The following is a 114,785-nucleotide window of genomic DNA, read 5'->3' as shown; positions in this document are numbered from 1 at the left end:
ACGTCGTCGGCGAAGAGCCGGTCTCCGCGGTGCAGCCGGTTGGGCACGGTGACCCGGGTGAGCGGGGTGGCGACGCCCTCCTCCAGGACCGCGGCCATGGACATCAGCTTGCTGGTGGACCCCGGCTCGAACGCGTCGGACAGCGCGGGGTTGCCGAGCGACTCCGGGTCGGCCCGGGAGATGTCGTTGGGGTCGAACGCCGGGGAGTTGGCCAGCGCCAGGATCTCCCCGGTGCGGGTGTCCTGGACGACGACATAGCCGCGGTCAGCCCCGGAGGCGGCGACCTGCTGGGTGATGGCCTTCTGGGCCGCCCACTGGATGTCGCGGTCGAGGGTCAGCTCGACGTCCGTACCGGGGACCGCGGGGTGTACCTGGGTGTCGGCGGTGGGGACCCGCCGGCCGCCGGACTGGGCGTAGACGAGCTTGCCGTCCTCTCCCGCCAGCCGCGTGTCGAGCTTCCCCTCCAGGCCGCCGAGCCCCTTGCCCTCTCCGTCGACGAAGCCGAGGACGCCGGAGGCGAGGTTCTTGCCGGGATAGAGGCGTTTGCGGTGTTTGTCGGCGAAGATCCCGACCAGGACGTTGGGGCGGGGCGCGCTCTTGGGGGCGGCGGCCGCCTTGGCGTCGAGGGTCTTGCGGAGGTCTTTGATCCGCTTCCACACCTGCGGGCTCTGCTGCCGGGCGAGCAGGACGTAGCGCGATGAGGGCTGGTCGAGCTTCTTGGCGAGGGTGGCCCGGTCCACGTCGAGGACCGGCGCCAGCAGCTCGGCGGCCCGCCGCGGGGCGTCACCGGTCTTGATCTTGTCGGGCGCCAGCAGGCTCGGGTCGGCGGTGATGTCGTACGCGTCCACGGTAGTGGCCAGGTTCACGCCGTTGCGGTCGGTGATCGCACCGCGCTCGGCGGCCAGCTTGACCGGGACATAGCGGTTCTCATTGGCCTTGGCGGCGTACGCCCCGGCGTCCACGGCCTGGACCTGGAAGAGCCGGACGACGAAGGCGAGCATCACCACCGTCAGCCCGAGGGCGACCAGCCGCAGCCGGGGGCGCGGGCTGGCGAGCCGGAGCGGCCGGGTACCGGAGCGGGGGCGGCCCTGGCCCTGGGCGGGGCGCCGGGCGGCGGGCCGGGCGGGGCCCCGCTTCGGCGCGGGCCGCTTGGCGGCGGCGGGCCGGCCGGTGCGCTGCGGGGCCCGGGCGCCGCGCTGGGCGGGACGCGGTACCCGGCGGGGTTCCCTGGGCTCGGTCATGCCGCGGTCACCTGCTGGAGGTCGTCGGGGAGGGGGCGGGCGCTGAGCGGGGAGCGGGGGCGGACGGGCGGGCGGCGCGGCTCTTCTTCTTCGCGCCCCCGGCGGGTGCGTTCCCCGGGCCCAGCGCGGCCGACCAGGCCGGGACCGGCGGGTGAACGGACGGTGCGGCGACCGGCGGGGCGGCGGACGGGGCGGGCACGGCGGACACGACGGGGACGGCAGGCACGGCGGGCGGGCCGACGGGAGAGGTCAGCACCGTCAGCGCCGACACGTCGGGGAGGGCGTGCGCGGCCGACTCGGCCGAGGTGCTCAGCCGCGCCCCCTGGGAGGTGGCCACGCCCGGCTTGCCGAGCACCCGCCCGTCGGGGAGCAGGAACACCGGGGCGCCACCGGGGACCATCCCCAGCTCGCGGGCGCGCCGCTCCAGCGCACCCGGTGCGGAGGAGGCGTCCACCTCCTGTTGCAGCGCCTGCTGTTCGTCCCGCAGCTCGGTGGTCTTCCGCTCCAGCTCGCTGAGCTCGAACGACCCTTGGTTGAGGGCGGAGTTGAGCAGCAGCAGCGAGATCAGCCCGGAGCCGAGCAGCACGACGACGAGCAGTACGAAGGGGGTGCGCGCCGCGGTGCCGGGGGCGGCCGAGGAGGGAAACAGCCCGGAGAGCCGTCTCTGCCTGCCGCGTGGCCGCCCCTGGCCTCTCATACGGTGTCCTGGACGTTCTCGCGGATGCGCTCCGCGCCGCGCAGCCGGGCGGGGGCGGCCCGGCGGTTCTCGGCGATCTCCTCCTCCGTGGGAAGCTCGGCGCCACGGGTCAGCAGCCGGAGGCGGGGCTGGTAGCGCTCGGGCACGACCGGCAGCCCGGGCGGTGCCGTACTGCTCGCACCGGCCGTGAAGACCTGCTTGACCAGGCGGTCCTCCAGCGAGTGGTACGCGAGCACGGCGATCCGGCCGCCCACCGCCAGCGCGTCGACGGCGGCCGGAATGGCGCGCTCCACGCACGCCAGCTCCCCGTTGACCTCGATGCGCAGCGCCTGGAACGTGCGCTTGGCGGGGTTGCCGCCGGTGCGCTTGGCGGCCTGCGGAAGCGCGTCCCGGATCAGCTCGACGAGGCGCGCGCTGTTCGTGAACGGCTCCTTGGCACGCTCCCGGACGATGGCCCCGACGATCCGCTTGGCCTGCTTCTCCTCTCCGTAGGAGCGCAGGATCCGCACCAGCTCACCGGGCGGGTAGGTGTTGAGGACCTCGGCGGCGCTGACGCCGGTCGTCTGGTCCATCCGCATGTCCAGGGGGGCGTCCTGGGCGTACGCGAAACCGCGGTCGGCCTCGTCCAGCTGCATGGAGGAGACACCTAGGTCGAACAGCACGCCCTGGACGTGCGGGATCCCCAGCCGGGCGAGGACCTCGGGGAGCTCGTCGTAGACGGCGTGCACCAGGGTGGCGCGGTCACCGTAGGGGGCGAGCCGCTCGCCCGCGAGCTTCAGGGCGGCCGGGTCGCGGTCGAGCGCGATCAGCCGGACCGACGGAAACGCGGCGAGCAGCGCCTCGCTGTGCCCCCCGAGGCCGAGCGTGCAGTCGACGACGACCGCACCGGGCTCGGTGAGCGCGGGGGCGAGCATGTCCAGGCACTGCTGGAGCATGACGGGTACGTGGCGAGTGTTGCTGCTCATGCGCCTTCCGATGGTGGGCGGCAGGTGGGTCCCCGGCCGCCGGCTGGGAGGCGCCGCACGTACCGCTTGGTCCCCGCCCGCTCTGAAGGGGAAGTGGCCCTCCGGCGACGGGGAAGTGACGTCGGAGACCCGAGGGAGCGGGAGGAGGCCGAGCCGTACGTGCGCTTCGCGCACGCGAGGAATTCGGTATCCAAGGAGAGCGTCACGCCTCCCACTTCGCGCCACTTTAGTCGACCGGCTGCCCCGGTCAATCAACCGGTCGCGCGCGTCCCCGGACGGCTTTCCGACCGGCGTTCCGACGGGCTTCTCACCCGGACGGTGGGGCCCGCACCGCCCTGTGGATTACCTCACAAGGAGTGATCTCGTCCCCCTCCTTGCCCCCCCTATGCCCGGCCTCACAGCCCCCTATGCCCGGCGTCACACCCGGCTGAATCAGGACAGGGCGATTACCGTGAACACATGCCCATACCTGCGTCGCAGCCGCTCCCGCCGTCCGCCGACAGCGCCGCCGTCCGTGCCGGTGACGGTACCGGCACCACCGTCACCGACGGCCTCGTCGAGGCGAACCGGCGGTACGCCGCCGCCTTCGAAGACCCCGGAATGGACGCCCGGCCCATCCTCAAGGTCGCCGTCGTGGCCTGTATGGACGCCCGCCTCGACCTGCACGCCGCCCTCGGTCTCGAGCTCGGCGACTGCCACACCATCCGCAATGCCGGGGGTGTGGTCACCGACGACATCATCCGTTCCCTGACGATCAGCCAGCGCGCACTCGGCACCCGCTCGGTCGTCCTCATCCACCACACCGGCTGCGGTCTGCTCAACCTCACCGAGGACTTCCGCCACGAGATCGCGGCAGAGGTGGGCCAGCGCCCCACCTGGGCCGTCGAGGCGTTCAAGGACCTCGACGAAGACGTCCGGCAGTCCATGCAGCGGGTGCGCACCTCGCCCTTCCTGCTGCACACCGACGACGTCCGCGGCTTTGTCTTCGACGTCCGGACAGGCCTGCTGCGGGAGATCGCCCCGCGGCCCTGACCTGTGGCCTGACCCGCAGTCCGACCTGCGTAGCCGTCGCGGCCGGTGTTCCGGAGCGGTCCGGGACACCGGCCGCGCCGATGAGACCGACGACAAGACCGCCGATGAGACCGACGACAAGATCGCCGACAAGGTCACCGACAAGATCGGCGCATAACGTGGCGAGTTATCCACAGGCCATGACGCGAAGCGGCGCGGGCAGCAAGAATGCGTAGGTGACGTCGTCCCGACCGAGGCCGGGCGCGGCGCGCTGTCGGGGAGCCGGGGCCAGGGGGGCGTCGGTCCGTGGTACGGAGCCGAGGAGGGCCGAGTGACGACGTGTGACGAACGAACCGGCCTTGGAGGTCCCCCGGCGCGGGACAAGCCGGGCGTGGGGGAGAAACCGAGCGTGAGGGAAAGGCTGAGCGTGGGGGAGAGGCCGAGCGTGGCGGGAGATCTGATCACCACCGCGGAGCGGGTGCACCGGTCGGTGGAGAGCGTGATCGAGGGCAAGCCGGAGGTCGTCCGGCTCGCGCTGACCGTCCTGCTGGCCGAGGGCCATCTGCTCATAGAGGACGTGCCCGGCGTCGGCAAGACCATGCTCGCCAAGGCACTGGCCCGCTCCATCGACTGCTCGGTGCGGCGCATCCAGTTCACGCCCGACCTGCTGCCCTCCGACATCACCGGTGTCAGCGTCTTCGACCAGCAGCGGCGGGACTTCGAGTTCAAGCCCGGCGCGATCTTCTCCCAGATCGTCATCGGCGACGAGATCAACCGCGCCTCGCCCAAGACCCAGTCCGCGCTCCTGGAGTCCATGGAGGAGCGTCAGGTCACGATGGACGGGCAGACCTACGAACTGCCCAGCCCCTTCATGGTCGTCGCCACCCAGAACCCGGTGGAGATGGAGGGCACCTATCCGCTCCCCGAGGCACAGCGGGACCGCTTCATGGCGCGGGTGTCGATCGGCTACCCCAGCCCGGCGGCCGAGCTGCGGATGCTGGACGTGCACGGCGGCGCCTCACCCCTCGACGACCTCCAGCCGGTGGCGCACGCACACGAGATCGTGAAACTGATCGACGTGGTGCGCGAGATCCATGTCGCCGAAGCGGTGCGCCGCTACGCCGTCGACCTGGTGGCGGCCACCCGCGGCCACCCCGAACTGCGACTGGGCGCCTCACCGCGGGCGAGCCTGCATCTGCTGCGCGCCGCCAAGGCGTCCGCCGCGCTCCAAGGGCGGGAGTACGCGCTGCCGGACGATGTGCAGGCGCTGGCGGTGGCCGTGCTCGCGCACCGTCTGCTGCCCACCGCCCAAGCCCAGTTGAACCGCCGTCCGGCCGAGCAGATCGTGCTGGAGATCCTGCGGCGCGTCCCGGTCCCCGACCCGTCCGCGCAGCCGTGGCGGACACCCGGCGTCCGGGAGCGGTGATGACCGGCGGGGGGATGACCGGGGAGGACGAGGGCACGCCGCAGCGGGGCGGGCTGCGGGCGGCCTTCGAGGGGCTCACGACGCGGGGCCGATCGTTCCTGGCGGCCGGGACGGCGGCCGCGGCGTGCTCGTACCTCCTCGGGCAGCCGGATCTGCTGCGGGTCGGATTGCTGCTCGCCGCGCTGCCGCTGGTGTGCGTCCTGGTCCTGCACCGCACCCGCTACCGCATCGCGGGCAGCCGTACGCTCTCCCCCGCCCGGGTGCCCGTGGGCGCCGAGTCCCGGGTCCGGCTGCGGGTGGAGAACGTCTCCCGGCTGCCCACCGGCGTGCTGATGCTCCAGGACCGGGTGCCGTACGTCCTCGGGCCCCGGCCGCGCTTCGTCCTGGACCGGGTCGAGGCCGGCGGCCACCGCGAAGTCTCCTACCGCGTCCGCTCCGACCTGCGCGGCCGCTATCCGCTGGGACCGCTCCAGCTGCGGCTGTCCGACCCGTTCGGCATGTGCCGGCTGACCCGCTCCTTCAGCGCCTTCGACACCCTGACGGTGGTGCCCCGGCTCGAGCCGCTCCCGGCGGTCCGCCCGGGAGGCGAGGCCACCGGGTACGGCGAGGGACGGCGGCACTCTTCGGCTCTGGCCGGAGACGACGACGTCATCCCGCGCGGCTACCGGCACGGCGACGATCTGCGCCGGATCCACTGGCGGTCCACGGCGCGCCACGGCGAACTGATGGTCCGCCGCGAGGAGCAGCCGCAGCAGGCCCGCTGCACGGTCCTGCTCGACACCCGCGAGACCGCCCATCCCGGAAGCGGCCCCGACTCGGCCTTCGAATGGGCGGTGTCGGCCGCCGCCTCCGCCATGGTGCACCTGCTGGAGCGGGGCCTGTCGGTGCGGCTGCTGACCGACACCGGCGACACCGTGCCCGGCCCGGACGTCACCGGCGGCTTCGCGGGCGGCACGAAGTCCGCCGACGCCGTGGGTCTGGTGCTGGACACGCTCGCCGTCGTGGAGCACTCGGCGGAGGGCGGACTCTCGGCCGCGCACGATGTGCTGCGCGGCAGCGGCAGCGGCGGGGGGCTGCTGGTGGCCTTCTTCGGCGATCTGGACGAGGAGCAGGCCGCGGTCGCCGGCCGGATGCGCCGGCGTTCTGGCGCGGCGATCGCCTTCGTCCTGGACGGCGACGCCTGGAGCCGGGGCCCCGGCGGCATCGGACTCTCCACCGGGCAGGTCCCGATGGCAGAGCGGCTGCGGCTGCTGCGCGGAGCGGGCTGGACGGCCCTGCCGGTGCGGCCCGGCGATGCCCTCGCCGACCTGTGGCGGGCGGCGGCGGACCGCCCGGGTGCCACGGCCGAGCGGGCGGCGGAGGCAGCAGAAGTGGCAGAGGCGACTGACACGAGCGGGAGTCCGGGCGCCGCCCCGGAGCGGATGGCCTGGGGGCGGTCATGAAGGTGAGCGGGAGCGTGGGCGTGGTGGGCATCCGCGAGACGTACAGGGACGCGGCGTACCGGAACGACTCCAGGCGGAGCGAGGTTTCGCCGTGAGCGAGCACAGCGAGCGAGCCGCCGGAAGGTGCGTGCGCCGCGAATGCGGGGCCGAGCGGAGCGAGGATTCGCCGTGAACGAGCACAGCGAGCGAACCGTCAGAAGGTGCGTGCGCCGCGAATGCGGGGCCGAGCGGAGCGAGGTTTGGGCATGAGTGGCCGGGCGCGGCTGGCACTGTGCGCGATGGCGGCCACCCTGTGTGCCGCCAGTGCGCTGCTGCCGCTGGTGAACCCGATCACCTGGATCTTCGAGGCGGCGGCCCTGCTCGCGCTCCTCACCGGAGTGGGGGCACTGGCCCGCCGGGCCCCGCTCGCCGGGCCGCTCACCATCGCCGCCCAGGTCCTGGCCGCCATCCTGCTGCTGACCGTGCTCTTCACCCCGGCCGAGGCGATCCTCGGCCTGGTGCCGGGCCCGGACGCGGTGGCGGAGTTCGGCCGGCTGCTCCAGGACGGTGTCCGGGACGTCGGCCGCTACGCCACCCCCGCCCCGGTCACCCCGGGTATCCGGCTGCTGCTGGTCGCGGGCGTCCTGGTCATCGGCCTGATCGTGGACGCACTGGCGGTCACGTATCGCAGCGCCGCGCCCGCCGGGCTGCCGCTGCTCGCGCTCTACTCGGTGGCGGCGGGGCTCTCCCGGGGCGGCGCGGGCTGGGTGTGGTTCCTGGTCGCGGCGGCCGGCTACCTGCTGCTCCTGCTGGCCGAGGGCCGGGACCGGCTCTCCCAGTGGGGCCGGGTGTTCGGTGGCACCGGCCGGCCGGGCGGCGGCCCGGGCTTCGCCACCGGAACCGCCGGAACCACCGGGTCCGCTGGGCCGGCGCTCGCCCCGGTCCGTACGGGCCGCCGGATCGGTGCCCTGGTGCTCGGCATCGCGGTGGCGGTGCCCGCCGTGCTGCCCTCCCTGGGCGCCGGACTGATCGGCGGCTCCGTCGGCGGCCGCGGCCCGGGAAGCGGGGGCGGCACGATCTCCGCGGTGAACCCGCTGGTGTCGCTACAGGACAGCCTCAACCAGCCCGAGGACAGACAGGTCCTCAACTACCGCACCACAGCCACCGACACCCGCGACATGTACCTGCGGATCGTCGCCCTCGACCAGTTCGACGGCGCGTCGTGGAAACCGTCCGAGCGCACGGTCGTCGACGTCCCCGAGCAGCTCCCGGAACCGACCGGCCTGAGCTCCGCGGTCAACCGCGACCGGATCACCACCTCCCTCTCGACCGCACCGTGGTACGCGCAGAACTGGCTGCCGCTCCCCTACCCGGCGTCCCGGGTGGAGATCACCGGCCGCTGGCGCTACGAGCCCCAGGGACGCACACTCGTCGGCGACCGGGGGCAGAACACCCGTGGGCTCCAGTACCAGGTCGAGAGCCTGCAGGTGCGGCCCACCGCCCGGCAGCTGGCCGGTGCCCCGGCGCCGCCCGCGGACCTGCTGCGCGAGTACACCAAGGTCCCGGACTCGCTGCCCGTGGTCGTACGGACCACCGCCCGCGAGGTGACCCACGGCGCGCCGACCGCGTACGCCAAGGCCGTCAAGCTCCAGGACTGGTTCGCGCTCGACGGCGGGTTCCGCTACGACACCGAGGTCGAGGCCGGCAGCGGTGCCGAGGCCATCGGCCGGTTCCTCCGGGACAAGGAAGGCTTCTGCGTCCACTTCTCGTTCTCGATGGCGGCGATGGCCCGGACCCTGGGGATACCCGCCCGGGTCGCGGTCGGCTTCACCCCGGGCACCACGCAGCCCGACGGCTCGACGTCGGTCGGCCTCAGGGACGCGCATGCGTGGCCCGAGCTGTACTTCCAGGGCGTCGGCTGGACGCGTTTCGAGCCCACTCCGAGCCGGGGCAGTGTCCCGGACTACGCCTACCCCGACACCTCCGGCACGACCGGTCCCCACCGCCCGGCGCCCGCTCCCTCCCGCGCCGAGGCCCCTGAGGACAGCCCGTCGGCGACCCCCTCCTGCGGCCCTGGTGAGCAGCGCTCCGGCACGTCGACTGCCTGTATACCGCTCCCGGTGGAGTCCGCCGGTCATCCCACGGACGGCGGCCCGTCCCCCTGGGCGGTGGCCGCCCTCGCCGCGGCCGCGCTGCTGATCCTGCTGCTGCCCGTGTTCCCGTCGCTGTGGCGGCTGCGCGTACGCTCCCGGCGGCTGGCGGACGGCGCCACGGGCGGCGACGCCACGGCGGGCACTCTCGCCGCCTGGCAGGAGCTGATCGACACTGCCTGGGACTTCGGCATCGTGCCGGACGAGTCGCTGACCCCGCGCAAGGCCGTCGAGCGGATCATTCGCATCGGCCAACTGCAACCCGGCCCCGCCGCCGCGGCACATCGCCTCGCGGCGGCGGTCGAGCAGGTCTTGTACGCCCCGCGGCCCCGGCCGGTACCGGGCCTCACCCGGGACGTCCGCCAGGTGCGTGCAGGCTTGCGCTCCGGCGCGCCCCGTGCCCTGCGCCTGCGCGCCGCGCTCGCCCCACGCTCCGCCGCCCGCCTCCGCCGGTCCTGGTCCGCCCGCTGGTCGTGCCTGCTGCTCCGCTTCCGCGCAAGCCGCCCCGTCGCCGCGATACGCCGCGCCGCCTCAGCCCTCCGACCGGGACGGCAACGGGCATGAGGCCCCCGGCCCTGCCCCTGTGACGTGCTGCGGCGTCACGTGCTGCCGTCACGTGCTGCGGCCGCCCGATCCTGTCGGGCGGCCGCAGCACGCAAGCTATTGAAGCGATCCTGACGACGCCGGAAGAGCGACGACAGAGAGATAGAGATAACGACGAGGACGAGGGTGGGCGATGACGACGGATAGGGGCGGGGAGTGGGGAGTAGAGAGAGTAGAGACGTCTACGCCGTAATACGCCCGGCTCAGTGGCCCTGTTGTTCATCCCGGCGGCGCTGCCAGCGGTCCTCGATACGGTTCATCATCGAGCGGCGCTGCCTGGGCTGATGTGCCTGCGCACCCGCACCACCGCCGAGCCCCGCGCCACCGCGCTGGTCACCAGCCTTGGGAGCCTTGCGCCAGCCGGTGACGGCCAGCACGGTGCAGCCGAGCATGACGAGGAAGCCCACCACGCTGATCCAGATCTGCTGCGCGACCATTCCGGCCATGAGCAGGGCGATACCCACCAGGAAGCCCGCGACCGCTTGGTAGACCCGTCGCCGGGTGTACGTACGCAGCCCGCTTCCCTCAAGCGCTGTCGCGAACTTGGGATCTTCGGCGTACAGCGCTCGCTCCATTTGCTCGAGCATGCGCTGCTCGTGCTCCGAGAGCGGCACGGAGTCCTCCTACTCGTCGGTCGCGGGGGACGACCGGGATGCGACCCTTTCAGGATAAGCAGCGAATCGCCCCCGTGAAACCCGCCCCTCGACGCCAATTCACTGTCCAGGCCGCCGCGCCGGCCGGTGGTGATGCTGCCTGCATTCCCCACCCGCCTGTCCGTCATGCCGGGACGTCGTACCCCGATCATACGGGGAGAATCGGCTGATCGGGTGGCCTGGGGCCGACCGCACGCGGGGGCCGGGGGTGCCGCGTGGTCAGTCGCGCTCGGCGAGAACGTGCAGCTGAGTGGCGACGGAGTGGAACGCGGGCTGCTCGGCGGCGGCGGCCTCCAGCTTCAGCAACGCGTCCATGGCGCCCGGCTCGGTGTCGACCAGCACGCCGGGAACCAGGTCGGCGAAGACTCGTACGCCGTGCACCGAGCCGACCTGCATGCCGGTGGCGGAGACCAGGTCGGTAAGCTGGTCGGCGGTGAACCGGCGAGGCATCGGGTCGCCCTCGCCCCAGCGTCCGTCGGGGTCGGTCAGGGCCCGGCGGGCCTCGGTGAAGTGGCCGGCGAGGGCACGGGCCAGCACGGCGCCGCCCAGACCCGCGGCGAGCAGGCTGAGGGTGCCGGCCGGTCGCAGGGCGTCGACAGCGTTACGGACGCCCTCGGCCGGGTCGTCGACGTACTCCAGCACACCGTGGCAGAGCACGGTGTCATAGCCGCCGCGCTCGACGACGTCGAAGAGGCCGTGGGCGTCGCCCTGGACGCCGCGTACCCGGTCGGCGACGCCGGCCTCGGCGGCGCGGCGCTCCAGGGCGAAGAGAGCATTGGGGCTGGGGTCGACAACGGTGACACGATGGCCGAGGCGGGCGACCGGCACGGCGAAGTTGCCGGTGCCGCCGCCGGTGTCGAGAACGTCCAGGGCGTCGCGCCCGGCCGCCTTACCCCGGCGCTCCAGGGCGTCCTTGAGGACCTCCCAGACCACGGCGGTACGAAGGGATGCGCGCGGGCGCAGCAGGTCAGACACGGCGGGTGGCTCCTCGGCGGGGGCATGAACATCCAGTTGCCCACCACCCTATTCCGTCCCACGCCATCCGCCGATCGCGGAGTGGCCCAGGGAACGGTCCAGGGAAAGAAGTCCGGGGGAACGTTCCGGAGGCACGTGGCGGAGCACTCCTCTCCTTTCCTTTCCCCCTCCCCCGGGGCCCCGCCCCAACCCACCCACCCCACACCTCCTCCTCCACTACCTCCTCCACTGCCTCCACCACCACCCGCTCCCCCGCCAGGCCGCCCGCGCCGGTCGGCTCCGGCGCCCCGGTGCCTCAGCCCCCAAGCCCCAGGCCCACCGAGCCGCCCCAGGGCCGGGATCTCCGCATTCGCGACTCCCGATCACCCCGCCCGCTGAGGCGGCAGGGACGGCTGGAGGAGCAGCATGCGCTCCGCCAGGCGCAGGAACATCGCGGCGTCACGCAGGAGATCGTCGGCGTCGCGGCGGGTGGCCGCGCCGGCTATCCCGGCCTCGGCCCTGGCGCGGCGTTCGGCGCCGGCGGCGAACAGGGCGCTCCACTCGGCGAGTTCGGGAGCGACCTCAGGGAGGACCTCCCAGGCGCTGCGGATACGCTGTCGGCCGCGTGCGGTGACCTCCGGCCGGCCGCGAACGGCCAGGACCGCGGCGGCGGTGCGCAGCGCGGCCAGGTGCGCCGTGGCGAACTGCTCGTTGGGGGTTTCGAGGGACTGCGCTTCGTCGAGCCCCTGCTGGGCCTGGGCCAGCAGATCGAGGGCGGCGCGTGGTGCGGTCGCTCTGCGCAGGACGGGGTGGACATCGCTCGGGGGACCGTACGCAGCGGAGCTGCCCCGGTGGGGACGAGCTGCCATGACGAACCTCCTGTCGTCGCATGCCGGTTCGGGACCGAATGCTGATTCGGGCCGTTGACCCCATCGTGGGGCACGCCACTGACAATCGGCCCTGACCTGCACTTTCACCGGAAGCGGAGAAGCAGAGAAGCGGAGAAGCGGACGGCAGCTGACCTCGGCGGACGGTACGTGCGTACGCACTGGGTGGCGTACCGGGGGCGATCAGCCCCCTTCTTCGCCGCCATCCCCCCTTGTCCGCCGACGAGTTACGCCGCGGAGGGGTCGCGCCGCCTCATCACGCGGTGGGCATGAAGGACATGGAGGAAAGGACACGAAGGACATGAAGGATCCGCGTCCTGAGCTGAGCCTGTGAACACGAGCTCCGCGGGGACCGGCACAATCACTCACATGGACAGCTCCACTACACGCCGCGACGCCACCCGGCGCAAGCTCTTCGAGGCCGCGGTCACGCTCATCGCCGAACAGGGCTTCTCCTCCACCACGGTGGACGAGATCGCCGAGCGGGCGGGCGTCGCGAAGGGCACCGTCTACTACAACTTCGCGAGCAAGAACGTTCTCTTCGAGGAGTTGCTGCGGCACGGCATCGAGCTGCTGGCGACCTCCTTGGAGGCGGCCTCGGAGGACGTGACCGCGCGCGGCGGCGGCCGGATCGACGCGCTGGACGCGATGATCCGGGCCGGCCTGGACTTCATCTCCCGCTACCCGGCGCTCACCCAGCTGTACGTCGCCGAGCTGTGGCGCACCAACCGGGCCTGGCAGTCGACGCTGATGGTGGTGCGCGAACGGGCCATCGCGGTGGTGGAAGGCGTGCTGCGGGAGGCGGTGGCCGACGGGGAGCTGAGCGAGGAGATCGACATCCCGCTGACCGCCTCGGCGCTCTTCGGGATGGTGCTGGTGGCCGCCCTGGACTGGCAGTCGTACCAGCCGGACCGGTCGATCGACGAGGTGCACGCAGCGCTGTCGAGGCTCTTGCAGGGGCGGGTCAGCGGCCATCCCGCATAGGGCCGGGACCGGGTGCTGGGACCGGGTACCGGATACGGCCCTCGTGGCCCCGCGCCGAAAAGAAGCCGGAAAGAAGCCGGAAGAAAGAAGGGCCGCAAAAGGGAAAGCGCGCTGCCCTGGCGCGGATCGTTCCCCCATCGATCCGACCAGGACAGCGCTTCCCCCGTGCTCCCCCGTACTCCCCCGTGGAGCCCCCGTACCTACCTCCCCCGTGCTTCCCCCGTCACGGTCGGGAACCGCGCCGTTCCGCCGCCCCGTGCCGGCGGTGCGGTGCCGCTTCCCTTCCGTGGCCCCCACTCTTCCGTCCGGGCCGGTGCCCGCCCATCCGCGTACCTACTCATCTGGGCGTCTGAGTACGGATACTCAATCCTGAGCACTGGTCCCCAGCGGGGCCGGGGGCGGCCTACGATCTCCGTCGTGTCCGTACTTCCCTTGGTCTTCACCAGTGGCTGGGCGAGCGGGATCAACGCCTATGCCGTGGTCCTGCTCTTCGGTGTGCTCGGCGCGACCGGTGTCAGCGATGAGGTACCGGCGGCGCTGCAGCGCCCCGATGTGCTGATCGTGGCCGGGGTGCTCTTCCTGTGCGAGGCGGTCGCCGACAAGATCCCGTACGTGGATTCGGTCTGGGACGCCGTGCACACGGTGATCCGGCCGGTCGCCGGCGGGGTGGTGGCGGCGCTGCTGGCCGGGCACCAGGGCTCGCTGCCCGAGCTGGCGGCGGGCGCGGTGGGCGGCTCCACGGCGCTGCTGAGCCACCTGGTCAAGGCGGGTACGCGGATCGCGGTGAACACCTCGCCGGAGCCGGCCAGCAACTTCGTGGTGAGCGTGCTGGAGGACCTGGGCGTCGCCGGGCTCATCGCCTTCGCGGTCTTCCACCCGGTGGCCGCCGCGGTCATCGCGGGCACGCTGCTGGCCGCCGGCATCACGCTGGTGATCGTGCTGTGGTCGCGGATCCGCCGGTACCTGCGGCGCCGGCGGGCGCGGCGGGCGGAGAAGCGGTCGGCCGCGGCCGGCGCCGTGGTCCCACCGACGGGCTGACGCGGTCCCACCGACGGGCCGACGCCGTACGCGCGGAGGGCTGACGCCGTACGCACGGCGGGCTGACGCCGTACGCGCGACGGGCCGGCGCGGTACGCACAGCGGTACCGGAGCAGGCCGGGCGGGCGTTGTCAGTGGCGCCGGATAAAGTCGCAGGCATGGCACGGATTGCGGTGATCGGCGCTGGGACGGGCGCCATGGCGGCCGCCGCCCGGCTGGCCGTCGCGGGCCACCGGGTGGCGGTGTTCGAGCGCGACGCGACGCACGGGGGCGGGGTACGGCGGCTGGCGCGGGACGGCTTCACCTTCGACACCGGCCCGGGTCTGCTGCATCTTCCGGCGGTGTACCGCGATCTGTTCGTCAAGACCGGCCGGGAGCCGCTGGAGAGCTGCGTCGAGATGTCGCAGGTCGATCCGGCGAGCCGTCATGTCTTCGCCGACGGGACGGCGGTCTCGCTGCCGAACGCCTCACGCGCCGGTGTCCTCGCGGCGCTGGACGAGGCGCTGGGCGCCGGTGCCGGTGAGCGCTGGAGCGCGCTGGTGGGCCGGGCCCGCGAGGCCTGGGACGCCACCCGCCGCCCGCTCCTGGAGGAGCCGCTGTGGCGGGACTGGCGGGTGCTGGGACGCGATCCGTATCCCGCGGTGCACCGGCGGCGCCCGCTGTTCGGCCGGAACAACCGGAACAAGCGGCCCACGACCGCCACCCTCGCCGAGGTCGCCCGCCGTGAGCTGGCCGACCCCCGGCTGGTGGCGCTGCTGGAGAGCCACGCGCTGGCGTACGGCTTCGACCCGCGCAGCGCCCCGGCGAGCGCCACGGTCCTGCCGTACATGGAGCAGACCTTCGGGAGCTGGTACGTCCGCGGCGGTATGCGGGCGCTGGCCGACGCGCTGTACGAGCGCTGCCTGGCCCGGAAGGTCGAGTTCGGCTTCGGTGCCGAGGTGACCGGGATCGTCGAGAAGGACGGCCGGGCGGCGGGCGTCGAACTGGCCGACGGCCGGGTCCATGAGGCGGAGTTCGTGGTCGCGGGGGTGGATCCGGCCCGGCTGCCGGCGCTCCTCGCGGGGCGGCAGCCGTACGGGGATGACGATGTGCGGCCGCAGGACGGGCCGGGCCAGGGGGCGGCGGGACGGCTCACGGTCTGTCTGGCGCTGCGCGGGGCCCGGGAGCCGGGTGCGGCGCATCGGACCATCGTCCATGCGGCGGACCGCGCGGCGGAGCTGGCGGGCGTGTTCGGGGACGGCCCCGGCCCACGGACGCCGTGCGCACGGCCGACGGTGACGGTGCTGCGCCCTGATGACCCCACCACCCGGCCCGACGAGGGCCATGAGGCCGTGACGCTGACCGCGACGGTGGCGCCGCACGGCCCGGTGGACTGGCGGAACACCGCCGCTGCCGAGGCGGCGGCGGGGCGGCTGGCCGAGGTCGCCGAGGCGGCCGTTCCGGGGCTGCGGGAACGGGTGCTGTGGCGGGCGGTCCTGCCGCCCGTGGACGGCGGTCCGGTGCCGGGTCCGGCGCTGGCGGGCCAGGACGGCCGCTTCCTGCGGCCCGGCAACCGCACGCGCATACCGGGGCTCTACGCGGTCGGCGGCCGGTCGCATCCGGGTGGCGGGCCGGCGCACGCGGGGATGTCCGGCACCCTGGTCGCGGGCCTGATCGTGAACGGTGACGACTGGCACGGCTCCACGTAGGTCAGCCCGCCCCGCACAGGGCGGCGGCCCGGCTCAGTAGCGGTACTGCTGCCCGTCGTAGCCCTGCTGCTGGTACGGCGGGTAGGGCGGCTGCTCGGGCGGGAGTTCACCATCGCGCTGCTGGGGGACATAGGGCCCGCCGGGCGGCGTCTCCCCGTATCCCGGGCCCGGGCCCGGGCTCTGGCCGAGCGGCCCGCCCTGGATGTCGTAGGGCTGCGCTCCGTAGGGCGCCTGGGCGTACGGGTCCGCGTACGGGTCCGGCTGGGCGTACGGATCCGGCTGGGCGTAGGGGCCCTGCTGCGCGTAGGCGTCGTACGGCGCGGCGTGCTGCTGGGTGCCGGTGTACGGGTCGGCGCAGGCCGACTGCTGGTCCCGGCCGTCGCCGTACGCCGCGTAGGGGTCGGCGTAAGCGTCCTGGCCGGCCGCGGCCCGGCCGTAACTCCCCCCGTAGGCATAGCCGTTACCGTCGCTGCCGACGCCGACGCCTGTGCTGTCCGCGGTACTGCCGGCGGTGCTGCCGTAGCCGTCATGGCCCGGATAGCCGGTCTGCGGGCTGCGGGCGTCGGCGCTGTATATGCCGTACTGGCCGGTCTCGTCGGGCAGTGGCTCCGGGGCGTAGACGGCGGTGGCGTCGGCCCGCGCGGGGGCGGTCCCGCTCGCGGTGGACAGTGCGTCGTAGGGCGGCATGGGAAAGGCCTGGGTGGCGAAGACGCTCTGGTCCTGCGGGTCCTGGTACGGGTCCTGGCCGCCGTAGGCACCGCCCGGCTGCTGGTCGCCGGGCTGGTGGCCGTAGGCGCCCTGACCGGCGTAGATGCCCTGGTCGCGGAAGCCACCGCCCTCGTCGTTCCCGAAGCCGCCGTCGTTCCGGAAGCCGCCGTCGTTCCGGAAGCCTCCGGTGCTCTCGAAGGTGTCCTGGCCGGCGGTGTCCTGCCCGAAAGCGTCCCGGCTGAAAGCTTCCTGCCCGAAAGCATCCCGGCTGAAAGCGTCTTGGCTGAAAGCGTCCTGGCCGCCCCCGTCGAGGCCCTGACCGGAGGCGCCAGCGGGCGCTTCGCCGGCCGCTACCGGCTCGACCTCGGACACCCGGAGGGTCGGTTCGGCGGCGGGCGGGCCGGACGGCCGGGCCCGGCGGCGCCGGCTCTCACCGGGTTTGCCGCCCAGGGCCCAGCCGGTGGTGAAGCCTCGCTTGAAGGAGAGCGTCACCAGGGTCTGGCCGGTGGCGAAGGCGATCAGGCCCACCCCGATCACGATCACCGAGGCGATGACGACACCGACGACCACACCGAGGAACCCGGTGAAGGCGAGCAGCCGCCAGCGCAGCCGGGCCTTGTACTGGAGCAGTACCTCCCCCAGCAGCCACAGGGCGACCAGGCCGAACGCGATATAGAGGATCGTCCAGCCCATATCCGCCCCTACTTCCGCGCTTCCGCCGCTCGCCGGCCAACCGTGATCAGGACCGCTGATGCAGGCCCAGATTCTTGTAGATCTCCAGGGTCGCCGTGGAGTGGTTCAGGGTAATGAAGTGCAACCCGGGAACGTCCTCGGCCATCAAACGCGCACACAGTTCTGTGGCGTACTCGATACCAATGGAGCGTACCGCCGCCGGATCGTCCTTGACGGCGAGGATCCGCTCGGCCAGCTCGGGCGGGAATGCGGCGTTGCTGAGCTGCGCGAACCGCTCGATCTGGCGCACGTTGGTGACCGGCATGATCTCCGGAATGATCGGTGTCGGGCAACCCGCGGCCCGGACCCGGTCCCGCAGCCGGAAGTAGTCCTCCGGGTAGAAGAACATCTGGGTGATCGCGAAGTCCGCACCGGCCCGGCACTTGTTGACGAAGTGGGCCACATCGGTGTCCCAGTCCGTCGAGCGCGGGTGCATCTCGGGGAAGGCGGCGACCCCGACGCAGAAGTCACCGGACTCCTTGATCAGCTCGACCAGGTCGGCGGCGTAGCCGAGGCCTTCGGGGTGTTTGACCCATTCGCCCATGGGGTCGCCGGGCGGGTCGCCGCGCAGCGCGAGCATATTGCGGATCCCGGCGTCGGCGTACTGGCCGATGATGTTGCGCAGTTCCGCTGTGGAGTGGTTGACCGCGGTCAGATGGGCGACCGGGGTGAGGGTGGTGTCGGTGGCGATGCGCTCGGTGGCGCGTACCGTGCCGTCACGGGAGGTGCCGCCGGCGCCGTACGTCACGGAGACGAAGGTCGGCGCGACGGCCTCGATCCGGCGAATGGCGTTCCACAGGGTCCGCTCACCCTTCTCGGTCTTCGGGGCGGCGAACTCGAATGAGTAGGACTGCTTGCCTGAGGCGAGCAGTTCGCGCACCGTGTGCGCGCGATCAGTCCTGGTGGAAGCTGTACCTAGGGCCATACCGGCAGGTTAACCAGCGGCCGGACACACACCAACCGTGTTCGACGTAATGCCTGGTTGGTCCGTTTCCCGTCCACGGATTGGACACCCCCCGGCACACGGGCCCGTCACCAGGCCAAACCCCTCTTCAGGGGCAGACGGCCATGCGGTGCGGCTGGCGCAGACGGCCATGCAGTGCGGCACGGTTCGGTGCAATACCGGGCGCAGTGCGGTACTAGGCATTACTAGGCGTTACTAGGCGTTCCAGGTGCGGATGCGCCGGGACAGGGCGGCGGCCGCGGCGCCCGGGTCGTCGGCTTCGGTGAGGGCGCGGACCACCACGACGCGGCGGGCACCGGCCTCCAGCACCTCGTCCAGATTGCCGGCGTCGATACCGCCGATGGCGAACCACGGGCGTTCGGAAGCGCGCTTCGCGGCGTAGCGGACCAGGTCGAGGCCGGGAGCGTGACGGCCCGGTTTGGTGGGCGTGGGCCAGCACGGGCCGGTGCAGAAGTAGTCCACTCCGGTGGCGGCGATCGCGGCGTCCACCTCGGCCTCGGCGTGGGTGGAGCGGCCTATGAGGACGTCCGGGCCGAGGAGGGCGCGGGCGGCCGGGACCGGCAGATCGCCCTGCCCGAGGTGCAGCACATCGCTGCCGATGGCGTGGGCGACGTCCGCGCGGTCGTTCACCGCGAGCAGGGTGCCGTGCCGGCGGCAGGCGTCCGCGAACACTTCCAGGTGCCTGAGCTCCTCGCCGGCCTCCATGCCCTTGTCGCGCAGCTGGACGATGTCCACGCCCGAGGAGAGCACCGCGTCCAGGAACTCCGGGAGGTCGCCCTGGGCCGTTCGCGCGTCCGTGCAGAGGTAGAGGCGGGCGTCGGACAGGGCCTGGCGTGCGGTGGTCATCGGGTGGAGTCCCCCCAGGTCGGGGGTGTACGGACCGGGCCTTCCGGTCCGTACACCCCTCGGATGTGGTCAAGCGTGGGTGGCGGTGCGGTCGCGGTCCTGAGTGCGCCGCACCGGGCGGGTCACACGGCGAGCGCCTGGGCCCGGCGCTTCACCTCCGTGCCGCGATTCTCGCGCAGCGCCTGCGCCGGGGTCCCGGGCAGGGTCTCATCCGCGGTGAACAGCCACTCCAGCATCTCCTCGTCGGTGAAGCCGTCGTCCTTGAGGAGCGTGAGGGTACCGACGAGGCCCTTGACCACCTTGTCGTCCTTGATGAAATCGGCGGGCACATGGAGCGCCCGGTTCTCGCCGCGGCGCACCGCGATGAGCTGGCCCTCCTTGACCAGCTGCCGCACGCGGGTCACCTCGACGCCGAGCCTCTCGGCGATGTCGGGGAGGGTGAGCCAGGCGGGGACGAGTCCATCGATCTTTGCGTCAATCTCGGTCACGGGACAAGCCTGCCACCTCGCACTGACAGTCGGTAGCCGGGCATCGCCATCAGGGGCGGTGGGCACCCCGGAGAGTGACGGCACCCCGCGGCGCGCCCGCCGCTACCAGGCGGCTACCGGACGCGCCGGACGGCTGCTGAACGGCCTCCTGCGGACGGCCTCCTGACGTCTACTGAACGGCGGCCTTCAGTGGTACGGCCGCGTTCGCCGCCCGCTCCCGGTCGAGGAGCGCGCCCCGCTCGATGAGCTTGCGGCCCTGGGCGAGGTCCCGCGGCCGCCCCACCGCCAGCAGCGCGACCAACCGTCCGCCCGCCCGTCGCCCGCCACCACCCCGATCCGACTGCGCTTCGCGCAGGCCCCCTTCGCTTCGGAGCCAGAGCACCGACCAGGCGGCGGTGTCCGGGTCGCCGCGCCGGACGAGTTCGTCGGCGTCACCGTGGTGGCCCGCGTACTGCACGAACCGGCCGAACTGCTCGGACCAGAAGTACGGCACCGGGTCGTAGACCACTCCCCCGGCCTCGCCCCGGGTGAGGCTCTCGGCAACTGCCCGGGGGCCCTGCAGGGCGTTGTCCCAGTGGTGGACCAGCAGGCGGGTGCCGTAACGGGCGGACGGGAAGGAAGCGCAGTCGCCGACCGCGTAGACATCGGCCACGGAGGTGCGCAGCCGCTCGTCGGCGAGCACGGAGCCGTCCTCGGGCGAGAGCTCCACGCCGGAGCCGGCCAGCCAGGCGGTGGCGGGCCGGGCGCCGATCCCGACGACCACGGCGTCGGCGGGCAGCGTGGTGCCGTCCGCGAGGGTGACCGCCCCGGTGGTGACGGAGGCGACCCGGGCCCCGGTGCGCAGCTCGGCTCCGGCGTCCGCGTACCAGGAGGTCATCCGGTCGGCGACCTCGGCGGGCAGCGCGCCGGCCAGCGGGCGGTCGGCGGCCTCGACGACGGTGACCGCGCAGCCGGTCTCGCGTGCCGCGGTGGCGAACTCGGCGCCGATCCAGCCGGCCCCGACGACCACGATGCGGCGCCGGGCGGCGAGCACCGGCCGCAGCCGCTCGGCGTCGTCGAGGGTGCGGAGCAGGTGGACGCCGGGCAGGCCCGCGCTGCCGGGCAGGGCGATCGGTTCGGCGCCGGTCGCGATCACCGCGTGGTCGTAGCGGACCGGGCCCTCGGTCGTCTCGACCCGGTGGTCGTCCGGCACCAGGGCGGTCACCCGGCAGCCGAGGCGGAGGTCGATGCCGAGCCCTGCGAAGTCCACGTCGAACGCGGAGCCGTCGGCCTTGCCCAGCAGCACCGACTTGGACAGCGGGGGCCGGTCGTAGGGCTGGTGGGGCTCGTCGCCGAACAGGGTGATCGCACCGCGCCAGCCCTGTTCGCGCAGGGCGACCGCGGTCTGCACACCCGCGATTCCGGCGCCGACGATCACCACCCGCGGCGGCTGGTCCGGGGACGGAGAGGACACGCTCCGCCCACTGCTCCGCTCGCCGCCCTGCCCGCTGCTCTGGTCGCTGTGTTGCTCGCTGCTCTGCTCGCTCACCCGATCACTCTAGGCCGGTGCGCCGAGCCGCTCACGTGGCACACAAGGAGATCTCTGACACACCGTCACTCTCCGTGTGCGGGGCGCGGAACCGTACCCCGCACGCCGGGGCGCCAGCACGCGCACCCGTACGTCGCCTTACGGCGCCTCGCACCCCCGTACTAGGGTGACGGGCACACGCACTCGCGGGAGCCCGGACGTACCGGGCTGAGAGGGAGGCTGGCCGGCCTCCGACCGTACGAACCTGATCCGGGTCATGCCGGCGAAGGGAGGGGCTGAACGCCCATGCATCCACCTGTACCTGAACCTGTACCCGTACCTGCTGTACCTGCCGTCACACCGTCTGCCGCACCCCCGCCCTCCGCTACCGGGCACCCCGATGTGCTCGTCATCGGGGGCGGCCTCATCGGCCTGGTCACCGCCTGGCGGGCGGCCGGCCGCGGACTGACCGTCGCACTGGCCGACCCCGCGCCCGGGGGCGGCGCGACCCATGTCGCGGCCGGGATGCTGGCCGCGGTCACCGAGCTCCACTACGGCGAGCAGACCCTGCTGGGCCTCAACCTCGCCTCGGCACGCCGCTACCCCCGGTTCGCCGAGGAGCTGGAGGAGGCGAGCGGGCAGCGGATCGGCTACCGGCGATGCGGCACCCTGGCCGTCGCGCTGGACGCCGACGACCGCGCCCACCTGCGCGAACTGCACGCCCTCCAGGTCCGCTCGGTCCTGGACTCGCAGTGGCTCACCGGCCGCGAGTGCCGCCGTCTGGAGCCGATGCTGGCCCCCGGCGTACGCGGCGGCCTGCGGGTCGACGGCGACCACCAGGCCGATCCGCGGCGGCTGGCGAGCGCCCTGCTGGCGGCCTGTGAGCGGGCCGGGGTGGTCTTCCACCGGAGCCCGGCCGAACGGCTGACGATCGACGGCGGCCGCGCCTCGGGCGCCCGGCTCGCCGACGGCACGCGGGTACCGGCCGGGCAGACCGTACTGGCCGCGGGGAGCCACAGCGGCCGGCTGGCCGGGGTACCCGAGGAGCTGCTGCCACCGGTGCGGCCGGTCAAGGGCCAGGTGCTGCGGCTGCGGCTGCCGGACGTGCCTCCCGGTTCCCCCGCCTTCCTGTCGCGCACCGTACGGGCCGTCGTCCGCGGCAACCCCGTCTACCTGGTGCCGAGGGAGAACGGCGAACTGGTCGTCGGGGCCACCAGCGAGGAGCTGGGCTGGGACACCACCGTCACCGCCGGCGGGGTCTACGAGCTGCTGCGGGACGCCCATGAGCTGGTCCCCGGCATCACCGAGCTGCCGCTCGTGGAGAGCTGCGCCGGGCTGCGCCCCGCCTCCCCCGACAACGCCCCGCTCCTCGGGCCGACCGAACTGCCCGGCCTCCACCTGGCCACCGGCCACTTCCGCAACGGTGTGCTGCTGACGCCGGTCACCGGTGAGGTGATGGCCGAGGTGCTGACCACCGGGAGCCTGCCCGAGGAGGCCCGTCCCTTCACCCCCGCGCGCTTCTCGCCCGCGTCCACGTCCCCCACACCCGAACCGCACGGGGGAACCCCCGTCACCGCTCCGGGGACCGAGCGCCCCCGCTTCCTGGAGGAGCAGTCCGTATGAGTCAGGGAAGTTCCCCCGCCCCCGCCCTGTCGGTGTCCGTCAACGGAGAGGCCCGGGAGATCCCCGGCGGGCTCACCCTCGACCGGCTCGTCGCGACCCTGTCCACGGCGCCCTCCGGGGTGGCCGCGGCGGTCAACGACGTCGTCGTACCGCGCACCCGGTGGTCCGCCACCCCACTCGGCGACGGCGACCGCGTCGAGGTGCTGACCGCGGTCCAGGGAGGCTGATCCACCGATATGTCCGATACGGCACTCTCCCGGGGAACGGCCTCCACGCCCTCCGGGCCCTCCGCAGCCTCCGCGCCTTCCACAGCCTCGGCGGCCTCGGCGGCCTCCGACACTCTCACCCTCGCCGACACGGTCTTCGGCTCCCGTCTGATCATGGGAACCGGTGGCGCGCCCAGCCTCGACGTCCTGGAGCGTGCGCTGATCGCCTCCGGCACGGAGCTGACGACGGTCGCCATGCGGCGGCTGGATCCGACCGTACGGGGCTCGGTGCTGTCCGTACTGGAACGGCACAAGATCCAGGTACTGCCCAACACCGCGGGCTGCTTCACGGCGGGCGAGGCGGTGCTCACCGCCCGGCTCGCCCGGGAGGCGCTCGGCACGGACTGGGTCAAGCTGGAGGTCGTCGCCGACGAGCACACCCTGCTGCCCGATCCGGTCGAGCTGCTGGACGCCGCCGAGACCCTGGTGGACGACGGTTTCACCGTCCTGCCCTATACGAACGACGATCCGGTGCTGGCCCGCAAGCTGGAGGACGTGGGCTGCGCCGCGATCATGCCGCTGGGCTCACCGATCGGCTCCGGCCTGGGCATCCGTAATCCGCACAACTTCCAGCTGATCACCGAACGGGCCGGCGTCCCGGTCATCCTGGACGCCGGCGCGGGCACCGCCTCGGACGCCGCCCTCGCCATGGAGCTCGGCTGCGCGGCGGTGATGCTGGCGTCCGCGGTGACCCGCGCGCAGGAACCGGAACTGATGGCCGCCGCGATGCGCCACGCGGTGACGGCCGGCCGCCTGGCACACCGGGCGGGGCGGATCCCCCGCCGCCATTTCGCGCTGGCGTCGTCGCCGACGGAGGGGGTGGCGGACCTCGACCCCGAGAGGCCTGCCTTTTAGCGCCTGCCTTCACGCCCGGCCGCCCTCCGCAGGCGGTGCCACCTCGGGCGCTACGGCACACCGACGACCTACGAAGAGACTCCCCTAGACTCCCCTTCCGTGGATACGACGCTCCGAGACCCCCTCGTAGGCCAGCTGCTCGACGGCCGGTACCGCGTCCAGGCGCGCATCGCCGCGGGCGGTATGGCCACGGTCTACCGGGCCGTGGACACCCGTCTCGACCGTGTGCTCGCGCTGAAGGTGATGCACCCGGACCTCGCCAAGGACGGGGCGTTCGTGGAGCGCTTCATCCGGGAGGCGAAGTCGGTCGCGCGGCTGTCGCACCCGAATGTGGTGGGCGTCTTCGACCAGGGCACGGACGGGACGTACGTCTACCTGGCGATGGAGTACGTCGCCGGCTGCACGCTCCGCGACGTACTGCGCGAGCGGGGCGCCCTGCGGCCGCGGGTCGCGCTGGACATCCTGGAGCCGATACTGGCCGCTTTGGGCGCCGCGCACCGCGCGGGGCTGGTGCACCGAGACATGAAGCCGGAGAACGTCCTGATCGGCGACGACGGCCGGGTCAAGGTCGCCGACTTCGGCCTGGTGCGCGCGGTGGACACGAACACCACCGCGACGACCGGCTCCGTCCTGGGGACGGTCTCGTATCTGGCGCCCGAGCAGCTGGAGCACGGCACCGCGGACGCCCGGGTCGACGTCTACGCCTGTGGCGTGGTGCTCTACGAGATGCTGACCGGCAGCAAGCCACATACGGGCGGCTCGGTGGCGCAGGTGCTCTACCAGCATCTGCACGAGGACGTGCTGCCGCCCTCCGGGCTGGTGCCCGGGCTCGCGCCCCAGTTGGACGCCCTGGTCGCGCTGGCCACCGCCCGTGATCCGCAGCAGCGCGCGCAGGACGCGGTGGCGCTGCTGTCCTCGGCGCGGGAGGCCCGTGCGGAGCTCACGGACGAGCAGCTGGACGTGGTACCGCCGCAGGCCAGGGAGGTGTCCGCGGGCGGCTCCGGTGCCACGGGAGCGGCGGGCCGGGGGCAGCTCCCGGGGGCGGCCGGGGACGGGTCGGAGCCCACTGACGTGATACCGCGGCAGCTGCCGCTGCCCGGGACGGACGAGGCGGAGCTGAACCGCACCAGCGTGCTGGAGGTACCGCCGGCGGAGCGGACGACCCGGCTGCGCCCGCAGCCGGGATCCCCGCCGTCCCCGGCCTCCCGGGCGGCCCTCGGCGGGCTGCTGCAGCGGCACCGGCTGGCCACGGTCATCGCCGCTGTGCTGCTGGTCCTCGGGGTGGGTACGGGTGTCTGGTACGTCAGCGCCGGGCAGTTCACGACCGTCCCGGCGGTGCTGGACATGCCGCAGGCCAAGGCCGCGAAGACACTGCGGGACGCGGGTCTGGAGGTGAGGCTCGGGCGGGACTTCAGCGCCAACGTGGAGCGCGGACATGTGATGCGTACCGAGCCGGGGACCGGTCAGCGGATCCGCGGTACGGGCACGGTGACGATCGTGATCTCCCGCGGTCCGGAGATCGTCGACGTCCCGGACCTGTCCGGCACCCCGCTCGCGGACGCCAAGCGCAGGCTGCGCGACCGCGGTCTGGTGCCGGGCACGGTGAGCCGGGAGTTCAGCGATGAGGTCGCCAAGGGGTCGGTGATCCGTACGGACCCGGTGGCGGGCAGCAAGCGGCAGCCCGATACGGCGGTGGCACTGACGGTGAGCCGGGGTTCCGCGGTCCAGGTGCCGAGTGTCATCGGCAGCGCCCGCGCGGACGCCGAGGCCACGCTCCGCGCGGCCGGCTTCGAGGTGCGGTTCGCGGACCAGCCGGTCTTCGCACCGCAGGACAAGGACACCGTGGCCCGGCAGAGCCCGGGTGCGGACGGCAGACTCGGCAAGGGCGAGACGGTCACACTGACGCTGTCGAAGGGCCCGGAGATGGTCACCGTCCCGGACGTCACCGGCAAGCACACCGAGGACGCGAAGCGGGAGCTGACCGCGCTCGGCTTCCGGGTCGAGGTGCGGAAGCCGTGGCTCTTCCCGCAGGACGAGGTCGACTGGCAGTCGGTCGAGCCCGGCCGGCAGGCACCGAAGGGCGGCACGATCACCATCAAGCTCAAGGGAGCTCTCTAGCCTCCGCCGTCACGCCGTCACGCCGTCACGCCGTCACGCCGTCACGGCATCGCGGGACTGCGGACTCCGGGACTGCGGGACTGCGGGGCTCCGGGGCTCCGGGGCTCCGGGGCTGCGAGGCTCCGGGAATACCTCCCACCCCTGCCCGGTTGTGGCCCCGCAGGGGGGCCTCGCATCCCTTAGGGGATCTGTTCGACCGCCCCCTACGGGAACCACCGGATGCCCCGGCCGCCGCCGTCCGGGCACCTGGCACCCTGGGAGGGTGAGCAGATCTCCCCTCCCCAAGGGCGCCGAGCAGCGTGCCCGTGCCCGTAATCCGGTCGGTGGCCATGTGCCGGTGGCCGGCGGTCTGGCGAAGACCGGTATTCCGTACGCCCGCGAGATGGGTGACGAGGCCGTGCAGGTCTTCGTGGCGAATCCGCGCGGCTGGGCGACGCTGCCGGGCAGCCCCGGGCAGGACGAGGCGTTCCGGGCAGCCTGCGCGGAGCAGGGGATGCCGGTGTACGTCCATGCGCCCTACCTGATCAACTTCGGCTCGCACACCGCGGAGACGGTCGACAGGTCGGTGGCCTCACTGCGCCATTCGCTGCGGCGCGGCCGGGAGATCGGCGCGCTCGGGGTGGTGGTGCACACCGGGTCGGCGACCGGCGGACGGCCCCGGGAGGTGGCGATGGCGCAGGTCAGGGAGCGGATGCGGCCGTTGCTCGACGAGCTGGAGCACCCCGATGACCCCTGGCTGCTGCTGGAGCCGACGGCGGGGCAGGGCGCCTCACTGTGCGCGCGGGCCGAGGATCTCGGGCCGTACTTCGACGCGCTGGACCGGCACCCGAAGCTCGGGGTGTGCCTCGACACCTGTCACGCGTTCGCGGCCGGGCACGACATGGCGGCGCCGGGCGGGACGAAGGCGCTGCTGGACGAACTGGTGGAGGTCACCGGCGAGGGCCGGCTGAAGCTGATCCACGCCAATGACTCCAAGGATGTGGCGGGCGCCCACAAGGACCGGCACGAGAACATCGGTGCGGGTCATATCGGTGCCGAAGCGTTCGCGGAGCTCTTCACGCACCCGGCGACGGACGGGGTGCCGCTGGTCGTGGAGACACCGGGTGGCAAGGAAGGACATGCGGCGGACGTGGCCCGCCTCAAGCAGCTGCGCGCCCGCTGAGGGGCACCGCCCCCGAGCTCCAGGCGCGGGGTCCCCGGGGCCGGTCAGGGCCCCCGGGACCGATCGGGGTCCCCGCGCCTCAGAGCTCGGGGCCCTCCCCCGGTTCCTCCTGGTAGGAGTAGCGCTGTTCGCTCCATGGGTCGCCCAGGTTGTGATAGCCGCGCTCCTCCCAGAAGCCGCGGCGGTCGGCCCGCATGTATTCGATACCGCGGACCCATTTGGGGCCCTTCCAGGCGTAGAGATGCGGGACGATCAGGCGGACCGGGAAGCCGTGCTCGGCGGTGAGCAGTTCACCGGAGCGGTGGGTGGCGAAGAGGCACTTCTCCGCGGTGAAATCCGCCAGCCGCAGATTCGAGCTGAAGCCGTATTCGGCCCACACCATGACATGGGTGGCATCGGGCGCGGGCGGTGCGAGATCCAGGATGGTCTTGGTGAGCACCCCGCCCCATTCGGCCCCCAGCATGCTGAATTTCGTCACACAGTGCATATCGGCGACGACCGTGGCATACGGCAGCGCTGTGAATTCCTCGTGCGACCAGCAGTGCTTCTCACCGTCAGCGGTGGCGCCGAAGACCCGGAACTCCCAGCGTTCGGCGCGGAACTTCGGCACCGGACCGTAGTGCGTCACCGGCCAGCCCCGCTGCAGCCGCTGCCCCGGAGGCAGCTGAGGATGCTCCTCTTCGCGGCTTTCCGGCTGACCCATGCCCCCATGTTGTCAGACCGGAAGGGGTGCCGATGACCAGGGATGGAGCGAATCGGACAACTCCCACTAAGCGTGAACTTACTGGACGTCTCGCTCCGCCCGGTGCGAGGATGCGCGGCACCTGCCCAGTTACTCGCGTGGAAGGAGCCCGCAGCCATGCAGGGCGACCCCGAGGTCCTCGAATTCCTCAATGAGCAGCTGACCGCCGAGCTGACCGCGATCAACCAGTACTTCCTGCACGCCAAGATGCAGGAGAACTTCGGCTGGACGAAGCTCGCGAAGTACACCCGCGCCGAATCCTTCGACGAGATGAAGCACGCGGAGGTGCTCACCGACCGGATTCTCTTCCTCGACGGCCTGCCGAATTACCAGCGGCTGTTCCACGTACGGGTCGGCCAGACGGTCACCGAGATGTTCCAGTCCGACCGGCAGATCGAGGTCGAGGCCATCGACCGGCTCAAGCGCGGGATCGAGCTGATGCGCAACAAGGGCGACATCACCTCGGCGAACATCTTCGAGAGCATCCTGGCGGACGAGGAGCACCACATCGACTACCTCGACACGCAGCTGGAGCTGATCGAGAAGCTCGGCGAAGCGCTCTACATCGCCCAGGTGATCGAGCAGCCGAGCTGAGCGACGGCGCGCGATGGCAGGACCCGACAGGGCACCCCTGGGGGCTACGCGGCCTCCGAGAGCGCCGCGGGCGCCCCTGCGCCCACCTCCGCGCCCCGCGGCCCGAGCGGTGCCGTCTCCTCCGGCGCCAGCGGATCGGAAGCGCCCCGGTCGATGAGTTCACGGCGGGGGCAGCTGCCCCGACCGAGCAGCGCCTGGATGCGGCGTACGCAGTTGCCGCAGTCGGTGCCGGCCTTGCTGGCGGAGGCGATCTGACGGGGCGTGCAGGCGCCGGATTCCGCGTGCTCGCGGACCTGCTGCTCGGTGATCCCGAAGCAAGAGCAGACGTACACGCGGTGTCACCTCTTCGGGGCGGCTCGGGGAGGAATCTTCCAGGACTCACCGATCAGAACAGCTGATCTTGAGTGAGGTTACCCTTACCTTACCTGGCCCGGGGCGGGGTCTCAACGCCCGATCGCTCCGGACAGCACAGTGGGGCGCGGATCACAGGATCCACGCCCCACTCCCGCTCGGCCGACGATCACTGCCGGCCCGCGGTCACTGATCGCGGTACATCTCCGCCACCAGGAACGCCAGGTCCAGCGACTGGCTGCGGTTGAGCCGCGGGTCGCAGGCCGTCTCGTAGCGCTGGTGCAGATCGTCGACGAAGATCTCGTCGCCGCCGCCCACGCACTCGGTGACATCGTCGCCGGTCAGCTCGACGTGGATGCCGCCCGGGTGGGTGCCGAGGCTCTTGTGGACCTCGAAGAAGCCCTTGACCTCGTCCAGCACGTCGTCGAAGCGCCGGGTCTTGTGACCGGAGGCGGCCTCGAAGGTGTTGCCGTGCATCGGGTCGCTGATCCAGGCGACCTGCGCACCGGAGGCGGTGACCTTCTCGACCAGCTCGGGGAGCCTGTCGCGGATCTTGTCGGCGCCCATGCGGGTGATGAAGGTCAGCCGGCCCGGCTCACGCTCCGGGTCGAGGCGGTCGATCAGCGTGAGCGCGTCCTCGGGCGTGGTCGTCGGACCGAGCTTGACGCCGATCGGGTTGCGGATCCGCGAGGCGAACTCGATGTGCGCACCGTCCAGCTGACGGGTGCGCTCGCCGATCCAGACCATGTGGCCGGAGACGTCGTAGAGGTTGCCGGTGCGCGAGTCGACGCGGGTCAGCGACGACTCGTAGTCCAGGATCAGCGCCTCGTGCGAGGAGAAGAACTCCACCGTCTTGAACTCCTCCGGGTCCACCCCGCAGGCGTTCATGAAGTTCATCGCACGGTCGATCTCGCGGGCCAGCGCCTCGTAGCGCTGCCCGGACGGCGAGGACTTCACGAAGTCCTGGTTCCAGGCGTGCACCTGGCGCAGGTCGGCGTAGCCGCCGGTGGTGAAGGCGCGCACGAGGTTGAGGGTCGCCGCGGAGGCGTGGTACATGCGCTTCAGCCGCTGCGGGTCCGGGATCCGGGCCTCGGGGGTGAACTCGAAGCCGTTGACGGAGTCGCCGCGGTAGGTCGGCAGGGTCACCCCGTCGCGGGTCTCGGTGGGCTTGGAGCGCGGCTTGCTGTACTGGCCGGCGATCCGGCCGACCTTGACCACCGGGACGGACCCGGCGTAGGTCAGGACGGCGCCCATCTGGAGGAGCGTCTTGAGCTTGTTCCGGATGTGCTCGGCGGACACGGCGTCGAAGGCCTCCGCGCAGTCGCCGCCCTGAAGCAGGAACGCCTCACCACGGGCGACGGCTCCCAGGCGCTCACGCAGCTGGTCGCACTCGCCCGCGAAGACGAGCGGCGGATAGGACTCGAGCTCCGCGATCACATCGCGCAGAGCCTCTTGGTCCGGCCAGTCAGGCTGCTGCGCCGCGGGCAGGTCTCGCCAGGTGTTGCCACCGGCGTGGGTTTCAGCGTTCACGGTCACAAAGCCAAGATTACGGGGTCTTGACAGGCGTCCAGTACCGCGACCGCAGGATGAGACGAGGTACACGCGGGCACCCGGCCGCCGCCTCCGTCGGGTAGGGTGCGCGACATGCACGCGCAGCCGATTCCGAACATGAACTGGTGGTGGACCGCTCATCCGGCGGCCCACTGATCGCGCGTACCCAGAACTCCGCGAAGGCCGCCCGAGGGGCGGCCTTCGGTGTTTCCCGGGCCGTTCCTCCCTACGGAAGGAACTCCCGTGCACCACGACGCCACGCACCCCCGCACCACGGTCCACCGCACCGCGCCGCCCCACGGCACCGCCGCTCTCCTCCAGCGGCTCACCAGCGGCCACGACACCCCCTTCGCCCTGCTCCGCCGCCGCACCCCCGGACGCGATCACGACACCGTGGAGCTGCTCATCGGCCCGGTCCGCGAGGTGGAGCGGCTCGCCGACATCCCTGAGGGCGGGCGGGGGCCGGACGGTGAGCGCGGGGCGCTGGCCATGGTCCCGTTCCGGCAGATCCGCGAGCGCGGTTTCGACGTCCGCGACGACGGCACTCCGCTCGCCGTCCTGCTGCCCCGGGAGGTGTACGAACTTCCGCTGCCCGAGGTGCTGGACGCCCTCCCGGCCCATGACGTGACCGTCCGCGGCGGCGCGTTCGACGTGGGCGACGAGGCGTACGCGGAGATCGTCGAGCGGGTGGTGCGCGAGGAGATCGGCACCGGCGAGGGCGCCAACTTCGTGATCCGCCGCACGTTCGAGGGTGAGATCCCCGGTTTCGGCGCGGCCGACGCGCTGGCCCTGTTCCGGCGGCTGCTGGCCGGCGAGCGCGGCGCGTACTGGACCTTCGTCGTCCACCAGCCCGGGGTGCGCACCCTCGTCGGGGCGAGCCCCGAGGTCCATGTGCGGATGGCCGGGGGGACGGTCGTGATGAACCCGATCAGCGGGACGTACCGCTACCCCGCCGAGGGCCCCGGCGCGGAGGGCCTGCTGGAGTTCCTGGCCGACCGCAAGGAGGCGGAGGAGCTGTCCATGGTCGTCGACGAGGAGCTGAAGATGATGTGCACCGTCGCCGACCAGGGCGGGGTGGTGATCGGGCCCCGCCTGAAGGAGATGGCCCACCTCGCACACACCGAGTACGAGCTGCGTGGCCGCTCCACCCTGGACGTCCGCGAGGTGCTCAGGGAGACGATGTTCGCGGCGACGGTCACCGGCTCGCCCGTCCAGAACGCCTGCCGGGTGATCGAACGCCATGAGCCCGCCGGGCCGGACGGTGCCGGCCGCGGCTACTACGCGGGGGCGCTGGCGCTGATCGGCAGGGACGCCCATGGTGCGCAGACGCTGGACTCGCCGATCCTGATCCGTACCGCCGACATCGATGCCCGCGGCGCCCTGCGGCTGCCGGTCGGCGCGACCCTGGTACGGGCCTCCGACCCGCGCGGCGAGGTCGCCGAGACCCATGCCAAGGCTGCGGGGGTGCTCACCGCCCTCGGCGTGCGCCCCGCCCCCGTACGGCGGGCCGGGGAGGCCGCGCGGCCCCGCCTCGCCGACGACCCGCGGGTCCGGGCCGCGCTCGACGCCCGGCGGGCCGGCCTGGCGCCCTTCTGGCTGCGGATGCGGTCCGGCGCGCCGACGGCCGGGCTGACCGGGCACGCCCTGGTCATCGACGCGGAGGACACCTTCACCTCGATGCTGGCGCATCTGCTGCGCACGTCGGGGCTGGAGGTCACGGTGCGCCGCTTCGACGCGCCGGGGCTGCGGGAGGCCGCCCTGGCGCACTCGGGGCCGGTCGTGCTGGGCCCGGGACCGGGCGATCCGTCCGACGCCGGTGACCCCAAGATGCGCTTCCTGCGCGCGCTGACGGCCGAGCTCGTCGCCACACACCGGGAGGGAGTTCTGGGGGTCTGCCTCGGGCATGAACTGCTCGCCGCGGAGCTGGGGTTGGAGATCGTCCGCAAGGAGGTGCCGTTCCAGGGCGCGCAGGAACGGATCGACTTCTTCGGCCGCCCGGAGACGGTCGGGTTCTACAACACCTTCACGGCCCGCTGCGACGACCGGACGGCGGAGGAACTGGCCATGCACCGGGTGGAGTTGAGCCGGGACGCGGGGACCGGTGAGGTGCACGCGCTGCGCGGCCCGGGCTTCGCGGGGGTGCAGTTCCACCCCGAGTCGGTGCTGACCCTGGACGGTGCCTCGGTCATCGCGCGGCTGCTGGCAGCTGTCCTCGTATGACCAGGGTGTTCTCGTTGGAGCGGCCGGTCAGGTAGTCCTCGACGTTGGTGACCGTGGCGTCGATGATCTGGCCGACCGCCTCCTTCGTGAAGTACGCCTGGTGGGAGGTGACGAGGACGTTCCCGAAGGTCATCAGGCGGGCCAGAGTGTCGTCGTCGACGACGTCCAGGGACTTGTCGAAGAAGAAGAGCCCGGCCTCCTCCTCGTAGACGTCCAGGCCGACGCCGGTCAGCCGGCCGGCCTTGAGGGTGCCGACGAGCGCCGCGGTGTCGATGAGCCCGCCGCGGCTGGAGTTGATCAGGATGGCGTCGTCCTTCATCGCGGCCAGCGCGGCGGCGTCGACGAGGTGGCGGGTGGCCGCCACCAGCGGGAGGTGCAGGGAGATCAGGTCGGCCTCGGCGAACAGCCGCTCCTTGGTGACGTACACCATGCCCAGCTCGGCGCAGCGCGGATTCGCGGCGAGGTCCCAGCCGAGCAGGTTCATACCGAAGCCGTGGGCGATCCGGGTGAACGCCTCGCCGATCTTGCCGGTGCCGAGCACCCCCGCGGTACGGCCGTGCAGGTCGCGGCCCATCAGGCCGTCCAGCCGGAAGTCGAAGTTACGGGTGCGGTTGGCGGCCCGGACCAGGTGCCGGTCGACGGCCAGGGCGAGGGCCCAGGCGAATTCGGCGACCGCGTACGGGGAGTAGCGGGAGACCCGGCCGACGCTCATCCCGAGGTCGGCCGCGGCCTCCAGGTCGATGTTGTTGAAGCCCGTGGAACGCTGGGCGATCATCTTCGTCCCGCCGGCCGCGAGGGTCTGCAGGACGTCGGCGCTCAGATCGGCGTTGACGCTGCTGCTGACGATCTCGTAGCCGTGCGCGATGGGGGCGGTGTCGCGGTTGAGGAAGACGTCCAGCGCACGGACCTGGTGGCGGCCGGCGAAGGCCTGCTCCAGGAGCGGCCGCTCATCCGCCTGTACGCCGAAGGCGACGATCTCCACGTTCCCTCCCGCCGGTACGCCCGCACAGGGGCAAATGGGCCGGATATGTCGCGTAGGGCGAATATACGGCCCCTCGCCCGGAGGCGCCGCCCGGAGGGAGGGCCTCCGTGGTCAGCCGAAGAACACCCCGACCTCGGCGTAGAGCGCCGGATCGACGGTCTTCAGCTTCGCGGTGGCCTCCGCGATCGGCACCCGCACGATGTCCGTACCGCGCAGCGCGACCATCTTCCCGAAGTCGCCGTCGTGCACCGCGTCGATCGCGTGCAGACCGAAGCGGGTGGCCAGCCAGCGGTCGAAGGCGCTGGGCGTACCACCGCGCTGGGTGTGCCCGAGCACCGTCGTCCGCGCCTCCTTGCCGGTGCGCGCCTCGATCTCCTTGGCCAGCCACTCCCCCACACCGGACAGCCGGACGTGCCCGAAGGAGTCCTTGGAGTCGTCCTTGAGGACCATCTGGCCGTCCTTGGGCATCGCGCCCTCGGCGACCACCACGATGGGGGCGTAGCTCGCCTTGAAACGGGAGTCGATCCACCGGCAGACCCGCTCGATGTCGAAGCGCTGCTCGGGGATGAGGATGACGTTCGCCCCGCCGGCGAGACCGGAGTGCAGCGCGATCCAGCCGGCGTGCCGGCCCATCACCTCGACGACCAGGACCCGCATATGGGATTCGGCGGTGGTGTGCAGCCGGTCGATGGCCTCGGTGGCCACCCCGACGGCGGTGTCGAAGCCGAAGGTGTAGTCCGTCGCGGACAGGTCGTTGTCGATGGTCTTGGGGACGCCGACGCAGGGGATGCCGTACTCGTCGGAGAGTCGCGCCGCGACGCCGAGGGTGTCCTCGCCGCCGATCGCGATCAGCGCCTCGACCTCCTGCTTGGCGAGCGTCTCCTTGATCCGGCGGACGCCGTCGGGCTGCTGGAAGGGGTTGGTCCGCGAGGAGCCCAGGATCGTGCCGCCGCGGGGCAGGATGCCGCGCACCGCCGGGATGTCCAGCGTCACCGTGCGGCCCTCCAACGGGCCGCGCCAGCCGTCCCGGAAGCCGACGAAGTCGTCACCGTACTCCTGGGTGCCCTTGCGGACGACGCCCCTGATCACCGCGTTCAGACCCGGGCAGTCGCCGCCACCGGTCAGTACTCCGACCCGCATCGCTGCCATCACCTACATCCCGTCAGTGGCCGCGCTCGGCCGTGGTCGATCGGACGCCGGCCACGCTAATGGTGATCTGGGTCACTCCGGGATGGGGCAAAATGCCGATTTCGGTGATTCCACGGGGAGTTGACGTGAGGCGTTCACCCGGACGAGCGGAGGCCCGTGCCCGCTCACGCCTCGTCGAGGCCCCGCTCTATCGCATAGCGCACCAGTTCCACCCGGTTGTGCAACTGGAGCTTGCCGAGGGTGTTCTGGACGTGGTTCTGCACCGTGCGGTGCGAGATGACCAGGCGCTCGGCGATCTGCTTGTACGAGAGGCCCTTGGCCACCAGGCGCAGCACCTCGGTCTCCCGCTCCGTCAGCCGCGGCGCGCCCGGCTCGTCCGGCGTCGCCGGGGCGGGCTCGCTCGCCAGCCGCCGGTACTCGCCGAGCACCAGCCCCGCCAGGCCCGGGGTGAACACCGCGTCCCCGGCGGCCGTCCGGCGCACCGCGTCCACCAGTTCCTCCGTGCTCGCCGACTTCAGCAGATAGCCGGTCGCCCCGGACTTGACCGCCTCCAGGACATCGGCGTGCTCACCGCTCGCGGACAGCACCAGCACCCGCAGCGCCGGATGGGCGCCGACCAGCTCCTGGCACACCCGTACACCGGGCAGCCCCGGCAGATTGAGGTCCAGGACCAGCACATCGGGCGACGCGGCCTGCGCCCTGCGCACCGCCTGGAGACCGTCGCCGGCCGTCGCCACCACCTCGAACCCGGCCTCCGCCAGATCCCGCGCGACCGCGTCACGCCACATCGGGTGGTCGTCGACCACCATGACCTTCAGCCTCGTCTGCTCCGTCACGTCCCGGCCTTCCCCCGCCTTCCGCCCTCGGGCCGTACGCCCTTGGGGACCGTCAACTCCACTTCCGTGCCCTGGCCGGGGACCGAGATCCACGCCGCGCTGCCGCCCAGATCCCGAAGCCGCCCGCGGATCGACAGGGCCACCCCCAGCCGGCCCTCCCGCTCGGCGTCCGCGAGGCGGCCCTCGGGGATGCCGGGGCCGTCGTCGCGGACCGTCACGATCACCGCGTGCGGTTCGTCCTCCACCAGGATCCATGCGCGGGCACCGGCCCCCGCATGCACCCGGACATTGTCCAACGCGGCACTGACAGCGGCCGCCAGCTCCGCCGCGGCGGCGGCCGGCAGCTCGACCGGGGCGCCCGGCTCGGAGTAGGTGACACCGGCGCACGCGTACGGGGCGAGCAGCGCGCGGACATCGCAGGGCTCCCGGGACTCCTCGTCGGCGTACGGCGCCGGGGACGCCGGGCGCCCGGCGTACGCCGCCGCCCCCTCGGCGCCGGGCGCCGCCTCCTCGTTGCCGTACGACCCCGCCGCCCGCTCCTCGGTGTGCGGCGTACGCCGCGGCGTCGGCCCGCCCGAGACCAGCGTCCGCAGGGCGACCTCCTGTTCGCCCGCCATCCGCCCCAGCTCGGCCGCCTCGCCGCCGATCGTGGCTCCCCGCCGCTGCACCATGGCCAGCACCTGCAGCACGCTGTCGTGGATGTCGCGGGCCAGCCGCTCCCGTTCGCGGGTGGCGGCCTCGATCTGCAGCGCGCGGGCGAGGGTGCGCTCACTGGCGCGCGCCACCTCGACCACATAGCCGATCGCGACGCTGGACACCCACAGCAGCACCACGTTGTGGACGGTGTCGCGGGCGAACTCCTGGCGTTCGACGAGGTTGGCGGTGGCCACCAGGGCGGAGGCCACCGCGGCCCAGCGCCAGCCGCGTTTGATCGCGAAGCCCAGGACCGCACCCGCCGTCCAGATGGAGGGCAGGGTGGGCCCGCCGCCCATGATCCGTTCGTGGGTGTCCACCAGGGGCGTCAGCAGAATGCCGCCGACCGCGAAGGCGAGGTCGACGATCAGGAAGTGCCGGGTGCAGCGCTCCGGGGAGGTCGTACGACGCCAGGTGAACCCCATCCAGACGGTGAGCGCGGCCATATAGGCGCCCGCGCCCCACGGATGCGCGTACCGCTCGTACGAGAGCGCGAACAGGCACAGCGTGTAGACGAGGGTGAGGATCCGGTAGCCGGTGAGCGCCCGCCAGAGCGGGAGCTCGACGGACATCCGCAGCGCCTTCGGGGGGTGCTTGCCGGGGCGTCCGGCAGCCATGGTGGCGCCGCTCACCGTCCGTATGTCCGCGTCCGTCGTCCGTATGTCCGCGTCCGTCATCTCGCCGGCCCCCACCCCTCGCCGGGCGCGTCCACGCCCGGTCTCGGCACTGCCCGTCTCCTCCGGCCCGCCCGGCCTACCCGGCGGCCTTCTTGGCCTGCTCGGCGGCCTTCTTCGCCTGCTCCGCCTCGGCCTTCTTCTTCGCCTCCGCGGCCTTCGCCGCCTCCGCGATCTGCCGCTTGGCGGCGGTCGCGTAGATGTCGACGTACTCCTGACCGGACAGCTTCATGATCTCGTACATGACCTCGTCGGTGACCGACCGCAGGATGAAGCGGTCGCCCTCCATGCCCTGGTAACGGGAGAAGTCCAGCGGCTTGCCGATCCGGATGCCCGGCCGGATCATCTTCGGCACGACCTTGCCGGGCGGCTGCACCTTCTCGGTGTCGATCATCGCCACGGGGATCACCGGCGCGCCCGTGGCCAGCGCCACCCGGGCCAGACCGCCGGGCTTGCCGCGGTAGAGCCGGCCGTCGGGGGAACGGGTGCCCTCCGGGTAGATGCCGAACAGCTCACCGCGCTCCAGCACCTCGATGCCGCTCTTGATCGCCGCCTCGCCCGCGCCCCGCGCGCCCGACCGGTCGACCGGGAGCTGGCCCACACCCTTGAAGAACGCGGCGGTGAGCTTGCCCTTCACACCCGGGGACGTGAAGTACTCGGACTTCGCGATGAAGGTGACCTTGCGGTCCAGCACCGCGGGCAGGAAGAAGGAGTCCGAGAAGGACAGATGGTTGCTCGCGAGGATCGCCGGACCCTCGGCGGGAATGTTCTCGAGGCCTTCCACCCAGGGCCGGAAGGCAAGCTTCAGCGGCCCGCCGATGGAAAACTTCATTGCGCCGTAGATCAACCGACTGCCTCCTGTGTCTGACGCAAAGACCTTAACCTGCCCCGCCGACACACTCGCCCCCACCGGGTCCCGGCGGCCGTCCCCCAAGCTCTCAAGGAGCAGGGGGCACCCCCATCGCCCGCGCAGGCGACCCGGAACCGGCCCGCGGGCGCCGGATCTACCCGCTCGCCATCACTTTGCGTACCCTGAGGTAACTCGCCAGGTCCCCTCATCGAACGGAGTCCCCCGGTGCCGCTCCTTCCCGGAGCCGAGCCGTTCCGCCGCGACGGCGGAGAGGTCGGCGTCCTCGTCTGCCACGGCTTCACCGGCTCCCCCCAGTCCGTACGCCCCTGGGCCGAACACCTGGCCGACCGGGGGCTCACTGTCACCCTCCCACTGCTGCCCGGTCATGGCACCCGCTGGCAGGACATGCAGGTCACGACCTGGCGGGACTGGTACGCCGAGGTCGACCGCGAACTGCGCGCACTGACCGAGCGGTGCGCCAGGGTCTTCGTCTGCGGTCTGTCGATGGGCGGCGCGCTGGCGCTGCGGCTGGCCGCCAAGCACGGCGACGCGATCAGCGGGGTGGCCGTCGTCAACCCCGGCAACAAGATGCACGAGGCGGCCGCGCCCCTGCTGCCGGCGCTGCGCCACGTCGTACGGACGACCAAGGGGATCGCGAGCGATATCGCCAAGCCCGGCGCCGAGGAGGTCGGCTACGACCGGGTGCCGCTGCACGCGGCGCATTCGCTGCGCCGGTTCTTCCGGCAGGTCGACTCCGAACTCCCCCGTGTCACCCAGCCGTTGCTGGTGATGACCAGCCCGCAGGACCATGTCGTACGGCCGGTGGACTCCGAGCGGATCCTGAGCCGGGTCTCGTCGACGGACGTCCGGCAGACCCTGCTGGAGCGCAGCTACCACGTCGCCACGCTGGACCACGACGCGGAGCGGATCTTCGAGGAGACCTTCGCCTTCATCTCCCGGCTCGCCCCGGAGGCCCTGGCCGGTGCCCGGGCTTCCGCCCAGGAGGGGACGGCGGCCAGTGGCGGAGCGTAGCCCCCGCGACCCCCGGGACCCGCGCGACCCGCTGGACGAAGAGGCCGCCTGGGCCGAGATCGTCGCGGGCTACGGCGAGCAGCCGTCGTTCCCGGACGAGGAGGGCGACGGCGGCACGGGCGGTGCGGGGGCGGCGTCCTCGTCCGGGAAGCCCGGCACCTCGTCCGGGACGGACGACGTGGACGAGCGAGGCGGGAAGGACCAGGGAACGGGCAAGGACCAGGGAACGGGCACGGACGCGCGCCCGGATTCCGTCCCGGGTGCGGGCAGCGGCAGCGCCTCGGCTCCCGGCAGCTTCGTCGTCTTCGCCCCGGGCGTCGGGCCGCGTGACTGGTCGCCCTCCGGGCCGTCCGGCGACGGCTCCGACGACGCCGACGAGAGCGACGAGGACCACTTCACACCACCCGAGCCTCCCCCGCTGCCCAAGGCCGACGTCACCGCCAAGTTCGCCTGGATCGCGGTCCTGGGCGGCCCGCTGCTCCTGGTGGCCATGGTGCTCTTCCAGCAGCCCGTGACCTGGTGGATCACGGTCCTGGGCATCGGCGGCTTCCTGGGCGGCTTCGCCACCCTGGTGGCCCGTATGAAGGGCGACGACGAGGACGACGACCACCTGCCGGGCGGCGGAGCGGTGGTCTGACCGTTGGGCTGAGACGGTCCGACCGATGGGCTGAAACGGGGGGGCGCCTGAGGCCGGGCCGGGCGCCAGGCGGTCAGGGCGCTCCCACGGAGATCCGTCAGAAGCGACAGGGCCTAAGCGTCGGCCGGGACCCGCAGAGCCGCCAGCACCGGAAGGTGGTCGGAGGCGGACCGCAGGTCGCCGGCGTGTACGCCGGGCAGGGTGTGCGGTACGCCGCAGCCCAGGACCTCGATGCCGGCGGTGGTGAAGACGGCGTCGATGCGCTGGTGCGGGTCCCCGGCGGGGGAGGTGAACTCGCCGCCCCATGGCTTCGCGGCCCAGGCGTCCGTCAGGGCCCCCGCCACCCGGCGGAAGCTCCGCCCGTCCGGCCGGTCGTTGAGGTCGCCCCCGGCGACCGCGTACGGCGTCCCCAGCGCGGCCACCCGCTCCAGCAGCAGCCCGGCCTGTGGGTAGCGCTCCCGGTCGGCGAGGCTGAGATGGCAGCTGAGGACGCCGAGCCGGGCACGGCCGATGCGGACCACGGCGGTGGCGAAGCCGCGCCGGTGCAGCCCGGGGGTGCGGGGCAGCAGGATGTCCTCCGTCCGCTCCACATGGGCGCGGAGGGTGGAGAGGATCATCGGGCCCGCGGTCGTCGCCCCGCCGGTGACGTGGACCAGTCCCGTGGCCCGGGCCAGTCGCTCGGCGGCCTTGCGCCAGCGGAAGAACCGCGGCGCCTCCTGGACGAGGACGAGATCGGGGGCGCAGGCGCGGATGACCCGCGCCAGCGCCGCCCGGTCGTCGCGCAGCGAGCGGATGTTGTAGCTGAGCACCCGGACGACGGCCGAGCCGTCCGACTCGGTGCGGGAGTCGGGGAGCGTGCTCAAGGGCAGGTCCTCTCGCCGGGGGCCAAGGTCGCCGCGCAGGCCCAGACTAGGACAATGCCCGTCGCATCCGCTGGGACGCGACGGGCATCGCCGAAGGGGCGCGCGCTTCTCAGCCCTGGCGTGCCAGGTCGGCGGCGCCGACCAGTCCGGCCTTGCCGCCGAGCTGGGCGGCGAGCACCTGGGCGTGCGGCCGCCACTGGTTGCCGACCAGCCAGCGGCGGAAGGACTTGCGGATCGGTTCGAGGACCAGCTCGCCCTCGTCCGAGACCCCGCCGCCGATGATGAAGGCCGACGGGTCGAAGAGCGAGGCGAGGTCCGCCAGTCCGGCGCCGGCCCAGCGGGCCAGCTCGCGGAAGGAGTCGATGGCGACCGGGTCGCCCTGGCGGGCGGCCTGGCTGATGTGCATGCCCTCGATGCCTTCTGAGGTGCCGTCGCCGAGCGACAGCAGAATCTGGGCGTTCTCGGGGGTCGCGAAGGCGCGCTGCCTGGCGTACCGGAGCAGGGCGCGGCCGGAGGCGTACTGCTCCCAGCAGCCCTGGCTGCCGCAGCCGCACAGCAGACCGTCGGGCACCACCCGGATGTGGCCGAACTCGGCGGCCACCCCGAAGCGGCCGCGGCGCAGCTTGTTGCCGATGATGATGCCGCCGCCCAGGCCGGTGCCGAGGGTGATGCAGATGACGTCGCTGTGGCCCTGGCCGGCGCCGAACCTGTACTCGCCCCAGGCCGCGGCGTTGGCGTCGTTCTCGACGACGACAGGGAGGCCGACGCGCTGTTCGACCTTGTCCTTGAGCGGTTCGTGGCGCCAGTCGATGTTCGGTGCGAACAGGACCGTGGCCCGCTTCTCGTCGACGTATCCGGCGGCGCCGATGCCGACGGCCTCGATGCGGTGGCCGGCACCGACGGTACGGATCGCTTCCGCGATGGCCTCGGTCAGCGCGTCGGTGGCCTGCGGGGTCGGTACCTTGCATGTCTCAAGAATCGAACCCTCTTCGTCGACCACACCGGCCGCGATCTTCGTGCCGCCGATGTCGACGCCGATGGTGAGTCCCATGTGTCCCTCAGTTTTTCGCTCGTACCCCGCCGGGACCCACCGTACCGGAGGCCGGGCCACGGCCTGGGTCAGTCGAGATCGATTCGCTCGGTGCCGGCGGGGCCGTCGTCGTCGCGCGGGCCGTCGCCGCGGCGGCCGGCGGGCCGGTCGTCGAGGTCGTCGCGGGTCCAGCGGCGCTCACTGCCCTCGACGGCGGAGCGGTAGGCGGCGAGCAGCTCGGTGCCGGCCGTGGCGAGGTGGTCGAAGACATCGGGGTTGCGCTCGATGACCGGCTCGACGACGGCCTTGGCCTGCTTGAACAGCTGGTTGACGGCGCTCTGCGCGGCCATGCCGCCGAGTGCGCCGGGCAGCTGGATGCCGGCGAGCTTGTCGGTCACCGCGTCGGCGAGCTTGCGGAGTTCCTCGGCGGCGCTGCCCGGCTGCGGACCGTACGTGGCACGGCGGCGGGCCTTCTCGGCCGCCAGGTCCTCGGCGCAGGCGGCCGCCCAGGCATCGGCGTCGGGCCCGGCCTGGCGGTCGGCGGGGCGCTCGGTGGCATCACTCATGGTGAACTCCGTGGACTTCTGCGACGAGGCGGTACGCGATACGTGGTACGCGGTACGGCGGAGGGTGCGGGGCGGACGGCCGGTCCCGTCGGCCCACCTTCGACGGTACCTGAACACCGGTATACCGTTCGGCCCTTACGGCTCCGGTTCGCGCGGCCCCGTTCCCGCGGCTCCGTTCTCGCAGCCTGGTTTCCCGTGGCCTGGTTTCCTGTGGCCTGGTTTCTCGCGGCCCAGGCTCCGTGGCCCACGGGGCCCCAGAACCTCAGTTCCCGGTGGCGCTAGTTCCCGGTGGCGCCCTTGGGCCACAGGTCCGGGTCCGGGGTGAAGCGGATCTCCAGCACACCGTCATGCAGTCCGGCTCCGGAGACCGTGCAGCGGCGCAGTGCGGAGGGGAGCGTACGGATGCGCCGGAAGCGGCCGACGGTCACCACGATCTCGTCGCCGCGGCGCACCAGGCCGAGACCGCCGCGCTCGGCACCCGGCAGCGGCACCCGCCAGACCAGGATCCCGTCGGCGGCCAGCCGGTCCTCGACGGTCCACGGGTCGGGGCGGCGCGCCCGCACGGGCCCGGCGCCGTCCGGTTCGCCGTCCAGTTCACCGGCCCATTCGCCGGCCAGTTCACCGGCCCATTCGCCGGCCAGTTCACCGGCCGGTCCGCCGAGCAACTCGTCGAGTTCCTCGACGCCCTGAGGGTCGCGGCCGAGGTGCGGCACCTCGTGGACGGGGACGTCGGGGAACTCCTCGCGCAACGCCTTGAGGGCGGTCTGCTGGCTGCCGGAGAGCGCGGCGAGGAACGGATCGGCGGAGCCGGTGGGCAGCAGCCGGTTGACGACCACGCCGTCGGTGGGCCGGCCGTGCAGGGCGAGACCGGCGCGGATACCGCGCAGGGTGGCGGCGGCGACCGGTCCGGCCTCGGTCACCAGACGCACGGTGGTGCCGGGGTCGTCGATCGCCCGCTGGACGGCGGCGAGTTCGGTCTCCCAGCGCTCGGCCGCGTCGTACAGCTTCTGGGCCGGCATGGGGACGCCGGCGAGCTGGGCGAGCACCGGGCGGAGCGCACGGGCCGCCTGGCGCTCGGGCGGCAGCAGGCGGCGCAGATAGCGGCGGACCTGGTTCGGCAGGGCCAGCAGGCGGATCGTTTCGGCGGCCGCGGGCATATCGACGACGACCAGGTCCCAGTCGCCCGAGGCGTGTTCGGCGCGCAGCGCCTGCAGCAGCGCGAAGTCCTCTGCCCCGGGGAGTTCGGTCAGTTCGTCCTCGTCGAGGGGGGCGGCGCCCAGCAGGTCGAGGGCGGCTCCGGCGCGCTCCTGGAAGGCGAGGAACTCCTGTCGGAAGCGGTCGGCGGGGTCGATGCGCCGAGCGTGCAGCCCGGGCGCTATCGAGGTGGCGGCGCCGGACCCCAGGGGCGTGCCCAGCACCAGGTCCGGTGCGCTGCTCTCGGTCGTGAGCAGCAGGGCCCGCGCGCCCCTGCGGGCGGCGGCCAGGGCGGTCGCGGCGGCGAGCGTGGTGCGGCCGGCCCCGCCGGGGCCGGTGACGAGGACGATGCGCACGCTCAGAGCTTCTCGGCCTCGTCGCCGGGTCCGGCGGCGCGGAGGCTCTCCACGCGCTCCTTCAGCCCGGCCAGCGCACGGTCGATGATGACCTTCTCGGCCTTCCGCTTGATCATGCCGAGCATCGGGATCTTGACGTCGACGGTGAGCTGGTAGGTCACCTCGGTGCGCGCGCCGTTGTCCAGCGACGCGAGACGGTAGGAACCGTCGAGGGCACGCAGCATCTGGGACTTGACCAGGGACCAGCTGACCTCGTTCGCTCCGGTCCAGGTGTAGTCGAGGGTGTGATCGTCCTTGATCGCGCCGGCGTCCAGCACCAGCCGCACCTGCGCCGCGCGGCCCTGGTCGTCCTTGGCGAGCACCTCGGCTTCCTTGACCTCTCCGGTCCACGCCGGGTAGCTGTCAAAGTCGGCGATCACTCTCATCACTTCGGCGGGCGCCGCCTCGATCGTGATGTTCGAGCTGGTGTGTTCGGCCATCGCCGTGACTCCTCCATAACCGATTCGTGCCGGTCCGCCGAAGCTTCCCCGGGCTCTGCACTCCGTGCGAGCCGGGAGACCCATTTCGCGGTGTCCCGCAACGTGGTGTCCCTGCTGCTGAAGGCTACCGCGCGGGGGGTGGCCGGCGGACGCGGCCGGGCTCCCCACTCCAGGGTGCGGGGCGTCCCGGCCGCAGGGGAACGGCCGACATTGGCGCAATCCGCCCCTCCCTGGGCGACCGAAAGTTACTTTTGGGTCACCGACTGGCTGGTCTAGTCTGCGCGGAGGAGTCCCCCCTGCGGCCCTCCGGCATGTGACGCACGGAACATCTGGTCGTTCACCCCTATCCCAAAAGCAATACCCATGGGTAACGTCCGGGCAGTCCAATCCACTGCATGATCATGGACCGCAGCCGGTGCAGCACACAGCGTCGTGGCACTGGCGCTTTTGAGGAGCAGCAGTCTTGCGCGAGTTCAGCCTTCCGGCCCTGTATGAGGTCCCCGCGGACGGCAACCTGACGGATCTCATCCGTCGAAATGCCGCGCAGCACCCGGATGTTGCCGTGATGGGGCGCAAGGTGAACGGCGTGTGGCAGGACGTCACCGCCGCCACCTTCCTCGCCGAGGTCCGTGCCGCCGCCAAGGGTCTGATGGCCTCCGGGGTCCGGCCCGGCGACCGGGTCGGTCTGATGTCGCGCACCCGTTACGAGTGGACGCTGCTGGATTTCGCCATCTGGAGCGCCGGCGCGATCACCGTCCCCGTGTACGAGACCAGCTCCGCCGAGCAGATCCAGTGGATACTCGGCGACTCCGGCGCGGTGGCCTGTCTGGTGGAGACGCCCGCGCACGAGGCGACCGTCGAATCGGTCCGCGACCGGCTGCCCGAGCTGGCGAACATCTGGCAGATCGAACGGGACGCGATCGCCCGGCTGCGGGCCGCGGGCGCCGGGATCAGCGACGACGACGTGGACGCGCGCAGCGCGCTCGCCGACGCGGACTCCCCCGCCACCATCGTCTACACCTCCGGCACCACCGGCCGCCCCAAGGGCTGTGTGCTCAGCCACCGCAGCTTCTTCGCCGAGTGCGGCAATGTGGTCGAGCGGCTGAAGCCTCTGTTCCGTACGGGCCACTCCTCCGTGCTGCTCTTCCTCCCCATCGCCCATGTCTTCGGCCGGCTGGTGCAGGTCGCCTCCGTGATGGCCCCCATCAAGCTGGGCCACGCCCCCGACATCAAGAACCTCACCGATGACCTGGCGTCCTTCCGGCCCACGATGATCCTGGGCGTCCCGCGGGTCTTCGAGAAGGTCTACAACGGGGCGCGGGCCAAGGCGCAGGCCGACGGCAAGGGCAAGATCTTCGACGCGGCCGCGGACACGGCGATCGCGTACAGCCGGGCGCTCGACACCCCCGAGGGCCCGCGCCTGGGCCTCAAGCTGAAGCACAAGGTCTTCGACCGCCTGGTGTACGGCAAGCTGCGCGCCGTCCTCGGCGGCCGGGCCACCCACGCCATCTCCGGCGGCGCGCCGCTCGGCGAGCGGCTCGGCCACTTCTACCGCGGGATCGGCTTCACGGCCCTGGAGGGCTACGGCCTGACGGAGTCCTGTGCGGCCACCGCGTTCAACCCCTGGGACCGCCAGAAGATCGGCACGGTCGGCCAGCCGCTGCCCGGTTCGGTCATCCGGATCGCCGACGACGGCGAGGTGCTGCTGCACGGCGAACACCTCTTCACCGAGTACTGGAACAACCCCGCGGCCACCGCGGAGGCGCTCTCCGACGGGTGGTTCCACACCGGCGACCTCGGCACCCTCGACGAGGACGGCTACCTGGCCATCACCGGCCGGAAGAAGGAGATCCTGGTCACCGCGGGCGGCAAGAACGTGGCACCGGCCGTGATCGAGGACCGTATCCGGGCGCACGCCCTGATCGCCGAGTGCATGGTCGTCGGTGACGGCCGCCCGTTCGTCGGCGCGCTGGTCACCCTCGACGAGGACTTCCTGCCTCGCTGGGCCGAGGAGCACGGCCACCCGGCCGGCATCACGCCCGCCGAACTCGCCACGGACCCCGAGCTGCTGGCCGCCGTCCAGCGCGCCGTGGACGACGGCAACGCGGCCGTCTCGAAGGCCGAGTCGGTGCGCAAGTTCCGTATTCTGCCGACCCAGTTCACCGAGGAGTCGGGCCATGTCACGCCGTCGCTGAAGCTGAAACGGAACGTGGTGGCCAAGGACTTCGCCGAGGAGATCGAGGCGATCTACCGGGCGTAGCCCGCCCGGCGGGCTTTACCGCAGTTCGCCACCGCAGTTCCCTACCGCAGTTCGTTCACACAGCAGTCCGTTCACAGCAGTTCCTTCAGCTGCTCCGCCAGCAGGTCCCAGCGCCACCTCTCCTCCACCCAGGCACGGCCGCGTTCGCCCATGGCGCGCCGCAGGGCCGGGTCCTTGAGGAGGGTGATGATGCGGTCGGCGGTAGGGGTGGGGGCGCCGCCGGGGACGACGTACCCGGTCTCGCCGTGCAGCACGGCGTCGGGAGCGCCGCCGGAGTCACCGGCCACGACGGGGAGTCCGGTGGCGGACGCCTCCAGGTAGACGATGCCGAGGCCCTCGACGTCGAGCCCGCCGCGGCGGGTGCGGCAGGGCATCGCGAAGACATCGCCGGCGCCGAAGTGGGCCGGCAGCTCCTCCCACGGGACGGCGCCGGTGAAGTGGACGGAGTCCGCCACGCCCTTCTCCAGGGCCAGCGCGCGCAGGTCCTTCTCGTACGGGCCGCCGCCGACGATGAGCAGCACCGCGTCCGGCACCGCGGCGAGGATCGCCGGCATGGCCTCGATGAGGGTGTCCTGGCCCTTGCGCGGGACGAGCCGGGAGACGCACACCACGACCGGGCGGCAGTCGAGGCCGAGCCGGGCCCGTACCTCGTCGCCGCCCGAGCCGGGGTGGAAGGTCTTCTCGTCGACGCCGGGCGGCAGTTGGACCATCCGGGCGGCGGCGGCCGGGGTCAGCGCGGCGGCGATCCGGGAGCGGGTGTACTCGCCGAGGTAGGTGAGGGTGTCGGTGCTTTCGCCGATCCGGCGGAGCAGCCGGCGGGCGGCCGGCAGCTGCGCCCAGCCCGCCTCATGGCCGTGTGTGGTCGCCACGATGCGGCGGGCGCCGGCCGAGCGGAGCGCGGGCGCCATCAGCCCGAGCGGCGCGGCGGCGCCGAACCACACGGACGAGCAGCCGTGTTCCCGCAGCAGCGAGACGGCGCGCCGGGTCACCCTCGGGGTGGGCAGCAGCATCGTCGTACGGTCCCTGATCACCGGGAACGGCTGGTCGGCGTCGAAGGCGGCGGTGGCCGCGAGGCCTTCCTTGGTGTGTTTCCAGGTCGACGCGTAGACGACGACCCGGGAGGGGTCCAGGCGCAGCGCCATGCTGTGCAGGAAGGCCTGGATGCCGCCGGGCCGGGGCGGGAAGTCGTTCGTGACGATCAAGGTCTTGTGCACGATGGTCTCTCGACGGTCGGTCCGAGCGGTCGGTTTTCGGCGTTCGGCTCGAAACAGTACCCGGCTGCGGCGCGCGGGAGGAGGACGAGGTGGCGGGGAGCGGCGGCGGGACACGCAGGGGACGGTGGGTCGCGGTCGGGGTGTGGGCGGTGACGCGTACCGCCGTGATGCTGTGCGTACTGAGAGTGGTGGTACTGCCGGGGCCGGATGTGACCAGCGATGTGTCGGTGATCTACCACGGCTGGTCCGAGGTGCTCAGCGGCGGCACCTACCCCCTCCACGATGTGACCTGGCAGTATCCGCCGGCCGCCGCGCTCGCCGTCCTCTCCCCCGGCCTGCTGCCGTTCCTCGGCTACACCCCGGCGTTCTTCACCCTGGTGCTCGTCGCGGACGCGGTGGTGCTGACGCTCCTCCTGCGGGCGGGACGTCCGGCACCGGCTCCACGGTCCGGCGGCCGGCCGGCCGGGGCCTGGGTGTGGATCGCGGGTGTCCCGCTGCTGGGCCCGACCGCGTACGCCCGCTACGACCTGATGGTGGTCGCGGTGGCCGTCGCCGCGCTCTTCGCGGCCGCCCGCCGGCCACGGCTGGCGGGCGCGCTGACCGGGTTGGGCGCGCTGCTGAAGGTCTGGCCGGTGCTGCTGCTGACCGGGGCGCCGCTGCGCGGCCGCCGGGCGCGCGCCCTGTGGGGCGGCGCGGGCGGCGCCGCGGCCGGGCTGACCCTGGCGTGCGTGGCCGCCGCACCGGGCGCCCTGGCCTTCCTCACCTTCCAGCGCGACCGCGGTACCGAGATCGAGTCGCTCGGCGGTCTGGTCTTCCACCTCGCCCGTCCCTTCGGATGGGACGGGACGGTGCTGCTGCGCTACGGCTCGGTGGAGTTCGTCGGCCCCGGGGTGCCGCTGGTCAGCGCCCTGGCGCTGCTTCTGAACGGGGCCGCGCTGGGCTGGCTGGTCCTGTGGCGGGTACGGGCGCGCGAGTTCACCCGTACGACGCTGTATGACGCGGCCTTCACCGCCACCCTGCTGTTCACCACCACGAGCCGGGTGATCAGCCCGCAGTACCTGCTCTGGCTGGTGGGGCTGGCCGCGGTGGGCATGACCGTACGCGGCGGCCGGCAGGGGTTGCCGGCGCTCCTGGTCCTGCTCGCCACCGGACTGACCCTGCTGGAGTTCCCGGTCGGCTTCGCCCATGTCGTGGCCGGCGACCCGCGGGGCGTCGTCCCGCTGGCGCTGCGCAACGGGCTGCTGGTCGCGGCGTCCCTGAGCGCCTGCCGACGGCTGTGGGCCTCGACGCGCGGCCGTCCGGCGGGCCGCGCGGCCGTCGTACGGGCCCGCCGGCACGGGGGCACCCTCATCGGCACCCGCCCCCGGATCACCGGTCCGGCCCCAGCACCTCCCGCAGATAGGAGCGCCAGGCCCGGGTGAACTCCGCCAGTCCGACGCCCAGTTGGGAGCGCATCGCGCGGTCCGTCCGGTCGGCACCGGCCGGCCGCAGGTACGGGAAGCGGCCGGCCGGCGACACCTGGCCACGGCCCGGCGGCACCGCCGTGGCGGCCTCCATCGGGGCGCCCAGGCCGCCCGTCGCCGACGTCCGGGACGTGCTCAGGCCCGCCGCCCGGTAGAACGCGATCAGCTTCGCCTCGCCCCACTTCTCGGCGATCAGGCGGCAGGCCAGCCAGGCTCCCTCGTACGCGGTCGCCAGCCGGTCCGCGCCGGCGCGGAAGCCGAAGTCGGCGTCCGTGGGCAGCCGGGTGGGCAGTTCGCCGGAGTGCGCCGCGCGGGTCAGTTCGGGGGCGGCGGTGGCCGGTTTGCGGCGGGTGCCGCGGTAGGCGACCCAGTCGGCGAAGCCCTCGGAGAGCCAGAGGGGGGTGGCCATGGTGGTGGCCTTGCGGGTGGCGACGTGGGCGGTCTCGTGGGTGAGGACCACCTTGCGGCCGAGGTCGTTGAGCTCCTCGTAGGCGTCCGGGTTGATGATCACGCGGTCCGCGGGCGCGGCGGTGGAGGCACCCGCCTCCCCGGTGGTGACGGCGGCGATGCCCGTGTAGCCGGACGGGTCGTCGCTGCCCATCAGCTGCGCCATCTGCTCGACCGTGTCCGGCGCCTCCACCACGACCTTCCGCGCCCAGGCGTCCTTCCAGACCGCGGAGACCGCCGGTACCGCCTGGTCCGCCCGGCGGGCCAGGTCCTTGAGCCGCGCCGGGTTCCCGGCGCCGCCGAGGACCAGGCTGTACCGGCCGCGGACCAGCCGTACCGGGCCCTGGTCCCACAGCTGGCGGTTGCCGGACCGGCCGGACGCCGCGCCGTCGGTGTCCGAGGAGATCAGCCAGCGGCCGCCGCGCTCGGTCAGGGTGAGGTACTGGACGGCGTTGACCGGCGCGGCGTCGAAGCCGTCGAGGCGGTAGCGGAGCCGGACCTTGGCGGCCAGCCGTTCACCGGTGCCGTCGGGGAGCGGGAAGGCGCCGGTCGAGTCGAGGTCGTAGTGCCAGTCGGTCAGCGGGACGCCGGCGAGCTGGGCGAACACCGCGCGCTGCCGGGCCAGGTAGCCGGACGCCCGGGAGTCGACGGCGGCGAGGAAGCCCGCCTCGTCCCGCTGCCGTACGGCCCGCGCCCTGGCGTCGAGCATCCGCTGGACGTCGGGGAAGCGGGCCGAAGAGGAGGTCCGGGGGGCGCATCCGGCCAGCGGGACGAGCAGCGCCAGGGCGCTCAGGGCGGCGCATCCCGCCGCCCCGGCCCGCCTCGGCCGCGGTCTCGTCCGCTGGTGTGACATGCGGCCGATCGTAAGTCCGCCCCGGCCGGGGCAAAAACGCTGGCGGCCGTCCAGGGTGCTTCTGACGGAGACGCGTCAGAAGGGCCCTAGGGCCGGGTGACGGCCGCGACCGGCATCATCCCGATGGGGTCGTAGCGCACCTGGGCACCGGGATGGGGCGCGTGCACCACCTGTCCGTTCCCCACGTACATCCCGACATGACTGGCGTCGGAGCGGTAGATGACCAGGTCGCCGGGTTGCACCTGGCTGAGCGGCACCTGGCGGCCGGCGCCCGCCTGGGCCTGTGACGTACGGGGCAGGGAGATCCCGGCCCAGGCGTAGGCCCATTGGGTGAGGCCGGAGCAGTCGAAGGCGGTGGGGCCGCTGCTTCCCCAGGCGTACGGGGCGCCGACGGCGGAGCGCACCGCGGAGACGGCCGTGGCGGCCCGGCCGGAGACCGGTACGGCGCCGGCGAGGCCGGGGAGCACCCCGTCGCGCCCGTCGTCGCGGGAGGCCCGGCTGTAGGCCTCCCTGGCGTCCCTGGGGAGCGCGTTCAGCATCCGCCGGGCGGCGGCGAGCCTGCGCAGGACGTCCTTCTTGTGGCGGGCGGCCCGCCGGTGGCTCGCGGCCAGCTCGGCGAGCGCCGTCGCGGTCTCCCGGCGCTGCTGTGCGAGGAGGCGGTGCGCCGCCCGCAGTTCGCGCAGCCCGCCGGCCTGGACGCTGCCGATCCGGTCGAGTGCGGTGGCCTTCTCCAGATAGCTGTCGGGGCGCTCGGAGAGCATCAGCCGGAGCAGGGGGTCGATTCCGCCGGAACGGTACTGGGCGGCGGCCAGCGCGCCGAGCCGGCCGCGCATCCGGTTGAGCCGCTCCTGGGCACGGGCGGTGCGGTCCTGGAGGACGGCCACCGCGGCGCGCAGCTCCTTGGTCCGGGCGGCGGCGCCGTTGAACCTCTCGGTGGCCCGCTCCGCCTGCTCGTAGAGCGCGTCGAGCCGGGCGGCCGCCGCCTCCCGGCCGGCGGCCGGACGGTCCGCGGGGGCGGCGGAGGCGGGCGGGGCCGTCAGCGCGGCGGCCGCGGTCGCCAGGACCGACAGTACGGTGACCCCGGTGAGGGTGGCCTGGCCGTGCTGCGAGATACGGCGGTGGGACGCCACGAGCCGCGCTCCTTCCGATGGGGGTCGCCCTGCGCAGGGGTCCCCCCACTCGAAGCCGGGAGTGAGGAGGCATCGAGAGCAGGGGGAAGCCCCTGCCGCCCGGGAGCGTGCGCGGTGAACCGGATACTGCGAGCGCCGACAGTAACGGCGACGGTCCGTACCGGCCAAAGACCCCATTCCGCACGCAAAGTGCCGCCCCGCCGGTGACTGTGCAGGTCACCGGCGGGGCGGCAGGTCAGCGGCCGGGGCCGCAAATCGCCCGTTCGGGCGGCGGGTTGAGCGTTTTGTGAGGCTTTTCCGACCGTGTTCCGACTGCGTTCCGACCGTGTTCCGACTGCGTTCCGACCGTGTTCCGGACCGGTTCACGTCGGACCGGCCCGGCCGCGCCGGACTGATCCGACCGCGTCAGACCCGTACGCCGAACATGAACGGCATGTTGTTGATGGACTCGTAGCGCACGCTGGCGCCCGGCTTCGGGGCGTGCAGCACCGTGCCGTTGCCCGCGTAGAGGCCGATGTGGTGCAGGTCGCCGTAGAAGAGCACCAGGTCGCCGGGCTTGAGGCCGCTCTGCGAGGAGATCCGGGAGCCTGCGCTCGCCTGCTCCTGCGAGGTACGCGGCAGTGACTGGCCGGCCTGCGCGTAGGCCCAGGAGGTCAGCCCCGAGCAGTCGAAGGACGACGGGCCGGTCGCGCCCCAGACGTACGGCGAACCTATCTTGGACTGGGCGGCGGCCAGGGCGGCCGCGCCCCGCTGCGAGGCGGGGACGTCATCACCGAGGTCGGCCCGCCCGTTGGCGCTGCCGCGGCTGGCGCGGCTGTTCTCCTCGGCCTCCATGGCCGCCCGCTCCTTGGCGGTCAGGGTGTTGAGCAGCTCCTGCGCCTTGGCGAGCTTGCCCTTGATCTCGTCCTTCTTCTCGCCGAGCGCCTTACGGGTCTCGGCGAGGTCCTGGATCTTGCCCGAGGCCTCGGCGCGCTGCTGGGCGAGCCGGCGCTGCTTGTCCGCGATGGTCTTGAGCTGCTCGGCCTGCTTGCCGCTCAACTGGTCGAGGGTGGCGGCCTTGTCGAGGAAGGTGTCCGGGTCGCCGGAGAGGAACAGCTGGACCGAGGGGTCGAGGGAGCCGCTGCGGTACTGGCCGGAGGCGACCGCGCCGATGCCCTTGCGGAGCTCGTTCAGCTCCCCCTGGCCGCGGGCGACCTGGCCCTGGAGGCCGTCGACCTCCTTCTGGAGCTTCTCCTGCTGCGCCTTGACGCCGTTGTACTTCTCGGTGGCCTGCTCCGCCTGCTCATAGAGCTTGTCGACCTCGGACTTGACGTCCTTCTTCGACGGCTGCGGGTCGGCCTGGGCGGCCTGGGACGAGAGGGCGACGGCCGCCGCCGCGGTGGCGGTGAGCACGGTCACGCGAGTACGGCTCGGCTGCTTGGGTCGACGGTGGGACGCCACGGGGGCGAGCTCCTTCTTCCTCCAGCCGCCTACCGGGAAGTGGGGGGACAAGACCCCGGCTCCGCGTCAACGCTGCGGACTCGGCGGTACCTTCACGGTCATCCCGGATGGATGATCACCTGTATGAAGGCTCGGAGGCCGACCTTAGTAACCGAGCTGTGATCGCTTCAAATCCTCATAGGAAAAAACTACGTCCCGGGCCCCATCCTTTACCAACATCACACCGGCAGTGAGCGCCCATCGACGCTCAGGCACGGATTCGGTACGGATTCGGCACGGATCAAGCACGGCTCCGGGCGACACCCGCGGACCGGCGGCGAATCACCCGGAAACAGCACACGGGGTATCAGGTGCGGGCAAGTCGCTTGAGCAGCAGGGCCGATGAGACCGGGCGCGCACCGGCCTTCGCCACACCGTCGGCCACTTCGCGGTCGGTGGAGACCACCACGACCGGACGGCCCGGCGGTTCGGCCCGTACCAGCTGACGAATCAACTCATCGGCCGTAACGCCCGGTTTGCTAAAAAGAACCCGAACTCCGCGCGGTGGCGCGAGCAGCACCGGCGCCGCCAGCTCCGCCCCGTCGAAGACGCAGGTCATCTCCGCACCGGTCTGCGCGGCCAGCACCGCGAGCCCGCCCAGCAGCCGCAGTCGCTGCTTGTCGAGCGGCATGGCCGGATAGCCGGTTTTGGTGACGTTGTAACCATCCACCACCAAATGCGCCCGGGGCAGGGCCAGTAGCTGGTCGAGCAGCGCCGGGTCCATCTCGGACAGCGCACGCGTGGCGATGTCCTTGGGCGTCATCCGGCCCGGCGTGACCGCCTCGACGGTGTCGGCCGGATGGACGCTGGCGGGCGGCAGCGCCAGCTCGCGGCGCAGGCCCTGGGCCGCGTCCAGCACGGTGTCCAGCAGCAGCCGCAGCCGCATGTCCTCGACGCTGCGGCCCTCGCGGGCCACCCGTCGGCTGGTCTCCAGCGCCGTCTCGGCCTCGGCGATCCGGGCCTTGAGCCGGCGCGCCTCACTGTCCGCGGCGGCCTTGTCGGTGCCCGCCCGGTCCCGTACCTCCGCCAGCGCCGCCTCGGCCTTGCGCACCGCGGCCTCACCGCGCTTGACGTCGCTCAGCGCGCTGCGCAGCTTGCGCCGCAGCGACTCGTTCTCCTTGCGGGCGGCCTCCAGATCGCCGCGCACCCGCTCGGCCTCCGTACGCGCCTCGCCGCGCGCCCGCGCCAGCTCCTCCCGGAGCCGGGCCAGCTCCCGTTCGGTCTCCTCGCCGGCCCGCTCGGCACGCGCCCGCTGCGCCTCCTCACCGGCCGCCGCGACGAGCTTGACCCAGCCTTCCGGACGCAGCACATAGGCGGCCGCGGCGACATCGAGCGGATCGGCGGCGGCCGGCGGGGTACCGCGCTCCAGCGCCTCGGCGAGCTCCGGCTGGGCCTCGCGCAGCCGGCCCGCGATCCGCTGCCGGAAGACCGCGTCGCTCTCCAGCGCCGCGGCCATCGCGTTGCCGGCGAACTTGGCCCGGCGGGTCGGGGTGAACCGCGCGTACTGCCGCAGCGGGGCCGGGAGTTCGGCGACCGTCAGCGCGCCGAACGCCTCCGCGGTGAGCGCCACGACCCGGCGCCGTACGCCCTCGGGCAGCGGGCGGTCGAGCACCTCGTCCGCCGCACCGACAGGTGCGTCGTGACGCTCGGCCCCCGGCTCCCCTTCTGGACGGTCCACCACGGCTTTCTCGCTCCGATCTCAGGCACTCGCGCCCGGACGGTCCACCAGTTCGATCTGGTCGACCGCGTTGCACCAGCGGCAGCGGACGGACTCGACGTGCTCGCTGAGCACCTCGCGCTCCTCCACCTTCGGCTCACCGGCCAGGTCCAGATGGACGTACTCGACGACCTTGGCCTGGCGGGTGACGTCGAACCGGGTGAGGTTGCCGCACAGCGTGCAGCGCCACCGGGTTTCGGCCGTCGGCAGGGGAACCGGCATCGTGTCGCCCTCTTTCTCGTCGATCTCGTGCTGCTGCGCCGTTCACGCGGTGCGCCGCCGGACTGCGGAAGTATGCAAGGTACTGCCTGCAACCCTACGGCCTGACGGGGGGCGGGTGCGGGCCCGCCCGGGAGCCGGGACGCGGCGAGGCGCTCTGTCCCGATTGCCCGCCTTACGCCATGATCACTTCATGACGGCGCCGGTTCCCCCCTCCCGTTCCTCGCGTTCCCCCCGTTCTGCCCGCACCCCCCGCCTCCGCACCCTGCTCCCCTCCGGCCTCCTCCCCCGTCCGCCGCGCCCCGCCTGGTCTCTGGCGTCAGTACGCTCCGCGGTGTTCGCCCGGCTGACGCATGTGCTGATCGGCCTGTGCTGTGTGATCTTCGTGCTCGGCCCCGCCTCCGGCCTGAACCGCGCGTACGGCACCGGCGGCGGGGCCCTGCTGACGGCCCAGGCCGCCTACTTCGAGCGGTGGGGCGTGATCCCCCTGGAGCTGTGGAACGGTTCCCCGCAAGCCCTGCTGACCCCGCTCACCGCCCTGTTCGTGCACGGCAGCTGGCTGCATCTGCTCGGCAACATGCTGTTCCTGTACGTCTTCGGCGGCATGGCCGAGACACGGATGGGCCGGCTGCCGTTCGCCGCCTTCTACCTCATCATCGGCTACCTGGCGCTGCTCGGCTACGCGGCCGCGCACGCCACCTCGGGCCGGACGCTGGTGGGCGCCTCCGGGTCGATCGCCGGGGTCCTGGGCGCCTTCCTCTACCTTTTCCCGAGGGCCCGGGTCACCAGCGTCTTCCCCTTCCTCTTCTTCCTCCCGCTGCGTTTCCCCGCCTGGATCGTCCTGCTGTTCTGGTTCTTCCTGCAATGGCAGGCCGCCCAGGACGACCCCCACGGCCCCGGCGTCGCCTACCTCTCCCATGTCATCGGCTTCGCCCTGGGCTTCCTCTACGCGTGGGCCCGCTACCGGCGGGATAGTGTGGGGTCCACCAGGGCGGATAACCGGGCGACCGAGGGAGCGAGCCAGCCGTGATCACGTCGATCGTGCTCATCAAGACCAGCGTGGACCAGATCCCGGAGATCGCTGAGAAGATCGCCGCTCTGGAAGGCGTCAGCGAGGTCTACTCGGTCACCGGCGCGCACGACCTGATCGCGATGGTCCGGGTCGCCGAGCACGACGACCTGGCGGACGTCATCCCCGGCCGGATCAGCAAGATCCCGGGCGTGGCCTCGACGGAGACGCACATCGCGTTCCGCACGTACTCGCAGCATGATCTTGAGGCGGCGTTCTCTATCGGCCTCGACGCCTAGCCGCTGCGCTTGGCTGGCTTCCCACGTTTTTGGCTGCGGCGCCGTACGAGCTCGCGGCGCGACTCCCCGCACGTTGTCGGCTGACCCGCCGTTTCGCCTGGCGGCGGGCCGTTACCGCTGCGCGGGGCTGTACGTCACGGGTGCGCCCCTCCGAACTTCGTTCTGCGGTCCGCCCCCTCCCGTGGGTGGGTGGAAGGAGACCGGTGGGGGTGTACGTAAGCGATCGTCTGCTGGCAGTGGACCACTTACGTACACCCCCACTCAGCGTTTTCCCTCCCACTCCCGGGAGGGGCCGCTCCGCAGGACGCCAGTCCGGAGGAGCGGACCCGCACCCGACCAACCCACGCCCGCCGCAGGCGCAACGGCGAGAAGACGCACGGCGGGAAAGCCGAAAACGTGGGAAGTTAAGCCAGCGCAGCAACGGCTCGGAGGAAGCGGTGGACGTGCTCCTCCGGCGTGCCAACGCCCACGCTGATGCGGAGGGCGCTCAGCGGGGCCTCGTCGGGGCCGCCCTCGGGGGCACCGCATTCGCCCGGGGCGTGCGGGTCGCTGTCGAGCAGCGTGCGGACGAGCGGGTGGGCGCAGAAGAGGCCGTCGCGGACGCCGATGCCGTATTGGGCGGACAACGCGGCGGCGAGCTGCGTGCTGGACCGGCCCTCGACGACGAAGGAGAGGACGCCGACGCGGGGGGAGTCGTCGCCGAAGAGGGAGAGGATCCTGACGCCCGGCACCTTGGCGAGGCCGGTGCGGAGGGTGTCGGTCAGGTACTGCTCGCGGGCGACCAGGGCGTCGAATCCGGCCTCGGTGAGGGCCTTGCAGGCGGAGGCGATGGCGTAGGCGCCGATGACGTTGGGCGACCCGGCCTCGTGGCGGGCGGCGGTCTCGTGCCACTCGACGTCGACGCCCCCGTCCGTGCGCCGGGTGACGGTACGGCTGGCGCCGCCGCCCGCGAGGTACGGCCCGGCCTCGCGCAGCCAGTCCGGACGTCCGGCCAACACCCCGGAGCCGAACGGCGCGTAGAGCTTGTGTCCGGAGAAGGCGACCCAGTCGACATCGAGGTCGCGGACCGAGACCGGGTGGTGCGGGGCGAGCTGCGCCGCGTCCAGGACGATACGGGCGCCGTGCGCGTGCGCGGCGGCGGCCAGCTCCCGTACGGGCCACAGCTCACCGGTGACGTTGGAGGCGCCGGTGACGCAGACCAGCGCCGGCCCATGGGGCTCGCGGGTGGCCAGGGCCTGCTCCAGGGTGTCCACGGCCTGCTGGTGCGTCCGCGGCGCGTCGAGGTAGGTCACGGCGAGGTCGGCGCGGCGCGCCCACGGCAGCAGCGCGGCGTGGTGCTCGGTCTCGAAGACGAAGACCCGGGTGCCGGCCGGGAGGGCGGCGGCCAGCAGATTGAGCGAGTCGGTGGTGGAGCGGGTGAAGACGACCTGGTCGTCGGGGCGGCAGTCGAGGAAGGCGGCCACCTCCCTGCGGCTGTTCTCGAAGAGTTCGGTGGACAGCTGCGAGAGGTGTCCGGCGCCGCGGTGCACGCTGCCGTAGTACGGGGCGTAGGCGGCCACGTCGTCCCAGACCCGCTGCAGCGCCGGTGCGCTGGCGGCGTAGTCCAGCGCGGCGTACTCGATGTCGCCGCCGGTGGCCAGCGGGACCTGGACGTCCCGGCCGAGTACGGGCAGCGGGGCACAGACGGAGGGGTCGGCGGCGGGGGCAATGGTGGAAACGGACATGGCGAACTCCCGTGAGAAGTAGGCGAATTCGCTGCGGGCGGGGCGCGGAACGGTGCGCGGACGTACACGGCACGGGCGCGCGCGAGCGCGATCGCAGCGGGAAGAGAAAGTCGCAGCGTGGGAAAGGGCGCGGAGAGGGGCCGTCGGGCCCTATCGCATTCGCTGGTTCACGGAAGTTCTCCCTCGGGGACCAGGATCCCTGGCGAGGGATCCGCGCTTGCCGCAGACCTCGCTGCCTGCGGCCTGGTCATCACCCGGGGCACCCCGCCACGGAAGGAGGGTTGCCGGACAGCGGGCCGGGGCCTGCATCGCTGTCACTCGTGACCTGGGGAGGAAAGTAGTTCAGTTGATCGCCGTCGCGCAACCGTTGTCCGGATGACGGAATGGATGGTGACGGGATGCCCGAGGTGCCGGTGCCCCGGAGGAACCGGCACCTCGGCCGGAGAAGCCCTACGCGTTGCTCGCGGCCACCCACCGCTCCAGCACCCGCTTGGCCGCGCCGGAGTCGATCGACTCGGCGGCCCGCTCGATGCCGGCCCGGATCTGCTCGGGCAGGGGGGCGTCGCCGATCTCCAGGGCGACCAGGGCGGCGGCGGAGTTCAGCAGCACCGCGTCGCGTACCGGGCCGGTCTCGCCGTCCAGCAGGCGGCGGGCCACATCGGCGTTGTACGAGGCGTCGGCGCCGCGCAGCGCTTCCACCGGGACGAGGGGGATACCGACGTCGCGCGGGTCGAAGGCCTCCTCGCGGACCGTGCCGTCGCGGACGATCCATACCCGTGAGGTGGCGGTGGTGGTCAGCTCGTCGAGGCCGTCGTCGCCGCGGAAGACGAGCGCGGAGGAGCCGCGTTCGGCGAGGACGCCGGCGAGGATCGGTGCCATGCGGGCGTCGGCGACTCCGGTCGCCTGGGCGCGGACCCGGGCGGGGTTGGTCAGCGGGCCCAGCACGTTGAACGTCGTACGGATGCCGAGCTGGCCGCGGGCGTTGGCGACGTGCCGCAGCGCGGGGTGGAACTTCACCGCGAAGCAGAAGGTGATGCCCGCTTCCCGGGCGACCTCGGTGACCCGCTGGGGGCTGAGGTCGAGGTTGACGCCGAGCTTCTCCAGGACGTCGGAGGCGCCGCTGGCGGAGGACGCCGCGCGGTTGCCGTGCTTGACGACCTTCGCACCGGTGCCGGCCACCACGATCGCGGACATCGTGGAGATGTTGACCGTCTTGGCGCCGTCGCCGCCGGTGCCGACGATGTCGACGCTGGGGCCGGGGACGTCGATCAGCCGCGCGTGCTCGTACATGGTGCGGACCAGCCCGGAGATCTCGGCGACCGTCTCGCCCTTGGCGCGGAGGGCCACCGCGAAGCCTGCGATCTGGGCGTCGCCGGCCTCGCCCCGCATGATCCGGTCCATCGCCCAGGCGGTGTCGTCGGCGGTGAGGTCACGGCCGTCGAGGAGGGCGTTCAGGATGCCCGGCCAGGTGTGGGCCGCCACGCTGTCGCCGCCTGCCGGGGTCACCACGTTCATGGTCCACGCTCCTGGTGTGTCAGCTTTCTCTGCGGTCAGCCTATCGAGCCGGTGACACGCCGGAGGGCCCCGTCCGATGATCAGGACGGGGCCCTCTGGGTGGCGTGTCTTCCTGCGGTGCGCTACGAGGCGCCCAGGGGATCAGTGGTGGCCGTGGCCGCTGGTGATCTCCCGGTACTCCTCGGCCGTGGGCTTGGCGATGACGTTGTCCTCGCCGTAGTAGCCCTTCGAGAGCTTGGCACGGAGCTTCTCCGAGCGCTTGATCTTGCGCCGGACGCCGTTCTCGTCGACCTCCGGGCCCACCTCGAACGGCTTGGGCTGCTCGTGCTGGGTGAGGACGTGCAGCTGCTCCTGGTCGAGGGGCTCGTGGACCTCGATGAACTCACCGTGCGGCAGGCGCTTGATGATGCCGGACTCGCGGCCGTGCAGCACCTTGTCCTTGTCGCGGCGCTGGAGGCCGAGGCAGATCCGCTTGGTGATGATGAACGCGAGGACCGGTCCGACGAAGAACGCGATCCGGACGAACCAGGTGATGGCGTTGATCGACAGGTGGAAGTGGGTGGCCCACAGGTCGTTGCCACCGCCGATCAGCATCACGAAGTACGCGACGAGCCAGGCGACACCGAAGCCGGTGCGGGTGGGGACGTTGCGCGGGCGGTCCAGGATGTGGTGCTCGCGCTTGTCGCCGCGGACCCAGGACTCGACGAACGGGTAGACCGCGATGGCGACCAGGACCAGGGGGAAGATCAGGATCGGGATCAGCACACCGAAGTTGACGGTGTGACCCCAGAAGTTCCACTCCCAGCCCGGCATGACACGGACCAGACCCTCGGCGAAGCCCATGTACCAGTCCGGCTGGGCGCCGGTGGAGACCTGGTCCGGCCGGTACGGGCCGATGGCCCATACGGGGTTGATGCTGGCGATCGCGGCGATCACCGAGATCACACCGAAGACCAGGAAGAAGAAGCCTCCGGCCTTGGCCATGTAGACCGGCAGCAGCGGCATGCCGACGACGTTGTTGTTGGTCTTGCCGGCACCCGGGAACTGGGTGTGCTTGTGGTAGAAGACCAGGATCAGGTGCGCCACCAGCAGACCGAGCATGATGCCGGGCAGCAGCAGCACGTGGACCGTGAAGAACCTCGGGATGATGTCGTGCCCGGGGAACTCGCCGCCGAAGATGAACATCTGCAGGTACGAGCCGATCAGCGGCATCGCCAGGATGACGCCCTCGATGAACCGCACGCCGGTGCCGGAGAGCAGGTCGTCGGGGAGCGAGTAGCCGGTGAAGCCGGTGAACATGCCCAGCACGAACAGCAGGAAGCCGAACAGCCAGTTGACCTCGCGCGGCTTGCGGAAGGCGCCGGTGAAGAACACCCGCATCATGTGGACCATCATCGCGGCCAGGAAGACCAGCGCGGCCCAGTGGTGGATCTGACGGATCAGCAGGCCGCCGCGGACGTCGAAGCTGATGTCCAGCGTCGACTCGAAGGCCTGGGTCATCCGGATGCCGTGCATGGGCACGTAGGAACCGTGGTAGGTCACCTCGGCCATGCTCGGGTGGAAGAACAGCGTCAGGTAGACACCGGTCAGGATGATGATGACGAAGCTGTAGAGCGCCACCTCACCCAGCATGAAGGACCAGTGGTCCGGGAAGATCTTGCGCATGTTGGCCTTGGCCAGGCTGTAGATGCCCAGCCGGCCGTCCGCCCAGTCGGCGATCCGCTCGCCCCGTGGCGCCTGGCCACGGCGCGTGGTGGTCGCGCTTGTCTCGTTACTCATCCGCGCTCCCAGAAGCTCGGGCCGACGGGCTCCTCAAAGTCGCTCACGGCCTCGAGGTAACCGTCCTTCACCGTGATGTTCAGCTGCGGCAGGGCGTGTCCGGCGGGACCGAAGATCACTCGCCCGCCGTCGGCGAGGTCGAAGGTCGACTGGTGGCAGGGGCAGAGCACGTGGTGCGTCTGCTGCTCGTACAGGCTGATCGGGCAACCCACGTGGGTGCAGATCTTCGAGTACGCCACGATGCCCTCGTGGGACCACTCGAGCTCGCGCTTGTCCTTGATGTTGCGCGGCTCGATCCGCACGAGCATCAGGGAGTCCTTGGCGATCTTGTTGTTGAAGTCGTGGTCGTCCTCCTCCAGGCCCTCGGGCTTGGCGAAGGTCAGCGAGCCGACCGCGATGTCCTCGGGACGCAGCGGGAGGTTGGTGGACTGGTTGACCAGGCGGATGCCCTTCTTCCAGCCCGTCGTGCGCAGCTTCTTCTCGGGCAGCGGCCCGAGGTCCCGCAGCAGGACGACGCCGGAGAGCGGCACCAGGGCCAGCGCGCCGAACATCGTGTTGCGGATCAGCTTGCGGCGGCCGAACTGCGACTCGGCGGCGCCCTCCCGGAAGTCCGCCATGACCTTGGCCTTGACCTCGGGGGTGGCCTCGATCGGGTGACGGTCGTCGGCGACCTCCACGTCCGACATCAGCGTGCGGGCCCAGTGGACCGCGCCGGCGCCGATGCAGAAGAGCGCGACACCGAGGGTCAGACCGAGCGCGAAGTTCAGTCCGCTGATGTGGCCGAGCGGGAAGATGTAGACGATCTTCTCGATCGGGATCGCCACGTACGCGGCGATGAAGCCGACCGTCGCGATCATCGACACCAGGAAGAGCATGGCGACGGTGCGCTCGGAGCGCTTGGCGGCCCGCTCGTCGATGTCCTGGGCGCGGTGCTCGTGGTGCGGCAGCCCCGGGTCGGCGAACGGGTCCGCCTTGGTGGTCACCACACCTTCGTGAGCCGTCTCCCGCTCACTGGGAAGAATTTCTTCTGGCACGTCTGCGTGTCGTCCAGTCTCACTCATGACTTCTTGGCCTTCGTAGTCCGGGCTGCGACCCAGATGGCGACCGCGACCAGCGCGCCCAGGCCGAAGATGTAGCCGAAGAGGCCCTCGACCACCGGGCCGAGGCCGCCGAGCTCCATACCGCCGGGGCTCGCGGATTCGTCACCGTTGACGGCGCCGAGGTACGCGACGATGTCCTTCTTGTTCTGCTTGCTCAGCGTGCCGTCACCGAAGGAGGGCATGTTCTGCGGGCCGGTTTCCATGGCCTCGTAGATGTGCTTCGGGTCCACACCCTGGAGCGTCGGCGCGTACTTGCCGTTGGTGAGGGCGCCGCCCTTACCGGTGAAGTTGTGGCACTGCGCGCAGTTGGTGCGGAACAGCTCCCCGCCCTTGCCGATGTCGGCACCGTCGGGGCTGTACTGCGACTTCTCCGGGACGGAGGGGCCGGCGCCCAGCGACGCGACGTAGGCCGCCAGCTGTTCGCGCTCGGCGGTGCTGTAGATGGGCTTCTTCCGCGGCACCTGGGCGCCGGGCTGCTGGGCCGGCATACGGCCGGTGCCGACCTGGAAGTCGACGGCGGCGGCGCCGACGCCGACCAGGCTCGGGCCGTCGGAGGTGCCCTGACCGCCGGTGCCGTGGCAGCTTGCACAGCCGACGGCGTAGAGCTTCTTGCCCTCCTTGATGGCAAGGGACTGGGCGGTGTCATCGGCCTGAGCCTTGTCCGCCGGCGCGAACGCGGCGTACAGCCCCCCGGTGACCGCCAGCGCGAAGAGTAGGACGACGAGCGCCGCCAGCGGATGGCGCCGTCGTGCGGAGAGCTTTTTCACGGATTACCCCGGTGTCAGGATCTTCTGCGTCGATGCTTTGGCTATGTCTGTCTGATATGCGGGTCCGGTGGTGGACCGGACTACCTACTTGATCAGGTAGATCGTGGCGAAGAGGCCGATCCAGACGACATCGACGAAGTGCCAGTAGTAAGACACGACGATGGCCGCGGTGGCCTGCGTGTGGGTGAACCTCTTGGCCGCGTACGTCCTGCCCAGGACCAGCAGGAAGGCGATCAGACCGCCCGTCACATGCAGTCCGTGGAAGCCGGTGGTCAGGTAGAACACCGAGCCGTACGGGCCGGACGAGAGCGACAGGCCCTCGTGCTTGACCAGCTCGGTGTACTCGAAGACCTGACCGCCGATGAAGATCGCACCCATGACGAAGGTGACCACGAACCACGCGCGGAGCTTCTTGACATCGCCGCGCTCGGCCGCGAAGACGCCGAGCTGGCAGGTCAGCGAGCTGAGCACCAGGATCGTGGTGTTGGTCGCGGAGAACGGAAGGTTCAGCGCGTCGGCCGATTCCTTCCAGTACTCGGATCCGGTCACCGATCGGAGGGTGAAGTACATCGCGAAGAGGGCCGCGAAGAACATCAGCTCGGAACTCAGCCAGATGATGGTTCCGACGCTGGTGAGGTTCGGCCGATTGACCGTCGGGTGCGCGTGCCCGGTTTCTACTGTCGTTGCTGTCGCCACGACCGACATTATGTCGGTCGCTTATCCCGCCCTCACTCCGGGGGGTGCCGTTCGGTGTGTCAAGGGCGTATGCCCTGCTCTTACGGCCCATTTCCGTCATCGCTCGAAGGGGGGAAGCGGGGGCTCCGGGGACGTCCGCGGGGGCCGTGGGGGCCGGTTCTGACGGGCCGTCGGGAAGATCCCGGACCGGTCCGGCCCCTGCTGCGGGCCGCTGTTGCGGGAGTAGCATCCGGCGCATCCGTACCACCCGATGCTGTGCCGCTACGAGAGCGTGGAGGAACGATGCAGGCGACTGCCACGGTGCTGGTCTACAGCGACAACGCGGGCACCCGCGAGCAGGTCCGGCTGGCGGCCGGACGGCGCCCCGCCGCCGATGCCCCGCAGATCGAGATCCTGGAGTGCGCCACCGCGCCGGCGGTCCTGGCGGCCCTGGAGCAGGGCGGCATCGACGTCTGCGTACTGGACGGCGAGACCGCGCCGGCGGGCGGGATGGGCGTCTGCCGGCAGATCAAAGATGAGATCTTCCAGTGCCCGCCGGTCCTGCTGCTGATCGGCCGCCCGCAGGACGCCTGGCTGGCCACCTGGAGCCGGGCGGACGCCGCGGTGCCGCATCCGATCGACCCGGTGGCCTTCGCCGACGCCCTGGCCGGCCTGCTGCGCCGTCAGCACCTGGCGGGGGTGTGAACGGGCGCTGAGCACGTCCCCGGTGGCCGCCCCGGAGGGCGCCGCGGAGGGCGCCGCGGAGGGCGCCGCGGAGATCCGTCAGAAGCACCCTAGATCTCCGGGCGCAGGCGGGCGTCAGCGGCGGGGTTCCGGTCCTGCTGGGCCGCTCCTGTGGTGCTGCCCGCCTTGCCCTTCAGGGCGCTGCCGGCGCGCCACTCCTGCCAGGGCATGTTCCAGTCGCCGAAGCCGTTGCCGAACGGTGCCATGGTGTCGCCGCTGCTGTTGATCACGGTGACGACGTCGCCGACCCGCACGGTGTTGAAGAACCACCGGGCGTTGCCGGTGGACATGCCGGTGCAGCCGTGGCTGACGTTCGCCGCGCCCTGCGATCCGACGGACCAGGGTGCGGCGTGGACGTATTCGCCGCTCCAGGTGACCCGGGTGGCCCAGTAGACCGGCAGGTCGTAGGCCTCCGAACTCCCGGCCGCGATACCGACGGTCGAGCTGCGCATCCGTACGAAGCTCTCCTTGCCGAGGATGACCTTGACGCCGTTGCGGGTGGAGAAGCCGGGTTTGCCGGTGGTGACCGGAAGGCTGTTGATCACCTGGCCGTTGCGCTTCACCGTCATCTGGTGGCTCGCCGCGTCGGTGACGGCCTCCACGCGGTCGCCGGTGGTGAGCTTGACGGGCTTGGAGACGCCCCCGTAGAGGCCCTTGGCGATCTTCAGGCCGGCGAGATTGCTGTGCACCGAGACGGTCGCGTGGGCGGGCCAGAACTCCTTGGGGCGGAAGTGCAGCTTCTTGTCGTCCACCCAGTGCCAGGAGCCCTCGACGCGCGGCATGGAGTCGACCTTCAGGGCGCTCTCGACGAGGGCGCGTGCCCGGGGGTCCTTGACGGGCTTGCTCAGCTCGGCGGTGACCGGCTGGCCGACGCCGTACTGGCCGCTCTCCGGGCCGAAGACGGCGGTCAGCTGGCCGTCGGCGCCCTTGGTGTGGACCACGAACGTCTTGCGGCCGGGGGCGCCGTCCTCGTCCTCGGTGCTGACCCGGACGGTGTAGCGGGTGCCGGCGGCCAGGGGGGCCGTGGTGCGCCAGTGCCTGCCGTCGGCGCTGAGTTCGCCGCGTACGGAGCGTCCGGTGGCATCGGTGGCGGTCACATCCGTGATCCGGGCCTCGTCGTCCGTGACGGAGACCTCCAGCGGGGTGTCGGGGTCCGCTTTCCGCTGTCCGTCCGGGGTGTTCGCGGTGATCTGGTCGTCCGCGTCGTAGGGATTGCCGGAGAGCGAGTTCGAGCCCCCGCAGGCGGCGGTGCTCACCGCGAGGGGCACGAGCAGGAGGCCGCAGCTCAGCACCGTCCGGGTTCGAGGTCTGTAGCTCATGCCCCAAAAGTACGAAGAATCACCTTTCCCGGCGCGTCGGAGGACTGCAAACGGGTGCCCCCGAGGCCTCCGAACGGAGCGGGCCCGGACACCTATTGGGGTGTCCGGGCCCGCTCCACGGCGTGTCAGCCGTGCGGTTCTCGCCTGGTGTGCTTACCGCGTCCTACTGCGTGCGGTTCTCACCGTGGTAGTACTCGAACACCCAGCCGAAGAGACCCACGAGGATCACCGGCAGGGAGAAGTACAGCAGCCAGAAGCCGAAGCAGACCGACATGAAGGCGAGCGCGCCACCGACGGCCAGGGCCAGCGGCTGCCAGCTGTGCGGGCTGAAGAAGCCCAGCTCACCGGCGTCGTCCGAGACCTCGGCGTCCTCGTTGTCCTGGGCCCCCGCGTCGACCCGCCGGGCCGTGAAGGCCAGGTAGTAGCCGACCATGATGCACAGGCCGAAGGAGAGGAACAGTGCGGTGGTACCCGCCGGCTCCTTCGACCAGACGCCGTAGACGATCGCCATGGCGAGGATGAAGACGCTCAGCCAGATGAACAGCTTGCCCTGGATCTTCACTTGCCCGCCTCCTTGCCGCCGGCGAGGGACTTGTCGGCCTCGGCGCCGTGGCCGCTGTGCAGCGCGTCGAGCGCGGCGATCTCCGGGTGGTGCAGGTCGAATGCCGGGGATTCGGAGCGAATACGCGGCAGGGTGAGGAAGTTGTGCCGCGGCGGCGGGCAGGACGTCGCCCATTCCAGCGAACGGCCGTAGCCCCACGGGTCGTCGACGGTGACCTTCTCGCCGTACTTCGCGGTCTTCCAGACGTTGTAGAAGAACGGCAGGATCGACAGGCCCAGCAGGAACGACGCGATCGTGGAGATGGTGTTCAGCAGCGTGAAGCCGTCGGACGCGAGGTAGTCCGCGTAACGCCGCGGCATGCCTTCGGCACCCAGCCAGTGCTGGACGAGGAAGGTGCCGTGGAAGCCGACGAACAGCGTCCAGAAGGTGATTTTGCCGAGGCGCTCGTCGAGCATCTTGCCGGTGAACTTCGGCCACCAGAAGTGGAAGCCGGAGAACATCGCGAAGACGACGGTTCCGAAGATGACGTAGTGGAAGTGCGCCACGACGAAGTACGAGTCCGAGACGTGGAAGTCCATCGGCGGCGACGCCAGGATCACACCGGTCAGACCACCGAACGTGAAGGTGATCAGGAAGCCGATCGCCCACAGCATCGGCGTCTCGAAGGACAACGACCCCTTCCACATCGTCCCGATCCAGTTGAAGAACTTCACACCGGTCGGCACCGCGATCAGGAATGTCATGAAGGAGAAGAACGGCAAGAGCACGCCGCCCGTGACGTACATGTGGTGCGCCCACACCGTCACCGACAGACCCGCGATCGAAATCGTCGCCGCGATCAGACCCATGTAACCGAACATCGGCTTCCGCGAGAACACCGGAATGACCTCGGAAATGATGCCGAAGAACGGCAGCGCGATGATGTACACCTCGGGATGCCCGAAGAACCAGAACAGGTGCTGCCAGAGCAGCGCACCGCCATTTGCGGCGTCGAATACATGGGCACCGAATTTACGGTCCGCCTCCAGGGCGAACAGCGCGGCGGCCAGCACCGGGAAGGCCAGCAGGACCAGCACACCGGTCAGCAGCACGTTCCAGGTGAAGATCGGCATCCGGAACATCGTCATGCCCGGCGCACGCATGCAGATGATCGTCGTGATGAAGTTGACCGAACCGAGGATCGTGCCGAAACCGGAGAAGGCCAGACCCATGATCCACATATCGGCACCGACACCCGGCGAGCGGACCGCGTCCGACAGCGGGGAGTAGGCGAACCAGCCGAAGTCCGCCGCACCCTGCGGGGTGAGGAAGCCGGCCACCGCGATCAGCGAGCCGAAGAGGTACAGCCAGTAGGCGAACATGTTCAGCCGCGGGAACGCCACGTCGGGCGCGCCGATCTGCAGCGGCATGATCCAGTTCGCGAATCCGGCGAACAGCGGCGTCGCGAACATCAGCAGCATGATCGTGCCGTGCATCGTGAACGCCTGGTTGAACTGCTCGTTCGACATGATCTGCGTGCCGGGACGAGCGAGCTCGGCGCGCATCAGCAGCGCCATCGCGCCACCGATGCAGAAGAACACGAACGACGTGATCAGGTAGAGCGAGCCGATGGTCTTGTGGTCGGTGGTGGTGAGCCACTTGACGACCGTGTTACCGGGCTGCTTCTTGCGTACGGGCGGTGCTGCCGGAGCCGTTTCGGCGGCGGCACCCTGAGGTTCGTTGAGGATGCTCACTGGTTCTTGGTCTCCGCGTTCTTGGCGTGCTCCGTCTGTGCGATGCCCGCCGGGAGGTAACCGGTCTGGCCCTTCTTCGCCAGCTCCTTCAGGTGCTCCCGGTACTTCTCGGGGGAGACGACCTTGACGTTGAAGAGCATCCGGGAGTGGTCGACGCCGCAGAGCTCGGCGCACTTGCCCATGAAGGTGCCCTCCTTGTTGGGGGTCACCTCGAAGACGTTGGTGTGGCCCGGGATGACGTCCTGCTTCATCAGGAACGGCACCACCCAGAAGGAGTGGATGACATCACGCGAGGTCAGCACGAACTGGACGGTCTCGCCCTTCGGCAGCCACAGAGTCGGGCCGGGGCTGGGGTTGCCCGGCTCGCGGGTGCCCGGGATGCCCGTGTCGTAGACGCCCTCGGCACCGGCCGGCGCGGTCTTCTTCCACTTGTCCGGGATCGCGTCGAGCGCGCTGGAGTTGATGTTCGTGGTCGACTTCTTGCCGTCCACGTCCTCCAGGTAGTTGAACGCCCAGCTCCACTGGAAGCCCACCACGTTGATCACGTGGTCCGGCTTCTTGGAGGTCTTCAGGAGCGCGCTCTCATCACGTGCGGTGAAGTAGAACAGCACCGAAATGATGATGAAGGGGACGATCGTGTACAACGCCTCGATCGGCATGTTGTACCGGGTCTGCGCGGGGACCTCCACCTTGGTCCGGCTACGGCGGTGGAAGATCACACTCCAGATGATCAGGCCCCACACCAGCACGCCCGTTGCGAGGGCGGCGGCCCAGGAGCCCTGCCAAAGAGTAAGGATCCGCGGCGCCTCGTCGGTGACGGGCGTCGGCATACCGAGGCGGGGGAAGTCCTTGTATGTGCAACCAGTAGCGGTCGCCAGGACCAGGCCCGCAGCAAGCACCTGCGGCAGCTTCCGCCGCATCGGGCGCCGCGACGAGCGGTCGGAGCCGTTGGGACTCACGTAGCGCCTTCCCGAGAGTCTCGCCCGCGCGGTCGGCTGCGGCCTTACTCGCTGGTCGGTCGCCGCCCTGCGTCGGGCAGGGGTTTGGATGTTTATGCGGACCAAACCCTACTGGACGCTATTTGGGGTCGCGCGGGGAGGGTGCCCAACGCGCCGCGACGCGCCCCGAAGGGGTGGCCGGGTGCCCCGCGAGCCGCCGTCCGGCCCCTCGAATACCGGCCCCCACCTGCCATCTGACGGCGCGCCCGGAAGCCGCGGGGCAGTGGCGCGGACGGGCTCCGGACGGCCGCGCCGACGGGTTCCGGGCGGCCGGAGCGTCGGGCTCCGGGCAGGGACGGCAACAGGCTCCGGGCCGGGACGGCGAGGGGCTCCGGACCGGGACGGCGAGGGGCTTCCGGTGCGGGCGACGACGGGCTTCTCGTGCGGGCGGCGACAGCCGCCTGGCGGGGGTGGCGACAGCCGCGGGCAGGGGGTGGCGACGGCCGCAGGCAGGGGGTGGCGACGGCCGCCTGGCGGGGGCCGGGCTGGGCTAACGTCTCGTACGTGCCCTACTTTGACGCCGCCTCCGCCGCTCCCCTGCACCCCGTCGCCCGCGAGGCCCTGCTCGCCTCGCTCGACGAGGGCTGGGCCGACCCGGCCCGCCTCTACCGCGAGGGGCGCCGCGCCCGGCTGCTGCTGGACGCCGCGCGGGAGGCCGCGGCCGAGGCGATCGGCTGCCGTCCGGACGAGCTGGTATTCACCCCATCGGGGACACGGGCGGCGCACACGGGAGTCTCCGGTGCGCTGGCCGCCCGCCGCCGGGCCGGCCGCCTGCTGCTGCACTCCGCCGTCGAGCACTCCTCCGTCCTGCACGCCGTCGAGGCGCACACGGCGGCCGGCGGCACCCGCCGAGAGCTGACCGTGGACCGTACCGGCCGGGTGGCGGCCGAGGACGTCGCCGGCGCGCTGACCCCGGACACCGCGCTGGTCGCCCTCCAGTCCGCCAACCACGAGGTGGGCACCGAACAGCCGGTGGAAGAGGTGGCCGCGCTCTGCCAGGAGGCCGGGGTGCCCCTGCTGGTGGACGCCGCGCAGTCGCTGGCCTGGGGGAAGGTGCCCGGTGCCTGGTCGCTGCTGACGGCGAGCGCCCATAAGTGGGGCGGCCCGCCCGGGGTGGGGCTGCTGGTGGTCCGTAAAGGCACCCGGTTCGCGCCCCAGGGGCCCGCGGACGAGCGGGAGTCGGGCCGGAGCGCGGGGTTCGAGAACATCCCGGCGATCGTGGCGGCCGCGGCCTCACTGCGGGCGCTGCGGGCCGACGCCGGGACCGATACCGAGGCGGCGCGGCTGCGGCGGCTGGTGGACCGGATCCGTACGCGGGTCCCGGAGCTGGTGCCGGATGTCGAGGTGGTCGGCGATCCGGTGCACCGTCTCCCGCACCTCGTCACCTTCTCTTGTCTCTATGTCGACGGAGAGACTCTGCTGCACGAGCTCGACCGCGCCGGCTTCTCCGTCTCCTCCGGATCGTCCTGTACGTCCAGCACCCTGACGCCGAGCCATGTGCTGCGGGCGATGGGCGTGCTGTCCGAGGGGAACGTCCGGGTCTCCCTGCCCTACGGAACGGCCGAGGCGGAGGTGGAGCGGTTCCTGGAGGTACTGCCGGGGGTGGTGCGGTCGGTCCGGGAGCGGCTGGGAGTGCCGGCCGCCGCGGCGGAGTCCCCCGAGCCCGCCGAGCCCGCCGCGCCCGCCGAGTCCCCTCGGCCCACCGAGCCGCCGGGCGTGGTCGTCGACTCCCTCGGGAAGCGCTGCCCGATCCCGGTCATCGAGCTGGCGAAGGCGATCGACCAGGTGCCGACGGGCGGGACGGTGACGGTGCTCTCGGACGACGAGGCCGCCCGGCAGGACATCCCCGCCTGGTGCACGATGCGAGGGCAGGAGTACGTGGGCGAAGTGGCCGAGCGGGCAGCCGAACGCGGCGCCGCTTACGTCGTGCGGCGCCGCGTCTGAGCAGATCTGCCGGTCTGCTGAACTATCCGGTCTGCCGGTCTGCCGATCTACCGGTCTGCCGGCCGGATCGGACCGCCGGATCGGACCGCCGGATCAGACCAGGTGGTCCCGGACCTCGGCCGCGGCCTCGTGGCCGTACGCCTTGGTGAAGCGGTCCATGAAGTGGCTGCGGTGCAGCTCGTACTCCTGGGTGCCGACGGTCTCGATGACCAGCGTCGCCAGCATGCAGCCGACCTGCGCGGCCCGCTCCAGGCCGACGCCCCAGGCCAGACCGGACAGGAAGCCGGCGCGGAAGGCGTCGCCGACGCCGGTGGGGTCGGCCTTCCGCTTCTCCTCCGGAACCCCGACCTCGATGGTCTGCTCGCCGACCCGCTCGATACGGACGCCGTTGGAGCCGAGGGTGGTGACGCGGGTGCCGACCTTGGCGAGGATCTGCTCGGCAGTCCAGCCGCTCTTCGACTCGATCAGGCCGCTCTCGTACTCGTTCGAGAAGAGGTAGGTGGCGCCCTCCATGAGGGTGCGGATGTTGTCGCCGTCCATCCGGGCGATCTGCTGGGAGAAGTCGGCGGCGAAGGGGATGCCGCGGGTGCGGCACTCCTCGGTGTGCCGGATCATCGCCTCGGGGTCGTCCGCGCCGATCAGGACGAGGTCCAGGCCGCCCACCCGCTCGGCCACGTGCTGGAGCTCGATCAGCCGGGCCTCGCTCATCGCGCCGGTGTAGAAGGAGCCGATCTGGTTGTGGTCGGCGTCGGTGGTGCAGACGAAGCGCGCGGTGTGCAGGACCTCGGAGATGCGGACGGAGCGGGTGTCGACGCCGTGGCGGTCGAGCCAGGCGCGGTACTCCTCGAAGTCATTGCCCGCGGCGCCCACCAGGATCGGCTCGATGCCGAGCTGGCCCATGCCGAAGCAGATGTTGGGGGCGACCCCGCCACGGCGGACATCGAGCTGGTCGACCAGGAAGGAGAGGGAGACCGTGTGCAGCTGGTCGGCGACCAGCTGGTCGGCGAAGCGGCCGGGGAAGGTCATCAGGTGGTCGGTGGCGATGGAGCCGGTGACTGCGATACGCACGGCGGGTCTGCTCCTGCGGAAGGCGGAGGGACGGGCGGACGTGGAGCAACGCTACCCCGCTGGAGGCGTGGCTACCCGGTCATCCCGGCCACGCGGAACGATGGAAACTACCCAATGGTAGACGTTTCACCCCGGTATGCGACGTCGTGCGGTGCCTGCATGACCAAGCCCGCGGCTCCTCCGGCCGGATCTGTGAGGGGCATCACACCGCGCGTCGCCGCACCGAAGGGCCGCTGAGCTGTTCGGGGCCATTCAGGTGCCGCGCGGGAGCTCGCAGGGACGCGGGGGCTCGCAGGGAACCGTGCGCGCCCCCGCTCCGTCCCATCGGCGTCCACCCACCAAGGGCGGCACGTCAGATGTTCAGCGGAAGATGTTCAGCGGAGCTGAAGGAGCGATGCGGTGAACACCGAGGACACCCCCCGGAACCCGGACTCCCCGGATTCCCCGGACTCTCCGGACTCCCGGGACCACCCCAAAGAACGCGGGCGGCGCAGCCCGGCGCTGGTCGCCTCGGTGGCAGCCGCGGTACTGCTGGCCGGGGGCGGCGCGGCGTACTGGGCCTCGTCCGCGTCGGGGCGCGACGACACCGGAGCGGGCGCGGGTACGGGCTCCGCGGGCCGGACCGATCCCCCGCCGCTCGCCCTCGACGGCTACACGGGCGGATCCACAGGCGGCTCCACGGGCGGATCCACGGGCGGATCCATCGCGGTCGGTGAGCCCAATCCGCAGGGCGCGAAGTACCGGGCCGTGGCGGAGCTGCCCGACGGGCCGGGCTCCGCGCCCGTCTACCGCCCCAAGGGCGAGATCAGCCGGGAGTCGGTGGAACGGCTGGCGAAGGCGCTGGATGTGGCCGGAAAGGTCCGGTCGGAGGGCGCCACCTGGAAGGTCGGCGAGGCCACCCCGGACGCCCGTGGGCCTTTCCTCCAGGTGAACAAGACCGGCTCGGGCTCCTGGACGTTCTCGCAGTACGGCACGCCCGGCGGCACCCACTGCGCACTGCCCGCCTCCCCCAAGCCCCCCAAGGGCGGTACGGGCCAGCAGGGCGCGGGCGGCGCCGCGTCGAGCCGGCCCGGCTGCCCCTCGTACCGCGGCGGCGCGGACGCCACGGCCCAGGACGACGCCAGCGGCAAGGACGCGGTGTCGCCGGAGAAGGCCAAGGAGGCGGTACGGCCGGTGCTCGCGGCGCTCGGTCAGCAGAACGCCCGGCTGGATACGAGCGGACTGTCCGGCGCGGTGCGGATCGTGACCGCCGACCCGGTACTCGGCGGACTGCCGACGTATGGCTGGCAGAGCGATCTCCAGGTCGGCTCGGACGGCCAAGTGGTCGGCGGCAGCGGCCAGTTGGCGCAGCCGGCGAAGGGTGCGGTCTACCCCGTACTGAGCGCCGGCAAGACACTGGACCAGCTGAACTCGGGTGGCGGCCGCACACCGGCCGGGTGCCCCTCGGTGCCCGCCCCGGACGCCGCGAAGGGCGGAAAGGGCGGGATCGCGCCCTGTGAGCCGGCGCCGACGAAGGGGCAGAAGCCGGCCGAGGTGACCGGCGCGCGCTTCGGGCTCGCGGTGCAGTACGTGAACGGCGGCCCGGCGCTGGTCCCGTCATGGCTCTACACGGTCCGCCAGGCGCACGCCGGAACCGGCCCGGACGCCGCCACGACGACCGTCGCGCACCCCGCGGTGGACCCGAAGTACCTGGCGCACAAGGCTCCGGCCCCCAAGGGCCCGTCCGGGAAGCCCGGGGCGATGGCGCTGGAGTCGTACGCCGTGGGGGACGGCGAGCGGAAGCTGACCGTGCACTTCTGGGGCGGCGTGTGCAGCGTCTACTCGGTCAGCGCCGAGGAGTCCGCCACGGCGGTGAAGGTCACGGTCACCGGCCGGGACAAGGAGCCGGGTCAGGTCTGCGTGAAGATCGCCAAGGAGTTCACCAGGACCGTCACGCTGGAGCGGCCGCTGGACGGCCGGAAGGTGATCGACGTGTCGACCGGGCAGGCCGTACCGAAGCTCTGACCGGAAGGCAGTGCCCCTGTACGAGGAAGGCGGCGCCCCAAGGGGACGCCGCCTTCTCCACGTCTGTCGCCGTACGGGCTCAGCTGAAGGAGTCGCCGCAGGCGCAGGAGCCCGTGGCGTTCGGGTTGTCGATCGTGAAGCCCTGCTTCTCGATGGTGTCGACGAAGTCGATGGAGGCACCGCCCAGGTAGGGGGCGCTCATACGGTCGGTGACGACCTTGACGCCGTCGAACTCCTTGACCACGTCGCCGTCCAGCGAGCGCTCGTCGAAGAAGAGCTGGTAGCGCAGGCCGGAGCAGCCACCGGGCTGAACGGCCACCCGCAGCGCGAGGTCCTCCCGGCCTTCCTGCTCCAGCAGGCTCTTGACCTTCGACGCGGCCGCGTCGGACAGGATGATGCCGTCGCTGACGGTGGTCTTCTCGTCCTGCACGCTCATCTACATCTCTCCCGGGTTGTACGGACCGCTTGCCATCGGTTGCCTCAGGGAGAACCGATGGCGTCCCGGATTAATTCCGGCTCGCGCACTTGTCTTCCCATGCTCGCACACCGACAGGCGGGAACTGGTGGCCGATCGCACGCACCGGGGGCTGGTGCGTCACATCGACACTATGGCCATCGTCAAAGTGACGTGAAGCGGCTATGATAGATAGCGTCAAATAGACGAAAAGGCATGCGCCCCGGATCGCGGCGCGTGCCTCCACGCTGTCCGCAGAGACCGCAGAGAAGAGAGGGTGCGTGTCGTGACCACCGCCCAGCCCCTGGACGTCCAGCCGACGCCGCTGGCGCTGCTCCTCCTCGGCCGTGAGGCCGACCCCAGGAGCGAGCGCGGTGTGGAGTGCCCCGGCGACCTGCCGGCCCCCTCGGACCCCGACCTCGTCGCCCGCGCCCGCGCGGCCAAGGAGAAGCTCGGGGACAAGGTCTTCATCCTCGGGCACCACTACCAGCGCGACGAGGTCATCGAGTTCGCCGACGTGACCGGTGACTCCTTCAAGCTGGCGCGGGACGCCGCGGCCCGGCCGGACGCCGAGTACATCGTCTTCTGCGGCGTGCACTTCATGGCCGAGTCGGCCGACATCCTCACCGGCGACGACCAGCACGTCATCCTCCCCGACCTGGCCGCCGGCTGTTCGATGGCCGACATGGCGACCGCCGAGCAGGTCGCCGAGTGCTGGGACGTCCTCACCGAGGCCGGGATAGCCGAGCAGGTCGTGCCGGTCTCGTACATGAACTCCTCCGCCGACATCAAGGCCTTCACCGGCAAGCACGGCGGCACGATCTGCACCTCCTCCAACGCCAAGCGCGCCCTGACCTGGGCCTTCGAGCAGGGTGAGCCCGGCTCCACCAAGGTCCTCTTCCTCCCGGACCAGCACCTGGGCCGCAACACCGCCGTCCGCGACATGGGCCTGTCGCTGGACGACTGCGTGGTCTACAACCCGCACCGGCCTAACGGCGGCCTGACCGTCGAGCAGCTGCGGGCGGCCAAGATGATCCTGTGGCGGGGCCACTGCTCCGTCCACGGCCGCTTCTCGCTCGACTCCGTGAACGACGTCCGCGCGCGCATCCCCGGCGTCAACGTCCTGGTCCACCCCGAGTGCAAGCACGAGGTCGTGGCGGCGGCGGACTACGTCGGTTCGACGGAGCACATCATCCAGACCCTGGAGGCCGCCCCGCGCGGCTCGAAGTGGGCCATCGGTACAGAGCTGAACCTCGTCCGCCGCCTGGCGAACCGTTTCGCTGCGGACGACAAGGAGATCGTCTTCCTCGACAAGACGGTCTGCTTCTGCTCGACCATGAACCGCATCGACCTCCCCCACCTGGTCTGGGCCCTGGAGTCGCTGGCCGCCGGCAAGACCGTCAACCGCATCGAGGTCGACAAGGAGACCGAGAGCTTCGCCAAGCTGGCCCTGGAGCGGATGCTGGCCCTGCCGTAGCGCATCCCCGGTGCATCCCCGGGTGGGGAGGTCCTCCGGGGGACCTCCCCACCCGCTGCCCGCCCCACCCCGAACGGTTGCGAAGTTCTCTCGCCTGGAGTTCGGATCCCGACTGCCCTTACCGTCTGTATCGCCACAGTCGCTCTGCGGCATGTGAGTTCAACGGAGGCTTGCCGCCCCCTCGTTGAGCACGGGATCAGCCGAAAGACCGGGAGTCGGAGCAGATGACGTTCACACCCAAGTCCCTGACGCCGTACGTATCGGCCCGGCATTACTTCGGCTCCGAACAGCGCCGCCACCGGGAGGAGGCGAAGCTGTCGCTGGTGCAACTGGCCGGCATCGTGAACTCCAGCAAGAGCCAACTGGCCCGGGTCGAGACGGCGGAGCTGATGCCGCCGCCGGAATTGCCGTCGGCGCTGGATGCGGCGTTCGGTACGGGCAAGCACTTCTACGGCCTGTATCAGCTGGCCAGGAAGGAGACGCATCCGGACCAGTACCGGCGGCTTCTGGACTTCCAGGCGCAGGCAGAGGCCATCGAGGTCTTCGAGACGCAGTTCGTGCCTGGGCCGCTACAGACCGAGGCGTACGCTCGCGCCCTGCTCAGCCTCCCTCCCGACGTTACGCCGGAGATGATCGAGGAGCGTGTGCAGGCTCGGCTCGCCGGTCAAGAGCAACTGCGTTCCGCTGCGTCCAGGCGGCTTTGGGCGATCCTGGACGAGGCGATCCTCTGCCGCCCTGTTGGCGGCCCCCAGGTCATGCACGCACAGCTGAACGCATTGCTTTCACAGGTCGATACGCCGACCCGCACGATTCAGGTGCTCCCCTTCGAGCACGGCGAACACGTGCTGATGGCGGGCCCGCTGTGGCTCGTGAAGTCCTCGGTCGGGCAAACGGTGGCCTGGGAAGAGAGCCATGTCGACGGCCGCCTCTTCGAGGACCTGACAGATGTGAATCGCCGTGTGGCGCTCTACGACAAGCTTCGGGCATACGCTCTGTCACCACGGGATTCTGCGGAGAGGATCCGGAAGGCGATGGAGAGGTACCTGCCATGCGAGTAAGCCCCGAGCTGGGCAACGCCACTTGGCGTAAGAGCAGCTACAGCAACACGGAGAATGCGGGCTGTGTCGAGGTCGCCGACGGCTCCCCCAGCATCGTCCCCGTACGGGACAGCAAGAACCCGCACGGCCCCACTCTGGCCATATCGGCCCCGGCCTGGACGGCCTTCGTCGAGGCGATCAAGTCCGGTCGCTGAAAACGCAGTTCAGCCCGTCCCGGTGAAGTCGTCGGGACGGGCTGAACCCTTGTTGTGCTACACGCCCGCCGGTTCCGGCGTGCGGTCGGTCTCCTCGGGCTGTGCGTCGCCGGCCCTCCCCGCCCGCTTGGCGGCCTTCTTCTTCGCCCGGCGCTCCTTGCGGAGTTCGATCATCGCGTAGAGCGTCGGGACGAGGAGGAGGGTGAGGAGGGTGGAGGTGATCAGACCGCCGATCACGACCACGGCCAGCGGCTGGGAGATGAAGCCGCCGTCGCCGGTGAGGGACAGCGCCATCGGCAGCAGCGCCATGATCGTGGCCAGCGCGGTCATCAGGATCGGGCGGAGGCGGTGGCGGCCGCCCTCGATGACCGCCTCGACGACGCCGTAACCCTGGGCGCGGTACTGGTTGATCAGGTCGATCAGCACGATGGCGTTGGTGACCACGATGCCGATCAGCATCAGCATGCCGATCATCGCCGGGACGCCCATCGGGGTGCCGGTGGCGACCAGCAGGCCGACCGCGCCGGTGGCCGCGAAGGGGATGGAGACGAGGAGGATCAGCGGCTGGATCAGCGACCGGAAGGTGCCGACCAGGAGCATGAAGACGATCGCGATGGCCGCCAGCATGGCCAGGCCGAGCTTGGAGAAGGCCTCGGACTGGTCCTGGGAGACACCGCCGATCTTCGCGGTGGCGCCGTCCGGCAGCTTCAGGCCGTCGATCGTGCTCTGCAGTTTCGCGCTGACCGCGCCGGTGTTGTCGCCGGTCGGCTTGGCGGTGATGGTGGCCGAGCGGGCCCCGTCGGTCCGGGTCATCCGGACCGGGCCGGGCACGGTCTCGACGGTGGCGATGCTGCCGAGCTTCGCCGGGCCCGCCGACGTCGGGACGGACAGGTTCCGCAACTCGTCCTCGGTGGTGGCCGGGTGGGCCGCCTTGATGACGATGTCGCGCTCGGTGTCGTCCAGGACGGCCGTGCCGCTGGGGGTGCCGCGGACCGCCTGGGCGACCGCCGCGCCGAGCGTGGCCTGGTCGTAACCGGCCGCGGCCGCCTTGGCGTTGGGCGTCACGGAGATCCGCGGGACGCTCTGCGCGAGGTCGCTCTGGACGTCGGTGACGTCGTCGAGTCCGGCGACGGCCTTACGGACCTGCTCACCGGCCTTCTTCAGGACGTCGGCGTCGCCGGCCTTGACGACCACGCTGAGATTCTGGTTGCCGAAGCCGCCGCCTCCCGCAGCGACGGTGGTGTCGCCGATCGCCGGGCCGAGCTTGTCGAGCGAGGCCCGCAGGTCGTCGGTGACCTTGCCGGAGTCCGCCGCGTCCTTCAGCCGGACCTGGTAGGAGGCCTGGTTGGCGCCGGTGCCGCCGCCGAAGGCCGCCATGAAGCCGGAGGAGCCGATGGTGACCTGGTAGTCGGCGATGTCGTCGTTGGCCGCGAGCAGTTTCTCGACCTTCTTGGCCTGAGCGTCGGTCGCCCCGAGGCTGGTGCCGGGCGTGAGCTCCTGCTTGAGGGTGAGGGTGTCCTGGTCGCCCTGGTCGAAGAAGTTGGTCTTCAGCAGCGGGCCCATGCCGAACGTCCCGATGAGGATGACGACGGCGATGACCAGGCTGGTGACCCGGCGGCGGGTGGCGAAGCGCAGCACCGGGACGTAGAGGCGCTGCAGCGGGCTGCGGGTCTCCTTCTCCTCGGCGGCGCGGCGCAGTTCGTCGGCGCCGGCGCCCGAGCCCTCAGATGTCACAGCCTCCGGGGCGCGCAGGAACCAGTACGAGAGGACCGGGACGACCGTCAGGGAGACGAGCAGCGAGGCGAGCAGGGCGACGGTCACGGTCAGCGAGAAGGAGCCGAAGAGCGCGCCGACCATGCCGCCGACCACACCGATCGGGAGGAAGACCGCGACCGTGGTGAGGGTGGAGGAGGTGATCGCTCCGGATACTTCCCGCACCGCGGCGAGGATGGCCTCGCGGCGCTCCTCGCCGTAGCCCAGGTGCCGCTTGATGTTCTCCAGGACGACGATGGAGTCGTCGACGACGCGGCCGATCGCGATGGTCAGCGCGCCGAGGGTGAGCATGTTGAGGGAGAGGTCACGGGTCCACAGCACGATGAGCGTGATGACGACCGAGAGCGGGATGGAGACCGCGGTGACCAGGGTCGAGCGCAGGCTGAGCAGGAAGACCAGGATGACGATGACGGCCATGACGAGGCCGAGCAGGCCCTCGGTCGTCAGCGACTCGATGGACTTCGAGACCGCCGGGCCCTGGTCGGAGACGACCGTGACCTCGGCGCCCTTGCCCAGGTCCTGACGGATCCGGTCCAGCTTGTCCTTGACCGCGTCGGAGATCGCGACCGCGCTGCCGTCCTGGTCCATGGTCACCGTCACGGCGAGGCTGGGCTTGCCGTCGGTGCGGGTGAGGGAGGTCGGGGTGGCCTGCTCCTCCTTGACGGTGGCGATATCGCCGATCCGGACCGGCTCGGCGGACCGTCCGGCGGCCGCTCCCGCACCCGCACCGCCCGCACCCGCGCCGCCGGCGCCCGGGGCCGGGGCCACGGTCAGGTCCTTGATCTGGGCGACGGAGGTGAGGCCGGCGCCGACCTGCACGGTCTTGCTCTTCCCGTGCTCGGCGAAGGATCCGGCGGGCACCGACGTCCCGCCGGCCTTGAGGGCCTGACCGAGCGCCTGGGTGGTGAGCCCGGCGGCGGCGAGCTTCTCGTCGTCGGGGGTGACCGCGACGATCCGGTCCTGGACGCCGCTCACGGTGACCTGGCTGACGCCGTCGATGTTCTTCAGGTCCGGGACCACGCTGCGGCGCAGCTGGTCGGCGAGGGCCTGCTGGTCCTTGGTGGAGGAGGAGGCGGCGAGGACGACGGTCGGGATGTCGTCCGTCGAGCCGGCCACGACCTGCGGGTCGACGTCCTTGGGCAGCTTGGCGCGGGCGCGGTTGACGGCCTGCTGGACATCGGCGACCAGACGGTCGGTGTCGTTGCCGTAGTCGAACTGCGCCATGATGACGCCATTGCCCTCGCTCGATGTCGAGGTGACGCTCTTGATGCCGTCGACCGCCTGGACACCGTCCTCCAGCGGCTCGATCACCTGCTTCTCGACGACGTCGGGAGAGGCGCCCTGGTACGGGGCCAGCACGGAGACCATCGGAAGGTCGATGGAGGGCAGGAGCTGCTGCTTGAGCTGGGGTATCGCGATCGCGCCGAAGACGACCGCGACGATCGACATCAGCGCTATCAGGCCCCGTTGTACGAGGCTGAGGCGGGACAGCCAGGACATGGGTGGGGGTTCTCTCTTCTGTTGCGGAGGCGGTGCTACGTGCTGAGGGCAGACGTTGTCTGTGGCAGACCTGTCCATGGCAGACCTGTCCATGGCAAGGACGTCAGGCCCGCGCGGGCCCGGTGGCAGGACCTTTCACCGGCCCCGTTTTCCCCTTCGACTTCACCTTCGCCCATGGCCGGACCGGTTTTCCTCGCTCGCAGGTCGGTTTCCGGCCCCGGCCCGTACCGCGTTCGCAGTAGGGGATTTCCCGGCCTCTACTGCGCCCGTGGGCGTACCAGCCCCGACTCGTACGCGATGACCACCAGCTGGGAGCGGTCGCGGGCGCCCAGTTTCGCCATCGCGCGGTTGACGTGCGTCTTGACCGTGAGCGGGCTGACCGCGAGCCGCTCGGCGATCTCGTCGTTGGAGTGCCCGCCGGCCACCAGTACCAGCACCTCGCGCTCCCGGCCGGTCAGCGCCGCCAGCCGCTCCGCGCCCGGGACGCCGGGCCCGCCGTCGCCCGAACTGCCGCCCTGGGCGAGGAACTTGGCGATCAGGCCCTTGGTCGCGACGGGCGACAGCAGCGCCTCACCGGCGGCCGCGATACGGATCGCCCCCAGCATCTCGTCCGGCTCGGCGCCCTTGCCCAGGAACCCGCTGGCGCCGTTCCGCAGCGCCTCCACCACGTAGTCGTCGACCTCGAAGGTCGTCAGGATCACCACCCGGACGTCGGTGAGCTCCGGGTCCTCGGTGATCATGCGGGTCGCGGCGATGCCGTCCACCCCCGGCATCCGGATGTCCATCAGCACCACATCGGGCCGCTCGGCCTTCGTCAGCTCGTACGCCCCGGCGCCGTCCGAGGCCTCCCCCACCACCCGCATATCCGGCTCGGAATCCACCAGCACCCGGAACGCACTGCGAAGGAGCGCCTGGTCGTCGGCGAGGAGGACCTTGATCGTCATGCTGTCTCCCCCGTGCGGACGGTCTGGAGCGGAAGGGTGACCCGTACCTGGAAGCCGCCGGCCGCGCGGGGGCCCGTGGCGACCGTGCCGCGCAGGGCGGAGACGCGTTCGCGCATGCCGATCAGGCCGTGGCCGCCGCCGCTGCCCTCCGGCCCGCCGTCGTCCGCGCCGGGCTCCGTGGCAGGCCGGTCACCCGGCTCCACAACCGGCCGGCTGCCGCCCTTCTGGCGGGGGACGCCGGCCCGGCCCGCGCCGTCGTCCAGGACGGTCACGGTCAGCGCCGTCCTGGACCGCACGATCCGGACCGTGGCGCGGGCGCCCTTCCCGGCGTGCTTGTGGACGTTGGTGAGCGCCTCCTGGACCACGCGGTACGCGGTGAGGTCGACGGAGGCGGGCAGCTGCCCCAGCTCCTCCGGGACGTCCAGGTCGACGGGGAGCCCGGCGCGGACGAAACCCTCCGTGAGCGGGTCGAGGAGGCCCAGGCCCGGGGCGGGCTCGGTGGGAGCCGTCGGGTCGTCGGACTGCCGCAGCAGGCCGACCGTGGCGCGGAGCTCGTCCAGCGCCGAGCGGGACGCCTCGCGGACGTGCGCCAGCGCCTCCTTCGCCTGGTCGGGCCGGCTGTCCATGACATGGGAGGCCACGCCCGCCTGGACGTTGACCAGGGCGATGTGGTGGGCGACGACATCGTGCAGCTCACGGGCGATGCGCATACGCTCCTCGGCGACCCGGCGGCGGGCCTCCTCCTCACGCGTCCGCTCGGCCCGCTCGGCCCGCTCGCGGATGGCGTTCACATAGGCCCGGCGGCTGCGGACCGCGTCGCCGGCCGCCGCGGCCATGCCCGTCCAGGCGAAGATCGCGATGTTCTGCTGCGCGTACCAGGGGCGGGGCCCGTAGAGCAGCGCGGAGGCGGTCAGTACGACGACGGTCAGCGCGCCGATCCGCCATGTCGTGGGGCGGTCCGTCCGCGCGGCGAGGCTGTAGAGCGCGATCACCGCGGCGGCGGCCACCGGGGCGCGCAGATCGCCGTCGCGGGCGACCAGTCCGACGAGGGTCAGCGCGCCCGTGACGGCCAGGACCGTACGGGGCAGCCGGCGGCGGAACACCAGGGCGGTGCAGGCCAGTGCCGCCAGCACCACGGTCGTCGCGGTGAGGTGCTCGGGCGCGAACCGCGGACCGTGGACGCGGTGCGGGTCGACCACCGCACCGCCCAGGATGCACGCGAAGGCGGCCACCGCCAGGGCGGCGTCGAGCGCCAGCGGATGCCTCCGGTGCCACTGGAAGCGGCCGACGGCGCGGGGCCCGTCCGGACCGGGGTCGAGGAGACTCACAAGAGCACACGGTAGCGCCCCGGTCCGAGGGCGGGCCGGGGCGCGGTGTCCGTAGGGAAGTGCGCGGTGTGCGGAATGCGGTGTGCGGTATACGGACGGATGTGTGGTGGTGCGGATGGTGCTGTCAGGCGGCCGTGATGCGCTGGAAGGGCATGGCGGGCGGGCCGCCGGGGGTGGTCAGCCCGGGAGTGGTGTGGTCAGCCCGGGATGAGGCCGTCGTCGCTGAGCATCTCGCGCACCTCGTCGAGCGAGGCGGACTCGGGCGGGAGGATCAGCTCCGACGGCTCCAGGGCGTCGTCCGGCAGGGGCTCGCCCAGCCGGCGTACCGCGTCCAGCAGGGCACCGAGCGTGCGCCGGAAACCCTCCTGATCGCCGCCCTCCATCTCCTCGAGCAGCTCGTCGTCCAGCTTGTTGAGCTCGATGAAGTGGGAATCGGCCACCTTCACCTGGCCCTCCCCCATGATCCGTACGATCACGACGGTCTCCCTTGTCCGGTGTCCCGACGATCTCAGTGAGCCGGCTCGGCCAGCGGTCGCAGAGCGGTCCCCTGCGAGGCTAGCCGCCGCCGGCCGTCACTGCTTGTCGAAACGCGGCTGTTGCTGCTGCGGAGCGGGCTGGGCCTGGCCGCCCTGGCCGCTCTCCAGCGCCTGCTTGCCGGCCGACGGGCCGCCCGACAGCTCGGCCTTCATCCGCTGCAGCTCCAGTTCGACATCGCTGCCGCCGGAGAGCCGGTCCAGCTCGGCGGTGATGTCGTCCTTGGCCATACCCGACGGGTCGTCCAGCGCGCCGGACGCCATCAGCTCGTCGATGGCACCGGCCCGGGCCTGGAGCTGTGCGGTCTTGTCCTCCGCACGCTGGATCGCCAGGCCGACGTCCCCCATCTCCTCGGAGATGCCGGAGAACGCCTCGCCGATACGGGTCTGCGCCTGGGCGGCCGTGTAGGTGGCCTTGATCGTCTCCTTCTTCGTACGGAAGGCGTCGACCTTGGCCTGCAGCCGCTGCGCGGCCAGCGTGAGCTTCTCCTCCTCGCCCTGCAGCGTCTGGTGCTGCGTCTCCAGGTCCGTGACCTGCTGCTGCAGCGCGCTGCGCCGGGTCAGCGCCTCGCGGGCCAGGTCCTCGCGGCCGAGCGCCAGCGCCTTGCGGCCCTGGTCCTCCAGCTTGGCGGACTGGCCCTGGAGCTGGTTGAGCTGCAGCTCCAGGCGCTTGCGGGAGGTCGCCACGTCGGCGACGCCGCGACGTACCTTCTGCAGCAGTTCGAGCTGCTTCTGGTACGAGTAGTCGAGGGTCTCGCGCGGGTCTTCGGCCCGGTCCAGGGCCTTGTTGGCCTTCGCGCGGAAGATCATCCCCATCCGCTTCATGACACCATCGCTCATGGGCCTCGCGCGCCCCCTTCTGACCGAGTCGCCTCGGGCTTCGGCTCCAGCACATCTACAGACCCCACAGTACGGGCCCTGGTTCCATTACCGCACTGTTCGCGCCCGGATGCGCTCCTCCTCCAGGACGATCGCGCAGTGCGTCTCCTCCCCTGCAAGGAGTAGGGGGGCTCCGGGGCGGGGGTGCTCCGCCCATTCTGCCGGGGGGTGTTCCCGGTTCCGTCCGCGCTGCGTCCGGGTTCCGTACGGGTTCCGTACGGGTTCCCTACGGGACCTGTCCGAGGTCCTTTCCGGGGTTCTTTCCGGGGTTCTGTCCAGGGCGCTGCTCCGGCCGGATCCGGTCGGGTCCGGTAGGGCGCGGGGTGCGGACGGGGTCTGCGGCGGCGGCCGTTGCCGGGGGCCGTTGCCGGATCGTGGCCGTCGGATCCTGGACCGGGCACCGCGAGCACGTACCCTTGGGCATTGTGTTCCGAAGCCGTTCGAAGGATGAGCAGGCCGCGCCCGCCAAGGTGACCGCGGACCAGCCCCAGCAGCCCCGCGACCCGCAGGCCCCCAAGGGCCGTCCGACGCCCAAGCGAAGTGAGGCCCAGGCGCACCGCCGGACCCGCGCGCACACGCCGGCCAACCGCAAAGAGGCGGCGAAGGCCCAGCGGGAGGCCCGCCGCGCCGATATGGCCCGTCAGCGGGAGGCGCTGGCCAACGGCGACGAGCGGTATCTGCCGGTCCGTGACAAGGGGCCGGTGCGCCGGTTCGCGCGCGACTACGTCGACTCGCGCTGGAGCGTCGCGGAGTTCTTCCTCCCGATGGCCGTGGTGATCCTGGTGCTCACCATGGTCCGGGTGCCGTCGATCCAGAGCATCGCGCTGCTGATGTGGCTCGTGATCATCGTGCTGATCGTGCTCGACTCGGCACTGATCTGGTTCCGTCTGGGCAAGCTGCTGCGGGAACGGTTCCCGAACGACAACCTCAAGGGCGTGAAGCCGTACGCGGTGATGCGGACGCTGCAGATGCGGCGGCTGCGCCTGCCCAAGCCGCAGGTCAAGCGGGGGCAGCGGCCGTAGTGGCGGCGAGCTCGCAGAGGTGACGTGACTGCCGGCCAGGTCCTGAGGATCCGGCCGGCAGTTCCATGACCGGCGGCCCGCGCCGCCGCGTCGTGCTCAGTCGTGGTCGTGCTCAGTCGTGCTCAGCTGTCGCCGTCGGCCCCGTGCAGGCTCATCGGGTAGATCTTCGTGCCGTCCTCGTAAAGGCAGACCCGGTCGACGCCGCCGTCGAGGAGCGCCCTCCACTGCTCGCCGATCCAGGTCTCCGCGTCGCCCTGCGTGGTGAATTCCTCCGGTTCCACAGCCGGCTCCGTCTCCGTGCCGTCGGCCTTCTCGAACCGCCACGTCCACGCCATGTACGCCTCCTGGATCCCACCGGGTACGTGTGTGCCAGGCGGACCGCGCCCGGGCGCACCCCGCCATGTCGTGCTTCCGTGCTGATCGGCAGCTTAACGGCCGTGTTCCCGTACGCCGTGCCGAGCCGGGGCAGGAGCCGTTGGTGGTTGCGCTTCACCCATGCCCCACCCCTCCACAGCCGTGTTCCCGTACGCCATGCCGAGCCGGGCAGGAGCCGTTGGTGGCTGCGCTTCACCCATGCCCCACCCCGCCATACGGGAACATGCCGCACTGGACTGGCCGTGTCGAGAGGTGCCCCCGCCGCGCCCACCGGGGAACGACGCGAGAAACTCGGCGGTGTGGATGTGACTCTCCTCGGCACCGGGGCCCCGCGGGGGCTGCCGCGTCCCGACTGCCCGTGTGCCGCGTGTGCGACCGCCGTCGGCGACGAGGCGCGGGCGGCGACCGCGCTGCTCGTCGACGGTGCGCTGCTGCTCGACCTGACACCGGGCCCGGCCTTCGCGGCCGCCCGGGCCGGGAAGTCGCTGGCGGGCGTGCGTCAAGTGCTGCTCTCCCATCCGCACGACGGACCGGCGATGGAGGTGCCGGCCGGGCTGCCCACGCCGGGCCGGGTCGCCGACGGGCGGGAGCTGGCCCTCCTGGACGGGCACCGGGTGCGGGCCGTCGCCGTGGACATCCCCGGTACCGGGTACGAGATCTCCGGCCCGGAGGGCGAGCGCCTGCTGTACCTGCCCCCGGGGGCGGCACCGGCCGGCCTGAACAGCAACAGTGTCCCCGGTACACCCGGCGGCCCCGCGGGCCCGGACGGGGACGGGCCGTACGACCTGCTGCTGCTCGATGTGCTGGGGCGGCCGGACGCGCTGGCTCGGCTGCGGGCGGGCGGGGCGGTGGACGCGGCGACGGACGTGGTCGCGGTGCATATCGACCACGGTGTTCCGCCGGGGCCCGAGCTGCACCGGAGGCTGGCCGCGGTGGGCGCCCGTACGGTGCCGGACGGCAGCTCACTGGTGGTCGGGGAGTATCACGCGGTACCGGATCTGCCCCGGCGCACGCTGGTGCTGGGCGGAGCGCGCAGCGGCAAGTCGGTGGAGGCGGAGCGGCGGCTGGCGGCCTTCCCCGACGTGGTGTACGTGGCGACCGGGGGCGCCCGGGGCGGCGACGCGGAGTGGGCCGAGCGGATCGCGCTGCACCGCGAGCGGCGGCCCAGCGGGTGGCGGACCGTGGAGACCTGCGATCTGGTGCCGCTCCTGAAGGGCACGGAGCCCCCGGAGGGGACGGAGGCCCCGGAGGCCGGCGCGGGCTCAGGGAACGGGCGGCCGGGCGGCGGTACCGCACCCCTGCTCATCGACTGTCTGGCGCTGTGGCTGACGCACGCGATGGACGAGGTCGGGGCGTGGGATGAGGCGGTGTGGGAGGCCGGGGGCCGGCGGGCGCTGCACGAGCGGACCGATGCGCTGGTGGCGGCGGTGCGGGCGACGCGCCGGCCGGTGGTGGCGGTCAGCAACGAGGTCGGGTCGGGGGTGGTGCCGGCGACCGCGGCGGGCCGCCGGTTCCGCGACGAACTGGGGCGGCTGAACGCGGCGTTCGGCGCGGAGTGCGAGCAGGTGCTGCTGGTGGTGGCCGGGCAGGCGCTGGCGCTGCGCGGCTGAGTGTCCGTCCCCGCCGACCCGCCGGTCCGTGGCTCTCGGAGACCCCCTCGGAGACCCCCCGAAGACAAGACCCCCTCGGAGACCCCTCGAAGACCCCTCGGAGAATGACGGGCGCTTGCGCTGCGCGGCTGAACGGCGCCCGCCGGAGCCCGTGTCCGCTTGCCCCGGCGGCGCGGCGGCGGGTGCTCTGGACCCGTGACCGGAACCGATCCGACCGACGCGGCGGTGCGCGCCTATCTGGCGCGGCATCCGGACGCGACGGTGATCGCCCTCGGCGAGGGGCTGGGGAACGCCTTCTGGCGGCTGGACAACGGGCGGCTGACCTGGCTGACGGTGGCACCGCCCGAGACCGCCGCACTGCGCCGGATGCTGTTTCCGGACGGCGCCCGGCGGCGGACGGTCGCATGCGCGATGGGCGGCCACGGCTGGCTGGACGCGGTACGGGAGCCGTGGCGCGGGGTCGTCGTCGCGGCGCCCCGGGTGCTGACCCGGCTGCCGCGGCCCGCGGTGCGCGCCCTGGTGGCGGCGTGCGCGGAACGGTTCCCCGGTGGTGCGCTGGTCTTTGACGCGCCGTCATGGTGGGCGGCCGGTCTGGCGGACGCGCATCCGGGCGTCGTGACGGTGCGTACCCGGCGGCCGGACGGGCTGCCGCACCGTCTGCCGGTGCTTCGGACACTGCGGCCGGCGGTGTGGGAGGTCCGGTTCGCGGCGGAGCGGCGTCGTACTACGGGGGCACGGCCTACGGGGGCACGGCCCGCGGGGACCCGGCGTGACGGCGGCGCGGGACCGGCGGCCTGACCGCGGCGTCCCCCGAGAGACAACCGCTGGCCCAGCCCGCCCGGCCAGGCAGCCCCCGCCGCGTGCCACCCGCCCGGCCCGGCAACCCTGCCGCATGCCGAACGTATTGCCGGTAATCTGCCGCCAATGAGCAGCCTGAACCTCGATGACTTCGCCCGACTGATCGAGCGCCCCGACGGCGGGGTGCGCCGTGACGCCGAGGAGCGGCGGGCGCGGCTGGCCGTACCGCCAGGGGCGCTCGGCCGGCTCGACGAGCTGGGCGAGTGGCTGGCGGCGGCGCAGCAGCGGGTGCCGGTGCGGCCCGTCGAGCAGCCCCGGGTGCTGCTGTTCGCGGGTGATCACGGGGTGGCGGAGCTGGGGGTGTCGGCCCGGCCGGCCGGCGGCACCAAGGACCTCGTACGGGCCGTGCTGGACGGGACGAGCCCGGCCGCGGTGCTGGCCCGTCGTGCGGGCGTAGGACTGCGGGTGGTGGACCTGGCCGTGGACTGCGACCCGGAGGAGCTGCCCGCGGAGGTCACCCGCCACCGGGTGCGGCGCGGTTCGGGGCGGATCGACGTCGAGGACGCGCTGACCGCCGAGGAGGCCGAGGCGGCGTTCCGGGCCGGGATGGCGATCGCGGACGAGGAGGCGGACTCCGGCACCGATCTGGTGGTGCTGGGCGATCTGAGCGTCGGCGGGACGACGGCCGCGAGCACGCTGATCGCCGCGCTGTGCGGTACGGACGCGTCGGTGGTCACGGGGCGGGGCGGGGCGGGGATCGACGATCTGGCGTGGATGCGCAAGTGCGCGGCGATCCGGGACGCGCTGCGCCGGGCGCGGCCGGTGCTCGGCGACCAGCTGGAGCTGCTGGCCGCGGTCGGCGGCGCGGATCTGGCCGCGATGACCGGCTTCCTGCTGCAGAGCGCGGTGCGCCGGACGCCGGTGATCCTGGACGGGGTGGTCTCGGCGGCCTGCGCGCTGGTGGCACAGCGGGTGGCGTTCCGGGCGCCGGACTGGTGGCTGGCCGGCCAGGCGAGCGGCGAGCCGGCGCAGGCCAAGGCGCTGGACCGGATCGCACTCAACCCTCTCCTCGATCACGGCGTCACTGCTGGCGAGGGGACGGGGGCGCTGCTCGCCCTGCCATTGGTGCAGGCGGCCGCGGCCCTGGCGGCAGAGCTGCCCGAACGCGACTGACGTGGCGCCGGACTTCCGGCGACTCCCCATGGAATCCGCCGTCATACGCTGTGTGGGAGAGATCGCTTGAGCCGGGACCCGGGCCGTCCGCAGCAGGACCACGACCGTCCGCAACAGGACGAGAAGCGACCGGACGACCGCCGCGGTTCCTGGTCACGGCGCGGTGCCGCCTTCGGCATCTGGTACCTGCGCACGGTCACCTTCCTCAACCTGCTGGGCGCGGTGTGGGTGTCGTTCGGCAACGACATCCGCCGGCACAACGTCGACGAGTACGTCACGCCGTACCTGCTGACGGCCGGCTTCGCGTCCGCCGGCTTCTCGCTGCTGCTGGCGGTGACGCTGCGGCGGCGCAAGCGGGCGGCGTGGATCCTGAACCTGGTGCTGTCCGGGCTGCTGTCGCTGCTGTTCGGTGTGGCGCTGGTGGTGGCCCCCGGGTTCCGGTCGCATCCGCAGAACTGGGTGTCGCTGCTGGTGACGCTGGTGTTCGCGGGCGCGCTGGTGGCCGGCCGACGGGAGTTCAACGCCAAGGGCGACCGCGCGAACCCGAAGCTGGCGGCGGCGGTCGCGGCCGGCGGCCTGCTCGTCACGTCGCTGCTGGCGGCGCTGCTGGTCACCGTCACCAACACCGCGCAGGACGCCTCGTCGACGTTCGCGCAGCGCTGGGGGTACGGCCTGATGCGGCTGGTGTGGCTGGCCGGCGACGACCGGGACTTCCCCGGGATCGCCACCCCGAACTGGGCCAATGCCACGATCAATGTGCTGAGCACGCTGCTGCTGGTGGCGGTCCTGCTCGCGGCGTTCCGGTCCGTACGCAGCACCGAGGCGATCACCGGGGACGACGAGGAGCGGCTCCGCGCGCTGCTCGCCCGGCACGGCGACCGCGACTCGCTGGGCTACTTCGCGCTGCGCCGGGACAAGAGCGTGCTGTTCTCCCCCAGCGGCAAGGCGGCGGTCACCTACCGCGTGGTGGGCGGGGTGTCGCTGGCCTCCGGCGATCCGCTGGGCGACCCCGAGGCCTGGCCCGGGGCGATCGAGGTGTGGCTGGCCGAGGCCCGGGAGCACGGCTGGACGCCGGCCGTGATGGGCGCGAGCGAGGCGGGCGGCACGATCTACGCCCGGCACGGCCTGGACGCGCTGGAGCTCGGTGACGAAGCGCTCGTGGAGACCGCCGAGTTCACCCTCGAAGGACGGGCGATGCGCACCGTACGCCAGGCGTACAACCGCGTACAGCGGGCCGGCTACACCGTCCGGATCCGGCGGCACGAGGACATCCCCGCGGACGAGATGGACCGCCTGCTGCGGCGGGCCGACGACTGGCGGAACGGGGAGACCGAGCGCGGCTTCTCGATGGCGCTGGGCCGGCTCGGCGATCCGGCGGACGGGCGCTGCGTGATGCTGGAGTGCGCCGACGCCGATGGTACGCCGCGGGCGCTGCTCAGCTTCGTCCCGTGGGGCGCGAAGGGCCTGTCGCTGGACCTGATGCGGCGGGACCGCGACTCCGACAACGGGCTGATCGAGTTCATGGTCCTCCAGCTGATCCTGCGCGCGGAAGAGGTGAAGATCACTCAGGTCTCACTGAACTTCGCGATGTTCCGTTCCGTCTTCGAACGCGGTGCGCGACTCGGCGCGGGCCCGGTGCTGCGCCTGTGGCGCTCACTGCTCGGTTTCTTCTCGCGGTGGTGGCAGATCGAATCGCTCTATCGCGCCAACGCGAAATACCGGCCGATCTGGGAGCCGCGGTACATGCTCTTCGAAAAGAGCACCGATGTGCTGCGGATCGGTCTCGCCGCCGCCCGTGCGGAAGGCTTTCTGGAAGCACCCGGTCTGCCCAAGTGGCGCAGCCGCAAGCACCTGGAGAATGTGAGATGAGCTCGGCTGGGGCGGAGCGGCGGAGGGCACCCGCGCCACGGCGGCAGGAGGGATCCGTCCTGCGGCGCGCCGTGCGGGCCGAGTGGGGCCCGCTCTTCGGGACGGTGGGGTCCGCGCTGGCCGCGCGGAAGCTGCGGGCGATTCCGCTGACGCTCACCGCGATCTGCCTGACGGTGGTCTTCCAGTTCGTCCAGAACCAGCCCTGGGGCTATCGGGCGGTCCAGGACATCGGCGCCGTACAGGCCTGGGAGCATCTGTGGGTGGCGCTGCTGCGCACCCCGCTGTCGCTGTTCGTGCCGGCGCTGGATCTTCCGGTGTGGGGCGCCCTGGCCCAGATCCTGGTCGTCTTCGGGATCGCGGAGATCTGCGTGGGCCGGTGGCAGACGCTGCTGATCGCGTACGTCGCCACGCTCTGCGGGACGATGTACGCGCGGATCGGCATCTGGATCGGCCCGCAGAGCCCCATCGGGCTGCCCGACTCGGACAAGTACGTCAACGACACCGGGCCGTCGGCGGCCGTGGTGGGGCTGGCGCTCTTCGTCTGCTGGCGCTACCGGGCGTGGTTCACCGCCTCGCTGGTGGTGTTCGCGATGATCTTCGAAGTGGTGTTCATCAAGAACAACCTGGCCGGCAAGGAACATATCGCGGCGATCCTGGGCGTCCTGGTGGCGTGCGGCCTCTGGGAGCTGCGGCAGCGCCGGCGGAAACCGGCCCCCGAAGCCGTGGGGGCGGGCAGCGGAGGCGGCGGGCGCCGGGGATAGCCTGCCGCGGTGACCGAGACCCCCGCTCCCCCGGCCCCTTCCGACGCCCTGCGCTTCGCGTTCGGCACGCTGACCGTGCTGCCGGTGCGCGTCACCCGCTGGGACCGGGCGGCGGCGCGCGGCGGGATGCTCTGCGCACCCCTGGCCGGGCTGGTGGTCGGGCTGTGCGCGGCGGCGCTCGGCGGGGCGGTGCTGCTGCTCGGCGGCGGGCCGCTGCTGGCCGCGGTCGGCAGCGCGGCGGTGCCCGCCGTCCTCACCCGCGGCCTGCATCTGGACGGGCTCGCCGACACCGCGGACGGCCTGGGCAGCGGCAAGCCCGCCGGGGACGCGCTGCGCATCATGAAGCGGTCCGACATCGGCCCGTTCGGGGTCGTCACCCTGCTGTTCGCCCTGCTGGCCCAGGTGGCCGCGCTGGACCGGCTGTACGCCGGGGGCTGGGCGTACGGCGCGCTCGGGGCGGCGGTCGCGGCGGTCACCGGGCGCGCCGCGCTGACCCTGGCCTCCCGTACGGGGGTGCCGGCGGCCCGTCCGGAGGGGCTGGGCGCGGCGGTCGCGGAGACGGTCCCGGTGCGGGCGGCGGTGCTGTGCGCCGTGCTGGTGGTCGCCGGCTCCGCGGCCGCGGGCGCCGGCTTCGGCCCGTACGGCGCACTGCATGCCGCGAGCGCCGCGCTGCTCGGGCTGGCGGCCGGCGAGCTGCTGCTGGGCCACTGCCGGCGGCGGTTCGGCGGGGTGACCGGGGATGTGTTCGGCGCGCTGGCGGAGAGCGCGGGACTGGCCGCACTCATCGTACTGACGCTGGGCTGACCTTGACCCCCGCTCAACTCCCTTATGTTTCACGGGAGTTCATCAGCCCGTCGGCTCGTACGGCACCGGATGCGGCACACCGCCGCGCAACGGTGCGGCATTCCACCTTCCCTCAGGCCGGGCCTGGCGGCGCCGCCAAGCGTAGGCTCGGCCGCAGCAGCGCCCCAGGCGCGAACGGATTCCCGGACGGAACAGGACTCTCATCACCGTGACTGCACTGACCCTCAGTACTTCTTCCGCCGCGACGGCGCGTGCGGACGCCGTCGTCGTCGGCGTGGCCAAGGGCGCCAAGGGCGTCGTCGTCGCTCCCGGCGCGGAAGCCGTGGACAAGGCCTTCGGCGGCAAGCTCGCCGCCGTGCTGGAGACCCTCGGCGCGACCGGTGCCGAGGGCGAGGCGACCAAGCTGCCCGCCGCCGACGGCCTCAAGGCGCCGGTCGTGCTGGCGGTCGGCCTGGGCGACGCCCCGGCCAAGGGCGACGCCTATGACAACGAGGCGCTCCGGCGGGCCGCGGGCAGCGCCGCCCGGGCGCTGGCCGGCAGCAAGAAGGCCGGTTTCGCGCTGCCGGTCGAGGACGCCGAGGCGGCCGCCGCGGTGAGCGAGGGCGCGCTGCTCGGCGCGTACGCCTTCACCTCGTACCGCAGCAACGGCGGCGACGGCGGCAAGGACGCCAAGGGCGGCAAGAAGAACGACGCCAAGTCGCAGCCGCTGGCGGAGATCGCGCTCCTCGGCGCGAAGCCGCGCGACAAGGAGTTCAAGGCAGCCGCCGCGCGCGCCCAGACGCTGGCCGCGGAGATCAACCGCGCCCGCGACCTGATCAACACCCCCTCCAACGACCTCGACCCGAAGGCGTTCGCGGCCCAGGCGCAGGCCGCGGCCAAGGAGTTCGGCCTCAAGGTCGAGGTGCTGGACGAGAAGGCGCTCAAGAAGGGCGGCTACGGCGGCCTGCTGGGCGTCGGCCAGGGCTCGGACGCCCCGCCGCGGCTGGTGCGGATCGCGCACACGCACCCGAAGGCGAACAAGACCCTGGCACTGGTCGGCAAGGGCATCACGTACGACTCGGGCGGCATCTCGCTCAAGCCGGCCGGCCACAACGAGACCATGAAGTGCGATATGAGCGGTGCGGCCGCGGTCTTCGCCGCGGTGGTCGCCGCCGCCCGGCTGGGCCTGGAGGTGAACGTCACCGGCTGGCTGGCGCTCGCCGAGAACATGCCGTCCGGCAACGCCACCCGCCCCGGCGACGTGCTGACCATGTACAGCGGGAAGACCGTCGAGGTGCTCAACACCGACGCCGAGGGCCGGCTGGTGCTGGCCGACGCCCTGACCCGGGCGTCGGAGGAGTCGCCGGACGCGATCGTGGACGTGGCCACGCTGACCGGCGCGATGGTGCTGGCGCTGGGCCACCGCCACTTCGGGATCATGGCGAACGACGACGCCTTCCGTACCTCGATCCACGAGATCGCGGAGGAGGTCGGCGAGCAGTCCTGGCCGATGCCGATGCCCACCCACCTCCGCAAGGGCATGGACTCGCCGGTCGCCGACATCGCGAACATGGGTGAGCGGATGGGCGGCGGCCTGACCGCCGGACTCTTCCTGAAGGAGTTCGTCGGCGAGGGCATCACCTGGGCGCACCTCGACATCGCGGGCCCGGCCTTCCACGAGGGCTCGCCCTGGGGCTACACCCCCAAGGGCGGCACCGGCTCCGCCGTGCGCACCCTGGTGCGGCTCGCCGAGCGCACCGCCGCGGGCGACCTCGGCTGACGCCGTTCCGGCCGGCCCGTCGTGTCCGTACGGCCCCGAGCGCACCGCCCGGGGCCGTCGGTGTGCGTACGGCGGATTCGGCACGCTGCGTGCGCGACGGGGGAGGCGGGGGCGCGTACGGGCAGCGCACGGGTGCGGGCGGACCCGGCCGATGTTTCGCCCACTGTTCGCCCTCGACGAAATCCGACGTCCTTACGCAGGAGTAACACCCCCAGGGCGGCCGCGTGGCCGCTCAGAGCCCGGCCCGCCGTCCCGGCTTCGTGGAACAAGTGCGAAGATGGGTTCTCGGCAGGACAGGGCCCCCCTTACCCAGGGCCGACGTGAAAGCGGCCGAACACCAGCCGCGGTCCGGTCATCGACGACCGGCTCCGGCGCACCCATGCATGGAGGACGTGACGTGGCGAACGACGCCAGCACCGTTTTCGACCTAGTGATCCTCGGAGGCGGTAGCGGTGGTTACGCCGCTGCCCTGCGCGGGGCGCAGCTGGGCCTCGACGTCGCCCTGATCGAGAAGAACAAGCTCGGCGGCACCTGCCTGCACAACGGCTGCATCCCCACCAAGGCGCTGCTGCACGCCGGCGAGATCGCCGACCAGGCTCGTGAGGCCGACCAGTTCGGTGTCAAGACCACCTTCGAGGGCATTGACATCGCGGGTGTCCACAAGTACAAGGACGAGGTCATCTCGGGCCTGTACAAGGGCCTGCAGGGCCTGGTCGCCTCCCGCAAGGTGACGTACATCGAGGGTGAGGGCCGCCTCTCCTCCCCGACCTCCGTCGACGTGAACGGCCAGCGCGTCCAGGGCCGTCACATCCTGCTGGCGACCGGCTCGACGCCGAAGTCGCTGCCGGGTCTGGAGATCGACGGCAACCGCATCATCTCCTCGGACCACGCGCTCAAGCTGGACCGCGTGCCGAAGTCCGCGATCGTCCTGGGCGGCGGCGTGATCGGCGTCGAGTTCGCCTCGGCGTGGAAGTCCTTCGGCACCGACGTCACCGTCGTCGAGGGCCTCAAGCACCTCGTCCCGGTCGAGGACGAGAACAGCTCCAAGCTGCTGGAGCGGGCCTTCCGCAAGCGGGGCATCAAGTTCAACCTCGGCACCTTCTTCGACAAGGCCGAGTACACCGCCGACGGCGTCAAGGTGACCCTCGCCGACGGCAAGACCTTCGAGGCCGAGGTGCTGCTGGTCGCGATCGGCCGCGGGCCGGTCTCGGCGGGCCTGGGCTACGAGGAGCAGGGCGTGGCGATGGACCGCGGCTACGTCCTGGTCGACGAGTACATGCAGACCAACGTGCCGACCATCTCGGCCGTCGGTGACCTCGTCCCGACCCTCCAGCTCGCGCACGTCGGCTTCGCCGAGGGCATGCTGGTGGCGGAGCGGCTGGCCGGTCAGAACGTGGTGCCGATCGACTACGACGGTGTGCCGCGCGTGACGTACTGCCACCCCGAGGTCGCTTCGGTGGGCATCACCGAGGCCAAGGCCAAGGAGCTGTACGGCGCCGACAAGGTCGTCGCTCTGAAGTACAACCTCGCGGGCAACGGCAAGAGCAAGATCCTCAAGACCGCGGGCGAGATCAAGCTCGTCCAGGTCAAGGACGGTGCCGTGGTCGGCGTCCACATGGTCGGTGACCGTATGGGCGAGCAGGTCGGTGAGGCCCAGCTGGTCTACAACTGGGAGGCCCTGCCGGCCGAGGTCGCGCAGCTCGTGCACGCGCACCCGACGCAGAACGAGGCGCTCGGCGAGGCCCACCTGGCCCTGGCCGGCAAGCCCCTCCACTCCCACGACTGACGCCACCCGGGCGCGACGACCACAACAGCAATTCGTAAGGAGCAACCGAAACCATGGCGGTTTCCGTAACCCTTCCGGCGCTCGGCGAGAGCGTCACCGAGGGCACCGTCACCCGCTGGCTCAAGGCCGAGGGTGAGCGCGTCGAGGCCGACGAGCCGCTGCTCGAGGTGTCGACCGACAAGGTCGACACCGAGATCCCGGCCCCGGCCGCCGGCATCCTGTCCTCCATCAAGGTGGCCGAGGACGAGACCGTAGAGGTCGGCGCCGAGCTGGCCCTGATCGACGACGGCACGGGCGCCCCGGCCGCTGCGCCGGCTCCGGCCGCCGCCGAGGCCCCGGCCCCCGCCGCGCAGCCCGAGCCGACCCCGGCTCCGGCTGCCGCCGCCCCGGCCCCGGCCGCCGCCCCCGCGGGCGCTGCCGAGGGCACTGACGTCACCCTCCCCGCGCTCGGCGAGAGTGTCACCGAGGGCACCGTCACCCGCTGGCTGAAGGAGGTCGGCGAGGAGGTCGAGGCCGACGAGCCGCTGCTCGAGGTCTCCACCGACAAGGTCGACACCGAGATCCCGGCGCCGGTCTCCGGCGTCCTGCTGGAGATCGTGGTCGGCGAGGACGGCACCGCCGAGGTCGGCGCCAAGCTCGCCGTGATCGGCGCGAAGGGCGCGGCTCCGGCTGCCGCCCCGGCCCCCGCGGCTCCGGCCCCCGCTGCCGCTCCGGCTCCGGCCGCCGCGCCCGCTGCGGCTGCCCCGGCGCCCGCCGCCCCGGCTGCCCCGGTCGCTCCGGCTGCCCCGGCCCCCGCGCCGGCGCCGGCCCCGGCTGCCGCCCCCGCGCCCGTCACCCCGGCTCCGGCCGCCGGTGAGGCCGAGGGTGCGTACGTCACTCCGCTGGTGCGCAAGCTCGCCGCGGAGAGCGGCGTCAACCTCGCCACGGTCAAGGGCACCGGTGTCGGTGGCCGGATCCGCAAGCAGGACGTCATCGCCGCCGCCGAGGCCGCCAAGGCCGCCGCCCCGGCCGCTGCCGCTCCGGCCCCCGCGGCTTCCAAGGCCCCCGCGCTGGAGGTCTCGCCGCTGCGCGGCCAGACCGTCAAGATGCCGCGGATGCGCAAGGTCATCGGCGACAACATGATGAAGGCCCTGCACGGCCAGGCGCAGCTGACCTCCGTGGTCGAGGTGGACATCACCAAGATCATGCGGATGCGCAACAAGGCCAAGGACGGCTTCGCGCAGCGTGAGGGCGTCAAGCTCTCCCCGATGCCGTTCTTCGTCAAGGCCGCCGTCCAGGCGCTGAAGGCCCACCCGGTCATCAACGCCCGGATCAACGAGGCCGAGGGCACCATCACCTACTTCGACACCGAGAACGTCGGTATCGCGGTGGACGCGGAGAAGGGCTTGATGACCCCGGTCATCAAGGACGCCGGTGACCTCAACATCGCCGGGATCGCCCGTAAGACGGCGGACCTGGCGGGCAAGGTCCGTGCGAACAAGATCACGCCGGACGAGCTGTCCGGTGCGACCTTCACCATCAGCAACACCGGTTCGCGCGGCGCCCTGTTCGACACCGTCATCGTGCCCCCGAACCAGGTCGGCATCCTGGGCATCGGCGCGACCGTCAAGCGCCCGGTGGTCATCAACCACCCGGAGCTCGGCGAGACCATCGCGGTGCGCGACATGACCTACCTCGCGCTCTCCTACGACCACCGTCTGGTGGACGGCGCCGACGCCGCCCGCTACCTGACCACGGTCAAGCAGATCCTGGAGGCCGCCGAGTTCGAGACCGAGATCGGTCTCTGAGCCTCGGTCACCCGGTAGGCACGTGAAAGGGGCCGGTTCCGGTTCGTCCATGGACGAACCGGAACCGGCCCCTTTCGCGTCCTCATCTCCGCACGTCATCGTCCGGATGCCGGCTTCCGCGCAAGGCTTCCGCGCAGGTCCCCGTCCCGGATAATGGCCCCCACCAGCGGCCCCTCCCCCGGCCCTCGTCATCCGCGCTCTGAAGGAGCACCTCATGACCCCGCCCGTCGTCCATTCGCTGCGCGAGCAGATCCGCGAGCACATCCTCGAGGGGATCGTCAGCGGCCGCTGGCAGCCGGGCGAGCGGATCGTGGAGCGGCGGATCGCGGTGGAGCTGGAGGTCAGCCAGACGCCCGTACGGGAGGCGCTGCGCGAGCTGGAGTCGCTCCAGCTGATCGAGTCGGCGCCGAACAAGGGCGTCCGGGTACGGAATCTGACCGCGGACGACCTGAAGGAAAGCTACCCGGTCCGGGCCGGGCTGGAGCAGGTGGCCGCGGAGCTGGCCGCCGGGCGGCTGGCCGAGGACACCTCGGCGCTGGAACGGGAGGTGGCGGCGCTGCGGGAGGCGGAACGAGCCGCCGACGGGGAGGCGCAGGTGCGGCACACGGTGGCCTTCCACCGGGAGATCGTGCGGGCGGCCGGGAACTCCGTCCTGTCGCACACGTGGGAGTCGCTGGGCATCGAGGTCTGGACGACCCTGTCGATCCGCTGGTTCAGCCCGGAGCCGCGCTCGCACGCCCGGGAACACCAGGAGATCGTGGACGCGTTCCGGCGGCGCGATCCGAAGATCGGCGCCCTGCTGAAGTCGCATGTACTGAGCTGCGCGCCGCGGGTCTGAGAGCCGGGCGGAGGTTCTCCGGGAGACGGCGGGCCCCGCGGGCGCGCACCGGGAACGGGTGGGGCAGAGCTCGGCGGAGAGAGCGGCGGCGGGCCCCGCGGGCGCGCACCGAGGGTCCGGGAGGGACTGCGGGGCGTAGCGGAGGCGGACTCCGGAGCTGGCACCGCGTGCCGAGATTTGTGACACCCCGTGCCGACCTGCGGTTTTTCGTCCCGGTCGCGTTGATCGATCATCGATCAGGGGCGTATCGTCGTTCGCTGGGGCGCGACACCCTGCCTGTCGAACCTGCTGAACCTGCCGAACCTGCAACTGCCGAACTCGCACCGGGTGTCGTCGAGACCCCGCCGCCGCCCCAGGGCGCGGCCGGGCCTCGACGGCACCCCCGGAGCTTCCCTCGTCCGGAAAGGGGCCACCCATGCCCGATCCCGTGCGCCAGCCGTACAGCCAGCTCGACCAGCTCCCGGACCGCGATCCCGAGGAGACCGCCGAGTGGCGCCAGTCGCTTGACGCGGTCGCCGAAGCAGCGGGCCCGCAGCGCGCCGCGTACCTGATGCGCCGCACTCTGGAGGACTCGGGGCTCGCGCTGCCCCGCCTCCTGGAGAGCGACTACCTCAACACGATCCCCACCGCCGCCGAGCCCGCCATCCCGGGCGACGAGGCGATGGAAGCCCGGATCGCCGCCTGGAACCGCTGGAACGCGGCCGCGATGGTGACGCGTGGCTCCAAGTACGGCGTGGGCGGCCATATCGCCACCTTCGCCTCCGCGGCCTGGCTCTACGAGACCGGCTTCAACCACTTCTTCCGCGGCAAGGAGAGCGACGGCAGCGGCGACCAGCTCTACATCCAGGGTCACGCCGCGCCGGGCATCTACGCCCGCGCCTTCCTCGACGGCCGCCTCACCGAGGAGCACCTCGACAACTTCCGCCGCGAGGCCGGCGGCCAGGGCATCCCCTCCTACCCGCACCCGCGGCGGCTCCCCTGGCTGTGGGAGTTCCCGACCGTCTCCATGGGTCTGGGCCCGCTCTCCGCCATCTACCAGGCGCGCTTCAACCGCTACCTGACCAACCGCGGCATCAAGGACGTCTCGGACTCCCACGTCTGGGCGTTCCTGGGCGACGGCGAGATGGACGAGCCGGAGTCGACCGCCGCACTGGCGCTCGCCTCCCGTGAGGGCCTGGACAACCTCACCTTCGTCATCAACTGCAACCTGCAGCGCCTGGACGGCCCGGTCCGCGCCAACTTCAAGATCGTGCAGGAGCTGGAGGCCCAGTTCCGCGGCGCCGGCTGGAACGTCGTCAAGTCGCTGTGGGGCACCGCCTGGGACGAGCTCTTCCAGCTCGACACCACCGGCGCGCTCGTCCGCCGCCTGCGCGAGGTACCGGACGCCCAGGTGCAGACGTACCAGACCCGCGACGCCGCCTACATCCGCCAGGACTTCTTCGGGGCCGACCCCGCGCTCGTCGAGATGGCCAAGCTGCTCTCCGACGACAAGATCCTGGAGTGCTTCCACCTGTCGCGCGGTGGCCACGAGGCGCGCAAGGTCTACGCCGCCTACAAGGCCGCCCTCGGCCACAAGGGCGCCCCGACCGTCATCCTGGCCCAGACCGTCAAGGGCTTCACGCTCGGCGAGGGCTTCGCGTCGAAGAACGCCAACCACCAGATGAAGAAGCTGACGGTGGACGAGTTCAAGACGATGCGTGACCTGCTCGAACTCCCCATCCCGGACAGCCGGTTCGCCGATGGCCAGGTCCCCTACGGCCACCCCGGCGCCGACTCCCCCGAGGTCCGCTACCTCCAGGAGCGCCGCGCGGAGCTCGGCGGCCCGGCCCCGGCCCGCCGCGTCCACCCGGTCGCGCCGCTGCCCGCCCCCGCCGACAAGGCGTTCGCCGCCTTCGACAAGGGCTCCGGCAGCCAGTCCGTGGCTACGACCATGGCCTTTGTCCGCCTGGTCAAGGACCTCATCCGCGACAAGCAGACCGGCAAGCGCTGGGTGCCGATCGTCCCCGACGAGGCCCGCACGTTCGGTATGGAGTCGCTCTTCCCGTCCCTGGGCATCTACTCCCCCAAGGGCCAGACGTACGAGCCGGTCGACCGCGACCAGCTGATGTACTACAAGGAAGCCAAGGACGGCCAGATCCTCAACGAGGGGATCACCGAGGCCGGTTCGATGGCGGACTTCATCGCCGCCGCCACCGCGTACTCCACGCACGGCGAGACGATGATCCCCTTCTACATCTTCTACTCGATGTTCGGCTGGCAGCGCACCGCCGACCAGATGTGGCAGCTCGGCGACCAGCTCGGCAAGGGCTTCCTCGTCGGCGCCACGGCCGGCCGCACCACCCTGACCGGTGAGGGCCTCCAGCACGCGGACGGCCACTCGCCGCTGATCGCGGCGACCAACCCGGCGGCGCTGACGTACGACCCGGCGTTCGCGTACGAGGTCGCGGCGATCGTCAAGGACGGTCTGCGCCGGATGTACGGCGAGGCCGCCCCGGGCGAGGACCCGAACGTCTTCTACTACCTCACGGTCTACAACGAGCCGATGCCCCAGCCGGCCAAGCCCGAGGGCGTCGACGAGGGCATCGTCCGCGGTCTGTACCGCTTCAACACCGCGGCCACGGCGGGCGTTTCGGCGCCCGCCGACGCCCCGGCGATCCAGCTGCTGGCCTCCGGCACCGCGATCCACTGGGCGCTCAAGGCCCAGCGGATGCTCGCCGAGGAGTGGCACGTGGCCGCCGATGTGTGGTCCGCGACCTCCTGGACCGAGCTGCGGCGCGACGCGCTGGAGGCCGACGAGGCCATGCTGCGCGGCGAGGAGCGCACGCCGTACCTCCGCGAGGCGCTCAGCGACGTCGAGGGCCCGGTCCTGGCCGTCAGCGACTACATGCGGCAGGTCCCGGACCAGATCGCACAGTGGGTCGAGCAGGACTACAGCTCGCTCGGCGCGGACGGCTTCGGCCTCTCCGACACGCGTGACGCGGCCCGCCGCCACTTCGGCGTCGACGCCGAGTCGATCGTGGTCGCGGCGCTGGCCCAGCTCGCCCGCCGTGGCGAGGTGCAGGCCTCCGCGGTCAAGGAGGCCCGGGAGCGCTACGGCCTGTGATACGGCCTGTGAGACGCGGGTGGCCCCGGCCGACACCGGGCGCCGCCCGCCCCTGAAGGGGACCTGAACTCCCGAGGGGATCTGGACTCCCGAAGGGACTTGAACTCCCGAAGGGACCTGAACTCCCGAAGGGACCTGAACTCCCGAAGGGACCTGAACTCCCGTGTGGAGGCTACGCGGCCTTCCGCGCCCGTAGCCTCCACACGGGAACCCACTGGCCCGGCCGGCCTCATGCCCTGACCACGGCCGGGCCTTTGTCCTTCCCGGACGCCGCGACGGGGCGACGGGGCGAACGTTGCCTGCCGGGGCACTGGTCCAGGGGCGTTGTCAGTGACCGGCGGCATCATGGGGACATGCGTGCTGCACGGCTGATCAAGATGGTGCTGCTGCTCCAGTCGCGGCCGTCGATGACGGGCCCCGAGCTGGCGCGGGAGCTGGAGGTCTCGGAGCGTACGGTCGCACGGGACGTGCTCTCCCTCTCCGAGGCCGGGGTGCCGGTCTACGCCGACCGCGGACGGACCGGCGGCTACCGCCTCATAGGCGGCTACCGCACTCGCCTCACCGGCCTCGGCCGCAGCGAGGCGGAGGCGCTCTTCCTGTCCGGAGTGCCCTCCGCACTGCGCGAGATGGGCCTGGCGGACGCCGCGTCCGCCGCCCGGCTGAAGGTCTCCGCCGCGCTGCTGCCCGAGCTGCGGGACGCCGCGACGGACGCCGCCCAGCGCTTCCACCTCGACGCGCCCGCCTGGTATCAGGAGCCCGAGACCCCCGCCCTGCTGCCCGCGCTCGCGGACGCGGTCTGGGACGACCGCCGGATCGTCGCCCGGTACCTCCGCAAGGACACCGAGGTGGAGCGGGAGTTGGAGCCGTACGGACTCGTGCTGAAGGCCGGGGTCTGGTATCTGGCGGCGCGCGCCCAGGGCGACTTCCGCGTGTACCGCGTGGACCGCTTCATCGCCATCGACACCGAACACCCCGGAGGCAGTGGGCGGTTCGCGCGCGAGGCATCATTCGATCTGCCGGCGTTCTGGGCGGAACGGGCCGCCCAGTTCGCGCGCTCGCTCCTGCGCGAGGAGGTGGTGGTGCGGCTCTCCCCGCGCGGTGTGCTCCAGCTGCCGTACGTCACCGAGCGCGCGGCGGCCGGCGAGGCGATCGACAAGGCCCAGGCGGCCGGCGGCCCCGACGAGCACGGCCGGCTGACCGTCACCCTGCGCGTGGAGTCCGCCGAGGTGGCCTACGCCCAACTGCTGGCCCTCGGCCCGGAGGGCGAGATCCTCACCCCCTCAGAGCTCCGCGAACGCTTCGCCACCGCCGCCCGCCGGACAGCGACCCTGTACACATAGCTCGCGTACGCACAGCTCACGTACGCATAGCCCCCGTATACACAGCTCACGCACGCATAGCCCACGTACACGTAGCCCACAGGAATGTCGCGGTAAGACCGCTCGCGAACACCATGCGGGAATACCCCCCCCCCGGGGACACCACCCGGGAATACCGCCCCGCCTCAGTCTGTTGTGGCCCCGCAGGGGGCCCTCGCGACCCTTAGGGGATGCGTTCGAAGGCCCCGTAGGGGAAACTCCCGTGTTCCAGGGGGGATCTCCCCCTAGCGGTAGTCCTCCTCCGTCGCGTCCTTACCACCCATGACCACGTCCTCGAAGTAGCCGAAGGCGTCCGGGCGGGAGCCGTCGGTGTCGGTGAAGTCGTACTCCTTCGCCAACTGGCCGCTGGAGAGGGACTGGCCGCTCCAGCGCCGCTTGTCCGGGTCGGCGGCGAGTGCCCGTACGGCCCGTGCGACCAGCGCCGGCGATTCGGCGATCGCGAAGTGCGGCTCCTTGGCGATCGCCTCGCGCCAGGTCTCCTCCGTCACCCCGAAGTAGTCCAGCATCTCCTCGGACCGCAGGAAGCCGGGGGTGAGCGAGACGACCGTGCCGCCGTACTCCTTCAACTCGGCGGCGAGGCCGAAGGCGATGCGGTGCGGTGCGTTCTTGGTCAGGTCGAAGCAGAGGTTCTCCCGGTAGGCGCGGTTGTACGCAACGGTGCCGTCGGTGATCTCGACGACCAGCCCGCCGGGCCGCCTGATCAGCAGCGGCAGCGCGTAATGGCTGGTGATGATGTGGGAGTCGACGCCGAGGCGGAACATCCGCAGCCCGCTGTCCAGATCGAGGTCCCAGAGCTTGGTGTTGAACTCGATCAGCCGGTCGCCGCCCCAGAGGCTGTTCACCAGGACGTCCAGTCGTCCCTGTTCGTCGTCGATGCGTTCGATCAGCGCCTTGACCTGGGGCGGCTCCAGATGGTCCGTCGGTACGGCGATCCCGGTGCCGCCCGCCTCGGTCACCAGTTCCGCGGTCTGCTCGATCGTCTCCGTGGGCCGGCCGACCTCGCTGACCCGCTCCCGGGTCGTCCGCCCGGTGACGTAGACCAGGGCGCCGGCCCGTCCCAGTTCCACGGCCATCGCCCGCCCCGCGCCCCGGGTCGCACCGGCGACCAGCGCCACCCGGCCGGTCAGATCCGCCGCCACGGGCCGGTCGTCCGTGCGCCCTGCCCGCCCCTGCCCATGGCCCGCCTGCCCCTGCTGCTGACGCTCCGTCATATGTGTCGCTCCTCGCTGTCGGATGCCGGGGCCCGGCGGGCCCCTCGAACGGCGCGACCGACTCTGGCAGCGAAACCCGACACCTTCTGTCGGGATTCCTGCACCCGGTCAGGAATCCTGCATCCGATCAGGGGTCCTGCACCCGGTCAGAGGTCCTGCACCCAGTCGGGATTCCGGCATCCGCCGCTACGGCTCGACCGCTCGGATGGTCCGGCCGTCCCGCAGGTGCCCGATGACCTCCGCCCGAGCGTCCGGTCCGGCGGGCGCGGCGAGAGTGCCGGTCGTCCCGGCGGCCCGTACGCCGCCGCCCCGGGCGTCGAGGCCGCCCACGTCCCGGCTGCCGGCCGCGAGCAGGTACCACCTGCCGGACCCCGCCTGCCAGTGGACGTCCCCGACGATGTGCGGGCCGAAGCGGCCGCAGGCGGCGGTGCCGGTGGCGCGCCCCGCGATCCGGCCGGGGTCGGTGGGCCGTGCGGCGGGCGGCAGGAAGCGGACGGTCACGGTGCCGGGCCCGCGCCAGGTGTCGGCGCGGGAGCAGACCCAGGTCGCCCGTCCGCCGCCCTCGGGGAGGTCCTGTTCGGCGAACGCCCAGTCGTTGACGGACCGTACGCCGGCCCCCCGGAGCGCCCCCAGTGAGCACGCGGTACGGGCCCAGCTCCGCAGCGCCGGGGCGTCGGTCGCCTCATGCGGTTCCCCGTAGCCGTGCGGTTCCCCGTAGCCGTGCGGTTCCCCGCCAGAGGACGGCCCGGCGGGGGGCTTCCCGTCAGACGTCGGCCCCCCGGCGGACGGCAGCGGCAGATACGTCAGATGGACCGGTACGAGGTCGTCGAGGTCGGCCAGCAGGAAGGCCGGAGCAGCCGTCCCGAGCCGCGCCGAGGGGCGGAATTGCGCCACCGGCCAGCGTCCGCAGCGGGCGCCTGCCGGGGGCGGTGTGGCGATCCGGTCGGTAACGCCGTCCGGGGCGACATGCAGCCCGTGCGGCGGGAGGTCCGGGGCCAGCAGGTCACGGGTGCCGACGTCGGAGATCCACGGCGCGAGCAGATAGCGCATCCAGCCGTTGCCGCGGCCGATCACCAGCCCCGCGCCGGTGGTCAGGTCGGCGTTGTCGACGCGCGCGAAGTGCAGAGTGGGGGTGGCGCCCTCGGGTTCGGCGTAGCGGACCAGGCGCTCGCCGTCGTGGAAGACCACCACCATGACGTTGTCGATCAGCCCCGCGTACAGCAGCTGCGGCGGTTGGCCGGGCGGGCGGGTGGAGGTGCCCGCGGTCGCCGTGATCCGGGCGTCGGCGGGCGGCGCCGCCCAGACCCGCAGCGCCCGCGCCAGCAGCTCCTGGTCGCCGGCCCGCCGGCCGCGGGCGGGCCAGGCAGTGAAGTCGACCCGGGAGGTGTCGGCCCACTGCTCGTTGGGGGTACGTACGAGCCGGGCCGGGTCCAGCGCCTGCTCGGCGGCGGTTCCGGAGCGGCCGGGCAGGTCCGCTCCCCCGCCCACCGCTGCCGCCACGCCGCCGATCGCCAGGACCGCGGCGAGCGCGAGGGCGGCCCGCAGCCGCTGCCGGCGACGCAGCAGGTCCGTCGGCCGGGCCTGCACCGTGCACGGGTCGAACTCCCCCGAGGCCAGCAGCGCCGCGGCGCCGCCCTCGGTCTCCCGGTCCAGCCGCTCGGCCGCCCGCTGCGCCGCCTCCGGCTCCTCGGCCCCGGCCCGGCCCAGAACGGCACGCGCGGTGTCCTCGTCCAGGCCCTCCAGCTGCCACAGCCCGATGGCGGCCCGCACCGACGCCGGGGCGGCGGACAGCGCCTGGTCCAGGGCGAGTTCCTCGGCACCGCCGGCGCGCGGGAAGAGCCGCAGCCCCCATACGACGGGGAGGAGCGGCCATGCCCGCACAACGGGGAGCAGGGGCAGCCCGCGGCCCTGCCACTGCTCATACGCCAGGGCCAGCCGAAGGGTTCGCAGCCGTACCAGGTCGTAGCCCGATTCGGGCACCGGACCGCGCTGCGCGGGCAGCCCGCCGGCCGGCCGGCGGCGACCGGTCCGTGGCAGCGCCCGTTGGACCAGGCCGTGGGCGGTCAGGACCCGGCGGTGGCGCCCCATCGACGGAGGCAGTACGAGGTAGGCGAGACGGACGAGCCGTGGGTAGTGCTCGACGATGGCCGCCTCGGCCCGTTCGAGATGGGCCCGCGGGTGTTCGTCCATGGGCATGGGCATGGCCTGAAACAGCCCTTCGCGAATTGGCGGTAATTGAATCGGCGGTAATTGGTGGATTTTTCCGTCTATACCGTTTTGGTCATTGCAGGCCGTCCAACGAGTGGTGCTGGTGACGGTCACCCGCGGCGACTCACCGGCGGCTCAGCGGCGGCTCACCGGCGGCTCACCAGTACGGAGCACCGTCGCGGCGCTGAACAGGCTGCCCGTCCCCCGTCCCCCCTCCCCCGTCGTCGGCCACGCCTCCCGATAACGCCCCCGTCGCATAACGACCCCGTCGCATCTGGGGCACTCCGCATGCGGCGGGCGGCGGCAGGACAGATGCTGGAGCGGTGATGGACGAGACGGAGTTCTGGGAGCTGATCGACGGTTCGCGTGAGGTCGCCGAGGGTGATCCGCAGGATCAGGCGGATGTGCTGGTCGAGCGGTTGCTGCAACTCGACCCGGACTCCGTACTGGACTTCGCCCGTCACTTCGAGGCGCGCTACCACCGCGCGTACACCTGGGACGTGTGGGCAGCGGCCGCGGTTCTCCTGGACGGCGCCAGCGACGACGTCTTCGACTCCTTCCGCTGCTGGCTGATCGGCCAGGGCCGGGAGGTCTTCGAGGGCGCGCTGCACGACCCGGACGGCCTCGCCGACCTTCTCGACGACTTCGACGACGAGGTCGACGGGGACGGGGAGGAACTGGGTTATGCGGCGGACGAGGCGTACGAACAGCTCACCGGGGCCCAGATGCCGGATCTGGGGCTGCCACCGCAACCGCGTGAACCGCTGGGCACCGTGATCGACTTCGAGGACGACGACGCCTTGGCGGAGCGCTTCCCCACCCTGTGGGACCGTTTCCGGCAGTGATCACCGGGGGGATCGCCGGAGTGATCGCCGGAGTACCGGAGTGATCACCGGGACGGTCCCCGGCACTGCAGGCAGTATGGCCCCATGCGGATCGCGATCACCGGCTCGTCCGGACTCATCGGCAAGGCACTCGTACGGTCTCTGCGCTCGGACGGCCACGAGGTCGTCCGGCTCGTCCGCCGAGAGCCGAAGGCCCCCGACGAGGTGCGCTGGGACCCCAAGGGGCAGGACATCGACACGGCCGGGCTGACCGGCTGCACGGCAGTGGTGCATCTGGCCGGCGCCGGGGTCGGCGACCGCCGCTGGACGGCCGCGTACAAGCAGGAGATCCGGGACAGCCGGGTGCTGGGCACCCGGACCCTCGCCGCGGCGCTCTCCGCCATGGACGCCCCGCCGCGGGTCTTCGTGTGCGGCAGCGCGATCGGCTACTACGGCGACACCGGCGACCGGCGTACGGACGAGAGCGGGACGGCCGGCTCCGGATTCCTGCCGGAGGTCTGCGTGGCCTGGGAGCGTGCGGCGAAACCGGCCCAGGACGCCGGGATCCGTACGGTCTTCGCCCGCACCGGGCTGGTCGTGGCACGCTCGGGCGGCGCCTGGGGCCGGCTCTTCCCGGTCTTCCGGCTGGGCCTGGGCGGTCGGCTCGGCGACGGCAGCCAGTACTGGAGCTTCATCTCTCTGCACGATGAGGTCCGGGCGCTCCGCCATCTCCTCGACACCGAGGAGTTGAGCGGACCGGTCAACCTCACCGCCCCGGAACCGGTCACCAACCGCGAGGTGACCGCCGTGATGGGCCACGTACTGAACCGTCCCACACTCTTCAACGTTCCGGCGCCGGTGCTGCGGATCGCCCTCGGGGACTTCGCCGAGGATGTGCTGGGCAGTCAGCGGGTGGTGCCGCGGCGGCTGCTGGAATCCGGCTTCACGTTCGACCATCCGCGCATCCTGGACGCGGTCCGGGCCGCGCTAGTGGACACGCCCTGACGCCCTGACCATCTGACGCCCTGACCACCTGACGACCTGACGCCCCGGCACCCAGGGGCGTACGGGACGTAGGGGGTACGGGGCGTAGCGGGGACGGGGGCGTAGGAGGTACGGGGCGGCCGGGGCGTCCAGGCCGCGTAGACGCCCCGGCCGCCCCGCCCCTCCCCCCACGGCGCACCGACGCGCCCCGGGCGCCCCCTGTCGTACGGGCCACCGCCTCCCTACCGTCCTCGCACACACCACTCGGCATTCCGCACTCGGCATTCCACGGCGCGGCAGCGGGCATGACAACCGTGCGCCACAGCTGGGACCGACCTCCGGGAGGGGCATGTGCTGCGCACCACATCGACCGTGGACGTCGTCATCGTGGGAGCCGGCCCGGCCGGCCTCGCCGCCGCCCGGCATCTGACCGGCGCGGGAGTGTCGGTCACGGTCCTGGAGGCCGCGGAACGGATCGGCGGCCGGTCCGTCACCGACCTGCTGGACGGCTTCCGGCTGGACTGGTGCGGACGACCGCTGGCCGTCTCCGCCGCCGAGCTGCGCCGCACCCCGGGGCTCACGGACCTGACGCTCCGCCCGTTCGCACCCGGTCTGACCGTCCACAACGGCCAGCGGACACACCGGATCGGCGCCCCCCGGAGCACAAGGGGCGCACTCGCCGCGGCGCGCGCCCTCTCGCGCGCCGACCGTCGCATCGCCCCGCACCCGGACCGCCGCGCCCTCGGCCGCCCCGACCGCCGCACCACCGGCCGCACCGCCGGCCGTACCGATCGCCGCACCGCCGACCGTAGCGACCGCACGGCCCCCGACCGCACGACCTCCACCTCCGCCACCTCCGCCGCCTCCGCCGCCTTCGCCCCGTCCCCGGCCACCGCCCCGCCCGACCGCCCCATCCACGACGCCCTGGCGAGCCGTCCGGCCTTCCCTCTCCGCGCCCATGACGCGTTCCTGCGGCCTCTGCTGGCCGCGCTGCTGTGCGATCCCAGGCTGCGCGGTTCCAGCCGCGGCGCGGCGGCAGCGTTACGGGCGTACGCGGAGGGCCGGCTGTGGCTGCCGGCCGGCGGCGCCGCGGCCGTCCCCGAACTGCTCGCCGCCGGGCTGCCGCCCGGCACGGTCCGTACGTCCGTCCGCGTCACCTCGGTCTCCACCACGGGCGTCAGCACCGCCGAGCACGGCGCCATCCCCTGCCGGGCGGTGCTGGTGGCCACCGGCGCGCGCGATGCCGCCGAGCTGCTGCCGGGGCTGCGGGTGCCCGCCTTCCATCCGGTGACGGTGCTGCACCACACCAGCGCGGCGACGTCCGGAGGGCGCGGCGGCGGGCCGGCCCGCGACCGGACGCTGATCCTCCCGACGGACGGGCCGGTCGGGTTCAGCTACCTCGCCGGCGCGATCGACCCGTCCCGTACACCGCCTGGCCGGCCCCTGATCACCACGACCGTGCTCGGCGCGGCGGCGGCGCTGCCGCTGTCCGTCCTCGACAAGACGGTCCGGCCGCAGCTGGCACGGCTCCATGGTGTGCGCGCCGAGGACTGCCAGCTGCTGACCGGGCATCACGACCCGTACGCGGTACCGGCGATGCCCCCGCCCCACGATCCGGAGCGCCCCGTCCGGGTACTGTCCGGCCTGTATGTGTGCGGCGACCACCGCGACACCAGCACGCTCCAGGGCGCCCTCAACTCGGGCCGCCGCGCCGCCCGCGCCGTCCTCCAGGACTTCGGCCTGCCGGCCCTGACGACGGAGCCGCCGGACGACACCCTGCCCACGGCGGCGTGAGCCGCGCAGTACCGAACCCCGCAGTGCTGAGCAGCGCTGACTCGTACGGTGCTGACCCGAGCGGCGCTGACCCGAGCGCCGCTGACCCGAGCGCCGCTGAACGGCGAACAGTGAACGGTGAACGGCGCTGAACCACACGCCATGAGCGGCTCAGCCCAGCGCCGCCACCCGCTCCTTGTACCCCCGGACCGCCGCGGCGTCCCGGTACGGCTCCAGCCGTCGCTCGAACTCCCTGACGTACTCATGGGCGCGTACGGACCGCATCTCGGACGCCTGGAGCGCCGCCTCCGCGCCCAGTGTGCAGGCCTGCTCCAGCTCACCCAGGCCCAGCCGTGCGGTCGCCAGCACCACCCGGCAGAACAGCCGGCTGCGGGCGAACCCGGCGGCGCGCAGCTGGAGGGAGCGCTCGGCGTGCTGGGAGGCCGCGCGGTACTGCTGGAGGTCGCGGTGGCAGTGCGCCAGCTCGTCGGCGAGCTGCGCCTCGTCGAAGAAGCGCGCCCAGTACGGGGTGTCATCACCGGGGCGGGCGGTCTCCAGCGCGCGCTCCGCGCGGGCCAGCGCCGCCGTACAGGCCCGGACCTCGCCCATCACCCCGTGGCCGCGTGCCTCCGCGGAGTGCAGCAGCGCCTGTACGGCGGGCGGGGCGCCGCCCCCGATGCCCTGCTGGGCGACGCGGGCCAGCTGGACGGCTTCCCTGCCGTGCCCCAGATAGACGGCCTGCCGGCTCATCGTCACCAGGACGTAGGCACCGTACGCCCGGTCGCCGGCGGCCTGGGCCAACCGCAGTGCCTGGACGAAGTACCGCTGCGCCAGGCCGTGTGCGGCGATGTCGTACGAGGTCCAGCCCGCCAGCCGGGTCAGATCGGCGGCGGCCGCGAACAGGCGGCGGCCGATGCCCTCCCCGTATGTGCCGCGCAGCATCGGCTCGCATTCGTGTTCCAGATAGCGCACCAGCGCCTGCCGGGCGTGACCGCCGCCATAGGCGTGGTCCAGCGCCCGGAAGAGCTCACCGACCGAGCGGAGGGCCGCGATGTCGCCGGAGGTGACCCGGGAGCCCTGGGTGCGGTCGACCCGCTCGGTACGGCGCTGGCGGGGCACCGAGTTCCGGCTGGTGTGGCTGGTGTGGTTGCTCTGGCCGCCGTGGTTGCTCTGGCTGCTGTGGCCGCTCTGGTTGCTCTGGGCGGGCACCCGGCCCGACCCGCCCGACCCCTCGGCGGCGGGCTCGCCGTGGGCGACACGCTCGTCGGGGCGGCCGATCAGCCAGTCCCGGCTGGGCACCACGAGCCCGGCCGGGGTGAAGGCGATCTTGCGCAGCTCGGCATGGCTGCCGGAGTCCTTGCGCCACAGCCCGCTGACGATGTCCACCGCCTCGCTCGGGGTGGCGGCGAACTCCAGGCCGGCGTACACCGGCGCACAGGCGTCCAGGCCGAGGTCCTGGGCGGACAGCCGGCGTCCCAGCCGGCGGGTGAACACCTCCGCGATCAGCGCGGGGGTGGTGCCCCTCGGCTGCTGGCCGCGCAGCCAGCGGGTCACCGAGGTCTTGTCGTAGCGCAGGTCGAGGCCGTGCTCGATGCCGAGCTGATCAACGCGTCTGGCCAGCCCTGCGTTGGAGAACCCCGCCTCGGCGATGAGCGCGGCGAGCTGGCGGTTGGGGGTGTGGTGCGCGGGTCGATCCGTCATCAGCTTTACCGGTCTCCTGCCTTCCGGGCCGGGCAGCCGGGTTCGGCAGACCCCGTCCGGCATGCTCATCGCCCTTGTAGAACGGCGTGAATGTAACGGCCTTCGGAACGTTTCTGGCCACCTGAGCCACACGTTCATCCGATCGTGTGAGCAGGGGCGGAGGTCTACGGGAGGTCTACGGATGGTGCGTACACCGGCCGCCTGAAAGGTCCGGAACCAGCCGCCGTACAGTGGCATGGGCGCACACCAGACGCAGGCGTACAGCAGGCGTACACCAGACGCACCAGAGGTTCGAACAGGAGCTGCCGTGACCGCGATCTCCCCGGGGACGTCCCCCGTACCCGAGGCGCTGCGCTTCGTACATCTGGGCTTCGGTGCCGACGCCGTGGACTACGAGGCGGCCTGGCAGGAGCAGCGCCGGGTGCACGCCGCCCGGTTCGCCGACGAGGTGCCCGACACCTGTCTGCTGCTGGAGCACCAGCCGGTGTACACCGCGGGCCGGCGCACGACGGACGACGAGCGCCCCCTGGACGGGACCCCGGTCATCGACGTGGACCGCGGCGGCAAGATCACCTGGCACGGGCCCGGCCAGCTGGTGGGCTACCCCATCCAGAAGCTGCCGCGCCCGGTGGACGTCGTCGCCCATGTCCGCCGCCTGGAAGAGGCGCTGATCCGGGTCTGCGCCGAGTTCGGCATCGAGGGCACCCGGGTCGAGGGCCGCAGCGGGGTGTGGGTGCTGGGCGACCCGGTGGCGGAGCGGCCGTCCCTGGCCGGGCTGAAGCTGGACTTCGCCCCCGGCGCTCCCGGTGCTTCCGGTGCCCCCGGCGCGACCGCCGACGACGACACGTACGACGCGCGCCTGATGGGCCCCGAGTACGCGCCGTCCAACGCCGGCCAGCGCGGTGAGGACCGCAAGCTCGCCGCGATCGGCATCCGCGTCGCCAAGGGCGTCACGATGCACGGCTTCTCGCTGAACGTGAACCCGGACAACACCTCGTTCGACAAGATCGTGCCGTGCGGCATCCGGGACGCCGGCGTCGCCTCGCTCGCCGGGGAGCTGGGCCGCGACGTCACCATCGCCGAGGTGCTGCCGGTCGTCGAGAAACACCTGAGGGACGTGCTGGAGAACGCCGAGCCGCTGCCCCGGGCGGTCTGACGCACGGAGCCGCGGGCCCACGACCGGTACGGGAGCGCCACGGGCACGAGAACGCCCCGGGCAGAACGCCCTGGGCACGGGAATGAACCCCTCCGGCCAGGGGTTGCCGTACCTGGTGGCACAAGCACGTAAAGACGTGCGAATTGACGGGCGTACCCTGGTGTGCGCCGAGGAAACGAAAGCCGCGTAAGCAGAGAGGGGCGCCGGACGTGTCCGCAGTCGCACCCGACGGACGCAAGATGCTGCGCCTGGAGGTCCGGAACAGCCAGACCCCCATCGAGCGCAAGCCCGAGTGGATCAAGACCCGGGCGAAAATGGGTCCCGAGTACACGAAGATGCAGAGCCTCGTGAAGAGCGAGGGGCTGCACACGGTCTGCCAGGAAGCGGGCTGTCCCAACATCTACGAGTGCTGGGAGGACCGCGAGGCGACCTTCCTCATCGGCGGCGACCAGTGCACCCGCCGCTGCGACTTCTGCCAGATCGACACCGGCAAGCCCGAGGCGCTCGACCGCGACGAGCCGCGCCGCGTGGGTGAGTCCGTGGTCACCATGGACCTGAACTACGCCACGATCACCGGCGTCGCCCGTGACGACCTGGAGGACGGCGGCGCCTGGCTGTACGCGGAGACGGTGCGCCAGATCCACCAGCAGACCGCCGACCGCGAGGGCGGGCACACCAAGGTCGAGCTCCTCGCGCCGGACTTCAACGCGATCCCCGAGCAGCTGGCGGAGGTCTTCGCCTCCCGGCCCGAGGTCTTCGCGCACAACGTCGAGACCGTGCCGCGGATCTTCAAGCGGATCCGGCCCGGTTTCCGTTACGAGCGTTCGCTGAAGGTCATCACCGAGGCCCGCGACTACGGCCTGGTCACCAAGTCGAACCTGATCCTCGGCATGGGCGAGACCCGCGAGGAGATCAGCGAGGCCCTGCGCCAGCTGCACGACGCGGGCTGCGAGCTGGTCACCATCACCCAGTACCTGCGTCCGTCCGTGCGCCACCACCCCGTGGAGCGCTGGGTCAAGCCGCAGGAGTTCGTGGAGCTGAAGGACGAGGCCGATCAGATCGGCTTCTCCGGCGTGATGTCCGGCCCGCTGGTCCGCTCCTCCTACCGCGCCGGCCGCCTTTACCAGCAGGCCATGGACAAGCGTCTAGCAGGTGCCGCGCACCGGGGCGAGACCGAGGCGTCCAGTCAGGCGGTTTGAGTTCCCCGACGCGCCATCTTGTGAACCGTGACACATGCTGGACGTACGCGGCCCGCGCACTCCCCCAGGACGGGGGGCGTGGCGGGCCGCGTCAACGTTCCGCACTGTTCCGGATGGTTCGTGTCAACGTTTCATAGGTGTTTGACCAGCAGGTCATCCGTTGGTAACACCTTTCCGTGACGATGGAGGCACGCACCGCTCCCGCACCTCACCCCCGCTCCACCGACAGCAAGAGAGGGAGTCACCCACGATGCCGGCCGCGCCGCTCCGCGCAACCCCCGCCTTCCCCATCCCCTCCATCCCCTCCGTCACCGGTGCCCTGCGTGCCGTCGAGGCCGTACTGATGCGCAACGGGCAGCGCACCGCCCGCCGTAACGCCTGGACGTCGGTCCTGGAGGACCGCCGCCGCGCCAAGGACCGGTACGAGGCCCAGTACGTACTGGAGGCCGCGGCGACCCAGCACCCGCACGCCACGTAAACTTCGCTGTATGGCGAGGAAGGCAAACTCCAACGGCGCTGCCGGCGCTGAGAACCCCGGGCGGCTGAAGCAGATCGCCCTGACCTACAAGATGACCCGTCGGGCCGACTCCAAGGTCGGTCTTGTCGTCGCCGGTGTGGGCATCGTCGTTTTCGGCGTACTCCTCGCCGTCGGCTTCCTGATCGGCCACCCCGTCTACGCGGGCGTCCTGGGCTTCCTGCTGGCCTTCCTCGCGATGG

97 protein-coding genes and 2 riboswitches (2 of these 99 running past the window's edge) are annotated in these 114,785 nt (G+C 72.0%); of the genes, 46 read left to right on the top strand and 51 right to left on the bottom strand.

Annotated elements, in window-relative coordinates:
- The 3 genes in view from ACFY12_RS22435 to rsmH are tightly spaced (at most 7 nt apart) and all read right to left on the bottom strand, a layout consistent with a single transcriptional unit that may run on beyond the window.
- Nucleotides 1-1,241, bottom strand: partial view of a peptidoglycan D,D-transpeptidase FtsI family protein gene (locus ACFY12_RS22435; protein ID WP_390717618.1) — the 5' portion only. It extends 769 nt beyond the left edge of the window; 1,241 of the gene's 2,010 nt are visible here — the first part of the coding sequence; it begins with the start codon at nt 1,239-1,241; its stop codon lies off the left edge, out of view.
- Nucleotides 1,242-1,248: 7 nt separating this feature from the next.
- Complete coding sequence (locus tag ACFY12_RS22430; protein ID WP_390717617.1) at nt 1,249-1,938, bottom strand: septum formation initiator family protein; 690 nt, start codon at nt 1,936-1,938, stop codon at nt 1,249-1,251.
- The gene (gene rsmH, locus ACFY12_RS22425; protein ID WP_390717616.1) at nt 1,935-2,903 is read right to left on the bottom strand and encodes a 16S rRNA (cytosine(1402)-N(4))-methyltransferase RsmH; all 969 of its coding nucleotides are present in this window, start codon (nt 2,901-2,903) and stop codon (nt 1,935-1,937) included. The genes ACFY12_RS22430 and rsmH overlap by 4 nt, the downstream gene beginning before the upstream one ends.
- Before the next feature lie 459 nt (nt 2,904-3,362).
- Here rsmH and ACFY12_RS22420 point away from each other — a divergent pair, with 459 nt between their 5' ends.
- The 4 genes from ACFY12_RS22420 (at nt 3,363) to ACFY12_RS22405 (ending at nt 9,475) form a co-directional block, all read left to right on the top strand.
- Nucleotides 3,363-3,935 carry a beta-class carbonic anhydrase gene (locus tag ACFY12_RS22420; protein WP_390717615.1) on the top strand — a complete coding sequence of 191 codons (573 nt, stop codon included), beginning with the start codon at nt 3,363-3,365 and terminating at the stop codon, nt 3,933-3,935.
- Between the two features lie 424 nt (nt 3,936-4,359).
- Nucleotides 4,360-5,340: an AAA family ATPase gene (locus tag ACFY12_RS22415; protein ID WP_390717614.1), complete on the top strand. Its 981-nt coding sequence runs from the start codon at nt 4,360-4,362 to the stop codon at nt 5,338-5,340.
- On the top strand, nt 5,340-6,782 hold the full coding sequence (locus ACFY12_RS22410) for a DUF58 domain-containing protein (protein WP_390717613.1): 1,443 nt from the start codon (nt 5,340-5,342) through the stop codon (nt 6,780-6,782). Before ACFY12_RS22415 ends, ACFY12_RS22410 begins: the two co-directional genes overlap by 1 nt.
- A gap of 245 nt (nt 6,783-7,027) precedes the next feature.
- Nucleotides 7,028-9,475 carry a transglutaminaseTgpA domain-containing protein gene (locus tag ACFY12_RS22405; protein WP_390717612.1) on the top strand — a complete coding sequence of 816 codons (2,448 nt, stop codon included), beginning with the start codon at nt 7,028-7,030 and terminating at the stop codon, nt 9,473-9,475.
- A 242-nt stretch (nt 9,476-9,717) separates the two neighbouring features.
- Here ACFY12_RS22405 and ACFY12_RS22400 read toward each other — a convergent pair whose 3' ends face one another.
- The 3 genes from ACFY12_RS22400 to ACFY12_RS22390 form a co-directional block, all read right to left on the bottom strand.
- Entirely contained in the window at nt 9,718-10,128 is a 411-nt protein-coding gene (locus tag ACFY12_RS22400) for a DUF3040 domain-containing protein (protein ID WP_390717611.1), read from the bottom strand.
- A 258-nt stretch (nt 10,129-10,386) separates the two neighbouring features.
- Complete coding sequence (locus ACFY12_RS22395; RefSeq protein ID WP_390717610.1) at nt 10,387-11,142, bottom strand: methyltransferase; 756 nt, start codon at nt 11,140-11,142, stop codon at nt 10,387-10,389.
- A gap of 362 nt (nt 11,143-11,504) precedes the next feature.
- Nucleotides 11,505-11,990: an SAV_6107 family HEPN domain-containing protein gene (locus tag ACFY12_RS22390; RefSeq protein WP_390717609.1), complete on the bottom strand. Its 486-nt coding sequence runs from the start codon at nt 11,988-11,990 to the stop codon at nt 11,505-11,507.
- A gap of 387 nt (nt 11,991-12,377) precedes the next feature.
- Here ACFY12_RS22390 and ACFY12_RS22385 point away from each other — a divergent pair, with 387 nt between their 5' ends.
- The 3 genes from ACFY12_RS22385 to ACFY12_RS22375 all read left to right on the top strand — a co-directional run bounded on the left by ACFY12_RS22385 (nt 12,378) and on the right by ACFY12_RS22375 (nt 15,718).
- The gene (locus ACFY12_RS22385) at nt 12,378-12,992 is read left to right on the top strand and encodes a TetR/AcrR family transcriptional regulator (RefSeq protein ID WP_390717608.1); all 615 of its coding nucleotides are present in this window, start codon (nt 12,378-12,380) and stop codon (nt 12,990-12,992) included.
- A 417-nt stretch (nt 12,993-13,409) separates the two neighbouring features.
- Complete coding sequence (locus tag ACFY12_RS22380) at nt 13,410-14,030, top strand: DUF4126 domain-containing protein (RefSeq protein ID WP_390717607.1); 621 nt, start codon at nt 13,410-13,412, stop codon at nt 14,028-14,030.
- Between the two features lie 158 nt (nt 14,031-14,188).
- Nucleotides 14,189-15,718 (top strand): phytoene desaturase family protein, encoded by a 1,530-nt coding sequence (locus ACFY12_RS22375; protein ID WP_390717606.1) that lies wholly within the window; start codon nt 14,189-14,191, stop codon nt 15,716-15,718.
- A gap of 33 nt (nt 15,719-15,751) precedes the next feature.
- On the opposite strand, the gene ACFY12_RS22370 is transcribed toward ACFY12_RS22375, so the two are convergent.
- From ACFY12_RS22370 to ACFY12_RS22350, 5 genes are all read right to left on the bottom strand, one after another.
- On the bottom strand, nt 15,752-17,119 hold the full coding sequence (locus tag ACFY12_RS22370) for a hypothetical protein (protein ID WP_390717605.1): 1,368 nt from the start codon (nt 17,117-17,119) through the stop codon (nt 15,752-15,754).
- A 46-nt stretch (nt 17,120-17,165) separates the two neighbouring features.
- Nucleotides 17,166-18,083, bottom strand: coding sequence for a methylenetetrahydrofolate reductase [NAD(P)H] (metF, locus tag ACFY12_RS22365; RefSeq protein WP_390717604.1), 918 nt, complete (start codon nt 18,081-18,083; stop codon nt 17,166-17,168).
- Nucleotides 18,084-18,317: 234 nt separating this feature from the next.
- Nucleotides 18,318-18,968 (bottom strand): thiamine phosphate synthase, encoded by a 651-nt coding sequence (thiE, locus tag ACFY12_RS22360; RefSeq protein WP_390717603.1) that lies wholly within the window; start codon nt 18,966-18,968, stop codon nt 18,318-18,320.
- A gap of 122 nt (nt 18,969-19,090) precedes the next feature.
- Nucleotides 19,091-19,456 carry an Rv2175c family DNA-binding protein gene (locus ACFY12_RS22355; RefSeq protein ID WP_390717602.1) on the bottom strand — a complete coding sequence of 122 codons (366 nt, stop codon included), beginning with the start codon at nt 19,454-19,456 and terminating at the stop codon, nt 19,091-19,093.
- A 169-nt stretch (nt 19,457-19,625) separates the two neighbouring features.
- Entirely contained in the window at nt 19,626-20,876 is a 1,251-nt protein-coding gene (locus ACFY12_RS22350) for an NAD(P)/FAD-dependent oxidoreductase (RefSeq protein WP_390717861.1), read from the bottom strand.
- Nucleotides 20,877-21,159: 283 nt separating this feature from the next.
- A riboswitch (TPP riboswitch) is annotated at nt 21,160-21,272 on the top strand.
- 93 nt (nt 21,273-21,365) lie between these two features.
- Between ACFY12_RS22350 and thiO the strand changes: the two genes are divergently transcribed.
- The 5 genes from thiO to ACFY12_RS22325 all read left to right on the top strand — a co-directional run bounded on the left by thiO (nt 21,366) and on the right by ACFY12_RS22325 (nt 26,987).
- Nucleotides 21,366-22,586 (top strand): glycine oxidase ThiO, encoded by a 1,221-nt coding sequence (thiO, locus tag ACFY12_RS22345; RefSeq protein WP_390717601.1) that lies wholly within the window; start codon nt 21,366-21,368, stop codon nt 22,584-22,586.
- Nucleotides 22,583-22,813, top strand: coding sequence for a sulfur carrier protein ThiS (gene thiS / locus ACFY12_RS22340; RefSeq protein ID WP_390717600.1), 231 nt, complete (start codon nt 22,583-22,585; stop codon nt 22,811-22,813). Before thiO ends, thiS begins: the two co-directional genes overlap by 4 nt.
- 9 nt (nt 22,814-22,822) lie before the next feature.
- The gene (locus ACFY12_RS22335; protein WP_390717599.1) at nt 22,823-23,707 is read left to right on the top strand and encodes a thiazole synthase; all 885 of its coding nucleotides are present in this window, start codon (nt 22,823-22,825) and stop codon (nt 23,705-23,707) included.
- A gap of 99 nt (nt 23,708-23,806) precedes the next feature.
- Nucleotides 23,807-25,825 (top strand): Stk1 family PASTA domain-containing Ser/Thr kinase, encoded by a 2,019-nt coding sequence (pknB, locus tag ACFY12_RS22330; protein ID WP_390717598.1) that lies wholly within the window; start codon nt 23,807-23,809, stop codon nt 25,823-25,825.
- A gap of 262 nt (nt 25,826-26,087) precedes the next feature.
- The gene (locus tag ACFY12_RS22325) at nt 26,088-26,987 is read left to right on the top strand and encodes a deoxyribonuclease IV (protein ID WP_390717597.1); all 900 of its coding nucleotides are present in this window, start codon (nt 26,088-26,090) and stop codon (nt 26,985-26,987) included.
- Between the two features lie 79 nt (nt 26,988-27,066).
- Here the strand turns inward: ACFY12_RS22325 and ACFY12_RS22320 are convergent, their stop codons facing one another.
- Nucleotides 27,067-27,690 (bottom strand): sulfite oxidase-like oxidoreductase, encoded by a 624-nt coding sequence (locus tag ACFY12_RS22320; protein ID WP_390717596.1) that lies wholly within the window; start codon nt 27,688-27,690, stop codon nt 27,067-27,069.
- Nucleotides 27,691-27,846: 156 nt separating this feature from the next.
- Here ACFY12_RS22320 and bfr point away from each other — a divergent pair, with 156 nt between their 5' ends.
- Nucleotides 27,847-28,323: a bacterioferritin gene (bfr, locus tag ACFY12_RS22315; protein WP_390717595.1), complete on the top strand. Its 477-nt coding sequence runs from the start codon at nt 27,847-27,849 to the stop codon at nt 28,321-28,323.
- Between the two features lie 44 nt (nt 28,324-28,367).
- Here bfr and ACFY12_RS22310 read toward each other — a convergent pair whose 3' ends face one another.
- Complete coding sequence (locus tag ACFY12_RS22310; RefSeq protein WP_390717594.1) at nt 28,368-28,655, bottom strand: bacterioferritin-associated ferredoxin; 288 nt, start codon at nt 28,653-28,655, stop codon at nt 28,368-28,370.
- A gap of 205 nt (nt 28,656-28,860) precedes the next feature.
- A complete protein-coding gene (locus ACFY12_RS22305) occupies nt 28,861-30,210 on the bottom strand; it encodes a class II 3-deoxy-7-phosphoheptulonate synthase (protein ID WP_390717593.1) in 1,350 nt (449 codons plus the stop codon).
- A 258-nt stretch (nt 30,211-30,468) separates the two neighbouring features.
- On the opposite strand from ACFY12_RS22305, the gene ACFY12_RS22300 reads away from it, so the two are divergent.
- The gene (locus ACFY12_RS22300) at nt 30,469-32,445 is read left to right on the top strand and encodes an anthranilate synthase family protein (RefSeq protein ID WP_390717592.1); all 1,977 of its coding nucleotides are present in this window, start codon (nt 30,469-30,471) and stop codon (nt 32,443-32,445) included.
- Here ACFY12_RS22300 and ACFY12_RS22295 read toward each other — a convergent pair.
- The 5 genes from ACFY12_RS22295 to ACFY12_RS22275 form a co-directional block, all read right to left on the bottom strand.
- A complete protein-coding gene (locus tag ACFY12_RS22295; protein WP_390717591.1) occupies nt 32,411-33,427 on the bottom strand; it encodes a 2-hydroxyacid dehydrogenase in 1,017 nt (338 codons plus the stop codon). The two genes, ACFY12_RS22300 and ACFY12_RS22295, sit on opposite strands and share 35 nt — an antisense overlap.
- A 111-nt stretch (nt 33,428-33,538) precedes the next feature.
- On the bottom strand, nt 33,539-34,567 hold the full coding sequence (locus tag ACFY12_RS22290; RefSeq protein ID WP_390717860.1) for a 6-phosphofructokinase: 1,029 nt from the start codon (nt 34,565-34,567) through the stop codon (nt 33,539-33,541).
- Nucleotides 34,568-34,740: 173 nt separating this feature from the next.
- Nucleotides 34,741-35,385, bottom strand: a complete 645-nt coding sequence (locus ACFY12_RS22285; RefSeq protein WP_390717859.1) for a response regulator — start codon at nt 35,383-35,385, stop codon at nt 34,741-34,743.
- 23 nt (nt 35,386-35,408) lie between these two features.
- A complete protein-coding gene (macS, locus tag ACFY12_RS22280) occupies nt 35,409-36,722 on the bottom strand; it encodes a MacS family sensor histidine kinase (RefSeq protein WP_390717858.1) in 1,314 nt (437 codons plus the stop codon).
- A 136-nt stretch (nt 36,723-36,858) separates the two neighbouring features.
- Nucleotides 36,859-37,611, bottom strand: coding sequence for a lysophospholipid acyltransferase family protein (locus ACFY12_RS22275; RefSeq protein ID WP_390717590.1), 753 nt, complete (start codon nt 37,609-37,611; stop codon nt 36,859-36,861).
- A 243-nt stretch (nt 37,612-37,854) separates the two neighbouring features.
- Between ACFY12_RS22275 and ACFY12_RS22270 the strand changes: the two genes are divergently transcribed.
- On the top strand, nt 37,855-38,661 hold the full coding sequence (locus tag ACFY12_RS22270; RefSeq protein WP_390717589.1) for an alpha/beta hydrolase: 807 nt from the start codon (nt 37,855-37,857) through the stop codon (nt 38,659-38,661).
- The gene (locus tag ACFY12_RS22265; protein ID WP_390717588.1) at nt 38,648-39,298 is read left to right on the top strand and encodes a hypothetical protein; all 651 of its coding nucleotides are present in this window, start codon (nt 38,648-38,650) and stop codon (nt 39,296-39,298) included. Before ACFY12_RS22270 ends, ACFY12_RS22265 begins: the two co-directional genes overlap by 14 nt.
- A gap of 113 nt (nt 39,299-39,411) precedes the next feature.
- Here the strand turns inward: ACFY12_RS22265 and ACFY12_RS22260 are convergent, their stop codons facing one another.
- The 5 genes from ACFY12_RS22260 to ACFY12_RS22240 form a co-directional block, all read right to left on the bottom strand.
- Entirely contained in the window at nt 39,412-40,161 is a 750-nt protein-coding gene (locus ACFY12_RS22260) for an endonuclease/exonuclease/phosphatase family protein (RefSeq protein ID WP_390717587.1), read from the bottom strand.
- A 109-nt stretch (nt 40,162-40,270) separates the two neighbouring features.
- Nucleotides 40,271-41,212 (bottom strand): ROK family glucokinase, encoded by a 942-nt coding sequence (locus tag ACFY12_RS22255; protein ID WP_390717586.1) that lies wholly within the window; start codon nt 41,210-41,212, stop codon nt 40,271-40,273.
- Between the two features lie 68 nt (nt 41,213-41,280).
- Complete coding sequence (locus ACFY12_RS22250) at nt 41,281-41,757, bottom strand: DUF5304 domain-containing protein (RefSeq protein ID WP_390717585.1); 477 nt, start codon at nt 41,755-41,757, stop codon at nt 41,281-41,283.
- A 278-nt stretch (nt 41,758-42,035) separates the two neighbouring features.
- A complete protein-coding gene (locus ACFY12_RS22245; RefSeq protein WP_390717584.1) occupies nt 42,036-43,307 on the bottom strand; it encodes an ArsA family ATPase in 1,272 nt (423 codons plus the stop codon).
- A gap of 2 nt (nt 43,308-43,309) precedes the next feature.
- A complete protein-coding gene (locus ACFY12_RS22240) occupies nt 43,310-43,786 on the bottom strand; it encodes an SRPBCC family protein (RefSeq protein ID WP_390717583.1) in 477 nt (158 codons plus the stop codon).
- Nucleotides 43,787-44,249: 463 nt separating this feature from the next.
- Here ACFY12_RS22240 and ACFY12_RS22235 point away from each other — a divergent pair, with 463 nt between their 5' ends.
- On the top strand, nt 44,250-46,046 hold the full coding sequence (locus ACFY12_RS22235) for an AMP-dependent synthetase/ligase (protein WP_390717582.1): 1,797 nt from the start codon (nt 44,250-44,252) through the stop codon (nt 46,044-46,046).
- A 71-nt stretch (nt 46,047-46,117) separates the two neighbouring features.
- On the opposite strand, the gene ACFY12_RS22230 is transcribed toward ACFY12_RS22235, so the two are convergent.
- A complete protein-coding gene (locus ACFY12_RS22230; RefSeq protein WP_390717581.1) occupies nt 46,118-47,260 on the bottom strand; it encodes a glycosyltransferase family 4 protein in 1,143 nt (380 codons plus the stop codon).
- A gap of 167 nt (nt 47,261-47,427) precedes the next feature.
- Here ACFY12_RS22230 and ACFY12_RS22225 point away from each other — a divergent pair, with 167 nt between their 5' ends.
- Nucleotides 47,428-48,681 carry a glycosyltransferase family 87 protein gene (locus tag ACFY12_RS22225; protein WP_390717857.1) on the top strand — a complete coding sequence of 418 codons (1,254 nt, stop codon included), beginning with the start codon at nt 47,428-47,430 and terminating at the stop codon, nt 48,679-48,681.
- Here ACFY12_RS22225 and ACFY12_RS22220 read toward each other — a convergent pair.
- The 5 genes from ACFY12_RS22220 to ACFY12_RS22200 form a co-directional block, all read right to left on the bottom strand.
- Nucleotides 48,629-50,023 carry a hypothetical protein gene (locus tag ACFY12_RS22220; RefSeq protein WP_390717580.1) on the bottom strand — a complete coding sequence of 465 codons (1,395 nt, stop codon included), beginning with the start codon at nt 50,021-50,023 and terminating at the stop codon, nt 48,629-48,631. The two genes, ACFY12_RS22225 and ACFY12_RS22220, sit on opposite strands and share 53 nt — an antisense overlap.
- 86 nt (nt 50,024-50,109) lie before the next feature.
- The gene (locus ACFY12_RS22215) at nt 50,110-51,153 is read right to left on the bottom strand and encodes an NlpC/P60 family protein (protein WP_390717579.1); all 1,044 of its coding nucleotides are present in this window, start codon (nt 51,151-51,153) and stop codon (nt 50,110-50,112) included.
- A 405-nt stretch (nt 51,154-51,558) separates the two neighbouring features.
- Entirely contained in the window at nt 51,559-52,593 is a 1,035-nt protein-coding gene (locus ACFY12_RS22210) for an NlpC/P60 family protein (RefSeq protein ID WP_390717578.1), read from the bottom strand.
- Nucleotides 52,594-52,939: 346 nt separating this feature from the next.
- Complete coding sequence (locus tag ACFY12_RS22205; protein ID WP_390717577.1) at nt 52,940-54,313, bottom strand: NYN domain-containing protein; 1,374 nt, start codon at nt 54,311-54,313, stop codon at nt 52,940-52,942.
- Between the two features lie 18 nt (nt 54,314-54,331).
- Nucleotides 54,332-54,571 (bottom strand): hypothetical protein, encoded by a 240-nt coding sequence (locus ACFY12_RS22200; protein ID WP_390717576.1) that lies wholly within the window; start codon nt 54,569-54,571, stop codon nt 54,332-54,334.
- A 343-nt stretch (nt 54,572-54,914) separates the two neighbouring features.
- Between ACFY12_RS22200 and ACFY12_RS22195 the strand changes: the two genes are divergently transcribed.
- The gene (locus tag ACFY12_RS22195) at nt 54,915-55,598 is read left to right on the top strand and encodes a rhomboid family intramembrane serine protease (RefSeq protein ID WP_390717856.1); all 684 of its coding nucleotides are present in this window, start codon (nt 54,915-54,917) and stop codon (nt 55,596-55,598) included.
- Complete coding sequence (locus tag ACFY12_RS22190; protein WP_390717575.1) at nt 55,595-55,876, top strand: Lrp/AsnC family transcriptional regulator; 282 nt, start codon at nt 55,595-55,597, stop codon at nt 55,874-55,876. Before ACFY12_RS22195 ends, ACFY12_RS22190 begins: the two co-directional genes overlap by 4 nt.
- Before the next feature lie 404 nt (nt 55,877-56,280).
- Here ACFY12_RS22190 and ACFY12_RS22185 read toward each other — a convergent pair whose 3' ends face one another.
- The 6 genes from ACFY12_RS22185 to ACFY12_RS22160 form a co-directional block, all read right to left on the bottom strand.
- A complete protein-coding gene (locus ACFY12_RS22185) occupies nt 56,281-57,600 on the bottom strand; it encodes an aminotransferase class V-fold PLP-dependent enzyme (protein ID WP_390717574.1) in 1,320 nt (439 codons plus the stop codon).
- A gap of 208 nt (nt 57,601-57,808) precedes the next feature.
- A riboswitch (SAM riboswitch) is annotated at nt 57,809-57,926 on the bottom strand.
- A gap of 124 nt (nt 57,927-58,050) precedes the next feature.
- On the bottom strand, nt 58,051-59,115 hold the full coding sequence (gene trpD, locus ACFY12_RS22180) for an anthranilate phosphoribosyltransferase (protein ID WP_390717573.1): 1,065 nt from the start codon (nt 59,113-59,115) through the stop codon (nt 58,051-58,053).
- A gap of 141 nt (nt 59,116-59,256) precedes the next feature.
- Entirely contained in the window at nt 59,257-60,894 is a 1,638-nt protein-coding gene (locus ACFY12_RS22175) for a cytochrome bc complex cytochrome b subunit (protein ID WP_390717572.1), read from the bottom strand.
- The gene (locus ACFY12_RS22170) at nt 60,891-61,955 is read right to left on the bottom strand and encodes a Rieske 2Fe-2S domain-containing protein (protein ID WP_390717571.1); all 1,065 of its coding nucleotides are present in this window, start codon (nt 61,953-61,955) and stop codon (nt 60,891-60,893) included. The genes ACFY12_RS22175 and ACFY12_RS22170 overlap by 4 nt, the downstream gene beginning before the upstream one ends.
- A complete protein-coding gene (locus ACFY12_RS22165) occupies nt 61,952-62,761 on the bottom strand; it encodes a c-type cytochrome (protein ID WP_390717570.1) in 810 nt (269 codons plus the stop codon). Before ACFY12_RS22165 ends, ACFY12_RS22170 begins: the two co-directional genes overlap by 4 nt.
- Before the next feature lie 84 nt (nt 62,762-62,845).
- Complete coding sequence (locus tag ACFY12_RS22160) at nt 62,846-63,466, bottom strand: heme-copper oxidase subunit III (RefSeq protein WP_390717569.1); 621 nt, start codon at nt 63,464-63,466, stop codon at nt 62,846-62,848.
- A 273-nt stretch (nt 63,467-63,739) separates the two neighbouring features.
- Here ACFY12_RS22160 and ACFY12_RS22155 point away from each other — a divergent pair, with 273 nt between their 5' ends.
- Entirely contained in the window at nt 63,740-64,141 is a 402-nt protein-coding gene (locus ACFY12_RS22155) for a hypothetical protein (RefSeq protein ID WP_390717568.1), read from the top strand.
- 89 nt (nt 64,142-64,230) lie between these two features.
- On the opposite strand, the gene ACFY12_RS22150 is transcribed toward ACFY12_RS22155, so the two are convergent.
- The 4 genes from ACFY12_RS22150 to coxB form a co-directional block, all read right to left on the bottom strand.
- On the bottom strand, nt 64,231-65,499 hold the full coding sequence (locus tag ACFY12_RS22150) for an Ig-like domain-containing protein (RefSeq protein WP_390717567.1): 1,269 nt from the start codon (nt 65,497-65,499) through the stop codon (nt 64,231-64,233).
- 163 nt (nt 65,500-65,662) lie between these two features.
- On the bottom strand, nt 65,663-66,061 hold the full coding sequence (locus tag ACFY12_RS22145) for a cytochrome c oxidase subunit 4 (RefSeq protein WP_390717566.1): 399 nt from the start codon (nt 66,059-66,061) through the stop codon (nt 65,663-65,665).
- Complete coding sequence (gene ctaD / locus ACFY12_RS22140; protein WP_390717565.1) at nt 66,058-67,794, bottom strand: cytochrome c oxidase subunit I; 1,737 nt, start codon at nt 67,792-67,794, stop codon at nt 66,058-66,060. The genes ACFY12_RS22145 and ctaD overlap by 4 nt, the downstream gene beginning before the upstream one ends.
- Entirely contained in the window at nt 67,791-68,753 is a 963-nt protein-coding gene (coxB, locus tag ACFY12_RS22135; protein ID WP_390717564.1) for a cytochrome c oxidase subunit II, read from the bottom strand. The genes ctaD and coxB overlap by 4 nt, the downstream gene beginning before the upstream one ends.
- A 543-nt stretch (nt 68,754-69,296) precedes the next feature.
- Between coxB and ACFY12_RS22130 the strand changes: the two genes are divergently transcribed.
- Entirely contained in the window at nt 69,297-70,736 is a 1,440-nt protein-coding gene (locus ACFY12_RS22130; RefSeq protein WP_390717563.1) for a cysteine desulfurase/sulfurtransferase TusA family protein, read from the top strand.
- Between the two features lie 93 nt (nt 70,737-70,829).
- On the opposite strand, the gene ACFY12_RS22125 is transcribed toward ACFY12_RS22130, so the two are convergent.
- Nucleotides 70,830-71,804 carry a carbohydrate kinase family protein gene (locus ACFY12_RS22125; protein ID WP_390717562.1) on the bottom strand — a complete coding sequence of 325 codons (975 nt, stop codon included), beginning with the start codon at nt 71,802-71,804 and terminating at the stop codon, nt 70,830-70,832.
- A gap of 399 nt (nt 71,805-72,203) precedes the next feature.
- Here ACFY12_RS22125 and ACFY12_RS22120 point away from each other — a divergent pair, with 399 nt between their 5' ends.
- On the top strand, nt 72,204-73,808 hold the full coding sequence (locus tag ACFY12_RS22120) for a hypothetical protein (protein ID WP_390717561.1): 1,605 nt from the start codon (nt 72,204-72,206) through the stop codon (nt 73,806-73,808).
- Between the two features lie 79 nt (nt 73,809-73,887).
- Here the strand turns inward: ACFY12_RS22120 and erpA are convergent, their stop codons facing one another.
- Nucleotides 73,888-74,244, bottom strand: a complete 357-nt coding sequence (gene erpA / locus ACFY12_RS22115; RefSeq protein ID WP_066935495.1) for an iron-sulfur cluster insertion protein ErpA — start codon at nt 74,242-74,244, stop codon at nt 73,888-73,890.
- Nucleotides 74,245-74,539: 295 nt separating this feature from the next.
- Between erpA and nadA the strand changes: the two genes are divergently transcribed.
- From nadA to ACFY12_RS22100, 3 genes are all read left to right on the top strand, one after another.
- Nucleotides 74,540-75,739: a quinolinate synthase NadA gene (gene nadA, locus ACFY12_RS22110; protein ID WP_390717560.1), complete on the top strand. Its 1,200-nt coding sequence runs from the start codon at nt 74,540-74,542 to the stop codon at nt 75,737-75,739.
- Nucleotides 75,740-75,963: 224 nt separating this feature from the next.
- Nucleotides 75,964-76,797, top strand: a complete 834-nt coding sequence (locus ACFY12_RS22105) for a helix-turn-helix domain-containing protein (protein ID WP_390717559.1) — start codon at nt 75,964-75,966, stop codon at nt 76,795-76,797.
- Nucleotides 76,788-76,991: a DUF397 domain-containing protein gene (locus ACFY12_RS22100; protein WP_390717558.1), complete on the top strand. Its 204-nt coding sequence runs from the start codon at nt 76,788-76,790 to the stop codon at nt 76,989-76,991. Before ACFY12_RS22105 ends, ACFY12_RS22100 begins: the two co-directional genes overlap by 10 nt.
- A 57-nt stretch (nt 76,992-77,048) precedes the next feature.
- Here the strand turns inward: ACFY12_RS22100 and ACFY12_RS22095 are convergent, their stop codons facing one another.
- The 5 genes from ACFY12_RS22095 to ACFY12_RS22075 all read right to left on the bottom strand — a co-directional run bounded on the left by ACFY12_RS22095 (nt 77,049) and on the right by ACFY12_RS22075 (nt 83,894).
- Nucleotides 77,049-80,264: an efflux RND transporter permease subunit gene (locus ACFY12_RS22095; RefSeq protein ID WP_390717557.1), complete on the bottom strand. Its 3,216-nt coding sequence runs from the start codon at nt 80,262-80,264 to the stop codon at nt 77,049-77,051.
- Between the two features lie 257 nt (nt 80,265-80,521).
- Nucleotides 80,522-81,208: a response regulator gene (locus tag ACFY12_RS22090; RefSeq protein ID WP_390717556.1), complete on the bottom strand. Its 687-nt coding sequence runs from the start codon at nt 81,206-81,208 to the stop codon at nt 80,522-80,524.
- Nucleotides 81,205-82,536 (bottom strand): sensor histidine kinase, encoded by a 1,332-nt coding sequence (locus tag ACFY12_RS22085; RefSeq protein ID WP_390717555.1) that lies wholly within the window; start codon nt 82,534-82,536, stop codon nt 81,205-81,207. Before ACFY12_RS22085 ends, ACFY12_RS22090 begins: the two co-directional genes overlap by 4 nt.
- Nucleotides 82,537-82,733: 197 nt before the next feature.
- Nucleotides 82,734-83,012, bottom strand: a complete 279-nt coding sequence (locus ACFY12_RS22080) for a hypothetical protein (RefSeq protein ID WP_390717554.1) — start codon at nt 83,010-83,012, stop codon at nt 82,734-82,736.
- A gap of 96 nt (nt 83,013-83,108) precedes the next feature.
- Complete coding sequence (locus ACFY12_RS22075; protein ID WP_390717855.1) at nt 83,109-83,894, bottom strand: PspA/IM30 family protein; 786 nt, start codon at nt 83,892-83,894, stop codon at nt 83,109-83,111.
- Nucleotides 83,895-84,373: 479 nt separating this feature from the next.
- Between ACFY12_RS22075 and ACFY12_RS22070 the strand changes: the two genes are divergently transcribed.
- A complete protein-coding gene (locus ACFY12_RS22070) occupies nt 84,374-84,970 on the top strand; it encodes a DUF3043 domain-containing protein (RefSeq protein WP_390717553.1) in 597 nt (198 codons plus the stop codon).
- A 122-nt stretch (nt 84,971-85,092) separates the two neighbouring features.
- Here ACFY12_RS22070 and ACFY12_RS22065 read toward each other — a convergent pair whose 3' ends face one another.
- Nucleotides 85,093-85,305: a hypothetical protein gene (locus tag ACFY12_RS22065; RefSeq protein ID WP_390717552.1), complete on the bottom strand. Its 213-nt coding sequence runs from the start codon at nt 85,303-85,305 to the stop codon at nt 85,093-85,095.
- Between the two features lie 339 nt (nt 85,306-85,644).
- Between ACFY12_RS22065 and ACFY12_RS22060 the strand changes: the two genes are divergently transcribed.
- The 12 genes from ACFY12_RS22060 to ACFY12_RS22005 all read left to right on the top strand — a co-directional run bounded on the left by ACFY12_RS22060 (nt 85,645) and on the right by ACFY12_RS22005 (nt 102,973).
- On the top strand, nt 85,645-86,955 hold the full coding sequence (locus tag ACFY12_RS22060; RefSeq protein WP_390717551.1) for a bifunctional adenosylcobinamide kinase/adenosylcobinamide-phosphate guanylyltransferase: 1,311 nt from the start codon (nt 85,645-85,647) through the stop codon (nt 86,953-86,955).
- A gap of 195 nt (nt 86,956-87,150) precedes the next feature.
- Nucleotides 87,151-87,753 (top strand): class I SAM-dependent methyltransferase, encoded by a 603-nt coding sequence (locus tag ACFY12_RS22055; protein WP_390717550.1) that lies wholly within the window; start codon nt 87,151-87,153, stop codon nt 87,751-87,753.
- Nucleotides 87,754-87,879: 126 nt separating this feature from the next.
- Nucleotides 87,880-88,926, top strand: coding sequence for a nicotinate-nucleotide--dimethylbenzimidazole phosphoribosyltransferase (gene cobT, locus ACFY12_RS22050; protein ID WP_390717549.1), 1,047 nt, complete (start codon nt 87,880-87,882; stop codon nt 88,924-88,926).
- A gap of 177 nt (nt 88,927-89,103) precedes the next feature.
- Complete coding sequence (locus ACFY12_RS22045; RefSeq protein WP_390717854.1) at nt 89,104-90,795, top strand: phosphatidylglycerol lysyltransferase domain-containing protein; 1,692 nt, start codon at nt 89,104-89,106, stop codon at nt 90,793-90,795.
- Entirely contained in the window at nt 90,792-91,556 is a 765-nt protein-coding gene (locus tag ACFY12_RS22040; RefSeq protein WP_390717548.1) for a hypothetical protein, read from the top strand. Before ACFY12_RS22045 ends, ACFY12_RS22040 begins: the two co-directional genes overlap by 4 nt.
- A gap of 9 nt (nt 91,557-91,565) precedes the next feature.
- Nucleotides 91,566-92,360: an adenosylcobinamide-GDP ribazoletransferase gene (locus ACFY12_RS22035; protein ID WP_390717547.1), complete on the top strand. Its 795-nt coding sequence runs from the start codon at nt 91,566-91,568 to the stop codon at nt 92,358-92,360.
- 208 nt (nt 92,361-92,568) lie between these two features.
- Nucleotides 92,569-94,119: a leucyl aminopeptidase gene (locus ACFY12_RS22030; protein ID WP_390717546.1), complete on the top strand. Its 1,551-nt coding sequence runs from the start codon at nt 92,569-92,571 to the stop codon at nt 94,117-94,119.
- A gap of 397 nt (nt 94,120-94,516) precedes the next feature.
- Nucleotides 94,517-95,905, top strand: a complete 1,389-nt coding sequence (gene lpdA / locus ACFY12_RS22025) for a dihydrolipoyl dehydrogenase (protein ID WP_390717545.1) — start codon at nt 94,517-94,519, stop codon at nt 95,903-95,905.
- A 53-nt stretch (nt 95,906-95,958) separates the two neighbouring features.
- Entirely contained in the window at nt 95,959-97,692 is a 1,734-nt protein-coding gene (sucB, locus tag ACFY12_RS22020) for a 2-oxoglutarate dehydrogenase, E2 component, dihydrolipoamide succinyltransferase (RefSeq protein ID WP_390717544.1), read from the top strand.
- A 214-nt stretch (nt 97,693-97,906) separates the two neighbouring features.
- Nucleotides 97,907-98,530: a GntR family transcriptional regulator gene (locus ACFY12_RS22015; protein WP_390717543.1), complete on the top strand. Its 624-nt coding sequence runs from the start codon at nt 97,907-97,909 to the stop codon at nt 98,528-98,530.
- Nucleotides 98,531-98,945: 415 nt separating this feature from the next.
- The gene (gene aceE, locus ACFY12_RS22010) at nt 98,946-101,633 is read left to right on the top strand and encodes a pyruvate dehydrogenase (acetyl-transferring), homodimeric type (RefSeq protein WP_390717542.1); all 2,688 of its coding nucleotides are present in this window, start codon (nt 98,946-98,948) and stop codon (nt 101,631-101,633) included.
- Between the two features lie 353 nt (nt 101,634-101,986).
- On the top strand, nt 101,987-102,973 hold the full coding sequence (locus ACFY12_RS22005; protein ID WP_390717541.1) for a helix-turn-helix transcriptional regulator: 987 nt from the start codon (nt 101,987-101,989) through the stop codon (nt 102,971-102,973).
- A 263-nt stretch (nt 102,974-103,236) separates the two neighbouring features.
- Here ACFY12_RS22005 and ACFY12_RS22000 read toward each other — a convergent pair whose 3' ends face one another.
- Both ACFY12_RS22000 and ACFY12_RS21995 read right to left on the bottom strand, forming a co-directional pair.
- Nucleotides 103,237-104,223, bottom strand: coding sequence for an SDR family oxidoreductase (locus tag ACFY12_RS22000; RefSeq protein WP_390717540.1), 987 nt, complete (start codon nt 104,221-104,223; stop codon nt 103,237-103,239).
- A gap of 186 nt (nt 104,224-104,409) precedes the next feature.
- The gene (locus ACFY12_RS21995; protein WP_390717539.1) at nt 104,410-106,413 is read right to left on the bottom strand and encodes a hypothetical protein; all 2,004 of its coding nucleotides are present in this window, start codon (nt 106,411-106,413) and stop codon (nt 104,410-104,412) included.
- A 344-nt stretch (nt 106,414-106,757) separates the two neighbouring features.
- Between ACFY12_RS21995 and ACFY12_RS21990 the strand changes: the two genes are divergently transcribed.
- The 3 genes from ACFY12_RS21990 (at nt 106,758) to ACFY12_RS21980 (ending at nt 110,033) form a co-directional block, all read left to right on the top strand.
- Nucleotides 106,758-107,276, top strand: coding sequence for a DUF4240 domain-containing protein (locus ACFY12_RS21990; RefSeq protein ID WP_390717538.1), 519 nt, complete (start codon nt 106,758-106,760; stop codon nt 107,274-107,276).
- Between the two features lie 84 nt (nt 107,277-107,360).
- Nucleotides 107,361-108,260 carry a TIGR01777 family oxidoreductase gene (locus ACFY12_RS21985; RefSeq protein ID WP_390717537.1) on the top strand — a complete coding sequence of 300 codons (900 nt, stop codon included), beginning with the start codon at nt 107,361-107,363 and terminating at the stop codon, nt 108,258-108,260.
- A gap of 330 nt (nt 108,261-108,590) precedes the next feature.
- On the top strand, nt 108,591-110,033 hold the full coding sequence (locus ACFY12_RS21980; RefSeq protein WP_390717536.1) for an NAD(P)/FAD-dependent oxidoreductase: 1,443 nt from the start codon (nt 108,591-108,593) through the stop codon (nt 110,031-110,033).
- Nucleotides 110,034-110,183: 150 nt separating this feature from the next.
- Here ACFY12_RS21980 and ACFY12_RS21975 read toward each other — a convergent pair whose 3' ends face one another.
- A complete protein-coding gene (locus ACFY12_RS21975) occupies nt 110,184-111,713 on the bottom strand; it encodes a regulator (protein ID WP_390717535.1) in 1,530 nt (509 codons plus the stop codon).
- Between the two features lie 307 nt (nt 111,714-112,020).
- Here ACFY12_RS21975 and lipB point away from each other — a divergent pair, with 307 nt between their 5' ends.
- The 4 genes from lipB to ACFY12_RS21955 form a co-directional block, all read left to right on the top strand.
- A complete protein-coding gene (lipB, locus tag ACFY12_RS21970; RefSeq protein WP_390717534.1) occupies nt 112,021-112,869 on the top strand; it encodes a lipoyl(octanoyl) transferase LipB in 849 nt (282 codons plus the stop codon).
- 209 nt (nt 112,870-113,078) lie between these two features.
- Nucleotides 113,079-114,068, top strand: a complete 990-nt coding sequence (gene lipA / locus ACFY12_RS21965) for a lipoyl synthase (protein WP_390717533.1) — start codon at nt 113,079-113,081, stop codon at nt 114,066-114,068.
- A 250-nt stretch (nt 114,069-114,318) separates the two neighbouring features.
- Entirely contained in the window at nt 114,319-114,546 is a 228-nt protein-coding gene (locus ACFY12_RS21960; protein WP_390717532.1) for a hypothetical protein, read from the top strand.
- A 10-nt stretch (nt 114,547-114,556) separates the two neighbouring features.
- Nucleotides 114,557-114,785: the beginning of a DUF4191 domain-containing protein gene (locus tag ACFY12_RS21955; RefSeq protein ID WP_390717531.1), read on the top strand. Its footprint extends 485 nt past the window's final position; the window shows 229 of its 714 coding nt (coding positions 1-229); it begins with the start codon at nt 114,557-114,559; the stop codon falls past the right edge of the window.

The organism is Streptomyces sp. NPDC001339 (genome assembly GCF_042895955.1).
Lineage (GTDB): Bacteria > Actinomycetota > Actinomycetes > Streptomycetales > Streptomycetaceae > Streptomyces.
Note: the sequence above shows the minus strand (reverse complement) of the source record. Positions and strands in the feature narration are given on the sequence as shown.

Excerpts from the sequence above, each read along its gene's own strand:
- ACFY12_RS22430 (WP_390717617.1), bottom strand. The coding sequence starts at position 1,938 with ATGAGAGGCCAGGGGCGGCCACGCGGCAGGCAGAGACGGCTCTCCGGG.
- rsmH (WP_390717616.1), bottom strand. The coding sequence starts at position 2,903 with ATGAGCAGCAACACTCGCCACGTACCCGTCATGCTCCAGCAGTGCCTG.
- ACFY12_RS22420 (WP_390717615.1), top strand. The coding sequence starts at position 3,363 with ATGCCCATACCTGCGTCGCAGCCGCTCCCGCCGTCCGCCGACAGCGCC.
- ACFY12_RS22410 (WP_390717613.1), top strand. The coding sequence starts at position 5,340 with ATGACCGGCGGGGGGATGACCGGGGAGGACGAGGGCACGCCGCAGCGG.
- ACFY12_RS22405 (WP_390717612.1), top strand. The coding sequence starts at position 7,028 with ATGAGTGGCCGGGCGCGGCTGGCACTGTGCGCGATGGCGGCCACCCTG.
- ACFY12_RS22390 (WP_390717609.1), bottom strand. The coding sequence starts at position 11,990 with ATGGCAGCTCGTCCCCACCGGGGCAGCTCCGCTGCGTACGGTCCCCCG.
- ACFY12_RS22385 (WP_390717608.1), top strand. The coding sequence starts at position 12,378 with ATGGACAGCTCCACTACACGCCGCGACGCCACCCGGCGCAAGCTCTTC.
- ACFY12_RS22375 (WP_390717606.1), top strand. The coding sequence starts at position 14,189 with ATGGCACGGATTGCGGTGATCGGCGCTGGGACGGGCGCCATGGCGGCC.
- ACFY12_RS22370 (WP_390717605.1), bottom strand. The coding sequence starts at position 17,119 with ATGGGCTGGACGATCCTCTATATCGCGTTCGGCCTGGTCGCCCTGTGG.
- metF (WP_390717604.1), bottom strand. The coding sequence starts at position 18,083 with ATGGCCCTAGGTACAGCTTCCACCAGGACTGATCGCGCGCACACGGTG.
- thiE (WP_390717603.1), bottom strand. The coding sequence starts at position 18,968 with ATGACCACCGCACGCCAGGCCCTGTCCGACGCCCGCCTCTACCTCTGC.
- thiS (WP_390717600.1), top strand. The coding sequence starts at position 22,583 with ATGAGTCAGGGAAGTTCCCCCGCCCCCGCCCTGTCGGTGTCCGTCAAC.
- ACFY12_RS22335 (WP_390717599.1), top strand. The coding sequence starts at position 22,823 with ATGTCCGATACGGCACTCTCCCGGGGAACGGCCTCCACGCCCTCCGGG.
- ACFY12_RS22320 (WP_390717596.1), bottom strand. The coding sequence starts at position 27,690 with ATGGGTCAGCCGGAAAGCCGCGAAGAGGAGCATCCTCAGCTGCCTCCG.
- bfr (WP_390717595.1), top strand. The coding sequence starts at position 27,847 with ATGCAGGGCGACCCCGAGGTCCTCGAATTCCTCAATGAGCAGCTGACC.
- ACFY12_RS22290 (WP_390717860.1), bottom strand. The coding sequence starts at position 34,567 with ATGCGGGTCGGAGTACTGACCGGTGGCGGCGACTGCCCGGGTCTGAAC.
- ACFY12_RS22285 (WP_390717859.1), bottom strand. The coding sequence starts at position 35,385 with ATGGTGGTCGACGACCACCCGATGTGGCGTGACGCGGTCGCGCGGGAT.
- macS (WP_390717858.1), bottom strand. The coding sequence starts at position 36,722 with ATGGCTGCCGGACGCCCCGGCAAGCACCCCCCGAAGGCGCTGCGGATG.
- ACFY12_RS22275 (WP_390717590.1), bottom strand. The coding sequence starts at position 37,611 with ATGAAGTTTTCCATCGGCGGGCCGCTGAAGCTTGCCTTCCGGCCCTGG.
- ACFY12_RS22255 (WP_390717586.1), bottom strand. The coding sequence starts at position 41,212 with ATGGGACTCACCATCGGCGTCGACATCGGCGGCACGAAGATCGCGGCC.
- ACFY12_RS22250 (WP_390717585.1), bottom strand. The coding sequence starts at position 41,757 with ATGAGTGATGCCACCGAGCGCCCCGCCGACCGCCAGGCCGGGCCCGAC.
- ACFY12_RS22240 (WP_390717583.1), bottom strand. The coding sequence starts at position 43,786 with ATGGCCGAACACACCAGCTCGAACATCACGATCGAGGCGGCGCCCGCC.
- ACFY12_RS22225 (WP_390717857.1), top strand. The coding sequence starts at position 47,428 with ATGCTGTGCGTACTGAGAGTGGTGGTACTGCCGGGGCCGGATGTGACC.
- ACFY12_RS22220 (WP_390717580.1), bottom strand. The coding sequence starts at position 50,023 with ATGTCACACCAGCGGACGAGACCGCGGCCGAGGCGGGCCGGGGCGGCG.
- ACFY12_RS22200 (WP_390717576.1), bottom strand. The coding sequence starts at position 54,571 with ATGCCGGTTCCCCTGCCGACGGCCGAAACCCGGTGGCGCTGCACGCTG.
- ACFY12_RS22185 (WP_390717574.1), bottom strand. The coding sequence starts at position 57,600 with ATGTCCGTTTCCACCATTGCCCCCGCCGCCGACCCCTCCGTCTGTGCC.
- trpD (WP_390717573.1), bottom strand. The coding sequence starts at position 59,115 with ATGAACGTGGTGACCCCGGCAGGCGGCGACAGCGTGGCGGCCCACACC.
- ACFY12_RS22175 (WP_390717572.1), bottom strand. The coding sequence starts at position 60,894 with ATGAGTAACGAGACAAGCGCGACCACCACGCGCCGTGGCCAGGCGCCA.
- ACFY12_RS22170 (WP_390717571.1), bottom strand. The coding sequence starts at position 61,955 with ATGAGTGAGACTGGACGACACGCAGACGTGCCAGAAGAAATTCTTCCC.
- ACFY12_RS22160 (WP_390717569.1), bottom strand. The coding sequence starts at position 63,466 with ATGTCGGTCGTGGCGACAGCAACGACAGTAGAAACCGGGCACGCGCAC.
- ACFY12_RS22155 (WP_390717568.1), top strand. The coding sequence starts at position 63,740 with ATGCAGGCGACTGCCACGGTGCTGGTCTACAGCGACAACGCGGGCACC.
- ACFY12_RS22150 (WP_390717567.1), bottom strand. The coding sequence starts at position 65,499 with ATGAGCTACAGACCTCGAACCCGGACGGTGCTGAGCTGCGGCCTCCTG.
- erpA (WP_066935495.1), bottom strand. The coding sequence starts at position 74,244 with ATGAGCGTGCAGGACGAGAAGACCACCGTCAGCGACGGCATCATCCTG.
- ACFY12_RS22105 (WP_390717559.1), top strand. The coding sequence starts at position 75,964 with ATGACGTTCACACCCAAGTCCCTGACGCCGTACGTATCGGCCCGGCAT.
- ACFY12_RS22100 (WP_390717558.1), top strand. The coding sequence starts at position 76,788 with ATGCGAGTAAGCCCCGAGCTGGGCAACGCCACTTGGCGTAAGAGCAGC.
- ACFY12_RS22095 (WP_390717557.1), bottom strand. The coding sequence starts at position 80,264 with ATGTCCTGGCTGTCCCGCCTCAGCCTCGTACAACGGGGCCTGATAGCG.
- ACFY12_RS22090 (WP_390717556.1), bottom strand. The coding sequence starts at position 81,208 with ATGACGATCAAGGTCCTCCTCGCCGACGACCAGGCGCTCCTTCGCAGT.
- ACFY12_RS22075 (WP_390717855.1), bottom strand. The coding sequence starts at position 83,894 with ATGAAGCGGATGGGGATGATCTTCCGCGCGAAGGCCAACAAGGCCCTG.
- ACFY12_RS22065 (WP_390717552.1), bottom strand. The coding sequence starts at position 85,305 with ATGGCGTGGACGTGGCGGTTCGAGAAGGCCGACGGCACGGAGACGGAG.
- cobT (WP_390717549.1), top strand. The coding sequence starts at position 87,880 with ATGAGCAGCCTGAACCTCGATGACTTCGCCCGACTGATCGAGCGCCCC.
- ACFY12_RS22040 (WP_390717548.1), top strand. The coding sequence starts at position 90,792 with ATGAGCTCGGCTGGGGCGGAGCGGCGGAGGGCACCCGCGCCACGGCGG.
- sucB (WP_390717544.1), top strand. The coding sequence starts at position 95,959 with ATGGCGGTTTCCGTAACCCTTCCGGCGCTCGGCGAGAGCGTCACCGAG.
- ACFY12_RS22015 (WP_390717543.1), top strand. The coding sequence starts at position 97,907 with ATGACCCCGCCCGTCGTCCATTCGCTGCGCGAGCAGATCCGCGAGCAC.
- aceE (WP_390717542.1), top strand. The coding sequence starts at position 98,946 with ATGCCCGATCCCGTGCGCCAGCCGTACAGCCAGCTCGACCAGCTCCCG.
- ACFY12_RS22005 (WP_390717541.1), top strand. The coding sequence starts at position 101,987 with ATGCGTGCTGCACGGCTGATCAAGATGGTGCTGCTGCTCCAGTCGCGG.
- ACFY12_RS22000 (WP_390717540.1), bottom strand. The coding sequence starts at position 104,223 with ATGACGGAGCGTCAGCAGCAGGGGCAGGCGGGCCATGGGCAGGGGCGG.
- ACFY12_RS21995 (WP_390717539.1), bottom strand. The coding sequence starts at position 106,413 with ATGGACGAACACCCGCGGGCCCATCTCGAACGGGCCGAGGCGGCCATC.
- ACFY12_RS21990 (WP_390717538.1), top strand. The coding sequence starts at position 106,758 with ATGGACGAGACGGAGTTCTGGGAGCTGATCGACGGTTCGCGTGAGGTC.
- ACFY12_RS21985 (WP_390717537.1), top strand. The coding sequence starts at position 107,361 with ATGCGGATCGCGATCACCGGCTCGTCCGGACTCATCGGCAAGGCACTC.
- ACFY12_RS21975 (WP_390717535.1), bottom strand. The coding sequence starts at position 111,713 with ATGACGGATCGACCCGCGCACCACACCCCCAACCGCCAGCTCGCCGCG.
- ACFY12_RS21960 (WP_390717532.1), top strand. The coding sequence starts at position 114,319 with ATGCCGGCCGCGCCGCTCCGCGCAACCCCCGCCTTCCCCATCCCCTCC.